The organism is Streptomyces sp. NBC_01233, from assembly GCF_035989305.1.
Lineage (GTDB): Bacteria > Actinomycetota > Actinomycetes > Streptomycetales > Streptomycetaceae > Streptomyces.
This window is the reverse complement of sequence record NZ_CP108514.1, coordinates 7,307,864-7,423,206: the sequence shown is the minus strand read 5'-3', so window position 1 is coordinate 7,423,206 and position 115,343 is coordinate 7,307,864. Positions and strand designations below refer to the sequence as shown.

General features: G+C 70.0%; 102 protein-coding genes and 5 pseudogenes (2 of these 107 running past the window's edge). 67 read left to right on the top strand and 40 right to left on the bottom strand.

Features of this window, described 5'->3' with window-relative positions; genetic code table 11:
- The 6 genes from OG332_RS34805 to OG332_RS34780 form a co-directional block, all read left to right on the top strand.
- Nucleotides 1-6,042, top strand: partial view of a protein kinase domain-containing protein gene (locus OG332_RS34805; RefSeq protein ID WP_327417170.1) — the 3' portion only. The gene continues 300 nt to the left of window position 1, outside the view; the window shows 6,042 of its 6,342 coding nt (coding positions 301-6,342); the start codon falls outside the window, past its left edge; it ends in the stop codon at nt 6,040-6,042.
- A 41-nt stretch (nt 6,043-6,083) separates the two neighbouring features.
- Nucleotides 6,084-9,032: a DEAD/DEAH box helicase gene (locus OG332_RS34800; RefSeq protein WP_327417169.1), complete on the top strand. Its 2,949-nt coding sequence runs from the start codon at nt 6,084-6,086 to the stop codon at nt 9,030-9,032.
- Nucleotides 9,032-13,210: an Eco57I restriction-modification methylase domain-containing protein gene (locus OG332_RS34795; protein ID WP_327417168.1), complete on the top strand. Its 4,179-nt coding sequence runs from the start codon at nt 9,032-9,034 to the stop codon at nt 13,208-13,210. Before OG332_RS34800 ends, OG332_RS34795 begins: the two co-directional genes overlap by 1 nt.
- 119 nt (nt 13,211-13,329) lie before the next feature.
- Nucleotides 13,330-15,189: an ATP-dependent nuclease gene (locus OG332_RS34790; protein WP_327417167.1), complete on the top strand. Its 1,860-nt coding sequence runs from the start codon at nt 13,330-13,332 to the stop codon at nt 15,187-15,189.
- The gene (locus OG332_RS34785; protein ID WP_327417166.1) at nt 15,186-17,033 is read left to right on the top strand and encodes a UvrD-helicase domain-containing protein; all 1,848 of its coding nucleotides are present in this window, start codon (nt 15,186-15,188) and stop codon (nt 17,031-17,033) included. The genes OG332_RS34790 and OG332_RS34785 overlap by 4 nt, the downstream gene beginning before the upstream one ends.
- Before the next feature lie 44 nt (nt 17,034-17,077).
- Nucleotides 17,078-19,297, top strand: a complete 2,220-nt coding sequence (locus tag OG332_RS34780) for a competence protein CoiA family protein (protein WP_327417165.1) — start codon at nt 17,078-17,080, stop codon at nt 19,295-19,297.
- A gap of 63 nt (nt 19,298-19,360) precedes the next feature.
- Here the strand turns inward: OG332_RS34780 and OG332_RS34775 are convergent, their stop codons facing one another.
- The 6 genes from OG332_RS34775 to OG332_RS34750 form a co-directional block, all read right to left on the bottom strand.
- Nucleotides 19,361-19,543: a DUF397 domain-containing protein gene (locus OG332_RS34775; protein ID WP_327419475.1), complete on the bottom strand. Its 183-nt coding sequence runs from the start codon at nt 19,541-19,543 to the stop codon at nt 19,361-19,363.
- Nucleotides 19,527-20,840 carry a hypothetical protein gene (locus OG332_RS34770; protein ID WP_327417164.1) on the bottom strand — a complete coding sequence of 438 codons (1,314 nt, stop codon included), beginning with the start codon at nt 20,838-20,840 and terminating at the stop codon, nt 19,527-19,529. Before OG332_RS34770 ends, OG332_RS34775 begins: the two co-directional genes overlap by 17 nt.
- A 162-nt stretch (nt 20,841-21,002) precedes the next feature.
- A complete protein-coding gene (locus OG332_RS34765; RefSeq protein ID WP_327417163.1) occupies nt 21,003-22,115 on the bottom strand; it encodes a hypothetical protein in 1,113 nt (370 codons plus the stop codon).
- A 5-nt stretch (nt 22,116-22,120) separates the two neighbouring features.
- Nucleotides 22,121-24,004 carry a DUF1998 domain-containing protein gene (locus OG332_RS34760; protein ID WP_327417162.1) on the bottom strand — a complete coding sequence of 628 codons (1,884 nt, stop codon included), beginning with the start codon at nt 24,002-24,004 and terminating at the stop codon, nt 22,121-22,123.
- Nucleotides 24,001-27,156, bottom strand: a complete 3,156-nt coding sequence (locus OG332_RS34755; RefSeq protein WP_327417161.1) for a helicase-related protein — start codon at nt 27,154-27,156, stop codon at nt 24,001-24,003. The genes OG332_RS34760 and OG332_RS34755 overlap by 4 nt, the downstream gene beginning before the upstream one ends.
- A gap of 72 nt (nt 27,157-27,228) precedes the next feature.
- Entirely contained in the window at nt 27,229-28,512 is a 1,284-nt protein-coding gene (locus OG332_RS34750; protein ID WP_327417160.1) for a sigma-70 family RNA polymerase sigma factor, read from the bottom strand.
- Between the two features lie 471 nt (nt 28,513-28,983).
- Between OG332_RS34750 and OG332_RS34745 the strand changes: the two genes are divergently transcribed.
- The 3 genes from OG332_RS34745 to OG332_RS34735 are packed head-to-tail and all read left to right on the top strand — an operon-like array spanning nt 28,984 to nt 34,229.
- Nucleotides 28,984-30,801, top strand: a complete 1,818-nt coding sequence (locus OG332_RS34745) for an AAA family ATPase (RefSeq protein WP_327417159.1) — start codon at nt 28,984-28,986, stop codon at nt 30,799-30,801.
- Complete coding sequence (locus tag OG332_RS34740) at nt 30,798-32,057, top strand: McrC family protein (protein WP_327417158.1); 1,260 nt, start codon at nt 30,798-30,800, stop codon at nt 32,055-32,057. The genes OG332_RS34745 and OG332_RS34740 overlap by 4 nt, the downstream gene beginning before the upstream one ends.
- A gap of 36 nt (nt 32,058-32,093) precedes the next feature.
- On the top strand, nt 32,094-34,229 hold the full coding sequence (locus tag OG332_RS34735; protein WP_327417157.1) for a UvrD-helicase domain-containing protein: 2,136 nt from the start codon (nt 32,094-32,096) through the stop codon (nt 34,227-34,229).
- A 64-nt stretch (nt 34,230-34,293) separates the two neighbouring features.
- Here OG332_RS34735 and OG332_RS34730 read toward each other — a convergent pair whose 3' ends face one another.
- The gene (locus OG332_RS34730; protein WP_327417156.1) at nt 34,294-35,949 is read right to left on the bottom strand and encodes an N-6 DNA methylase; all 1,656 of its coding nucleotides are present in this window, start codon (nt 35,947-35,949) and stop codon (nt 34,294-34,296) included.
- A 367-nt stretch (nt 35,950-36,316) separates the two neighbouring features.
- On the opposite strand from OG332_RS34730, the gene OG332_RS34725 reads away from it, so the two are divergent.
- Nucleotides 36,317-37,252: an endonuclease NucS domain-containing protein gene (locus OG332_RS34725; RefSeq protein ID WP_327417155.1), complete on the top strand. Its 936-nt coding sequence runs from the start codon at nt 36,317-36,319 to the stop codon at nt 37,250-37,252.
- Nucleotides 37,253-37,349: 97 nt separating this feature from the next.
- On the opposite strand, the gene OG332_RS34720 is transcribed toward OG332_RS34725, so the two are convergent.
- Complete coding sequence (locus OG332_RS34720) at nt 37,350-38,096, bottom strand: DNA-methyltransferase (RefSeq protein WP_327417154.1); 747 nt, start codon at nt 38,094-38,096, stop codon at nt 37,350-37,352.
- Nucleotides 38,097-38,675: 579 nt separating this feature from the next.
- On the opposite strand from OG332_RS34720, the gene OG332_RS34715 reads away from it, so the two are divergent.
- The 24 genes and pseudogenes from OG332_RS34715 (at nt 38,676) to OG332_RS34600 (ending at nt 58,701) form a co-directional block, all read left to right on the top strand.
- On the top strand, nt 38,676-39,821 hold the full coding sequence (locus OG332_RS34715) for a C40 family peptidase (RefSeq protein ID WP_327417153.1): 1,146 nt from the start codon (nt 38,676-38,678) through the stop codon (nt 39,819-39,821).
- A 90-nt stretch (nt 39,822-39,911) separates the two neighbouring features.
- Nucleotides 39,912-40,220 (top strand): DUF6112 family protein, encoded by a 309-nt coding sequence (locus OG332_RS34710; RefSeq protein ID WP_030195549.1) that lies wholly within the window; start codon nt 39,912-39,914, stop codon nt 40,218-40,220.
- The gene (locus OG332_RS34705; protein ID WP_327417152.1) at nt 40,220-40,909 is read left to right on the top strand and encodes a hypothetical protein; all 690 of its coding nucleotides are present in this window, start codon (nt 40,220-40,222) and stop codon (nt 40,907-40,909) included. The genes OG332_RS34710 and OG332_RS34705 overlap by 1 nt, the downstream gene beginning before the upstream one ends.
- 27 nt (nt 40,910-40,936) lie before the next feature.
- A complete protein-coding gene (locus OG332_RS34700) occupies nt 40,937-42,334 on the top strand; it encodes an SCO6881 family protein (RefSeq protein WP_327417151.1) in 1,398 nt (465 codons plus the stop codon).
- A 135-nt stretch (nt 42,335-42,469) separates the two neighbouring features.
- Nucleotides 42,470-43,936, top strand: a complete 1,467-nt coding sequence (locus tag OG332_RS34695) for an SCO6880 family protein (RefSeq protein WP_327419474.1) — start codon at nt 42,470-42,472, stop codon at nt 43,934-43,936.
- 35 nt (nt 43,937-43,971) lie between these two features.
- Nucleotides 43,972-44,424 (top strand): DUF6238 family protein, encoded by a 453-nt coding sequence (locus OG332_RS34690; RefSeq protein ID WP_327417150.1) that lies wholly within the window; start codon nt 43,972-43,974, stop codon nt 44,422-44,424.
- 27 nt (nt 44,425-44,451) lie between these two features.
- Entirely contained in the window at nt 44,452-45,957 is a 1,506-nt protein-coding gene (locus OG332_RS34685) for an ATP-binding protein (protein WP_327417149.1), read from the top strand.
- Between the two features lie 21 nt (nt 45,958-45,978).
- Nucleotides 45,979-46,677, top strand: coding sequence for a hypothetical protein (locus OG332_RS34680; RefSeq protein ID WP_327417148.1), 699 nt, complete (start codon nt 45,979-45,981; stop codon nt 46,675-46,677).
- A 133-nt stretch (nt 46,678-46,810) separates the two neighbouring features.
- Complete coding sequence (locus tag OG332_RS34675) at nt 46,811-47,638, top strand: hypothetical protein (protein ID WP_327417147.1); 828 nt, start codon at nt 46,811-46,813, stop codon at nt 47,636-47,638.
- A 96-nt stretch (nt 47,639-47,734) separates the two neighbouring features.
- Nucleotides 47,735-48,499: a hypothetical protein gene (locus tag OG332_RS34670; protein WP_327417146.1), complete on the top strand. Its 765-nt coding sequence runs from the start codon at nt 47,735-47,737 to the stop codon at nt 48,497-48,499.
- Nucleotides 48,500-48,605: 106 nt separating this feature from the next.
- Nucleotides 48,606-50,394 (top strand): annotated as a pseudogene (locus tag OG332_RS34665) (type IV secretory system conjugative DNA transfer family protein).
- Nucleotides 50,391-50,621, top strand: a complete 231-nt coding sequence (locus OG332_RS34660) for a hypothetical protein (protein WP_033223541.1) — start codon at nt 50,391-50,393, stop codon at nt 50,619-50,621. The pseudogene OG332_RS34665 and the gene OG332_RS34660 overlap by 4 nt, the downstream one beginning before the upstream one ends.
- Entirely contained in the window at nt 50,618-51,790 is a 1,173-nt protein-coding gene (locus OG332_RS34655) for a DnaB-like helicase N-terminal domain-containing protein (RefSeq protein WP_327417145.1), read from the top strand. Before OG332_RS34660 ends, OG332_RS34655 begins: the two co-directional genes overlap by 4 nt.
- A 42-nt stretch (nt 51,791-51,832) precedes the next feature.
- Nucleotides 51,833-52,417 (top strand): hypothetical protein, encoded by a 585-nt coding sequence (locus OG332_RS34650; protein WP_327417144.1) that lies wholly within the window; start codon nt 51,833-51,835, stop codon nt 52,415-52,417.
- 1 nt (nt 52,418) lies between these two features.
- Nucleotides 52,419-52,601 (top strand): annotated as a pseudogene (locus OG332_RS34645) (DNA cytosine methyltransferase); the annotation flags it as partial.
- A 115-nt stretch (nt 52,602-52,716) separates the two neighbouring features.
- Nucleotides 52,717-52,953: pseudogene (locus OG332_RS34640) on the top strand (DNA cytosine methyltransferase); the annotation flags it as partial.
- 354 nt (nt 52,954-53,307) lie between these two features.
- Complete coding sequence (locus OG332_RS34635; protein ID WP_327417143.1) at nt 53,308-53,616, top strand: hypothetical protein; 309 nt, start codon at nt 53,308-53,310, stop codon at nt 53,614-53,616.
- Between the two features lie 93 nt (nt 53,617-53,709).
- The gene (locus OG332_RS34630) at nt 53,710-54,315 is read left to right on the top strand and encodes a DUF4913 domain-containing protein (RefSeq protein ID WP_327417142.1); all 606 of its coding nucleotides are present in this window, start codon (nt 53,710-53,712) and stop codon (nt 54,313-54,315) included.
- The gene (locus OG332_RS34625) at nt 54,312-55,103 is read left to right on the top strand and encodes a glycosyl hydrolase (RefSeq protein WP_327417141.1); all 792 of its coding nucleotides are present in this window, start codon (nt 54,312-54,314) and stop codon (nt 55,101-55,103) included. The genes OG332_RS34630 and OG332_RS34625 overlap by 4 nt, the downstream gene beginning before the upstream one ends.
- Nucleotides 55,100-55,579 (top strand): hypothetical protein, encoded by a 480-nt coding sequence (locus tag OG332_RS34620; RefSeq protein ID WP_327417140.1) that lies wholly within the window; start codon nt 55,100-55,102, stop codon nt 55,577-55,579. Before OG332_RS34625 ends, OG332_RS34620 begins: the two co-directional genes overlap by 4 nt.
- Entirely contained in the window at nt 55,576-56,244 is a 669-nt protein-coding gene (locus tag OG332_RS34615; protein WP_327417139.1) for a hypothetical protein, read from the top strand. Before OG332_RS34620 ends, OG332_RS34615 begins: the two co-directional genes overlap by 4 nt.
- A complete protein-coding gene (locus OG332_RS34610; protein ID WP_327417138.1) occupies nt 56,241-57,089 on the top strand; it encodes a winged helix-turn-helix transcriptional regulator in 849 nt (282 codons plus the stop codon). Before OG332_RS34615 ends, OG332_RS34610 begins: the two co-directional genes overlap by 4 nt.
- A gap of 126 nt (nt 57,090-57,215) precedes the next feature.
- Nucleotides 57,216-58,154: a DUF317 domain-containing protein gene (locus tag OG332_RS34605; protein ID WP_327417137.1), complete on the top strand. Its 939-nt coding sequence runs from the start codon at nt 57,216-57,218 to the stop codon at nt 58,152-58,154.
- Nucleotides 58,155-58,212: 58 nt separating this feature from the next.
- Nucleotides 58,213-58,701 carry a hypothetical protein gene (locus OG332_RS34600; protein ID WP_327417136.1) on the top strand — a complete coding sequence of 163 codons (489 nt, stop codon included), beginning with the start codon at nt 58,213-58,215 and terminating at the stop codon, nt 58,699-58,701.
- Nucleotides 58,702-58,705: 4 nt separating this feature from the next.
- Here the strand turns inward: OG332_RS34600 and OG332_RS34595 are convergent, their stop codons facing one another.
- On the bottom strand, nt 58,706-58,972 hold the full coding sequence (locus tag OG332_RS34595; protein ID WP_327417135.1) for a hypothetical protein: 267 nt from the start codon (nt 58,970-58,972) through the stop codon (nt 58,706-58,708).
- A 224-nt stretch (nt 58,973-59,196) separates the two neighbouring features.
- Here OG332_RS34595 and OG332_RS34590 point away from each other — a divergent pair, with 224 nt between their 5' ends.
- The 4 genes from OG332_RS34590 to OG332_RS34575 all read left to right on the top strand — a co-directional run bounded on the left by OG332_RS34590 (nt 59,197) and on the right by OG332_RS34575 (nt 60,813).
- Nucleotides 59,197-59,544 carry a DUF317 domain-containing protein gene (locus tag OG332_RS34590; RefSeq protein ID WP_327417134.1) on the top strand — a complete coding sequence of 116 codons (348 nt, stop codon included), beginning with the start codon at nt 59,197-59,199 and terminating at the stop codon, nt 59,542-59,544.
- 351 nt (nt 59,545-59,895) lie between these two features.
- Entirely contained in the window at nt 59,896-60,156 is a 261-nt protein-coding gene (locus OG332_RS34585; RefSeq protein ID WP_327417133.1) for a hypothetical protein, read from the top strand.
- Between the two features lie 42 nt (nt 60,157-60,198).
- Nucleotides 60,199-60,411, top strand: coding sequence for a hypothetical protein (locus OG332_RS34580; RefSeq protein ID WP_327417132.1), 213 nt, complete (start codon nt 60,199-60,201; stop codon nt 60,409-60,411).
- Nucleotides 60,412-60,483: 72 nt separating this feature from the next.
- Nucleotides 60,484-60,813 (top strand): esterase, encoded by a 330-nt coding sequence (locus OG332_RS34575; RefSeq protein ID WP_327417131.1) that lies wholly within the window; start codon nt 60,484-60,486, stop codon nt 60,811-60,813.
- A gap of 441 nt (nt 60,814-61,254) precedes the next feature.
- Here the strand turns inward: OG332_RS34575 and OG332_RS34570 are convergent, their stop codons facing one another.
- From OG332_RS34570 to OG332_RS34520, 11 genes are all read right to left on the bottom strand, one after another.
- On the bottom strand, nt 61,255-61,776 hold the full coding sequence (locus OG332_RS34570; protein WP_030195625.1) for a hypothetical protein: 522 nt from the start codon (nt 61,774-61,776) through the stop codon (nt 61,255-61,257).
- A 508-nt stretch (nt 61,777-62,284) separates the two neighbouring features.
- Nucleotides 62,285-63,883, bottom strand: coding sequence for a restriction endonuclease (locus OG332_RS34565; RefSeq protein ID WP_327417130.1), 1,599 nt, complete (start codon nt 63,881-63,883; stop codon nt 62,285-62,287).
- 141 nt (nt 63,884-64,024) lie between these two features.
- Nucleotides 64,025-64,429 (bottom strand): hypothetical protein, encoded by a 405-nt coding sequence (locus OG332_RS34560; protein ID WP_327417129.1) that lies wholly within the window; start codon nt 64,427-64,429, stop codon nt 64,025-64,027.
- A 107-nt stretch (nt 64,430-64,536) separates the two neighbouring features.
- On the bottom strand, nt 64,537-66,294 hold the full coding sequence (locus OG332_RS34555) for a relaxase/mobilization nuclease domain-containing protein (protein ID WP_327417128.1): 1,758 nt from the start codon (nt 66,292-66,294) through the stop codon (nt 64,537-64,539).
- Complete coding sequence (locus tag OG332_RS34550) at nt 66,294-66,959, bottom strand: plasmid mobilization protein (RefSeq protein ID WP_327417127.1); 666 nt, start codon at nt 66,957-66,959, stop codon at nt 66,294-66,296. Before OG332_RS34550 ends, OG332_RS34555 begins: the two co-directional genes overlap by 1 nt.
- Nucleotides 66,956-67,180, bottom strand: coding sequence for a hypothetical protein (locus tag OG332_RS34545; RefSeq protein ID WP_327417126.1), 225 nt, complete (start codon nt 67,178-67,180; stop codon nt 66,956-66,958). The genes OG332_RS34550 and OG332_RS34545 overlap by 4 nt, the downstream gene beginning before the upstream one ends.
- 101 nt (nt 67,181-67,281) lie before the next feature.
- Entirely contained in the window at nt 67,282-68,331 is a 1,050-nt protein-coding gene (locus OG332_RS34540; RefSeq protein ID WP_442816392.1) for a DUF2637 domain-containing protein, read from the bottom strand.
- 5 nt (nt 68,332-68,336) lie between these two features.
- Complete coding sequence (locus OG332_RS34535) at nt 68,337-68,903, bottom strand: WhiB family transcriptional regulator (RefSeq protein ID WP_327417124.1); 567 nt, start codon at nt 68,901-68,903, stop codon at nt 68,337-68,339.
- 116 nt (nt 68,904-69,019) lie between these two features.
- Complete coding sequence (locus tag OG332_RS34530; RefSeq protein WP_327417123.1) at nt 69,020-69,718, bottom strand: ATP-binding protein; 699 nt, start codon at nt 69,716-69,718, stop codon at nt 69,020-69,022.
- Complete coding sequence (locus tag OG332_RS34525; protein WP_327417122.1) at nt 69,718-70,737, bottom strand: hypothetical protein; 1,020 nt, start codon at nt 70,735-70,737, stop codon at nt 69,718-69,720. The genes OG332_RS34530 and OG332_RS34525 overlap by 1 nt, the downstream gene beginning before the upstream one ends.
- Nucleotide 70,738: 1 nt before the next feature.
- Complete coding sequence (locus tag OG332_RS34520) at nt 70,739-71,065, bottom strand: transcriptional regulator (RefSeq protein ID WP_327417121.1); 327 nt, start codon at nt 71,063-71,065, stop codon at nt 70,739-70,741.
- Nucleotides 71,066-71,712: 647 nt separating this feature from the next.
- Here OG332_RS34520 and OG332_RS34515 point away from each other — a divergent pair.
- Nucleotides 71,713-72,585, top strand: coding sequence for a helix-turn-helix domain-containing protein (locus OG332_RS34515; protein ID WP_327417120.1), 873 nt, complete (start codon nt 71,713-71,715; stop codon nt 72,583-72,585).
- 205 nt (nt 72,586-72,790) lie between these two features.
- Here OG332_RS34515 and OG332_RS34510 read toward each other — a convergent pair whose 3' ends face one another.
- The 8 genes from OG332_RS34510 to OG332_RS34475 all read right to left on the bottom strand — a co-directional run bounded on the left by OG332_RS34510 (nt 72,791) and on the right by OG332_RS34475 (nt 80,474).
- A complete protein-coding gene (locus OG332_RS34510) occupies nt 72,791-73,120 on the bottom strand; it encodes a hypothetical protein (RefSeq protein ID WP_327417119.1) in 330 nt (109 codons plus the stop codon).
- A gap of 451 nt (nt 73,121-73,571) precedes the next feature.
- Complete coding sequence (locus tag OG332_RS34505; protein ID WP_327417118.1) at nt 73,572-74,201, bottom strand: HAD-IA family hydrolase; 630 nt, start codon at nt 74,199-74,201, stop codon at nt 73,572-73,574.
- 250 nt (nt 74,202-74,451) lie between these two features.
- Nucleotides 74,452-75,687, bottom strand: coding sequence for an MAB_1171c family putative transporter (locus OG332_RS34500; protein WP_327417117.1), 1,236 nt, complete (start codon nt 75,685-75,687; stop codon nt 74,452-74,454).
- 149 nt (nt 75,688-75,836) lie between these two features.
- Nucleotides 75,837-76,283 (bottom strand): hypothetical protein, encoded by a 447-nt coding sequence (locus tag OG332_RS34495; protein WP_327417116.1) that lies wholly within the window; start codon nt 76,281-76,283, stop codon nt 75,837-75,839.
- A gap of 660 nt (nt 76,284-76,943) precedes the next feature.
- Complete coding sequence (locus tag OG332_RS34490; protein ID WP_327417115.1) at nt 76,944-78,164, bottom strand: damage-control phosphatase ARMT1 family protein; 1,221 nt, start codon at nt 78,162-78,164, stop codon at nt 76,944-76,946.
- A gap of 162 nt (nt 78,165-78,326) precedes the next feature.
- Nucleotides 78,327-79,103: a hypothetical protein gene (locus tag OG332_RS34485; RefSeq protein WP_327417114.1), complete on the bottom strand. Its 777-nt coding sequence runs from the start codon at nt 79,101-79,103 to the stop codon at nt 78,327-78,329.
- Nucleotides 79,075-79,557 (bottom strand): hypothetical protein, encoded by a 483-nt coding sequence (locus tag OG332_RS34480; RefSeq protein WP_327417113.1) that lies wholly within the window; start codon nt 79,555-79,557, stop codon nt 79,075-79,077. Before OG332_RS34480 ends, OG332_RS34485 begins: the two co-directional genes overlap by 29 nt.
- A gap of 344 nt (nt 79,558-79,901) precedes the next feature.
- Nucleotides 79,902-80,474, bottom strand: a complete 573-nt coding sequence (locus OG332_RS34475) for an ATP-binding protein (protein ID WP_327417112.1) — start codon at nt 80,472-80,474, stop codon at nt 79,902-79,904.
- Between the two features lie 334 nt (nt 80,475-80,808).
- Between OG332_RS34475 and OG332_RS34470 the strand changes: the two genes are divergently transcribed.
- Nucleotides 80,809-81,432, top strand: a complete 624-nt coding sequence (locus tag OG332_RS34470; RefSeq protein WP_327417111.1) for a nucleotidyltransferase domain-containing protein — start codon at nt 80,809-80,811, stop codon at nt 81,430-81,432.
- On the opposite strand, the gene OG332_RS34465 is transcribed toward OG332_RS34470, so the two are convergent.
- Genes OG332_RS34465 through OG332_RS34455 form a run of 3 tightly spaced genes read right to left on the bottom strand, consistent with a single transcriptional unit; the run spans nt 81,419 to nt 84,378 of the window.
- Nucleotides 81,419-81,877, bottom strand: coding sequence for a PPC domain-containing DNA-binding protein (locus tag OG332_RS34465; protein WP_009311896.1), 459 nt, complete (start codon nt 81,875-81,877; stop codon nt 81,419-81,421). The genes OG332_RS34470 and OG332_RS34465 overlap by 14 nt on opposite strands.
- A 27-nt stretch (nt 81,878-81,904) precedes the next feature.
- Nucleotides 81,905-82,906 carry an asparaginase gene (locus OG332_RS34460; RefSeq protein WP_327417110.1) on the bottom strand — a complete coding sequence of 334 codons (1,002 nt, stop codon included), beginning with the start codon at nt 82,904-82,906 and terminating at the stop codon, nt 81,905-81,907.
- A 59-nt stretch (nt 82,907-82,965) separates the two neighbouring features.
- Complete coding sequence (locus OG332_RS34455; RefSeq protein ID WP_327417109.1) at nt 82,966-84,378, bottom strand: helix-turn-helix domain-containing protein; 1,413 nt, start codon at nt 84,376-84,378, stop codon at nt 82,966-82,968.
- A gap of 306 nt (nt 84,379-84,684) precedes the next feature.
- On the opposite strand from OG332_RS34455, the gene OG332_RS34450 reads away from it, so the two are divergent.
- From OG332_RS34450 to OG332_RS34395, 12 genes are all read left to right on the top strand, one after another.
- On the top strand, nt 84,685-85,446 hold the full coding sequence (locus tag OG332_RS34450) for a hypothetical protein (protein ID WP_327417108.1): 762 nt from the start codon (nt 84,685-84,687) through the stop codon (nt 85,444-85,446).
- Entirely contained in the window at nt 85,443-86,129 is a 687-nt protein-coding gene (locus OG332_RS34445) for a dTMP kinase (protein ID WP_327417107.1), read from the top strand. The genes OG332_RS34450 and OG332_RS34445 overlap by 4 nt, the downstream gene beginning before the upstream one ends.
- On the top strand, nt 86,122-86,991 hold the full coding sequence (locus OG332_RS34440) for an isocitrate lyase/phosphoenolpyruvate mutase family protein (protein ID WP_327417106.1): 870 nt from the start codon (nt 86,122-86,124) through the stop codon (nt 86,989-86,991). Before OG332_RS34445 ends, OG332_RS34440 begins: the two co-directional genes overlap by 8 nt.
- Nucleotides 86,982-87,452: an NUDIX domain-containing protein gene (locus OG332_RS34435; protein ID WP_327417105.1), complete on the top strand. Its 471-nt coding sequence runs from the start codon at nt 86,982-86,984 to the stop codon at nt 87,450-87,452. The genes OG332_RS34440 and OG332_RS34435 overlap by 10 nt, the downstream gene beginning before the upstream one ends.
- Nucleotides 87,453-87,457: 5 nt before the next feature.
- Nucleotides 87,458-88,123, top strand: coding sequence for a TylF/MycF/NovP-related O-methyltransferase (locus OG332_RS34430; RefSeq protein ID WP_327417104.1), 666 nt, complete (start codon nt 87,458-87,460; stop codon nt 88,121-88,123).
- Complete coding sequence (locus OG332_RS34425) at nt 88,120-89,043, top strand: NAD(P)-dependent oxidoreductase (RefSeq protein ID WP_327417103.1); 924 nt, start codon at nt 88,120-88,122, stop codon at nt 89,041-89,043. Before OG332_RS34430 ends, OG332_RS34425 begins: the two co-directional genes overlap by 4 nt.
- On the top strand, nt 89,040-89,906 hold the full coding sequence (locus tag OG332_RS34420) for a hypothetical protein (RefSeq protein WP_327417102.1): 867 nt from the start codon (nt 89,040-89,042) through the stop codon (nt 89,904-89,906). Before OG332_RS34425 ends, OG332_RS34420 begins: the two co-directional genes overlap by 4 nt.
- 30 nt (nt 89,907-89,936) lie before the next feature.
- Nucleotides 89,937-91,820 carry a radical SAM protein gene (locus OG332_RS34415; protein WP_327417101.1) on the top strand — a complete coding sequence of 628 codons (1,884 nt, stop codon included), beginning with the start codon at nt 89,937-89,939 and terminating at the stop codon, nt 91,818-91,820.
- Entirely contained in the window at nt 91,817-92,536 is a 720-nt protein-coding gene (locus OG332_RS34410; protein ID WP_327417100.1) for a 2OG-Fe(II) oxygenase, read from the top strand. The genes OG332_RS34415 and OG332_RS34410 overlap by 4 nt, the downstream gene beginning before the upstream one ends.
- Nucleotides 92,537-92,628: 92 nt before the next feature.
- On the top strand, nt 92,629-92,790 hold the full coding sequence (locus OG332_RS34405) for a hypothetical protein (RefSeq protein ID WP_158718651.1): 162 nt from the start codon (nt 92,629-92,631) through the stop codon (nt 92,788-92,790).
- A gap of 57 nt (nt 92,791-92,847) precedes the next feature.
- Nucleotides 92,848-93,738, top strand: coding sequence for an aKG-HExxH-type peptide beta-hydroxylase (locus OG332_RS34400; protein WP_327417099.1), 891 nt, complete (start codon nt 92,848-92,850; stop codon nt 93,736-93,738).
- Between the two features lie 932 nt (nt 93,739-94,670).
- Entirely contained in the window at nt 94,671-94,913 is a 243-nt protein-coding gene (locus tag OG332_RS34395) for a hypothetical protein (RefSeq protein ID WP_327417098.1), read from the top strand.
- Between the two features lie 165 nt (nt 94,914-95,078).
- Here OG332_RS34395 and OG332_RS34390 read toward each other — a convergent pair whose 3' ends face one another.
- The 7 genes and pseudogenes from OG332_RS34390 to rsgA form a co-directional block, all read right to left on the bottom strand.
- Nucleotides 95,079-96,305: an IS110 family transposase gene (locus OG332_RS34390; protein WP_327419279.1), complete on the bottom strand. Its 1,227-nt coding sequence runs from the start codon at nt 96,303-96,305 to the stop codon at nt 95,079-95,081.
- A 239-nt stretch (nt 96,306-96,544) separates the two neighbouring features.
- Nucleotides 96,545-96,912 (bottom strand): annotated as a pseudogene (locus OG332_RS34385) (hypothetical protein).
- Nucleotides 96,913-97,085: 173 nt separating this feature from the next.
- Nucleotides 97,086-97,271: a hypothetical protein gene (locus OG332_RS34380; RefSeq protein ID WP_030195696.1), complete on the bottom strand. Its 186-nt coding sequence runs from the start codon at nt 97,269-97,271 to the stop codon at nt 97,086-97,088.
- The gene (locus OG332_RS34375; RefSeq protein ID WP_327417097.1) at nt 97,271-97,642 is read right to left on the bottom strand and encodes a hypothetical protein; all 372 of its coding nucleotides are present in this window, start codon (nt 97,640-97,642) and stop codon (nt 97,271-97,273) included. The genes OG332_RS34380 and OG332_RS34375 overlap by 1 nt, the downstream gene beginning before the upstream one ends.
- A complete protein-coding gene (locus OG332_RS34370) occupies nt 97,639-97,962 on the bottom strand; it encodes a hypothetical protein (RefSeq protein WP_327417096.1) in 324 nt (107 codons plus the stop codon). Before OG332_RS34370 ends, OG332_RS34375 begins: the two co-directional genes overlap by 4 nt.
- Before the next feature lie 191 nt (nt 97,963-98,153).
- Nucleotides 98,154-99,749, bottom strand: a complete 1,596-nt coding sequence (locus OG332_RS34365; RefSeq protein WP_327417095.1) for a recombinase family protein — start codon at nt 99,747-99,749, stop codon at nt 98,154-98,156.
- A gap of 76 nt (nt 99,750-99,825) precedes the next feature.
- Nucleotides 99,826-100,305: pseudogene (gene rsgA / locus OG332_RS34360) on the bottom strand (GTPase RsgA); the annotation flags it as partial.
- A 277-nt stretch (nt 100,306-100,582) separates the two neighbouring features.
- Here rsgA and OG332_RS34355 point away from each other — a divergent pair.
- Together OG332_RS34355 and OG332_RS34350 are read left to right on the top strand one after the other, a co-directional pair.
- Nucleotides 100,583-100,780 (top strand): hypothetical protein, encoded by a 198-nt coding sequence (locus OG332_RS34355; RefSeq protein ID WP_327417094.1) that lies wholly within the window; start codon nt 100,583-100,585, stop codon nt 100,778-100,780.
- A 113-nt stretch (nt 100,781-100,893) separates the two neighbouring features.
- Nucleotides 100,894-101,295, top strand: a complete 402-nt coding sequence (locus OG332_RS34350; protein ID WP_327417093.1) for a VOC family protein — start codon at nt 100,894-100,896, stop codon at nt 101,293-101,295.
- Here the strand turns inward: OG332_RS34350 and OG332_RS34345 are convergent.
- Entirely contained in the window at nt 101,226-101,960 is a 735-nt protein-coding gene (locus tag OG332_RS34345) for a helix-turn-helix domain-containing protein (protein WP_327417092.1), read from the bottom strand. The genes OG332_RS34350 and OG332_RS34345 overlap by 70 nt on opposite strands.
- A gap of 90 nt (nt 101,961-102,050) precedes the next feature.
- A complete protein-coding gene (locus OG332_RS34340) occupies nt 102,051-103,175 on the bottom strand; it encodes a YihY/virulence factor BrkB family protein (protein ID WP_327417091.1) in 1,125 nt (374 codons plus the stop codon).
- A gap of 17 nt (nt 103,176-103,192) precedes the next feature.
- On the opposite strand from OG332_RS34340, the gene OG332_RS34335 reads away from it, so the two are divergent.
- The 13 genes from OG332_RS34335 to OG332_RS34275 all read left to right on the top strand — a co-directional run.
- Complete coding sequence (locus OG332_RS34335) at nt 103,193-104,836, top strand: acyl-CoA dehydrogenase family protein (RefSeq protein WP_327417090.1); 1,644 nt, start codon at nt 103,193-103,195, stop codon at nt 104,834-104,836.
- A gap of 399 nt (nt 104,837-105,235) precedes the next feature.
- The gene (locus OG332_RS34330; RefSeq protein ID WP_327419473.1) at nt 105,236-106,498 is read left to right on the top strand and encodes a GAF domain-containing protein; all 1,263 of its coding nucleotides are present in this window, start codon (nt 105,236-105,238) and stop codon (nt 106,496-106,498) included.
- A 5-nt stretch (nt 106,499-106,503) separates the two neighbouring features.
- Nucleotides 106,504-107,067 (top strand): GNAT family N-acetyltransferase, encoded by a 564-nt coding sequence (locus tag OG332_RS34325; RefSeq protein ID WP_327417089.1) that lies wholly within the window; start codon nt 106,504-106,506, stop codon nt 107,065-107,067.
- A 233-nt stretch (nt 107,068-107,300) separates the two neighbouring features.
- The gene (locus OG332_RS34320; RefSeq protein WP_312847410.1) at nt 107,301-107,384 is read left to right on the top strand and encodes a putative leader peptide; all 84 of its coding nucleotides are present in this window, start codon (nt 107,301-107,303) and stop codon (nt 107,382-107,384) included.
- A 223-nt stretch (nt 107,385-107,607) separates the two neighbouring features.
- The gene (locus OG332_RS34315) at nt 107,608-109,314 is read left to right on the top strand and encodes a nitrite/sulfite reductase (protein WP_327417088.1); all 1,707 of its coding nucleotides are present in this window, start codon (nt 107,608-107,610) and stop codon (nt 109,312-109,314) included.
- Nucleotides 109,311-109,490 (top strand): hypothetical protein, encoded by a 180-nt coding sequence (locus OG332_RS34310; protein WP_327417087.1) that lies wholly within the window; start codon nt 109,311-109,313, stop codon nt 109,488-109,490. Before OG332_RS34315 ends, OG332_RS34310 begins: the two co-directional genes overlap by 4 nt.
- Nucleotides 109,487-110,215, top strand: coding sequence for a phosphoadenylyl-sulfate reductase (locus OG332_RS34305; protein WP_327417086.1), 729 nt, complete (start codon nt 109,487-109,489; stop codon nt 110,213-110,215). The genes OG332_RS34310 and OG332_RS34305 overlap by 4 nt, the downstream gene beginning before the upstream one ends.
- Before the next feature lie 71 nt (nt 110,216-110,286).
- Nucleotides 110,287-110,832, top strand: a complete 546-nt coding sequence (cysC, locus tag OG332_RS34300) for an adenylyl-sulfate kinase (protein ID WP_319724587.1) — start codon at nt 110,287-110,289, stop codon at nt 110,830-110,832.
- Nucleotides 110,829-111,767 (top strand): sulfate adenylyltransferase subunit CysD, encoded by a 939-nt coding sequence (gene cysD / locus OG332_RS34295; protein ID WP_327417085.1) that lies wholly within the window; start codon nt 110,829-110,831, stop codon nt 111,765-111,767. Before cysC ends, cysD begins: the two co-directional genes overlap by 4 nt.
- 2 nt (nt 111,768-111,769) lie before the next feature.
- Nucleotides 111,770-113,110, top strand: a complete 1,341-nt coding sequence (locus OG332_RS34290) for a sulfate adenylyltransferase subunit 1 (protein ID WP_327417084.1) — start codon at nt 111,770-111,772, stop codon at nt 113,108-113,110.
- Between the two features lie 215 nt (nt 113,111-113,325).
- The gene (locus tag OG332_RS34285; protein WP_327417083.1) at nt 113,326-114,474 is read left to right on the top strand and encodes an ABC transporter substrate-binding protein; all 1,149 of its coding nucleotides are present in this window, start codon (nt 113,326-113,328) and stop codon (nt 114,472-114,474) included.
- Nucleotides 114,475-114,508: 34 nt separating this feature from the next.
- Nucleotides 114,509-115,303 carry an ABC transporter ATP-binding protein gene (locus OG332_RS34280; RefSeq protein WP_327417082.1) on the top strand — a complete coding sequence of 265 codons (795 nt, stop codon included), beginning with the start codon at nt 114,509-114,511 and terminating at the stop codon, nt 115,301-115,303.
- Nucleotides 115,290-115,343 carry the start of an ABC transporter permease gene (locus OG332_RS34275; RefSeq protein WP_327417081.1) on the top strand. 843 nt of this gene lie beyond the right edge of the window, so 54 of the gene's 897 nt are visible here — the first part of the coding sequence; its start codon is at nt 115,290-115,292; its stop codon lies beyond the right edge, outside the window. The genes OG332_RS34280 and OG332_RS34275 overlap by 14 nt, the downstream gene beginning before the upstream one ends.

The following is a 115,343-nucleotide window of genomic DNA, read 5'->3' as shown; positions in this document are numbered from 1 at the left end:
CTGCCCTTCCTCGCCATGGAGCTGCTCGACGGTCATCCGCTCGCGGACCTCATCGACGAGGAGCCCCAGCTCCCGGTCTCCTGGGTCGCCGCCATCGGGGCGCAGATCGCCGCCGGGCTCGCCGCCGCACACACGGCCGGGGTCGTGCACCGCGACCTGAAGCCCGCCAATGTGATGCTGACCCGCGACGGCACCGTCAAGATCCTCGACTTCGGCATGGGCTCGATCGTCGACGATCCGGACCAGACCCGGCTGACCAGCACCGGCGTCAGCGTCGGCACGGCCCGCTACATGGCACCCGAGCAGTTCCGGGCCGAGCGCGTCACCGCGCTCGCCGACCTCTACGCGCTCGGCTGCATCCTGTACGAGCTGCTGATCGGGCAGCCGCCGTTCTCCGCCCGGACCCCGTACGAGCTCTCCGAGCAGCACCAGCACGCGCGGCCGCCGCTGCTGACCCTGGTGCGCCCGGACCTGCCCGCCGAGCTGGTCCGCCTGGTGGACCGCCTGCTCGAGAAGGACGCCGAACTGCGGCCTGAGAACGCCGCCCTGCTCCGTGACGTGCTGGTCCCGCTCGCGTTCGCGCCGGACGACACGGCCGCTCTCCTTGCCCCGCACTGGCAGGTGATGAACCCGGTGGCCCGGCTGCGGGCCCTGCTCCCCGAGCGCACCCCGGCGGCGCCCGCTCCTGTGCCGCGCAGAGAGCCGCGCCTGCCCGAGACGATGGACGTCTTCGGCATCCACGCCGACCTGATTAGCGAGTACGAGAGCTTCACCAAGAGCGCGACGGTGATCCGGGACGCCCGGATCACCGGCTTCGTCGAGGACGACATGGCGGCGAAGTCGCAGTGGCCTGACCCGTGGTTGTCGCTGAACCCGTTCTTCGCCGACGGAGGCAAGGTCACCGACCTCGTGCGGGACGGCATCCTGCACCCCAAGTGCGCCGAGATCTTCCAGGCGGGCAAGAAGGAGAGCTCACGGCGCCCGGACGGGCGCCCGCTGACCTTCCATCTCCACCAGCGGCAGGCGATCGAGGCCGCGCAGGCGGGCGATTCCTATGTGCTGACGACCGGTACGGGATCCGGCAAGTCTCTGTCGTACATCGTCCCGATCGTGAACCACATCCTGAAGGAGCGTCAGGCAGGCGGCGCGGGGGGCCGGGTGCGCGCAATCGTGGTGTACCCGATGAACGCGCTGGCGAACTCGCAGCTGATGGAGCTGGAGAAGTACCTGCGCCACGGATTCGGGGCGGGGAACGAGCCGGTCACCTTCGCCCGCTACACCGGCCAGGAGTCCGACGAGCAGCGGCGGGAACTGCGCAAGAACCCCCCGGACATCCTGCTGACGAACTACGTGATGCTGGAGCTCATGCTGACCCGGCCGGACGACCGGTCGAGCCTCATCCACATGGCCGACGGGCTGCAGTTCCTCGTCTTCGACGAGTTGCACACCTACCGGGGCCGCCAGGGCGCGGACGTGGCGTTCCTGATCCGCCGGGTCCGCGAGGCCTGCCGGGCCTCGACGACCCTCCAGTGCATCGGCACCTCGGCCACCATGTCCACCGAGGGATCCTGGGAGGACCAGCGGCGCGAGGTAGCCAAGGTGGCCGGCCGATTGTTCGGCACGACGGTGCTGCCGAAGCGTGTCATCGGCGAGACCCTCATCCGGGCCACCGAGGAGGCGCCGGTGACAGTGCCCGCCGAGCGGCTGCGGGTGCCGGCGGCGCCCCGTTCCTACGAGGCGCTCACGAAGGACTCGCTGGCGCGTTGGCTGGAGTCGCGGTTCGGTCTGGAGCGCGAGGAGGGCACAGGGCGGTTCCGGCGCTGCGCCCCGGGGACCGTCGAGGACGCGGCGGCCGAGCTCGCCGCGAAGTCCGGCGTGGCCGAGGAGAGTGTGCGCGAGGCGATCCGGACCACTCTGGAGGCGGGTTCGCAGGCGAAGAACCCGATGACGGAGCGGCCCCTGTTCGCCTTCCGGCTGCACCAGTTCCTCTCCAAGGGCGACACCGTCTACACGACGATGGAGGATCCGCTCAGCAGGCCGCTCACCCGCACGTACCAACTGGAGCAGCCGGGCAGCGGCGGCAAGCCGCTGTTCCCGCTGGCGTTCTGCCGTGAGTGCGGCCAGGAGTACCTGACCGTCTGGCGAACCGAGGAGAGCGGTGCGTTCCGGTACGAGCCGCGCCGGGACACCTCCGCCTCCGGGGGCCGCGACGGTGAGGGTTACCTGTACCTCGGCATGCCTGGGGAGGACTACGAGTGGCCGGCCGATCCGCAGACGGCCGTGGACGACCGGCGGTTGCCGGAGTCGTGGCTCGAGACGGACGCGCAGGGCGTGACCGTCGTCAAGAAGTCCTACGGCCCCCGGGTGCCCAAGCGGGTCGTCGTGGACGGGTTCGGGAACGAGTCGGGCGAGGGTCTGGTGGCCGCGTTCGTCCCGGCGCCGTTCCTCTTCTGCGTGCACTGCCAGGTCTCGTACGAGCAGACCCGCGGCCGGGACTTCGCCAAGCTGGCCACGCTGGACCAGGAGGGCCGTTCCTCGGCCACCTCGCTGATCTCCGCGTCGATCGTGAAGTCCCTGCGGGCGGTGCCGGAGGAGAGCCTCGGCAAGGAGGCGCGCAAACTCCTCACCTTCGTCGACAACCGGCAGGACGCCTCGCTCCAGGCCGGCCACTTCAATGATTTCGCCCAGGTCACCCAGTTGCGCGGTGCTCTCTACCAGGCCGCCGTACGGGCGGGCGAGGAAGGCCTGCAGCACGACGAGCTCGCCGAAGCGGTGACCGAGGTGATGGGGTTGTCGCCGCGCGAGTACGCGGAGGGCAAGGCCCTGGCTCCCTCCATGGAGCGCCGCGCGACGAAGGCCTTCCGCGATGTCGTGGGCTACCGGCTCTACCGGGACCTGGAGCGCGGCTGGCGCATCACGATGCCGAACCTGGAGCAGACGGGTCTGCTGCGGATCGACTACGAGGACCTGGGCTGGATCGCCGCCCAACCCGACCGCTGGCAGGCCGCGCACGCCGTGCTGCGCGAGGCCGACCCCGCGCTGCGCGAGGAGGTCGCCCGTACGCTGCTCGACTACATGCGGCGTGCCCTCGCCATCGACGTGCAGTACTTCCGCGACGACTTCGACACGCTGCTGCGGGCGAGCGAGGAGCGTCTCACAGGGCCATGGGTCCTGAGCGAGGGCGACCGGCCCGCCGTCGGCACCGCCTACCCGTACGGATCGAAGCCGGGTATGGAGCGCTCGGCGCTGTTCCTTTCGGCTCGCGGCAAGTTCGGCAAGTACCTCCGGCGGAACATGCCCGAGCTGCGTGCCCTGCCGCTGGACGATGTCCAGGGCGTCATCGAGGACCTGCTGAAGGTGCTGCTCGACGCGGAGGTGGTGCGCGAGGTGGAGGCGGCCCCCGAACACGCCGGCCCCGCCTACCGCCGTCGGGCGGCCGAGAAGCGCACCGGCTACCGGGTGTCGGCCGCCGCCCTGATCTGGCGTGCCGGCAGCGGTGAGCGGGGCGCGATCGACCCGCTGGCCCGCACGTACAGCAGCGGGGAGGGCCCGCGCGTCAACCCGTTCTTCCGCGACCTGTACCGGACGGCGGCGGCCGAGCTGGCCGGCCTGTTCGCCCGGGAGCACACGGCGCAGGTCACCCCGGAGGACCGGCTGGAGCGGGAGGGCCGGTTCCGCACGGCGGAGCTGCCCCTGCTGTACTGCTCGCCGACGATGGAGCTGGGCGTCGACATCTCCTCGCTCAACGCCGTGCTGATGCGCAATGTGCCGCCGACCCCGGCGAACTACGCGCAGCGCTCGGGCCGGGCGGGCCGCTCCGGTCAGCCCGCCCTGGTGACCACGTACTGCGCGACGGGCAACAGCCACGACCAGTACTACTTCCGCCGCTCCCAGGACATGGTGGCCGGGCAGGTGGCGCCGCCACGCCTGGACCTCGCCAACGAGGACCTGGTCCGGTCCCATATCCAGGGCATCTGGCTCGCGGAGACGGGGATGAAGCTGGGCGTCGCGATCCCGGACGTCGTCGACGTGGCCTACGACCCCGACGGCAGCGACCGCCCCGACCCGCAGATGCCTCTGCCGCTACTCCCCCACATCCGCGACCTGTCCCTGGACGAGGGCGCCCGCCAGCGCGCGGTCGCCGCGGCCCGTACCGTCCTCGCCCCGCTGATCGCGGACTTCGCGGACACCACCTGGTGGTACGACGAGTGGATCGAGGACCGGATCGAGCGTGCCCCGCAGCGGTTCGACGACTCCTTCGACCGCTGGCGCGAGCTGTTCCGAGCGGCCGTCGTCGACCAGTACGAGCAGAACAAGCGGGTCGTCGACCACACCCTCTCGCAGGGCGAGCAGGGCCGGGCGCGCACCCGCCGCCGCGAAGCGGAGACGCAGACGAACCTGCTGCTCAACCGCTCGTCGGACAGCAAGTCGGTGATGAGCGACTTCAACCCGTACCGCTACCTCGCGTCCGAGGGCTTCCTGCCCGGCTACAGCTTCCCGCGGCTTCCCCTGGCCGCATACATCCCGCGCTCCGGCAACCGCCGCAACGCCGACGGCGACTATCTGCAGCGTCCCCGGTTCCTCGCGATCCGGGAGTTCGGCCCCGGCGCACTCATCTACCACGAGGGTGCCCGCTACCAGGTCACCCGCGTGCAGCTGCCGCCGGACGCCTCGGGCGACCTGGCGACGGCGGAGGCGCGGCGCTGCGACGGCTGCGGCTACCACTACGCCGTCAAGCCCGGCGTGGACAGGTGCACGATGTGCCACGAGGAGCTGCGGAGCAAGCGCACCGGCCTGCTCCATCTCCACACCGTGTACACCACCCCGCGCGAGCGGATCTCCTCCGACGAAGAGGAGCGCCGCCGGGCCGGTTTCCGTCTGGAGACCTCGTACGCCTTCCAGGGCCACGGCGCCCGCAAGGGACGGCTCACCTCGCACGTCACGGACGCCGAAGGGGCGCCCGTCCTCGACTTGGACTACGGCGACTCGGCGACCGTCCGTATCACCAACCTCGGCCGCGTACGGGACAAGGAGGGCGAGCCGGACGGCTACTGGCTGGACCTGGGGGACGGCCGCTGGCTCAACGACCGGGCCGCCGCGGACGCCATCGAGGGCACCGGGATGCCGGTGGTCGACGAGGACGGCAACGAGAAGCGCCGCAAGAAGCGGGTCCTGCCCTATGTGGAGGACCGCCGCAACATCCTCGTCCTCACCCTGGACGAGCCGCAGCCGGAGCCGGTGGCCCTGTCGTTCCTGTACGCGCTCGAGCGGGGCATCGAGGCCGCGTTCGAGCTGGAGGACTCCGAGCTGACCGCGGAGCTGTTGCCCCCGGACGACGGCCCGCGCCGCCACATGCTGTTCACGGAGGCCGCCGAGGGCGGCGCCGGTGTGCTGCGCCGGATCCAGCACGACAAGAACGCCCTCGCCAGGGCTGCCCGCACCGCACTGGAGATCTGCCACTTCGACCCGGACACCGGCGAGGACCAGGGCGGGCCGACGGACAACGAGAAGTGTGCCCGCGGCTGCTACGCCTGCCTGCTGACCTACGCCAACCAGGCGCACCATCGCCAGCTGAGCCGGCACGCCGCTCACCCGCTGCTGGTGCGGCTGGCCGACGCCCGCACCGAGCGGGAGGACCGCGGCGAGTCCCGCAGCGAACAGTTCCGTCGGCTTGCTCCCGCAGTCAGCAGCGGGGACGCCGCCTCTGAGAGCGTCTCACTGACCCCGGTGGAGGCGGATCTGACTGCCCTCGTCGCGCGAGGCGATCTGCTCGGCTGGCTGCGGGCGAAGGGCTACCGGCTGCCGGACGAGGTCAACGTCCTCGTGCAGGCGGCGGGGGCGCGCCCCGATCTGGTGTTTCGCCTGGACGGTGCCAACCTCGCCGTGTTCGTCGATCTCCCCGGCCGCGCGGCCGACTCCACCCGCGACGTCGAGGCCGGGTACCGCTTGGAGGACGCAGGCTGGGATGTCCTGCGCTTCCCGACGGACGCGGACTGGGACACCATCACGGACAACAACGCCGCCTACTTCCAGCTCCGTTGATCGCCTCACCGGCTCCCGACCTTTAGGAACTGAGACATCTCATGAGCCTCACGTACACAGCCGGCTCCCTGGTCGCCGCCCGCGGCCGGGAATGGGTGGTCCTGCCCGAGAGCGCCCCCGACATGCTGGTGCTGCGCCCGCTGGGCGGTAGCGAGGACGACGTCGCGGCCGTCTTCCCGGCCTTCGAGGACGTACGCCCCGCCGAGTTCGCGGCGCCGAGCCCGGCCGACCTGGGCGACCAGCGCGCCGCCGGCCTGCTGCGCACGGCACTGCGCATCGGGTTCCGGTCGGGTGCTGGCCCGTTCCGCTCCCTGGCGTCGATCGCTGTGGAACCCCGCGCTTACCAGCTGGTGCCGCTGCTGATGGCGTTGCGGCAGCGCAATGTGCGGCTGCTGATCTCGGACGATGTCGGTATCGGCAAGACGGTCGAGGCGGGTCTGATCGCCAAGGAGCTCCTCGCGCAGGGCGAGGCGACCCGGCTGGCCGTACTGTGCTCCCCGGCGCTGGCCGAGCAGTGGCAGGGGGAGCTGCGGGAGAAGTTCGGCATCGACGCCGAGCTGGTGTTGGCCTCCACGGTGTCGCGCCTGGAGCGCGGTCTGGAGCTGGGCCAGTCCCTGTTCGACAAGCACCCGTTCACGATCATCTCGACGGACTTCATCAAGTCGACCCGTCACCGTGAGGACTTCGTACGGCACTGCCCCGACCTGGTAATCGTCGACGAGGCGCACACGTGTGTGGCCGCAGATGACACCGCTCAGGGTGCCGCGTCCTCCTCCTCTAACCAGCTCCGCTACGAGCTGCTGCGGAGGATCTCCGCCGACGCCGACCGTCACCTGCTGCTGCTGACCGCGACGCCGCACTCCGGCAAGGAGTCGGCGTTCCGTAATCTGCTTGGCCTGGTGCGCCCCGAACTGGCGACAGTGAACCTGGAAGCCCCGGCGGGGCGGGCGAAGCTCGCCGACCACTTCGTGGCCCGCAAGCGCGCCGATGTCCGCGACTACCTCACCAAGGAGGACGGCCTCGCCGACGACTCCCTGGCCGAGCGGACTGCCTTCCCCTCCGACCGCTGGACGAAGGACGAGCCGTACAAGCTGACCCCGGCCTACCGGGCTCTGCTCGACGACGCCATCGCCTACGCCAGGGACCGCGTCGAGGCGGCCGGCGAGCAGGGCAAGCGGGAGGCCCGCATCGCCTGGTGGTCGGTAATCGCGCTACTTCGCTCGATGGTGTCTTCGCCGGCGGCCGCTGCGCAGACCCTGAAGACCCGCTCCGAGTCCGCCGCCGCCCGCACGGCGCACGAAGCGGACGTCCTGGGCGCCCCGGTGGCAGCCGACTCCGCGGACAACGACCGGCTGGAAGGCATGGACGTCGCGCCGGGTGCCGCCGAGACGGAGGATGCCGGTGCCCGACTGCTGGAACTTGCCGAGCGGGCCGCGCAGCTCGTCGGCCCGGCCGAGGACGCGAAACTGAAGGCGCTCACCCGCCATCTGAAGAACCTGATCGCCGAGGGCTACCACCCGATCGTCTTCTGCCGCTACATCCCCACGGCCGAGTACCTGGCCGAGCAGCTCGACGGCAAGCTCGGCAAGAAGACGAAGATCGCCGCTGTGACCGGCACCCTCTCCCCGCAGCAGCGCCTGGAACGCATCGAGCAGCTCGCCGCTGAGGCCGCCGAAGAGGGCGGCGACCCGGCCGTCCGCCGCGTGCTGATCGCCACCGACTGCCTCTCCGAGGGCGTCAATCTCCAGCACCACTTCGACGCAGTCGTCCACTACGACCTGGCCTGGAACCCGACCCGCCACGACCAGCGCGAGGGCCGCGTCGACCGCTACGGCCAGAAGCGCGACCAGGTCCGTGTCATCACCATGTACGGCGAGGACAACGGAATCGACGGGAAGGTCCTGGAGGTGCTGTTCAAGAAGCACCGGCAGATCAAGAAGGACCTGGGTATCTCCGTCTCCGTCCCCGACGAGACCGCCTCCGGCGTCACCGATGCCGTCGTGGAGTGGCTGCTGCTGCACGGCCGGCAGGGCAGCCAGGAGAGCCTGTTCGAAATGGACACCCACCAGGAGTCCTTCGACCGCATCGAACACGAGTGGAACTCGGCCGCCGAGCGGGAGAAGACCTCCCGCTCCAAGTACGCCCAGCGTGCCATCCACCCGGAGGAGGTGGCCCGCGAGGTCGCCGCCGTACGGGCCGCGCTCGGCGGCGCCGAGGAGGTCCGCGACTTCGCCCTCGAGGCGCTGCGCGACCTGGACGCGCTGGTCCGCGACCCGCGCAACGGCAGCGGCGACTTCACCGCCCAGGTCGGTGGCACCCCGGCCGGCCTGCAGGACGCGCTCGCCGCCACGCTCGGCAACCGGCTCGTCGAGCAGGACCGTGAGATCCCGTTCCGCAACACTCCGGCGATCGCCCGCGGCGAGGCCGCGCTGGTCCGCACCGACCCGGCGATCGGGGCCATCGCCTCGTACGTCCTGGACTCGGCGCTGGACGTGGACGCTCTCGGCCCCCGCCCGGCCCGCCGCTGCGGTGTGGTCACAACGGACGCGGTCACCACCCGCACCACGCTCCTCCTGGTCCGCTATCGCTTCCACCTCACCCTGCCGTCCCGCACAGGCGAGCGACAGGTGGTCGCCGAGGACGCCCGTCTGCTCGCCTACGAGGGCATGCCGTCACGGGCCCGTTGGCTGGACGCCGACGCGGCCACCGCCCTCCTCGCGGCCCGCGCCACCACCAACACACACGAGCAGTCGGCCCGCAACCACATCACCCGCACCCTGGACGGCCTGCCGGACCTGTCCGCGCACCTCACCAAGTACGGCAAGAGCCTGGCCTCCGAACTCGATGCCTCGCACCGCCGGGTCCGCAAGGCCAACGAGGAGATCGTCCGCGGCCTGAAGGTCGTCCCGCAGGAACCCGCCGACGTCCTCGGTGTGTACGTCTACCTGCCGCAGCAGCCCGTTTCCATCTCGTCGGGAGCCGAAGCCTGATGTCCGCCGCCACCCGCACCGCCCTGGCCTTCACCGCCGTCACCACAGTCGGCGGCCTGCTCCCCGCCGACATGCTGCTGCGCATCGCCGAGGCGCGGAACCTGCCGGGCACCAAGCCCGCCGACTACGGCCTGCCCGCCTCAGTGCCCGTGCGCGACGAGGCCGAGCGCGCCTGGGAGTATCTCAAGCCCCTCTGGCGCGACCTGCGCACCGCCCTGCCCTCCGACCCCGTCACCGGCGCACCCGCCGCCGACCCCATCGGCCGGGCCGGCTCCGACTGGCTCGCCCAGCTCTTCCGCAAGCTGGACTTCGGTGCGCTGACGGAGGTCGGCGCGGCGGGCATCCCTGCCGACTCGGACGCTGAGAAGCGCTTCCCGGTCTCCCACCGCCACGGCCCTGCCCTGGTCCACCTCATCCCCTGGAACCAGGAGCTGGACAAGCGCCCGGCCGCCGGCCACGTCCCGGCCCAATCCATGCTGCAGGACTGCCTCAACCGCACCGAGGCCCACCTGTGGGGAGTCCTCACCAACGGCCGCCGCCTGCGCCTGCTGCGCGACTCCTCATCTTTCGCGACTGCGGCCTACGTCGAGTTCGACCTCGAAGCCATCTTCGACGGCGAGCTGTTCAGCGAGTTCGTGCTGCTGTACTGCGTGCTCCACGCCTCCCGGTTCACGGTGGCGGAGGGGGCGGCTGCTTCGGGGTGCTGGCTGGAGAAGTGGCGGACGGTCGCCATCGAGTCCGGCAGCCGGGCCCTGGACCACTTCCGCGACGGCGTCCAGGCGGCCCTCACCGTGCTCGGAACCGGGTTCCTGAGCCACCCGCACAACAACAAGCTCCGCGAACACCTGGACGTCCACGCCTTCCAGACGGCGCTGCTGCGGCTCGTCTACCGCATGATCTTCCTCTTCGTCGCCGAGGACCGGGGCGCCCTGCTGGATCCTGCAGCCGACGAACTAACCCGCGACCGCTTCACCCGCTACTTCTCTACCGCTCGCCTCCGCCGCCATGCCCTGCGCCGCCTGGGCACCGCCCACGACGACCAGTACCGTGCCCTGGAGTTGCTGATCGAGGCGCTGGGCTCCGAGGAGGGCCGCCCCGAGCTGGGTCTGAAGGGGCTCGGAGGCCTCTTCAACGACACCCTCGCCGACGAGCCCCTGCGCGGTGCGCGGCTGGCCAACCGCCAACTGTTCGAGGCGGTCAAGCACCTGGCCCGCGTGCGCGACGCGGGCTCCGCCCGCTGGCGTCCCGTCGACTACCTGCACATGGGTGCCGAGGAACTCGGCTCGGTGTACGAGGCGCTGCTGGAGCTGGTCCCGAAGCACAGCGCCGCCGACCGCACCTTCGAACTGGTCGACCGCATCGGCAACGACCGCAAGAAGACTGGCAGTTACTACACCCCGACCGCACTCACCGAGACTCTGCTCGACTCGACGCTCAACCCGGTGATAGACGACGCCGTCAAGCGTGGGGAGCGGAACGCGAGCGCCAACGGCCGTCCCGACCCTGCAGACATGATCGTCGAGGAACTCCTCTCCCTCACGGTCTGCGACCCCGCGTGCGGGTCGGGGCACTTCCTAGTGGCTGCGGCCCGTCGTGTCGCCAAGCGCGTCGCCGCGGTGCGCGAGCGCAACCCCGAGCCCACAGCCGAGGCAGTGCGCCACGCCCTTCACGAGGTCGTCGAGCGCTGCGTGTACGGCGTGGACCTCAATCCCATGGCGGTCGAGCTGGCCAAGGTGTCCCTGTGGCTGGAGGCCATGGAGCCCGGTCGTCCCCTCGGATTCCTCGACGCGCACATCAAGCACGGCAACGGCCTGATCGGGGCGACCCCCGCCCTGATGCGGGACGGCATCCCGGACAAGGCATTCAAGAAGGCTGAGGGCGACGACGAGGCCTGGGCAAGGTCGCTGCTTAACCGGAACGCACTGGAACGCGAGGGCCAAGGCGGCCTGTTCGAGGTCGAGACCGAGACGAAGGTCGCCAACGCCTCCTTTGCCCGCGGGCTGCGCCGTATCACCGCGTCCCCGGCCGACAGCCTTACCGACGTCCGCCGCAAGGAGGCCGCCTACCGCGACTGGGAGACGTCGGCCGAGTACCTGCGCGCCCTGCACCTGGCGGACGCGTGGTGCGCGGCGTTCGTCTGGGTCAAGCGCGAGGACGCCCCGCCAGCCATCACACACAAGGTTTTCCGGGACCTGGAGGCCCCCGAGGGTGACGCTGCGCCGCAGTCGACGCACGACGAGATCATGCGCCTGCGCGACCAGTACGCCTTCTTCCACTGGCACCTGGAGTTCCCCGAGATCTTCGAGGTTCCGGAGGACGGTGACGCGTCGGCGGACACGGGCGCGGTCGACCCGGCCACGGGGTGGAACGGCGGCTTCACGTGCGTGGTGGGCAACCCGCCGTGGGACAAGGTCGACTTCCACGACAAGCAGTACTTCAGCGTGGTTGCCCCTGAGATCGCAGACATCTCCGGCACGGCCCGCCGTACCCGCATCGCCGAGTGGGAGGAAGAGAACCCGGAGGCCGGAGAGCGGTACCGCCAGGCTCGGCGCGCAATCAAGGGGACGTTCCACTTCGCGGGGGACTCGGCGGTCTTCCCGTTGTGCGCGAAGGGGTTGACGGTCAAGGGCGTCAACTCCCTGCAGACGGACCAGCTCTTCGCTGAGCGAATGGCGAACGTGGTTGCGCCCCAGGGACGCTTCGGCCTGATCCTTCCGACGGCGGTTGCCACGGGTGCGAGCTCCCAGTATCTGTTCGGTGACTTCGCTCGGCGGGGGGTTCTGGCGTCGCTGTACGACTTCGAGAACCGCCGCCCGAAATCGCCCGCGCTGCCCCAGGGCGGCAGGTGGTTCGAGAGCGTGCACGCCAGCTACAAGTTCTGCCTGTTCACCCTCACTGGCCACGCCGCGCGCGCGGACGCCAGCCGCGTCGGCTTCTTCCTGTCCGACATCACAGACCTGGAAGACCCGAACCGGGTATTCGCCTTGGACCCCGAGGACCTGGCTCGGATCAACCCGAACACGGGCACTCTGCCGGTGTTGCGCACGCAGCGCGACGCAGACATCACGGCCGGCGTCTACCGGCGCGTGCCGGTGCTGTGGAACGGGGGACGCCAGGACGGCAACGCGTGGGCCATGTCCTTCAAGCGCCTCTTCGACATGACCGACGACTCCGACCTGTTCCGCAGCCGCGAAAGGCTTGAGTCCGAGGGCTGGGAACTGCAGGGCAACGTCTTCGAGCGAGACGGGGAGCAGATGCTGCCCTTGTATGAGGCGAAGATGGTGGACTTCTTCAACCACCGTGCTGCCGATGTCGTGAAGAGCCCGACCGCCGTCAACCGCCAGAATCAGCCCAGGTACCTGCCCGCCGAGGAGCTGCAAGACCCCGCGCGTCTGGCTCTGCCGCTCAACTGGATTCAGCAAGACGGAACGATCCCCACTCGACGTAACAACAAGGACATCCATGTCAAGGGGGTCGAGCTACGCCTCGCTGAGGAGAGGTGGGACCACGACTGGCTCTGCGGGTGGTGCGACGTCACCGCCTCAACCAACGAGCGCACCGCCATCCCCGCCTTCCTCCCCCGTACGGCCGTCGGCAACACCTACACCCTGATGCTCCCCCGCGTCGCACCCCCGCTGGTCGCGGCTATGGTCGCCACCCAGTCTTCGCTTGTCTTCGACTTCGTGAGTCGCCAGAAGATCAGTGACGCTCACATGAAACCGTTCATCTGGAAACAGCTTCCCGTCCCCACCCCCACCAACCTCCAACCACACCTCGTCTTCCTCCTCCCCCGTGTCCTCGAACTCGTTTACACCGCCTACGACATGACCCCCCTTGCCCGCGACTTGGGCGAGGAGGGCGAACCGTTCAGATGGGACGACGACCGTCGTGCCCAGCTGCGTGCCGAGTTGGACGCTTACTTCTTCCACCTGTACGGGATCTCCCGCGAGGACACCGACTACATCCTGGAGTCCTTCCGGACTGAGTCGGGCGGCCTCAAGAACAACGAGATCGCCAAGTTCGGCGAGTACCGCACCAAGCGCCTCGTCCTCGCCGAGTACGACCGCATGGACGCCGCCGGCTTGACCCTGGAGACCCCGCTCGCTGAGGGCGAATCCGGCACCTACCGCTCCACCCTCACCCCGCCCCCCGGGCAGGGCCCCCGCCATTCCGCCTGACCACGTCAGGTCGAAGGCCGGCTCTTCCCAGCGCCCGGCCCCTGCCAACCGGCAGGGGCCAGAAGCGGCGCATCTCTGCTCGTGCGTACTACGCCTCACCCCGCACCGGAGACCCATCCATGTACCTCGATCAGCTCCGTCTGCAAGGATTCCGCTCAGCCGCCGACACCACGGTCTCCTTCCAGCCCGACGTCACGGTCATCGTCGGCGAGAACAACGCTGGCAAGTCCAACGTGATGGATGCCATCCGCTTGCTGACGCCTCCCCTGGACGGCAAGGGCAGCGGCCTCTACCCGGACCGCGACGACCTCCACCGGGACGGTTGCCCCGAAGACGGGCATGCTGAAGGGTGCCGCAACACCATCGAGTTGTCCGCCCGGTACAGATCACGATCACCCGGCGATCTGGACATGTTCAGTCAAGCCTTCGAGCGGGACGGAGAAACGGCGAGCTACCACCTCACGATCACTCCCCCGCCGGAGGGCTTCCGGCGCGCCACCCTGTCGTGGCGGGCAGGTGAGGGTGCGACCGCCGACCTCGACCCCGAGCCCAGAGCCCGGGAGGGGATCCGTCACCTGTACTTGCCCCCGCTGCGGGATGCCCAGCGCGAACTTGCATCCAGCAGCGGTGGCCGCATCCAGCTTGTCGTCGAGAGACTGCTCAAGGACGACGCGGACCGCAAGGAATTCCTCCGCCAGGTCGGCAAGCAGTTCGAGGAGGTCGGCAAGATCTCGCCGCTGCCCGATGCCCTGGACTCCGTCGGCAACCGTCTCGCCCGGCTCACTGAGGGAGCTCTACCTCAGTCGGTCGACCTGGGGTTCGCCGACGCCTCCGTCAGTTCCATCGCACGGGGGTTGCGACTGCGCATGGAGCAGGCCGGACTCGACCCCCGCGACCTGGCCGAATCAGGGCTCGGCTACGCGAACTTGCTGTTCATGGCCACAGTGCTGACGCAGCTCCAAGATGCGGCGGAAGCCGACCTCACCCTTCTCCTGGTCGAAGAACCGGAAGCACACCTGCATCCGCAACTCCAATCCATCCTCCTCAACTACCTCGTGGAGGAGGCCCAGGAGAGCAGGCGCCAAGCGGACTCCAAAAGCCCGTGGCGCGGCCAGATCCAGGTGATCGTCACCACGCATTCACCGCACGTCGCCACCGCGGTCGCGCCCAAGAATCTCGTTGTACTTCAGCGCAGGCCAAAGCGACCCGGTGCTGCTGCCGTCGAAGGGTCTACGCGTAGCACCTCATACGAAACCACCGCCGTCGCGGTCGACAGGTTGTCGCTGGGCAAGGACGACCACATCAAGCTCCGTAGCTATCTCACCGCAACGCGCAACACATTCCTGTTCGGACAACGCGTTCTCCTCGTCGAAGGTCTGGCCGAAGCCCTGCTCCTTCCTGAGTTCGCACGACTCACACTCAGCCGGGAACGGCTTCAACGGTTCCTCGGCACCGCGCTCGTTCCGATCGACGGCGTTGACTTCATGCCGTACATCCGCACCCTCTTGACCGTCGACAGCGCGAGTCAGTTCCGGATAGCCCGACGCGTCGCTGTCATCACTGACGGTGATGCCGGGACAGGAGCCGCGAAGGCCGCAGAAAGGCGCATCTCGGAGCTCGAGCAGATGATTGCAGCGACGGCCTCCGACAACTTGGCCCGTGTCTTCCGTAACGAGTTCACGCTGGAGCCGGAACTCCTGCGTGCGGGCGGCCCCAACCGCGAGATCGTCCTGGATGCCTGGAAGCGGCAGAAGCCGATCGCTTGGGAAGAGCACTGGAAGGCAGTGGGTGCCGGCTCGCCTGCCCAGCAGGCCAAGGCCCTGGCCGAGTTGATCAACGGGCGGAAACTGATCCGCAAGGGCGACCTCGCGCAGGACATTCTGGCAGTGGCTGCTGAGCGGCCGCGCGAGGCCACCCCGATGGCGGTGCCCCAGTACCTGAAGGACGCTCTCATGTGGGTCACTGAGGAGGTGTCATGACCCCTCGTGATCCCAGCGCCGCCACCAACACCATCGCCGTTCTGCGCGCTGAAGCCGCCGCTGCTCAACGCGCACTGGTGAACATGGAAACCAGCCCCGGCCGCATCGTCCGCGCCGAGGCGTGCCCCGGCGCGGGAAAGACCCGTACCATCGTCGAACGTCATCTGGCCAGCCCGACTGGGCCGCGTCAGGGCCGGGCGCTGGTCTCCTTCACCAAGGTCGCGGGCCGCGAGATCAGGAAGCGGTGCGTTGATGAAGGGCGCCCTGAGCTTGCCCAGTTCCCCCACTTCATAGGCACTTTCGACGCGTTCGTTTGGCGGCATCTTCTCCGCCCCTACCTGCTGCCCAAGCCCGGCAAGATATGGCAGCGCTTGGAGGAGTGGAGCGACCACCCGCAGGCTCGCAGGGACGGTGCTTCTCTGGACGACTTCAGCTTCTCGTACGGCGGAGGCGTCGTTCGCATCTCGGACCCGCAACCGATCATCCGCCGGCTCCCACACCGGTTCCGGCGGGACGAGGACGGGCGGCAGAAGCTGACTGTTTGGGCAGCGTCTGCGATGCAGCGCCTGTGGAGTCAGGGCTACCTGTCGGGGGACCAGCTGCGCGACATGGCTCTTCACCTCCTGTCCGATGCCGAGCGCCGCAAGCGCATCGCGCGGGTACTGCTCACCCGCTTCCGTGAAGTCGTCATCGACGAGTCCCAGGACTGCTCCGATGAGGACTTGCGGATCGTCGACATGCTGCGTGAACTCGACATACCCCTGCTACTTGTCGGCGACCCGGACCAAAGCATCTACGGTTTCAGGAACTTGGTCTCGCTCACGACTGCCGTACCCAAGCCGCTCAGCAGTACGGCTCCAGATCACCGGCTGACGCATAACTGGCGTAGCACACAGGTTATTTGCGACCTTGCGCACACGCTGCGCACGTCCAACTCTCCTTGCGACACTGCGGTAGGCCCCTATCACGCCGAGGCAACACCGATCTCGCTCCTTCCTACCACAGGGCGGAAGGACGTCGAGTGGCTGGGAGACTTCGGTGCGGCGGCAGAGCAACTCGCGATCCCTCAGAGTCAATGCCTTGTGGTCGCACACGGTAACTCGACACTGCCCAAAGGCCTCACCGGAACACGAGTTCCCCCCTCGGACCAGCTGGGCCGACTCATTTGGGCTACAGCCGTCCTGCGTTCACCAGGTGCGTCGACCAGGCACCAGGAACGCGCCCACAAGGTGCTACGCGAAGCCGTTCTGCGGCACTGGTACGGCCAGCCCGACACCCCTGAGCCTGTCAACCTTGCTCATCAAGGACTCAGTCCACTGGAACTGCACGTAGCCGAGCAGTCAGTCCTTCGCGCCCTACCTCCGCTGGACATGCCGGCAGCCGAATGGAGTCGGGCGGCACACAGTGTCCTCACGGCAAAGGCCGGCCTGCTCGGTCTCGTGCCCCAGGTGCAGCGCGCCTATCCCTGCAAGAAGCATGGCAAAGCAGCATGGCAGATCGTGGGTTTCGGAGCGCCCTCGTCTCCCGACGTCTCCGTCGGGCGGGCCAGTACCGTTCATGGAGTGAAAGGCGATCAGGCAGACGCGGTGCTGGTCGTCATCCCGGCTGCCACCCCGGAGGACAGCCGTTCGACAGACCTCGTCAAAGCCTGGGCGGAAGGCCCTGCCCGCGTGATGCCCGGAGAGACCGGCGAGGCCCTTCGGGTCCTGTACGTAGCCGCGACACGCGCCCGCCGTCTCCTCGCGTTTGCGCTGGATGACGACCACCTGGCGATGATTGCGACGTTCCTCGCCAGGCGAGGCGTCCCGTTCCGCACCCTCCCCGGCCTCAGCAAGAGCAGCTGAGACTGAGCGGCTAACTAACCCACCACCCCGTCACCAGGAGCCCAGTGCCGTACGCAGAGGAAGAAGACACGCGCAAGGTCCAGACCGCAGTCATCGGCCGGGCCGAGTCGGACTGGCCGGTGTTTCTGCCGTACGACCATGATGACTTCGACCGGTTCATGCGGGGTCGGACGCGCGACGACTTCTATTGCGGCGTCCTGCTCGGCGGCTGCGGCAAGAAACTGTCCCCGAAGCGGTACACGGACAAGAGGTGCCACTTCGCGCACCGGCCGCCCGTGCACTGCCGCCGCACGGAGATCGGCGAGGACAGCGCCGATCACCTCTACATCGGGCGGGCCGTCGCCGACTGGCTGAAGCGGCAGGGGCAGCGGGCGGTGCAGCCCGTCTACAAGCCCAAGGGGCACCAGGTCCGCGATGTCGTCGACGTGTCGTACGAGGCTGGACGCCGGCTCATACGCGTCCAGCTCGCCCGGAGGTCGAAGCGGGAGTGGGAGGAGACCGACGCGGAGCTTCGAATCCGGCACTCGGAACTCGAATGGTTGTTCGGGCCTGACAGTCTCCTGGCCAACTGGCAAGTCGAGCGGCAAGGGTACGCCCTTCGTGTGCAGTGCCGATCACTCGGGGCGATCCGAACCGTGGAAATCGGCACCCAGTTCCCGGACAGACCCGTGGAGTGGACCTCACTCTCGGAGTGCACGCTCGCCCCCGAAGGTATCGTCACCCCGAGTCTCTTGCACACACCGAGTGGCATCGTTCCACGCCATGCGGCCCCCGCGGAACCCGCCCCTCCCCCGTCCAGCCTGCCGCTCACCCCGGCCTCCGTCCTCATCACCGACGCCGCGCTGTCTCACGCCACCGACACCCACCGCTGGTTCGATGTCTCCATACGCGTCAACGCCCGCCTGTCGCTCCCTGCCCGTGCGGATTCGCCCGACGTTCACCACACGTACCTGCCCATGGACACCACTCTCTCCCTCGACAGTGATGGCACATTGCTGATCGAGGCCGGTGCACTGCAGCGCGTCCAGACCGACGTTGCCGACCGGCCCACGGACAGCGCCGGGCCGTCCGCCGACACGCATACTCCGTCGCCCGAGGAGCAGTCACTTCCTCCTGACGCCGACCTCGTCGCCTCCTTCCGCAGGACGCTGGAGAACGCCGCGCGGAGCAAGAACGTCGTCACGATGGCAACCCTGTACAAGGGAGCGTCACTCCACGGCCACACACTCCCCGTGGACCGGTGGCGGGAGCTCCTCCTCCGGGTCGAACAGCCCCGGACACCGGGCAAGCCCGTTCTGTCAGCCCTCATCAAGGGGCGAGACGGCGGCCCAGCCCCGTTCTTCAAAGAGATACTGCACGGACTCGGCTGGAGGAAGAGGTTCTCCAACGCCGAGTTGCTCGACATCTGGAACCGCGAGCGTTGCCGCGTCCACGCGACCTACAGCAGAAGCAGCCAGGCGAACCCGCCGTCCCTTCCCTGGCAGGAAGCCCACCGCAAGCCACCGGGCCGCGTCAGAGGGAAGCGGTCCGATTCCGCCGCCGCCCGACGCCGCGCCGCCTTCGACGCTCTGCTTGACGTGGCTCACGAAGCACGGCATGCCGGTGACCTCGATACCTTCGAACAGAACCTGTTCCTGGCAGAACGGGCAGCGCCGTCGACGGATGCCCACGAGACCCTGCGGGACCATACTGACTGGTTGGTGGACCAGCGCGCCAACGAGTTGTATGAGACCTGGGAGCGCCTGGCAGCGCTCATTGACACAATCAACCGCGACGGAGACGACCTCTATCCGGACCAGTTGCGCCGTGCTCTCCAGAGTGCCGAGGAACTCGCTGAAGAGGTCGGAGACGATCTGGCGGCGGAGGAACGTGGCGACATCGCGCGCTGGCAGCGGCACCTGGAACGGATGACCGAGCGCCTCACGCTGTCGCAGATACGCGGCCATGCCATCACCGTCCGCGTCGCGCTGCGGCAGGCCGCGCGCGAAGGGCGTACAACGACGTGGGGCGAACTGGCCCTGCGGATCGGGGCTCCCCTCGCAGCCCTCGACCCGGACGACAAGATCGCCGTCTTGGTCGAGGTAGACCGTGAGACGCCGGACGACAGGCCCCCGCTGTCCGCCCTGGTCACCGCGCACGGAGGCGACCGGCCGCATCCGCTCTACCAGCAGATCCTTTTCAACCTGGACCGGATCGCGCCCCCAGCCGAGGCTCTGTTCATGCACTGGCGCATGGCACTGCGTCGTCACTCAGAGCTACGGTGAAGCCTGACCGAACCGCCGTCGTGGTTGCGACCGGAAGCGCCGCTATCACGCGCGCCGCTTCGCTCAGGCGTCCGACACGAACCCCATGAACCGCGACCACTCCTCATGCCCGACCACGAAGTCGGGGCGCGTCACGTCCTTGGAGTCCCTCACATGAACGACCTGTTCGGCGATCGCGACCTCCACGCAGTCATCGCCCTGGCTGCCGCTGTAGTGAGCGCGCCTGCGCCTACGCCAGCAGCGCAGGGAACACGACCACCGAGCCGTCCTTGTCGCGGGCGATCTCGATCGCCACGTCCGTCGTACGGCCGTTGACCATGACGTCGTCGCCCAGTCGGTGAATCCGGTGTGCCGCACTCATGAGGCGATCGACCTCACCGGTCGTGAAGACAGGCCGCAAACTGTTCGGGCGTGCCAGCTCCAGTGCCGACAGGCGCACCAGGACGCCGGCGATGCTCGACTCCAGTTCGTCGAGGCGCTGCTGATCACGCTTGAGTGCGCGGGTGAAGTTCTCGAACGGATTGCCGGGGTCACTCTGGGCGTGCTCGACGGCCTGGAGAATGACGACCCGCCGCTTCAGCGCGATGGCCAGGGAAGCGAGTTCGAGGTGGGTGCGGAACGTGCCGCCGTGATCGTCAACGCCGGGGAACGACTTGGTCAACGTGCCGAGTTCGACTGCCTCGCCCTCGGGCAGCCTGTCGAGCGCGCTCTGCCATCGGGCAAGGCGAAGGTCCACTTTGCTCAATGCCGTTTCGAGGGCGTGCACCGCCGAGTCGAGTCCCAGCGAGACACCGAGCTTGCCCTGGTCGAGCAGAATAGCCGTCGCCTTGTCGATGGCGGCACGGCAGCCGTTGAGTGCGCTGTGCTCGTCGTCGAGCTTCTCCTGCTGAAGGTGCTCCAGCAGTTCCGTGATGCGTTCGATGGCCCGCTGGCGCTTGCTGTCGGCGTGCGCGCTCATCCCCACCGCCACGGCCATGAGCACGAGCGGCGCAGCCACGGTGAGCGCCGCGCCGCCCACGGCTGCGGCGCTGGCCGTCGCGCCGGCTCCACCGACCGCACCGGCTGCCGCAGCCTTGCCCACCGGCACGAACGTCGCCGGTTCGACGAAGCGCCCCGCCGAGTTCACGAGTGAACCGTAGATGCCACCTGCCGCGGCCTTCGACGGCAGCGAGCGGACGATGCCCTGCCCGAACTGGGCGGCGACCTTGGCCGGGACCACCATGCGATACAGATTCTCGCCCGATGCGGTCGCTCTGGCCGTCGTAAGGGAACTGCGCGCCGATTGCGTGATGAGCTGCGACAGGCTCTGCGCCAGAGGGCTCGCGGCGTCGAGCGGGAAGCCACGGCCACGGTCGATCTTGTCGGGCAGCGGATGCACCTCAAGGGTGACGATCGGATTATCGGCCAGGGCGGCCAGTACGCCGCGCAGTTCGGCCAGGCGCTCAGCCGTCATCACCTCGCCTGCGGTCATCACCCCCGGCACTTGGACGTCAGCGGTCGCCAGCGTCAGCACCGGCACGGTCTTCTTACGGTCGTCAGTCATCGTCTCCCCCTTGTTCCCGGCAGTGGCTCAGGTCTGACATCGAACGCGAACGGCACGTGGCTGCGCTCCTCGGATCGCAGCGCCCTGGCGTCGCACAGCGCGCACCGGGCCACTCCGGAACCGCGTCGGCTCCCTCGCGTGCCCGCAGCCAAAATGATCCCATCACAACATCCGCACCCATCCATCCAGCCCCTCCAGGTGCCTCGGCAACCTGCTGCCCTGCCAGCCCAGCACCAGCCGCTGACGCGCACGGGTGATCATGACGTAGTAGGCCATGCGGAGGGCCGCCGACGTGGGGTCGATGCCTGAGTCGGACTCCGCGTCGGCGATGACGACGGTGTCGAAGTCGAGCCCCTTGGCACTGGCACGGTGGACGAGGACGACACCGGGGCGGGCGAGGTCGAGGTCACGGTAGCGTCCGGAGGGGGCCGCCGAGCTGTAGAGCTGGGGTTCGTGGGCGAGGCCGGACCGCTCCAGGCGGCGCATCAGGTCTGCCGCCGTGCGCAATGAGTTGACGATGACGCCTATGCGGTCCCGCGGGTGCCGGGCCGCCAGGGTGGTGATGTCGTCGGCAAGGTCCTTGATGCCCGAGTAGTGACGGACCGAGGGCAGGGCTCCGCTGCGGAAGGGGACGTCGGGACGGGTGCCGCCGGTGCGGAAGTGCTCGGCGAGGGAAGCGATCTCGCGGGCGTTGCGGTGGTTGCCGAAGATCTCGACACGTCCGGTGGAGCGGCCAAGGGCCTCGGCGATCTCGGTGAGGGTGGAGTTCGTCTCGGTGAGGCGCTGACACTCGTCGGCGAAGACCGTCACGGAGGCGGCGGCAAGGCGGGCCATTCGGTAGAAGCCCGGCGGCAGGTCCTGGCCCTCGTCGACGACGAGGTGGGGTGTGGCGGCGTCGTGTTCGCCGACAGCGCCGGCGGCCTGGTGTGTGAGAGCCGGCCAGTCGAACCAGCTGTCCTCTGTCCGCGGTGCGTCACGGCCGAAGCGGCTGTAGACCCAGAGGTGGGCGGTGGATGCCTCGACAGGAGCGCCGGGGACCGCGAGACCCGCGAGGGTGTCGCGCAGGAGCTGGCGCAACAAGTTGGAGCGCGAGATCAGGAAGGTGGGGCGGCCGGTGAGGGCGAGGTGGACGGCACGGTGCGCGGCGAGCAGGCTCTTGCCGCTGCCGGGCGGGCCGCTGACGACGTGGTTGCCGGTCAGCGGCAGCGCGTCCAGGCAGTCGCGCTGGGCGGGGGTGAGGTCGGGGTGCAAGACGGGGGTTTTCACGATGGTCATGGGTGTCATCCCAGGGCGGTGGCGGCCGCTTGTTCGCGGCTTGCGGTGAGGACGTCGGTGAAGTAGCCGGGGACGCGGGCGGAGCCGACGACCAGGGCGCGGTCGAGGAGGGTGTTGCCGGTCTGGCAGCTGGTCTCGGGCAGCAGGGTGCAGGCATGGCAGGCAGCACGGTTGAGGTTGCCGAAGCCCTGGCCGGTGTGCTCGGCGCACAGCGGGTCGGCGGAGCACCAGGCAGCCGCCTCCAGCATCCGGATGAGCGTCTCGGCGAAGTGCGGCGCTTCGCCCTGCCGGACCAGACCGCCGAGGGTGCCTTCCGCGTCACCGGCGGCCGTGTAAATCAGCAGTCCGCGCTGGCCGTACTCAGGGCGGCCGTACACGCGCTCGCGCAGGCTGGCGGTGGTGTAGCCGGAGTCGAAGGACAGCTGGCGGATGAGCAGGTGGGCGACGGTGTGCAGGAGCAGGAAGCGGGGCGAGAGTTCGCTGCCGGTCGTCTCGGCGAGTTGTTCCTCGCGGAACGACGCGTCGAGGTCCGTACGGATTTCGTGGACGTGGGCCTGCACGCGGGGGTCGCTCTCCCAGACGGTCAGGCGCTGTTCGTCGAGGGTGAGGACGATGCCCTCGCCGTAGACCTCGGTCGCGGGGAGCCAGCGCAGGCGGCCGCTGGTGTCGGCGGGAACGAGGGTGCCGCCCGGCGAGTGGCGGCGGAATCCGCTCAGGGCACGGACCTCGCGAAGCCGGTCGACGAGGACGACGCCGTCGATGTGTGCGTCGAGAGTGGCCCAGGGCTCCTCCTTCTCGCCGTCGAGGCCGAGTCCGCCGCGACGAATCGCGAACTCCGTGGTGGGCTCCGGGAGCCGGATCGCATCGAAGGCGTACCACTCGTCGCGACTCAGGTCGATCTTTCCGGACTTTCCAGGCTCCGGCTGGTCTGCAGGCAGGGGTGTGGGAGCGCCTGTGGCCTCCGCGACAAGCTGATCGATGAGGCTGTTGGGGGCTTCGGTGTCCTCCTTGATCATGCCACGGAAGGTGTCGGCCCTGGGCGTGCCGAGGGCTTCGAGCAGGATCGACCAATAGCCGTGGCCCAGGACGGCCTCCGCCATGTTCTGCTCCGCACGCGGGGCTTCGGCGGTCTGGGGGATGTCGAGAGCCGAGTAGACGACTGGGTAGTAGACGTTGCCGGCGGTGCGCTGCACGATGTGCACCTGCTGGCCGCAGGAAGCCCTCGCGTCCCAGTGCTGCCAGGGGTTGCGGCCGGAGCAGTGTCCGCCCTGTGGGCCTAGGACGTCGAGCAGGTCGCGTTCGGCGCCGCAGGGCTCGCCGCCCTCCCTGGTCGCTCCGCAGCGTACAGAGAGTGCTTCGAGTCCGGAGGCGCGGTCGGCGACGCGGAAGCTGAGCCGGCGTGCCTTCCAGGAGTGCTTCGACTCGGAGCAGAACTGCCGCAGTTCGGGCGCGAGCTTGGAGTGGGCCCAGTACCACCAGTCGACGTCGTCGAGGTGTCCGTCCGGGCAGATGCGGACGAACCGCATCGGGGTGAGGCGGGGGGCGGCGACACAGGATGTGCAGACGGGCGGCTCGCCCGGCTTCTCGTTCTCGCGCAGAAAGCGGACCATGGCCCTGCAGGAGCCGCAGAACAGCCAGCCGGGGAAGCGCACATAGGGGACGCCGGGGCCATCGGCGTTGTCGTAGCGGTCGTTGAGGGTGTGAGGTGCGGCGAAGAAGCCCTTGACGCCGAGGCGGGTGGCAAGCCGTTCGGAGGGGACGGGGGTCTTGAGGTCCGGCCACCTCTCGATGCCGGCGGCTACGAAGGACTCGCCCTGGACGTCGAGTACCGCGCCCACGCCGAACGGCAGCACGGTCTGCGCCTGGCGGACCCGGAGTTTGCGCTTCACTTTCCTGCTCCCGTCACGGTGATCTGGCAGTCTCGGTCCACGCTGCGCATCGAGTTGAGGGTCTCCCACAGGCCGTAACGCTGCTCGAAGCCCTTGAGCAGGTTGTGCTGGCCCTTGCCCTGACTGCGGTAGTAGAGGTCCTTGCCCTCGGCGGCGGCGGTGTCGGCCTGCCGGTACCAGTCGTCCAGGAGGTAGCCGAGTTCCGCTCGTACGTCGGCGCGCACAGCGTCGGCGTCCGATCCTGCGGCGCCGCGCTCGGCGGTCGCGGCACGCTCGGCGAGGGCGTCGGCGATCCGCCCTGCATCTTCCTTGTGGTCGGTGATCCGTCCGGCCCGGTTCTCGGCGGCCAGGCCGAGTCGGTGGCGGACCAGGATGACGAGCGCGGCGTGCAAAGCGCGGCGGCGCGCGGGCAGGGACCAGGGCGTGATGCTGGCTGGTTCGACGTAGCGGTAGAGCGCCCGGTGGTAGTCCATGAAGGTCTCGTAGTGGGACCGGTCGCGCGGGCGTGTGGCGTTGAAGTAGGTGACGACGAGTCCGGGCACGTGGTGGCGGCCGACGCGGCTGGTGGCCTGGATGTACTCGGCGGTGGTCTTGGGCTGGCCCTGCATGAGCATGTACGCGAGCCGCTTCACGTCGACGCCGACGGAGAGCATGTTGGTGCACGGCAGGAACGACACCGACCGGGGGTCCGTCCAGGGCTTTTCAAGGCGGTCGAGGAGGATGGGCTGATCGGCGCGCTTCACGCTGCTGTCGAGTTGCTGTACCTGTTCGCCGACCAGCTCGCGCGTGCCCGAACCCTCGTCGAGGCCGCGGAGCTGGGCGGGGATGTCGTCGCCGGCCGCGGTGACGGTGCGGCCGAGTTCGCGCAGGCTGTGGTGGTAGGCGACGAGTGTCCAATAGTCGTCGCGGTGTTCCTCAGGGAGCTGGTGGACGCCCTGGAGCATGGCCGCCGTGGTGGCGACGGCTCCGCGGCCCGCGGTGTGGCCCTGAGCCATGACGCCGAGGTAGAGGCGGCCGGGGCGGCCGGTGTCAGGGACGGCGAAGAAGCTGTCGCGGGCGTCGAGCCCGGACGGTGGGAAGAGCTGGACGTCCTGGTGGTGCAGGGCTCGGACCTGTTCGGCGGAGCGCCTGATGGTGGCCGTGGCGGCGACGATCTTGGGCGGGCGGCCGTCCGGGCCGGTGCACAGCTCCAGGATGGCCGCCTCGTAGAGGCCGACCGTGGTGCCGAGCGGTCCGGTGAGCAGGTGCAGCTCGTCCTGGATGATCAGGGACGGGGGCCGGTTGCCGGTGCCGGCGCCGGCGCCGAAGAGGCTGCCGGAGTCGGGCTCCCAGGCGAGCCGGGCGAACTTGTCGACGGTGCCCAGGACGAAGGTGGGCGGATCCTCGTAGAGGTGCTGATCAACGACGGCAACGGGCAGGACGTCGTGGAAGGCACACTCGTCACGCGTGCAGTAGAAGGTAAACTCGTCCGTTTCGGCGCGGACTCCGTAGTCGGAGCGGACGCTGGACCGGGTCGGCGGCAGGATGCGGGTGCCGCACCACGGGCAGCGGTCGAGAATGAAGACGTCCTCGGGGTGGCTGGCCTCGCGCTGCTCGTCGAAGGCGTCCTTGGCCGCCTGAAACTTGTTCGGGGTGGTGGTGTCGCCGACCCACAGGCCGATGGTGATGGGCTCGCCACCGAGGCCGAGCCCGGGTTCGGCGCGGCGAAGGTGCTCCAGAGCACAGATCGTGGTGGCGGCGCGCTGGAACTGCTGGGTGGTGAGCAGACTGAGGGTGTAGCGGCTGAGCACGGTGGTCCCGCCGCCTTCGCCGCGGATCCGGCGCAGGGCGATGGTGAAGGCGGCCAGGAGCAGATACGCCTCGGTCTTGCCGCCGCCGGTGGGGAACCAGATCAGGTCGGTGGTATCCCGGTCGCGGTGTCCGGGGTCGGCGACACCGTCGAGGGCGAGGAGGAAGAAGGCAAGCTGGAAGGGGCGCCAGGTGGCCTTGGGGTCGACGGGCGGGTCGAGGGCCACGGGGTCCGCGCGGTGGCGCCGCTGACCGGCCTGGTCGGGGGCGGAGTGCCGCATCTGCAGCAGCATGGCGCGCTGGGCGATGCGGAAAGCGTCGAGGAGTTCGGGCCGGTCGGGGTCGCACAGGGTGCGCACGCCGGCCTCGATGCGGGTGACCGTCTGGCGGACGCGGTCGAGGATCCGCTCTGCGGCTTCCCGGCCCCAGGGCGGCACGTCGACGGATCGCTGGCCCACGTACCAGGCGTGGTACGCGGCGGCGAACTCGGCGAGCTCCTCACGGAGTTGGTCCCTGTCGACGGCCGGGTCGGCCAGGTGGGAGATGGTGAGCGCGGGGGCGTCGAGCGGGCCGCCGGCCCGGATGGCGGGTACCTCGGCGCGTGGCAGGGCTTCGCAGGCGAGGCGTTCAACACCGCCGTCCTCGCCGTGGTCTTCGCGGACGGCGCAGCCGTGGCCGACGGCGTGGGTGACGACGTGCCGGTATTGCAGGCGCAGTTCGCGTTCCTCGGGATCGCGGCTGGCGAGCCGGACGTTGGGATAGGGCAGCACGGCGCCATCGGCGGGGCGGACGCTGAGCTGGCACTGGAACAGCATGTCGTCCCAGTCCGGCGCCTTGTCGTCGGCAGGGTCGTGGTGTTTTTCGTTGACCAGGGCCACGGTGATGAGGGCGCCCGCGCCGTAGGAGCGGCGGGTCAGCTGGATCTTCGCGCGGTCGTCGAGGACCGGGACCTCCTCCCGGTCGGGGCCGATCGTGTGTGTCTCGGACCTGAGGGGGATGCGCTGCCAGCGCCGCCCGCGCCCGGGTTCGTTCCGCCGTGTCTCGTAGCGGGCGGCGGCGCAGCTCACCTCGACGTCTATGGCATCGGTGTAGAAACTGATGCCGAGGGACGCGGGCAGCCAGCTGTTGGTCTCGGGCACGGGGTCGGGGGCCGGGTCCACGTCGGGGGCGTCCTGCTCGGCACCAGGTGCCTCGGGGTCGTCGGCGGCGAGGTCGAGCCGGCGCTGACGATCCGCCTGTTGCGGATAGAGCGTGCCCATCAGGTACTGCCGGTCCGGCGGTGCGTCGAGTACCTCGTCGTCACCGCCGGCGGGGCCGACGAGCTGGCGGGTGAGGTAGTCGACCAGCTCCTGGCGCGGGTCCATGTGCGGGTTCCTTCGATCGAGTGGAGGCGTTGAGCGGGAACAGCTGTGGGCCCGCCGTGAAATGTGGTCGGTTCAGAGGTGCGACGGAATCATCCCGTGACGGATCAGCTGGCCACGAAACTTCGCCTTGGCCTTCGACTCGACTTGGCGGATGCGCTCACGTGTGACACCGAAGACGACCCCGATGTCCTCAAGCGTGTCCGGCTCGTCCCCGTCAAGACCGGTGCGTCGGACAAGGACATGCCGCTCACGCTCGGAGAGGTGCTCCAGGATGTGCCGCAGGCGCGCCTGAAGCTCCTTGCGAATCAACACGACAGCGGGTCCGGGCAGTCGGCTCGGCCCGATGATGAGGTCGCCGAGGGCGGTGTCGTCGCCGATGATCCGGTCCAGGGAGTCGGTTGGCCGGCTGATCCTGCGTACTTCCTCCACTTCGGCGAAGGTAAGGCCGGTGGCGTAGGCCACGTTGTCGACGGTCCTGGCCCGGCCCTCACTCAGCAGCTTGCGCTCAGCGACGGCCACCTTGCTGACCTTTTCGTGCATGTGCACGGGCACCCGGATCAGGGTGCCCTCGTCGGCGATGGCCCGGGTGATGGCCTGCTTGATCCACCACGTCGCATAAGTCGACAGCTTGTAGCCCTTGGTGGCGTCGAACTTGCGGACCGCACGCATCAGTCCGATGGTTCCGTGCTGGACGAGGTCGTCGATGTCCAGTCCGCGTCCCTGGTAGCCCTGCGCGATCTTCCACACAAGCCGCCGGTTGTGCAGCACGAGGCACTCATAAGCGCACCACTGCTCGCCGTCGCGGGGTAGGTCGCCGATCTCCTCCGCCGGAATATCGCGGCCGAGGCGGTCGGTACCGCCCCGCAGAAGAACGGCGAGCCCGACTTCCTCGTCCGCCTTCAGCAGGACCCTGGACGGCTCCCGCCGCCACCGGTCCTCCTCCAGCACGGCCCGAGCCGCGCGGACGGCGTCGGCCAGTCGTGCATCCACAGCGGTGGACGCAACTTGGGCACGCTTCCCGCCGATCGACGGTCTCTGGGGCGTGGCCTTGGACGCGGGAGCGAGTGCAGACGCAGCGGAGCGGGCCTCACGACGCTCCACCGATTCGGCGGGCACGCGGGGCGTTCCGGGGCGGGTGATCGGGAAGTCGGCGGTCAGCTCACGCGCTTCGGCAGGGCTGAGCCCGTGGAGCCGTACAACTCCGTCGTGGGCGAGCTTGCTGACGGTGCCGTCGGCATCGGCATAGCGGGCGAGCATGCGCCGGGCCTGGGCCAGGCGTCTGGCTGCCTCCGTCGCGGCGAGCCCGGTTTCAGGGGCGGCGGCCGGTGGGGCGGATGCCTTCGGCGACGGGGTCACAGCCCGCGCCTCAAGATCAGCGGCGGGCGTGGGGCGGTGACTCACCCGCCCTCGGCGGGACGGCTTCACGTGAATGCCAGCAGCAGCCAGCCCGCTACGAAACCTTCGCCGCTGTTCGTCGGTCCTCAGCCCGAGTCGCTCCGCCTCCAGCGCGAAGGCCCGCTGGCTGACAATGCCCGAACGAGACGCGCAGCGCGTCAGTCTCTCGATGACCGACGGCAACTCCGCCTCGATCGTGCGCCGTTCGGACTCGCCCACGGACTCCCCACCCATAACGCCCCCACTCCAGCGACCACGCGCCAGTTCCGCCCGAAAGACCCGGTCGGCGGAACCACACACTAGGCCGAGTGCGTTTACACCGTCAACACGTTTAGCCGACTTGTTAACGAAGCTTCCGAGTCGCTTGACAGCGTCAACAGGTAAGGTGTGCGGTGTTCGCGCATGCCTCGCCCCTACCTCGGAAGGTCACCCATGCCGCACTCCGACCGCCTCCCCGGCGCCCCCGAGTTCCGCATCAAGCTTCCCAAGGATGGCGGTGAGGCGCGCGGGTATCTGCTCGCGGAGTTCGGCGGCAACGGCACGCACAAGTTCCTGCTGCTGGAGGGCTCGATGGTGGTGGCCGAGGCATGGCCCGGGCTTGGCGATCACGCACGCCGGATCCGCGCGGAGCTGCGCGCGAGCGGCGGGCTCGTCGACGCGCCTGCCGAATCCGACCGGCCGGAGGCACCGCCGCGTTGGGCGGCGACCCGGGACATCGCGTGCAACTCGTCCTCGGCCGCCGCCGCGCTGGTGTACGGCTACGACGCATCCGGCCCGGAGTCCTGGCGAACCGCCGAGGGCCACGCGCTCGCCGACTATCTGTCCACCGGCTGGCGTGCCCCACGCAAAGCGTGGCTGGTGCGCGGCTCCAATGTCTCCGGGCGCAACCTGGTGCGGCAGCTGTGGCTGAAGGAGGGGTTCGTCTCGCTCGCGGGCGCGCACCTGCCGCCTCTGGAGGAGACCGATCCGACCAAGAGCGTGCTGCGTCGCTACGTGGAGGAGGGGTACGAGGGGGCGGCCTCGTACAACCAGAAGCGGGGCCTCGTCGACGAGCTGCACGCCTTCCTGACGCAGATGCGCGTGGGCGACATGGTGGCCACCATCGGCGACGGCCGGCTGCACGTCGGGCGGATCACCGGGGAGGCCGTGCAGACCTCGTCGCCGGGCGGGCTGTCCAATCTGCGAAGGACCGTCGCCTGGCTGCCGCAGGGCCATGCGTACGAGGAGCTGCCGGAGGAAGTGCAGCAGAAGTTGTCTGTTCAGCATGACGTCGTCGACCTGACCGGTGTCCTGGAGGCGCTGGACGGGCTCACAGGGCATACGGACCCGGCAGCAGCCGACGACACCGGCGAGTTCCCCGCCGTCGAACGGCAGGCGCTGCGGGAGCTGTCGCTGCCGGACATCACCGAGGCATTTGCGTCGGACCTCCTGGTCCACGACCGCGCCTGGCTGGAGGAGATGCGTGAACTGCTGCTCGACGAACGGCAGCTGGTGCTCTACGGCCCGCCGGGCACTGGTAAGACGTATCTGGCGATGAAGCTGGCCGAGTACTTCGGCGGCGGCCCGGAACAGGTCAAGATCGTGCAGTTCCACCCTTCGTACGCCTACGAGGACTTCTTCGAGGGGTTCCGGCCCGTCGAGGATCCCGAGACGAGGGAGGTTGCCTTCCGGCTGACGGCGGGCCCGCTGCGGGAGCTCGCCGATCTCGCCTCCCGCGAGGGCAACCGGCACATCCCGCATTTCCTGATCATCGACGAGATCAACCGCGCCAATCTGGCGAAGGTCTTCGGCGAGCTGTACTTCCTCCTGGAGTACCGCACGAGGTCGGTGCGTCTCACCTACTCCGGCGACGACTTCGCGCTGCCGCCGAATTTGTTTGTGATCAGCACGATGAACACCGCCGACCGGTCGATCGCCCTGGTCGACGCGGCGATGCGGCGCCGTTTCGCGTTCGTGGAGCTGTCTCCGCGCGCCGAGCCGACCGCCGGGCTGCTCGCGCGCTGGCTGAAGCACGAAGGCAGGGACCCGGAGCCCGCCCGTCTCCTCGACGCCCTCAACGCCCTCATCAACGATGCCGACTTCGCCATCGGCCCCTCGTACCTGATGAAGCCGGGCGTGTACCGCAAGGGCGGCCTCGAACGGACCTGGCGCACGAAGATCCTGCCGCTGCTGGAGGAACACCACTACGGCGAGGGCCTCGATGTCGCCGCACGCTACGGTCTCGACTCGTTGCGCGAGCAGCGCCAGTGACCGCGCCCGTGCCCGTGGGTGAGGTGACGCTGCGCGAGTACGGGCCCGCCGTCTCCGTCCCTCTGGGCTCCGAGGCCGGGCGGGCCCTCGCCGTCTCCGGCATCCTGCAGAGCGCGACCCCAGATCCCGGCCGCGACGGGCACTGGCTGCTACGGGCGGGCAGCCGGGTCGGCGCCGTGCGGACGCCCGGCGGGCCGGTCGTACGGATCACGCCCAAGACCCCCGTGAGCCGGCTGTTCTTCCTTCTCGGGTTCAGTCTCGACCCGGCACGTGCCTGGCGTGACAGTCGGGAGGGCACCGTCGACACCGGAGCGTACGACGACGTCGTGCCCGCACTCGCGCACGCCGTGGAGCGGCAGATCGACGCGGCACTGCGGCAGGGGGTCCTCCAGGGCTACCGGGAGGTGGAGGAGTCCGCGCTGGTCGTGCGCGGGCGGCTGCGCGAGGCCGAGCAGATCCGGCGACACTTCGGCCGTACGCCGCCTGTGGAGATCGTCTACGACGCGTACACCGTCGACACCGCCGAGAACCGCATTCTGCGCGCCGCCACCGAGCGGTTGCTGCGGCTGCCGGGCGTTCCCAGTCCCGTCCGACGGCGTCTCGCCCATCAGCGCGTACGTCTCGCCGACGCACTGCCACTGATACGAGGACAGGAACTGCCGCGTTGGCAGCCGTCACGCCTGAACTCCCGCTACCAGCCGGCACTGCGGCTCGCCGAGGCCGTTCTGCGCGGCACCTCACCGGAACACCGGCCGGCCGGGGCCGAACCGCTCACTGTCGACGGCTTCCTGCTCGACATGAACAAGTTGTTCGAGGACTTCGTCACGGTCGCCCTGCGTGAGGCCCTTCAGGAGCACGGCCTGACCGCGCGCCTCCAGGACCCCCACCACCTCGACACCGCGGGTCTGGTACGGATTCGCCCCGATCTCGTCGTCCGCACCGGCGACGGACGCACTCCGCTCGCCGTCGTCGACGCCAAGTACAAGGTCGAGAAAGCCGACGGACTCCTCAACGCCGACCTGTACCAGGCGCTGGCGTACGCCACCGTGCTCTCTCTGCCCGAGGCGCACCTGGTGTACGCGGCCGGACGGCAGCCCGAGCGCTTCCATGAGGTGCGCGGAACGACGGCCGGGCCGGAGGGACGGGGAGTGCGGCTGTACCAGCACAGCCTCGACCTCTCCCGCGAACCCGAACAACTCCTTTCGGCTCTGAAGGAGATCGCCGGACGGCTGGCCGGAGCCACCCCACATCCGTGACCATGAAACACGGTCAGTCAGAAAGGAAGGGACCTCATGCCCCGGCTCGCCTTCGCCCAGAGCTTCTGGGACGGCTACGACACCCTGGAGAAGCCCATCCGAGCCGGCGTGCGCAAGGCCATGGCGAAATTCCAGGCCATGAGCGTCGCCGATCTCAACGCGGACAAGGGACTGCACCTGGAGTCCGTCGAGAACGCCCGTGACCCGCGGATGCGCACCATTCGCATCACCGACTTCTGGCGGGGCGTCGTCCTCGCCCCCGACGACGGCAGCGACATGTTCCTCCTGGTCAATGTGCTACCGCACGACGACGCCTATACCTGGGCGGCGAAGCGTCTGTACAGCGCGAACTCCGCGACCCGGGCCCTGGAGGTACGCAACGCCGTCGCCTTGGACGAGCTGACGCCGCTGTACGAGACAGCCGCACGCACGGCTCCACGGCTGCTATTCGCGGATGTCTCCGACGGCACGCTGCGCGAGCTCGGCATCGACAATCAGGTGCTGCGCGCCGCGCGTTCGCTGGTGGACAAGGCCCAGCTGGAGGCGTTCTCCACGCTCCTGCCGGAGGATCAGCTGGAGGTGCTGCAGTATCTCGCCGAGGGGTTCAGCCCCGAAGAGGTCTACCGGGACGTCGTGGCCGTCCGTCGGCCCGCCGATGCACCCCCTGAGCCGGTGGAAGACCTGGCCACGGTGATCGCCAACACTCCCGCACGCGTCCGCCTGATCACCGGGCCGCAGGAGCTGGAGGAGATTCTGGAGAAGCCGTTCGAGGCCTGGCGGGTCTTCCTCCACCCCTCCCAGCGGCGCGTCGCCTACCGCACCTCGTACGGGGGTCCCGTCCAGGTCGCCGGCGGACCCGGGACGGGCAAGACGGTGGCGGCCCTGCATCGGGTCAAGCACCTGCTCGGCCGTTCCGAGGACGGCCGCATCCTGCTCACCACGTTCACGAACGCGCTGGCCGCCGGACTGCGTGAGATGCTCGCCCTACTCCTCGACGAGGACGAGAAGCTGCTGGCCCGGGTCGACGTGACAACGGTCGACGCCTATGCGAACGGCATCGTGCGCGCGAAATCGGCGGCCGCGCCCAGACCGATCGGGGACCGGGAACAGCGGCAGTTGTGGGAGAAGGCCGTCAAGCAGCTCGATCTGCCGTTCACCGCCCAGTTCCTGGCCCAGGAGTACCGGCACGTCGTACTCGGCCAGAACCTCCGCGATCTCGACGCCTACCTCGGGGCGAGCCGTCGCGGCCGCGGCACCGGCCTCGGCCCCACGCGCCGCCGGGAGGTGTGGAGCGGCGTGGAGCGGTTCGAACAGTTCCTGCGCGACCGCGGCGAGACCACACACCTGGGCGTCTGCGCCCGCGCGGCGGAACTCCTCGCTGGCGAGCCGACTCCGTACGCCCATGTCGTCGTCGACGAGGCACAGGACCTGCACCCCGCACAGTGGCGTGTGCTGCGGACCGCCGTGTCTCCTGGCCCCGACGACCTGTTCGTCACCGGCGACCCGCATCAGCGGATCTACGACTCCCGGGTCTCGCTCGGCTCCCTGGGCATCACCACGGCCGGCCGCAGCTTCCGGTTGCGCGTCAACTACCGCTCGACCGAGGAGATCCTCGCCTGGTCCGCGCGGCTCCTCGCGCCCGTCACCATCGACGCGCTCGAGGGCGAGGGAACGGACTCGCTGGCCGGGTACCGCTCCCTGCTCCACGGGCGCCGCCCCCAGGCGCAGGGGTACGCGACTCGGCAGGAGGAGACCGAGGCCCTGGTGGACCGGGTCCGGGCGTTGCTCGCCGAGGGCCTCGCACCACACGAGATCGGCGTGTGCGCACGCTTCAACCTTTCCCTGGACGCGGCCGAGGAGAAACTGAAGGCTGCGGGCGTCCCGGTGCTGCGTGTCAAGAGACAGGTCGCGCAGGGGACCGAGGGGGTACGGCTGGCAACGATGCACGCGATGAAGGGGCTGGAGTTCCGCGCGGTGTCCGTCCTCGGTGTCACCGAGGGCACCGTCCCGTTCGCTCGTGAGATCACCCCACGCGAGGTGGACCTACTGCAGCACGACGCCGACCTGCTCCGGGAACGCTGCTTGCTCTTCGTCGCCTGCACTCGCGCTCGGGAAGCGCTGAGTGTGACGTGGAGCGGAGCTCCGAGCCCGTTTCTGCCGCGCGCCGCCTGATGGGAGCTCTGCCTGGCACGGGCCGGCGCAGGGCGCACCCACCTTGGAGTACCCCGCACTGTCCTCACTTCTCCGGGGCCAGGGCGCCCGTGGCAAGGCCGTCACGGGCGACTTCGGCGAGCTGCCGACTCAGCTCGTCGACCTTGCGCATTCCTTCCTCGAACTCGGACAGGGCTCGGAAGGCAGTGCCGTACCTACGCTGCTCGTCGATGTTCATGCGGGGGATACGGGAACCCCTGCCGTCAAGGCGGTAGGTCCCGCTGGCACTTGTTGACCGACGGGTGTTGACGGAGCTGCGCAGGAATCCCTGCAGATAGTCCGTGTCGAGCTGTTCGCTGGCCGAGAGCGGTTCCGGACCTTCGTACGTGACGAGCCCGGCGCGGGCGAGATCCGCGACGCTGGTGGTGGCGCTGTCCAGTGAGCCTGGTCCACCGCCCGCCGCTAGCTCGGGCAGAAGTGCGGCGAGTCGGCGGATCTGGTCCTCCAGCTCCTTGCGCAGGGCGGCGTACTCACCGGGATAGTCACGGTGCCGGGACCGGAGATGACTGCCGGGAGTCAGGTCGACGGTGTCGTCGAGGAGTTCGATCAGGGAAACGTCGGCGACCTGGTCGGGGCGTGGTTCCAGGCTGCCGTCGGGGCTGTTGCCAGTCAGGTCGACCATGCGCACGGTGTGGTTCGTGTCCGCACTTGCGGTGCTCTCGGGACGCTGCAGACACCACAGATGGACGGGCAGGGCGTGAGAGGTCGCCGTCCCCGGCGGCAGGGCGACCACTTGGCGCACGATGCCCCGACGTACGAGTTCTGATCGGATGCGCCGACCTGCCTTGCGGTATGCGACCGAGGCCGGCATGACCATGAGGACCTGGCCGCCGGGCTCTGTGTGCGCATAGGCATGCTGGAGCCACGCGAGCTCCCCTTCGGCCTTGGACGGGGTACCGAGTTCCCAGCGGGAGTCGAGCAGTAGTTCCTCTCGCCCCCACTCGGTCACGCCGGTTGGCGGGTCGCAGACGACCAAGTCCGCCTTGAGATTCGGCCATTCGTCCGCGCGCAGGGAATCCCCCGCCACGATGCGCACGCCTGATCGGCCCAGGAGGTCGGCGCGAAGCTGCGCATAGCGGGCGCTGTCAGCGTCCACCTCCTGGCCGTAGCAGCGCATCCCGGCCTCGGGGGCGACGGACAGGAGCAGCACCCCGATGCCGCAGGCGGGATCGAAGACCGTGGCGTCGGCAGACAGTGCGGGAGCGAAGTGGCACATGGCCCGCACTACGCTCTCGGGAGTCACCTGGTCCGATCCCGCGCGCCGGGCGGAGTCCATGAACCGCTCAGTCAGTCCGTTCACGAGGTCGACGGGCGCTTCGGTTTGAGCGAGCTCCCGTACACGGGTGGCGACGTCATCCGGCAGTCTCGGTTGATGTTCTCCGGCCAGCGCCGCGGCTACCTCTGCCAGTCCCGTGATCATCTGTTCCCCGTACGCGGCCCGCATCGCTTGCCAGAGCTCGACCTCGGGTGACACCTCCTGGCCTTTGCGCTGCTTGTCCAGCCATTCCTGGACCTCGCCTAGCGCATAGAGCGGACTGTTCGCGGCGCCTCCCGCCGGCGCGGGGAAGTCGTCGTAACGCCGACGCCAGTTGGAGACAGCGGCCCGAGTGACTCCGGCGAGCCGAGCAATCTCAGCACCGGTGACAAGAGGTCCGGCCGATGAAGCGGCATTGTCGGTCATAACCCCAGCGTACACGGGCCGTCAATCCAATTCGAGCATTAACCCCGTTGACGACGTACACGCACTCCAGAGTCTTGCGGGCACTTGGTTTCGTCTGAACCAGTGCGACATCCGCATGCCCTCACCTCAGCTCCCTTTCCCCGTACCTCCGCCCCAGGGCCCCGTAATGCCGTGCCCCGTCCAGCACCTGTCCGAATCTGACAAGCCCACCGCAGCTGATCATCTTCTCTGGGCGACCCCGAGGCGTCCACGTTGGCTGAGAAACAGCAAGCAGAGCCCGACGAGGCATGAGGCGCACGTACCCACTGGAATAGCCGCAGACCGGTTTCGATTGCTCCTCTTGTAGTGATCACGGAGGGGGACGCTGGTGGCCGAGCTGATGTTGTTCCGGCGGGGCGCGGACGGGCGGGATGTAGAGCTGTCCGGTTCGACGGTGGCGCTGGAGGTGGAGCTGCAGCGGCGGGTCGAGGCCGGGCTGGAGCAGAGGCTCGGTATCCGGCTCGTGGCGTCGGAGTATGCGACTGGTCCGTGGCATCGGGGGCGGATCGACACGTTGGGGCTGGATGAGAACGGCAGCCCGGTGGTGATCGAGTTCAAGCGGGGCTCCGACAGCGGGGTGCTGTCGCAGGCCGTCTCGTACCTGTCCTGGCTGCGTTCGGCGCAGCACGAGTTCGAGGCGCTGGTCCGGAAGGTGCTGGGCGCGGAGGCGGCCGAGTCTATCGACTGGCGTCGTCCGCGGATGGTCTGCATCGCGGCGGGCTTCTCTCACCATGACCGTGTGGCCGTGCAGTGGCTGCCCGAGCGGATCGACCTCGTGCGCTACCGGGTCTTCGAGGGCGGCCTGCTGAGTCTGCTGCTCGTCGATTCCTCGCCCGGCTCACCGAGCGCCGCTTCGTCTCGGCGGAGCCGGGAGCGGGACACGGTGGTCGGCAGCGCGCCGGCGGCACCGGCGCCGCCTTCGCCGACGGGTGCCGGCCTGGTGCCGGAGTCCTTGCGGGACCTGTACGCGGAGCTGGACGAGGCGCTCACGGCCTGGGGCGAGGTCGAGGTGGCACCGCTTCGGCACTACATCGCCTACCGGCGGCTGGTGAACATCGCGTCGGTGATCTTCCGTCCGAAGCACGAGGCGATCCTGGTCTATCTCAGACTCGACCCGGACTCGGTCGTGCTGGAGGAGGGCTTCACCCGGGACATGCGCAGTATCGGGCATCTCGGGACCGGGGACCTGGAGGTGCGTCTCGTTTCAGCGGCGGACCTGGAGAAGGCGGCGCCGTTGATCCGGCGGGCGTTCGAGGCGGCGTGACGAACGAGAAGGGCGGCTGGTGCATCGGTCATTCGATGCACCAGCCGCCCTTCGGCGTCTGCGGCCCGCCGGTCCCGGGCTCTCGCCGCTCTCATGATCACGCCTCCGGTCCTGCCAGGTCGAAGTCGTCCTTGGTCAGCTCGGCGCGGAGCCGCTGCTCGGCCACGTCGGCGTAGTGCGAGGACAGCTCGACGCCCACGAAGCGACGTCCCTCGCGAAGGGCCGCGACGCCCGTGGAGCCGCTGCCGGTGAACAGGTCGAGGACGGTGCCGCCTTCGGGGCAGATCTGTACGAGCTGCTGCATGATCTCGACGGGCTTCTGGGTGATGTGCACCCGGTCCTTGCGGGGTTGGGAGGCGATGTAGTGGCCGGGCAGGTAGAGGTCGCGGGTGTTGTCGAGGGATCCCTTGACGCCCCAGATGATGAACTCGGAGTCCTGCTTCGGCCCGCCCTTGCGGGGCCGGCTGGCGGGCTTGATCCACGGAATGGTGCCGCTCCAGGTCCAGCCAGCCATCTGCAGAGCGTCGGACGTGGTCGGTTCCTGGCGCCAGTCGGAGAAGACCATGGCCACCGCGTGCTCGGTCGAGGCCCGGTACGCCTCGGTGAGCAGTTCGGTCAGCCAGGAGCGGTAGGAGCGCTGGTCGCGGTTCTCGCCGGGGAAGTTGGCCAGGTCGTGGGCGCTGTTGCTGGTGACGTACTTGGCGCGCGCGGTCCGTCCGGTGCGTTCGGAGCTCGTACGGCCGCCGGAGTTGTACGGCGGGTCGGTGATCACGGCGTTGACGCTCTCGTCCGGAAGCGACTTCAGCACGGTCAGGGCGTCGCCTCGGTGCAGCGTGTAGTTCATGGGAAGGGCCTCTCTGAGGGCATGGCGGGGTTGGGCCCGCTCCAGGCAGCGCTCAACGGCGTTCTTCCGGGGCGGGGTTGTGCTGGAGGTTAACGGCCATCTCCGGCCGTACCTAACGAAGCGGGCCGTGCTGCGGGCCCCGGTCCGGGAGTCGTTTGGTGCGGCCGGAATCCCTGTCTACTGTCTCGCCGTGTCACCGGGCAGGAGCCTCGCTCCACCCTCGCTGACCTGTGCTTATCCGTGCTGTCTCGTCCAGTCGAGCGGTATCGAAGGCACCGTTGCCCTCTTCCTTCCCGCACCGTCAGGAGCCCCGGTGTACTGCCTGAGATTACGAGCGCGGCTGGCTGCCGCGCGTGACCTGAGACCGGCGTCCGGGATCTACCAACTCCTCTGACCCGGGGCCCGCCCGAGCGGCGGATGCACATCGGCGCGGTGCCGGCGGCTTTGCACGAGAAGTCGGCACCGGGCCTCCTACGAACACCGAGGAGCCGCTGCGATGCAGCATGCCCTGATACATCCGCGCCCCGACCCAACGCCGTCACCCGGCCGGCACCGCCGCCTCGGTGAACGGCGGCGGCGATGAAGAAGACCACCAAGGGCTTCGTCGGTCTCTGCGCAACCGCTCCGCTGCTGCTGGCCGTTCCGATTCTCGCCATTGGGGCCGGGACCGCCTCGGCCTCCTGCTCGACCGGCGGGGCACAGGATGTGGACACCGCCGCCGTCGCCACCCAGGTGAAGGCCATCCTGGACGGCGGCGACAAGGGCTCGGTCGCCGTGCCGGGCCTCGACGACCCGGCCGAGCAGGTGCCCAACGCCAAGACGATCCAGGCCACCGGCGTCGCGATGAACATCCCCGCCCGCGGACAGGTCGTGGCCCTGGCGACCGCCCTGCAGGAGAGCGGCCTGCGGAACCTGACCTACGGCGACCGCGACTCGCTGGGCCTTTTCCAGCAGCGGCCGTCGCAGGGCTGGGGCACGGCGAACGAGATCCTCGACCCGGTGCACGCCTCGACCAAGTTCTACGAGGGGCTGCAGAAGGTCTCGGGCTGGCAGTCCCTGTCGATCACGCAGGCTGCCCAGGCGGTGCAGCGGTCGGGCTTCCCGGAGGCGTACGCCAAGTGGGAGCCCCTGGCCACCGCTCTGCAGAAGGCCATCGAGCCCCTGCTGCCGAAGGCCGGTGGCGCGTCACCGGACCCTTCGCCGTCCGGCTCGGCCGACACCGGCAGCCCTTCGCCCGGTATCGCGGGGGGTTGCGGTGCCGAGGGGGACGGGACCGACTTCGGCACCATCCCGCCCGGCGCGCTGCCGGCCGACTACAAGATCCCCGCCAACGCTCCGCGAGAGGTCCAGACGGCGATCCGGTGGGCGCTCGGGCAGCTCGGCACGCCGTACCAGTGGGGCGGGACCTGCACCGACTCTCACGGCAAGGACGCCATGGGCCGGTGCGATTGCTCCTCCCTGATGCAGCAGGCGTACAAGGCCGCCAGGGTCACCCTGACGCGCACGACGTACACGCAGGTCAAGGAAGGCAAGGCGGTATTGGTGGATGCCCTTCAGCCGGGTGACCTGATCTTCACCGAGGGGACAGCCGCCGTACCCGAGCACGTCGGGATGGCCATCGGGCAGGGCCTGATCGTGCACGCCCCGCGCACCGGCGACGTGGTCCGCATCACGACCCTCGCCTCCTGGAAACCGCGGATTCTCGCGGCTCGCCGAGTCGTCTGACCGGCGCTTCTTCCCCCTCTCCCCCTTTCCTCGCACCGCCGCTTCGCCCCAGCGGGCCTTGGCGTGCACGTAATCGAACTGGAGTTCTCCATGTATCTCGCCGACCAGGTCATACAGCTCGCCTACGACCCCGGAATCAAGCCGAACGAGGGCGGTCTGCCGGGTCTGTCCGTCCTCAAGCAGGTGATGGGCTCCATCAACCTCTTCGGCCTCATCGCCGTGGTCGGCGCCCTCGCCGTCAGCGCGGGCGTGTGGGCCTGGGGCCACCACTCCGGCGGCCACCAGGCGGAGGCCAACGGTAAGAAGGGCGTGCTGGTGAGCGCCGGCGCGGCCCTTCTGCTCGGCGCGGCGAACGGCGTGGTGGCCTTCTTCAGCACGCTGGGGACGCAGGTCCACTGATGGCTCAGCACTCCACCCACCCCGGCGGCGCATTTCGCGTGCGCCGCCGGGCGCTGCTCGGCACCGTCGTCCTGGTGGTGCTCGTCGCCCTCGCCGGCCTGGCCGCGTACCTCACCCGCGACGGCAGGGGCCCTTCTGAATCCCCTGCCCCACCGCCGAGTTCACCCACGGCCTCCTCCTCACCCGCATCACCGTCCGGGCCGCTCACGCCGCACACCCATCCCCATGCTCTTCCGGTCCCGCCGAAGACCCATGACCCGATCGCGTACGGAAAGGCAGCCGCGGCAGCACTGTGGTCCTACGACACCCGTGCGTACTCGCATCCCGAGCTGCGGAAGGTTCTGCACGGGTGGCTGACCACGGAGGCGAAGTACGCGGATCCGGCCTCGGTCGACAAGGTCGTTCCCTCGGCTGTGCTGTGGAAGGAGATGGCCGCCAACGGCCAGTTCGCCACCGCCAAGGTGTACGAGGGGCACTTCCCGAACGCGTTCACCCGGGCCCTCCAGGAAGACCCCGGGGCGATCACCCAGGCGTACGTCTACGCCGTCACGGTCTCCGGCAAGCAGTCGATCGCATGGAAGGGCTCACCCGCCGGCGGTGCGGAGAGCCGTGCCACCACCCTCGCGGTCCAGTGCCGGCCCGACCGTCCTTGCGCCCTGGTCGGCGTCATGCCGTCCGTCGCGCCCTGATCCCCGTTCAGGAAAGGAAGTATCGCCATGGGAGTCTGCGACTTCCCGCTGATGGACAAGGTGTGCGGCGCCGTCGACTTCGCCACCAACCCCGCCGGAACCGTCACCGACGGCATCGGCGCGTGGATCGCGAAGTCGATGGGCGAGCTGGCGGCCAGCGCCGCCGATCTCGCCGCGAAGGCCGTCAACGAGACGACCGCGATCGACCTCAACGCCGGATGGTTCCGGGACAACTACGAGCTCCTGCTGCCCATCGGGCTCGCCCTGACCGTCGGCATCTTCTGCATCCAGCTCATGACCGCGGCCTGGCGACGAGACGAACGCGCCCTTGCTCAGGCCGCGTTCGGCACCATGACCGGCGTCCTCTTCAGCTTCTCCGCCATCGCCTTCACCACCGTCGCCATCACCGTGGTCGACGCCCTCTCCGACGGACTGTTCCATGCAGCCAACACCTCCGTCGACGACGCGATCCGGCGCGTGGTGAAGGTCAACCAGTTGGGGGCCATGTACGGCCTCGGCTGGGGCGTCCCCGCCCTGGTCGCCCTCGGGTGCGCGATCGGCGCCTTCCTGTACTGGGGCGTCATGGTCGCGCGCAAGGTCGGCGTCCTGATCATGGTCTCGCTCGCCGTGTTCGCCGGAGCCGGCGGCGGCTGGGAGGTCGCCAAGCGGTGGCGGCGCGGCTGGATCGAGGCCACCGCCACCCTGGTCGTCTCCAAGCTCCTGATGACGGTGGTCTTCCTGATCGGCGTCTCCGCCATGGGCAAGAGCGACGCGAGCGACGGGATGGCCGCCCTGTCCGACGCGATGGCGGGCATCGTCGTGATGGTCCTCGTGCTGCTCTGCCCGTACGCGACGTACAAGTTCGTGCACTGGGCCAGCGACGGCGGCGGCCACGACGACCTGCACCGCACCGGCGTCGCCGGCATGGCGGTCGCCGCCGGGGCGGCGAAGACCGCGGCCACCCTGGCGATGCAGGCGGGCACCGGCGCTCCCGCTCCCCAGGGCCCGAACAAGGTCCCCGGTGCGGGCGCCGATGGCGTCGCCTCCGGCATCAATCCCGCCGGCGGCAACCTCAGCAAGGAGGATATCGACGCCGGTCCGCCCAAGCAGCAGACCCGCTTCCGGTACGGCGAGGACCCGAACGCGACCGGCGACAAGGGCCGGGCCCTGATCCAGCGGCCCGGGATCCCACCGCTGATCACACGTCCCGGCGCGGACGAAGCGGAAGGGTCCGGGGTGCTCGTCACCGGCGCCACCGGCAGTTCCGACTATCTCGTCGGCGCGTCGGCACCGGGCGGCAGCATGACCTCCCTGCCGCCTGTCGGCCCCGCGACTGCGCCGCCGCCTCCCGCCGGACCGTCGGCCACCGGTTCTCCGACGCCGACGAACTGGGTGTTCCCCAACCAGCCGCCGTCGGGTTCCTGACCCGATCACCCCGGGGCGGGCCGTACACCACGGCCCGCCCCACCCCGCCCGACCCAGCAGAGGAGTCCCTCCATGACCTCGAGAAGAGCGCCGCGCGCCCCGTCCTCCGCCCGCTCCCACCGTCTGGAAACCACCATGTCCGGCAAGCACCAGGCCCCTACGGCCACCGTGAAGTTCCCCCACCGCAGCAGGCGCGGCATCCTGCTCGGGCTGACCGCCCCGCAGCTGATCGTCGCCAGCCTCACGGGCCTTCTCCTTCTCGCCGTCGTCCTCACCCGCGGCGTGGTCGGCGCCCTCCAGCTCATCCCGCTGTGGGCCGTCATCGCCCTGTTCGTCTTCGTCCGCCACCGTGGCCGTGCCCTGGCGGAGTGGGCTCCGATCGTCACCCGGTACGTCCTGCGCCGGATGCGCGGCCAGCTCGTCTGGCTCACACGGCCCTCCCGTCGGCCGACCCGCGAAGGACTCCTCCACCTTCCCGGCACCGCCGCCAGCCTGCGTGTGGTCACCGCCCCCGACGATAGGTACGGTGCGGTCCACGATCCCCACAGCGGCACGCTGACCGCCGTGGTCAAGGTCTCCTCCCGCGCCTACGCGCTGCTCGACCCGGGCACTCAGCAGGCCAACGTCAACGGCTGGGGACGCGCGCTGGCCGCGCTGGCCCGTACTGGGCAGATCGCCCGCATCCAGGTGATCGAGCGCACCGTCCCGGACTCCGGCGACGCTCTTCGCCGCTACTGGGAAGAGCACGGCCGGCCCCACGCCCCCACGGCTGGCGCGATCTACAGCGAGCTGATCCAGAGCGCGGGCCCGGCGGCGGCACCCCACGAGGCGTACGTCGCGGTAGCGCTGGACATCAGGGCCGCGCGACGGCTGATCAACCAGGCCGGCGGTGGCCTGACCGGCTCCTTCAGCGTCCTGGCGCAGCTGACCTCCACCTTCGACCAGGCCGCGCGGACCGCCGGGCTCAACCCCACCGGCTGGCTCACCGCCCGCGAGATCGCGGCCGTCGTGCGCACCGCCTACGATCCCAAGGCCCTCACGGCGCTGGACCGGTGGTCCACCGCCGGCCGTCCCGAGGCCGAGCCCGCCGCAGCCGGACCTGTCGTGGTCGTCGAGAAGGCGGATCACATCGCGACCGACTCGGCCGTCCACGCCACGTACTGGGTGGAGAACTGGCCGAGGACCGAAACGTCGGCCGGCTTCCTGCACCAGCTCCTGTTCACCGGCGGCGTCCGGCGCACGCTGTCGCTCTCGTACGAGCCGAAGGGACTGGACGCCGCGCTGCGCGACGTCCAGCGCAAGAAGGCCAGCGTGATCGCCGATGCCGCCGAGCGGGCCCGGCGCGGCCAGGTCGACTCCGAGGCGGACTCGATCGAGTACCAGGACATCAAGTCCCGCGAGCGCCAGCTCATCGCGGGCCACGCCGATGTCGCACTCACGGGGCTGCTGACCGTCTCGGCCGACTCCGAGGACGAACTCCGCTCCGCCTGCGCGGTCGTGGAGACCGCCGCCGTCGGCGCCCAGCTCGACGTCCGGCCGCTGACCTGGCAGCAGGCCGAAGCGTTCACCGCCGCAGCCCTGCCGCTCGCGCTCGCCGCCTGACGCCGGCCCTTCCCTCCCTTCGAAAGAGCACCCTCATGTCCCGCACCGCCAGCCCGACCGCGCAGGACTTCGTGCCCTTCGCCACCGCCGCGCTCGACTTCCACCGCGCGCTCAACCTCCCCGGCGGCCCGCTCGTCACCAGCCGGGCAGAGCTGGACGCCCTGCACTCCCACCTTGTCTCGGTGCACGGGCTGCTCGACGCCCATGCCGCGCGTACCGGTCAGCTCGTGCCGATCGAAGGTAACCAGCTTCGCGCCGCCCGCACCCGGATCTGGCAGGCCGCCGACCACGTTCACGCCGCCTATCACGCGGCGCCCCGGCCGGATTCGGGGGAGGTGCCCGAACCCGAGGCGTGCCAGGCCGGCCTGCCCGAAGGGGCACCGGAGCTGACCATCTGCCAGCGCCATCAGCGCGCCGCGCACCTGGTCCGCCGCCGTACCACCCCGGCCGACCTGTACGCGCCGTTCACCGGCCTCGTCCGTCGCTGACCCCATCACCTGTCCGGAGAAACGTTCATGCCCCGTACCCGCGCCAGCGCCTCTCCCCTCTACGTGCCGCACAAGGCTTCGCGGGCCCAGCAGAGGGCCGCCCGAGCCGGATTCGCCGAGGCCCGCCGCCAGGCGCGCCTCGCCGGAACACCGCCCAAGCACCGCGCCGAGGAAGCCCTCGACCCGGAGCTGCGGCCGACCTACCCGCCGACCGGTCGTCCCGGTCCGGCCTCGGCCCGGGGCGGCAAGCTCAGCCTTCCCGCCCACCGGATGACCACCGCCACCGCTTCGGGGGCGTACCCCTTCGTGGCCGAGGGCGGACTGGGGGCGGAAGGCATCTTCATCGGCCGCGACGTCCACGCCGAAGCCGCCTTCTGTTTCGACCCGTTCTCGCTGTACAGCAGCGGCCGGATCGAGGGCTTCACGAACCCCAACGCGGTCCTCGCCGGGATCATCGGCATGGGCAAGTCCGCGCTGGCGAAGTCCATCGCCACCCGGTCGATCGCCCACGGCTACCGGATCTACATCCCCTGCGACCCGAAGGGCGAGTGGACCGGCGTCGCACAGGCCCTCGGCGGCTACAGCATCGCCCTGGGTCCCGGTCTCCCGGGCCGGCTGAATCCACTGGATGCCCCGGCCCGGCCTGCCTCCGTCAGCGAGGACGACTGGGCGACCGAGGTCCGAAAGCGGCGTCTACTGCTCCTGGCCGGCCTGGCGCGCACCGTCCTCAAGCGCGACCTGCTGCCGATGGAGCACACCGCCCTCGACCTCGCCCTCGACCTGGTCGTCGCCGAGGCCGCCGCACGTGGCATGGTGCCGCTGCTCGGCGAGATCGCGTACGCCCTCGGCTCGCCCGAACGCCTCGACCGGGCCCTCGGCCACCAGACCGGACATCTCGGGTCGGCCGCCCAGGACCTCGCGCACGCCCTGCGCCGCCTAGTGCACGGCGACCTCAGCGGCATGTTCGACGCCCCCTCGACGGTGGCCTTCGACCCGACCGCGCCGATGCTGTCCATCGACCTCTCCCGCCTCGGCGGCTCCGGCGACGACACCGCCTTGGTCTTGGCCATGACCTGCGCCTCGGCATGGATGGAGAGCGCTCTGTCCGATCCGGACGGGGGCCGGCGCTGGGTGATCTACGACGAGGCGTGGCGGCTGATGAGGCACGTCGGCCTGCTCGAACGGATGCAGAGCCAGTGGAAGCTCAGCCGGGGTCTCGGCATCGCAAACCTCATGGTCATCCACCGGCTCAGCGATCTGCTCTCGGCGGGCGATGCCGGCTCGCGCGGCCGGGTGCTGGCCGAGGGCCTCCTGGCCGACTGCTCCACCCGCATCATCTACCGCCAGGAGCCCGACCAGCTCGACGCCGCCGCGTCGCTGCTCGGCCTGACCGGCGTCGAGACCCAGGCGGTGTCCGCCCTGACCAAGGGCCGGGGCCTGTGGAAGGTCGCGGGCCGTTCCTTCATTACGCAGCACATCCTGCACCCGGCCGAACGCGAACTGTTCGACACCGACGCCCGCATGTCGGCATAGCGCCTGTCCGGAGGATCGATTATGTCTGCTTCTCCCAGTTCTCCCGGCCTGGCCGAAAATCGGCCGACGGCGGCCACCGACCGCCTGGCGTGGCGGAGGCACATCCCGGCGCTGGCCTCCGCCGCCGCCGGGATCAGGCAGGCGTCCGACGCCTGGGACGCGGTCTCGGACTCCTTCTGCGACGGCGACGGCTGGCCCGTCGACGAGCAGGGATACGAGGACGGCAAGGTGAAACGCGACGCCGAGGCATGGAAACACGTGGAGGTCTTCCTCGCCCACGGTCCCGAGGTCCTGGCCGGCGTCCGCGCTGCCGCCCGTGGTGCCGACTACGTCGAGGGACCGGTCAGCGAAGACCTCCGCCGGCTGCGCGGGATCGACACCACCCTGGAACAGGCGGGACAGCTCCAGCGCGAGTGGGATCAGATCATGGCCCTCATGGACGCCTCGCTCCCCGGCTCGCGGAAGCTCTACGAGAGCCAGGCAGAGGAGGACCGCAACGCCGACGGCTGGCACTACGCCGACGAGCTGTCCATCCGCGGCCCGGCCCTCGTACGGGCCGCCGACCACCTGGCCGGCCGAGCGGACCGCGAACAGTCTTCGCGGACCGAACAGGCACGCGTGGCCCTCGCCCGATCCACCTCCGGCCGGCGCGGGCCCCTGCCCGCTTCTCCCCCGGCGCCACCGGCACCCGGCCCACCGGTGTCGGGGCGCTCCCGCTGACGGCCGTAGCAGCGAGTCCCGGCGGGACCAAACCTTCCGATCGCCAGATCCTCGTGGACCACCGCCCGCCCGGCACCACGTGCCCGCAGCCCGCGCCGCCGACCGCTGGAACACCCCACCACGGAGAAAGCCCATGCACCAGGACAACCCCCTGATCACCTTCGAGCGAGAGGGACCACACATCACCGCGTGGACCAGCACCTCCCCCTCGCCTGCTGTGTCCGAGGATCCGAAAGAGGATCACGGGTACGGCCACCTCACTGCTCCCCTCCGCCAGCGCGGCCAGGAGGTCACCGTCGAGTACGGCTTGAGCGACTACATCGTCCACGCCGCCCTCCCCGACGGCAGTTCGCTGATCATCTCGCCGCCGCAGGAACCACCCAGCGAGGACCCCGAGTTCCCCGAGAGCTGGACGGCGATCCGCCACAGGGACACCGGGCCCTCGGTGTACGAAGAGATCTACGACTCGGAACCCGGCGGCCCCGACGCCCGGTACGGCGGCAGCGTCCCGAGTCTGCTCGCCGCCATCGACACACGCCTGGACCAGCTCGGCGTGCCGCCACGCCCCGAGCGGCAACGCTCCTGGCAGGAGCGCGTCGCCGACGCCGTGCTCCACCGTGCGGGTTTCATCGCCGCCGTCTCATTCGACGGGGAGCGCTACCACCGGCTGCCCTCGGCCATGAGCGATCCGACCGAGCAGCGGCGGGCCGTGACCCGGGCTTTCGCAGAGTTGCAGGCCGAGGGGTTCACCGTCCTGTGCAACTCGGCCCTGCTCACGTCCAAGGGCCGAAGTCCGATAGACGGGACCGCCCGGCCGGCCTCTGCTCAGCCACGGGTGAGCGCTGCTCTCTCGCCCTCGCCGTCGGCCGGATCGCGCACGGTCCGCACGCGCCTGGCGACGGACCCTCCCCCACGTCCCGTGCCACCACCCGTACGTCCCTCCACCACCCCTGGTCGCTGATCTCTTCCCGTCTCGGAGTACGCCGCATGCCCCTCACCAGCAGAACCGTTCTGACCCTCGACCTCCCTCGTCATCGAGCCACCGGATGGATCAGCCGTGTTGCCCACCTTCGCCGAAGAACTGCTGGCCGACGTCACCGTCGGCCGCCACCCCGACTACGGCATCGTCGCCGCGAACCCCAAGAACCTCGCCGCTGGCACCTGGATGCTGGAGCGGCTCGACTTCCGCCCCGTCCTGGGCGAGCCGACCCTGCACGCCCTGACCGACCAGCAGCGTGACGGGCAGGGCCGCGCCACCCGGGCCGTCGCGCTGCTGCGCAACGCCGGGTTCCGGGTCGACACGGACGCCGTCTTCAACCCCTCCCTGGTACCCAGCGCGGGGCCCGGCCCGTCCCGGGCTCCGCACGCCGAGCCCGATGTCGCGTTCGCCGAGCATCCGCGGCTCGGCATCGTCGCGGCCATCGACAGCCGCGCCTCCGGGCTCACCGGACTCGCCGTGGTCGAACACGGCTGGCGGCACGATCCCCGCCTGGACATCTACACACTGCCCGCCGCCACCAGCCGCGACGAAGCCCTGGGGAAGGTCGCCGACGCCACGCTGGCCCTGCACCGTTCCGGTGTTCAGGTTGCGGTGCAGCCCCGCCTCGCCCAGGACGTAGCGGCCCGCCATCGCCCCGCACCCGCCTCGTCCCGCGACCGCATCCAGGGCGCCGGCCGTAGTTCTCCGATCGTGGCCGCCGCGCTCGCCGCCAGCCCAGCCCTCACCAGTCTCCCGGGCCAGGCGTCGGCGTCGGCTCCCGCCCCCTCCGTCTCGGCGGCCCGACCGGTCGACCCGAGCATCACATTCTCCCGCAACCGCTGATGCCGATGAAGCGTTCCGTTCGATCCGCAAGGAGTAGGCCCGTGAGCTGCACGAGAGCCGAGCGCGCCCCGCCCCGCCCACTCGCTCGCACCCCAAGGAACTGCCTGTGCCTTCCCCGCGCACCAGTGCGCCGTCGGCCACCACCGGCTCCGACTCGCTCCTCTATCTCCTGTTCGGCGTCCTCGGCGCCGCCATAGCCTTCGACTCCCTCGCCTGGCTGACCGGCAACCTCACCAACTCCCTCGTCGGAAGCGGCACGTGGGCCCCGTTCCGTGCCACCGACGCCCTGCTGCACCCCGAGGTGCTGTGGCCGGCCCTGAGCACCACCTCGCTGCTGGTCGGCGTCCGCGTCGTCCCCGGCCTGCTCACCCTGGCGCTGATCACCACCGGCCTGGTGCTGTGGCTGCGCCGGCGCTCCGGTGCCAAAACCGGTCTCGCCCGAAAGAGCGACCTGGCGCCGCTGCTGGACAAAGAGATCACCGCCAAGGCGAAGAGCCTGCGGCCGTCCCTGAGCGGCCGGGAGTGTAAAAGAGGTCGCTCCCGCCGACCGCGGCATCCTGCTCGGCACTCTTGACCCTGGTTGGGCCGATGTCCGCGCCTCCTGGGAGGACGTGATCGTAGCGATCATGGCCCCGCGCAGTGGGAAGACCTCCGGGTTGGCGATCCCCGCGATCCTCGCGGCTCCCGGTCCGGTGCTGCTCACCTCCAACAAGGCGGCGAACGACGCGTTCACCGCCACAGTGGACGCCCGTGCCGGGGTCGGCACGGTCTGGACCCTCGACCCTCAGCAGATCGCCCACCATCCGCGCGAGATGTGGTGGGACATCCTGGCCGACGCTCGCGACCTTGCCGGGGCGAAGCGACTGGCCGGCCACTTCGTCGCGGCGAGCGTGGACGAGTCGAGCGGCTCCGACTTCTGGTCCACCGCCGCGTCCAACACGCTCGGCGCCCTGTTCCTCGCCGCCGCGAGCCACCGGCGGCCGATCACCGACGTGCTGGCCTGGCTCGCCTCCCCCGCCGACCGGTCACCGGTCGACCTGCTCACCGACGCCGGCCACGACGCGGTCGCCGCACAGCTCCAGGGCACCGTCTCCGGCGCGACCGAAACCCGCGACGGCATCTACGAGACGGCGAGGCAGTACGCGAGCTGCCTACTCGACCCGGACGTCGCCGCCTGGGTCACCCCGAGCGAGGATCTCCCCGAGTTCAAGCCCCTCGCCTTCGCCACCTCCCGCGACACGCTGTACCTGCTGAGCAAGGACGGCGGTGGCAGCGCGTCGGCGATCATCGCAGGGGCGGCCGACGCCGTGATGCGCGCGGCCGTGATCGTTGCCGAGCGCTCCGGCGGACGGCTCGACCCGCCCGCCCTGTGCGTCCTCGACGAGGCCGCTAACGTCTGCCGGATCTCGGACCTCCCGGACCTGTACTCGCACCTGGGCAGCCGGGGCGTCATCCCAATGACGATCCTGCAGTCCTACCGGCAGGGCCAGCGGTGCTGGGGCGAGGCCGGGATGGACGCCCTCTGGTCCGCCGCCACCGTCAAGATCGTCGGATCGGGCATCGACGACGCCGACTTCGCCGACCGCCTCAGCAGGCAGGTCGGTGACCACGACGTCCAGACCGTCTCGGTCTCGAAGAGCGAGAGCGGCAAGTCCACCTCGGTGAGCATGCGCACCGAGCGGATCCTCCCGCCCGACGCGATCCGCGCCCTGCCCAAGGGCAAGGTGCTGCTGCTGGCCACCGGTCTGCGCATCGCCATGCTCAGTATCCGGCCCTGGTACACGGAGCCCTCCGCCAAGGTGGTCGGGCCGGCCTCCGCCCGCGCCACGAAGGCCATCACCGAGCGGGCCCTGGCGAAGACCGTCAGCCACGACGACTTCGGACTGTCGGCATGAGCGCGCCCACGCCGCGTTCCGCGCGGCTGGCCCAGTCGCCGGTCGTCCTGCACCAGGGCCGGTGGTGGCTGGTCGGCGATGCCGGGGCGGTTCCCGTCGCCGATCCCTCCTTCGCCACCGTGCTGGACGACTTCGCTGAGGCGGTGACCGCTGCCGACCGTGCGGTCGCCGATCTGCGTGCCCGGCCGAGTGCGCCGTCCGCTTCCCACACGCGAGGTCCTCGATGAACCCGCTGCTGAAGGCCGAGCAGGCGGTCGTCGGCGCGGTCCTGCTCGACCCAGGCCAGCTCTCGCAACTGGAGTGGCTCGCGCCGGATCACTTCTACCGACCGGTCCACCAGGCGCTGTTCGCGGCGCTGCGCAAGCTCCGAGGCGATGGCCACCCCGCAGTGGAGGGCGAGGGGCCGGTGCCGCTGTCGTGGGTGACCGACGCGGTCGCCGAGGCTGGCCTCCATGTCCGGGGATTGACCGCGTCGTACGCCCACCTGCTGGTCTCGGCCTGTCCGCGTCCTGCGCACGCTGCGGTGTACGGCCGCATGGTGCTGGAGGGGGCGATCCACCGCACCGTCGCCCAGCACGCGATCCGCCTTCACCAGGAGGCTCGCGCGGGCGCCCTGCAAGGCGAGGTCGAGGGAGCGCTGCGCTACGCGGACGTCCTGACGGGAGTACTCACCGATCTCGCCCGGCGGTGGGGCAGCGAACCACGCCCTGTCGCGCCCGCGACATCGCAGACCCCCGACCCGCCTGCCCTTGCGCGGACTCAGGCCGATCAGGTTGCCGAGGACGAGGAGTTCCTTCTGGCCGTCCTCATCGAGCGGCCGGGTGCTATAGGCGAGGTGGTGGACTGGCTGCGTCCCGGGGATTTCGCCGACCCGGTCCACGGGCACCTCTACCGGTGCCTCGGGGCGCTGCACCACCGGGGCGAGCCCATCGACCGGATCACCCTGCTCTGGGAGGCACAGCGGCGCGGCCTGCTGGCCGACGGCACGCTGTCCGAAGACCGGTTCGCCGCCATCTGCGACGGCGTGGGGGCTGGTGACGCCGAGTGGCTCGGCAAGCAGGTGATGCGTTCCTCCCTCACGCGCACCGCAGCCGCCACCGCCCGCGCCGTCCGCGCCCTTGCCGAGGACGAGGCCTTGGCCCCCGGGCGGCTCATCAACCACGCCCTACACGCGCTCGGCCCGCTCGACGAGGTCCGCGCCCGCTGGCAGACCGCGAACGGCCGGCCGGCTTCACGGGCGCCAACCACCGCTCCTTCCCCGAGCGGGCCGCCGGCGGCGCGGGTACACGCGGCCCTCACCCGCAGCACGCCACGCACTGCTCCGTCTCCACCGGGCCAGCTCGGCCCTGTGCCCACTCCGACCGCCCCACGCTCGCCCTCGCGCAACCACAGTTGACACCCCTTTCCACCGCTCGTCCCCCACGTACAGGAATTCATCGTGACCACGAACCCTCTCGCCGACGCTCTGGCCATACGGGCCACGGCCTCAGCCTTCGACGCCCAGCGCGGCAAGCTCCCGGTCCCCGGCGACCCTCACCGCCTCCCCAGCAGCGTCGCCGTCGCCCAGCAGATCTCCGAACTCGGCAACCTGGTCACCGTGCTGGGCGACGAGGTCCTCTTCCGAACCGCCAACAGGGAACACAGCTCTCGTACTTCCCTAGCCGTGTCCAGCTTCTCCGCCGCCGTACGGCCCGCCGGTGAGGCGGCAGCCGCCCTCGGGGAGGTGGCCCAGCAGCTCGCGTTCCTGGAACGGACCGAGCACCTGCACGACCGGCCCGACAGCCGGGATGCCCGGGAGGCGGCGGGGCGGGTGATCGACGAGGCGCTCGGGACGGCGGACACGGCCCTGCGGGAGGCGGCCGACTCCCTGCACGCCGCCTCGACCGCGGTCTCGCCGCCGTCGAGGCGGCTCCGGGCAGCCCTCGGCCGGACCACCACCCCCTTGTACGAGGCCGTACCGGCTACCCCCGCAGCGCCGGCACCGACGACGGCTCTCGCGCCCCGGACCGTACGGGGCCGGTGACATGTCCGCCATCGTCTCCAGCTCACCGCTGATCGGGTCGCTCTGCTCCGGGTACGGCGGGCTCGACCTGGGGGTGCAGACCGCTCTCGGCGGCACCCTGGCCTGGCACGCGGAGGTCGATCCGAACGCCTCGCGCGTCCTGGCCCGCCACTGGCCCGGCGTCCCCAACCTGGGCGACATCACGACCGTCGACTGGTCCACCGTCCCCCGGGTGTGCGTCCTGACGGCCGGCTTCCCCTGTCAAAGACGTCTCGGTCGCCGGCCGCCGGGCTGGACTCAACTCCCAGACCCGATCGGGGCTGTGGCTGCACGTCGCCCGTGCGGTCGAGGCCCTCCGACCCTGCTTGGTAGTGATCGAGAATGTGCGCGGCCTCCTCACCTCCCCCGCCGGTTCCCCTGGCGACGTGGAACCCTGCCCGTGGTGTCTGGGAGACACCGCAGGTCAGCCTCCTCTGCGGGCACTCGGTGCCGTACTCGGATCCCTGGCCGACCTCCGGTACGACGCGAAATGGCTCGTGCTTCGCGCCTCCGATGTCGGAGCCCCGCACCGGCGCGAGCGGACCTTCCTCACGGCCTGGCCCGCCGGAGACCCTGCTCAAGACGCCGACCAGCAACATCGGAAGGAACGGCGGCTCGCAGCACCCGGCCAAGAGGAAGAGCGGTGGGCACGGTCCGAACCTGGCCGACGAGGTCGAGTGGCTCCTGCCGACGCCGAAGGCGTCGGACGGGATCAAGGGCTCGCCCAACCAGCGGCACGGCAACGGGGACATGACCCTGCCCAGTGCGGCGGCGTCGCTGTTGCCCACACGCCGGGCCAGCTACATCGGCACCCCGGGCCGTCGCCCCGGCAAGGGGTGGCGCCCTCCCCTGTCGGCGGTGGTCCTGCCGCTGTGGGCGGAGTCGTCCCCGGAAGCCGAGGAGTCGAGCGGCGATGGGGACCGTACGCAGCCGCCATCACCCGGTGGGAGACGCTCACCCGTCCGGCGCCGGCGCCCACGGACGCGGCCGGTCGGCTCCGTGCCGACTTCGTCGAGTGGATGCAGGGCCTCGACGCTGGCTGGGTCACCGCCACCCCGGGACTCGGACGCCCGGCGCAGCTCACCGCACTCGGCAACGGCGTCGTCCCCCACCAGGCCACTCGGGCTCTGCAGTTGCTGGCACCGCCGTTCCCGCGCTGTCCGCGCTGCGCGGCCGGGTAGCGGCTCCCTACCGGGTTTTCCCGGCCGGGCCAAACCGCGGATTCTCCGCATCCTCTCGGGCATGTCGCCGTCTCATAGATGGAGCACGCTTTCATGTCCGACACCAGCCCGACCGCCCCCAGCCCTGAGCCGATCCGGGTCTCCGACGAAGACCTCGACGACCTCGCCAGCGCCCTCGCCAAGACCATCGCGGAGGTCAGGCGCCACGGCGGCATCCTCGACCGCCTCGGCTCCGAGCCCGATCCCGTTCCCACTGCCGACCAGCAGACGGACGGCGCTCCGGCAGCCGGGGCGGCCGGCCCCGAGAAGGCCGACGGCCCCACCTCGGTGTTCATCCTCGCTCTGGGCGGCGAGGCGTACGCCGTCGAACTCGCCGCCCTGAGCAACTGGGTGAACTACCTCTTCCTGCCGGTGTACGGCCGGGAGATCAGCACGACGCGTCCGTGGTGCGCGCAGTGGCACGAGCACCCAGAGGCCGTCGCCCGGCTGCACGCCCTCTGGCTCGCGTGGCAGCAACTCACCGACACCGAGGCTGGCCTGTCCGGTCCGTCGACCTGGCACCGCGACCACCTGGACCAGGCGCTGGTGCACCTCCGCGCCCCGGACGGTCCGTTCGCCGCGTGCACGACGAGCCCGGCCCGCCCCAATCACCGGGTTCTGTTCACCCCCGCCCCTCAGCCGTCGGGGGTGGCGGCATGAACGACCGCTTCGACTTCGCCTTCGATTTCGATCTCGACGAACTCGCCCCCGCCGATGCCGCATCCGAGGAGGCGGTGGAGAGGTTCTGGTCTGGTGACCTGACGGCGCTGTCCCAGCACCACACCACGCCCAACGGCTCCCACAGCTTCGTCGTCGCCCATGACCAGTCGGCCACGTGGGGAATACCCGGCGCGCCCCAGGTCATGGCGATCGCCGTCGCCCGGGACCTGACCCGGTTCACGTACACCCTGGAGACGAGCCACCACGCCACGGTGTCCTTCGCCCAGAACTGGCTGGTCGAGCGCGGCTGCCCGCCCGAGAGGATCGCCAAGATCCGCGGCGGCTCCTTGAAGCCCGCCGACGACCTCACGGTGTGGGTCGAACGGCAGATCCGCGAGTCGGGCGCCCGGTACGAGGTCCTCGACAACCACACCTCGGACTTTGACCCGTGCGAGACGTGGACGCTGACGCGCGACTCCCGGGCCGACGACGCACCGATTCGGGTCTTCCACGAAGAGTGGGACCACGGCGCCGGCACGTACACGATGCGCGAGGGCGCCTTCGTCGACGCCGGCGCCGCCCACGCCTGGTTGGACGATCGCAGCGGCCCGTTGCCCGAGCCGCCGGAGTATCGCGATGACAACGGCGCCGTCGTCCGGGCCCGCATCGCCCGCATCGCCCTCGCCCGGTCGGCCGGTGCATCCGCGGCGCCGATGGCGGGTCGCGACGTCCCCCGTACTCCTCCGGCGGGACCGGCCCAGCGACAGGTACAGGGGAGGCTGCTGTGAGCCGCGCCCGCTTCGCCTTTGCCGCACACCCTGACGCCATCACCGACCTTCGGGAACTTCCCGATGAAATGCGTGACTTGGCGCTGCTGGAACTGCAGAACCTGGTCCACGGAAGTGACGACTGCCTGCCGTTGAAGGGCCGCCTCGCCGGCTTCCACAAGGTCTACGTCGACCCCTCCGTCGCCTACCGGCTGGTCATCCAGTTCCGCCCGGCCCCACCGACCTCGAACCACCAGCGCGAGGTCTACCTCGTCGCCGCCGGAAGCAGGAAGGACTACGCGGTCTACCGCACGGCCCACCTACGCACCGCCCCTCAGCAGATCACTGAGACGGCCTCCGCCGACGAGGCCCGCGTCCAGGCCGCCCGGTCCCGTTCCTCCCTCACCGCCGGCCGCCCTACGGCCGCCGTCCCGGCAGCTCCTCCCACAGTGGCCCGCTCCACGGCTGCCCCTCCCCGAAAGGCCCCCCAGCGATGACCGTCGACCGCGCCCCGCTGTCACGTACCGATCTGGCCGGCCTCCTCGCCGAGGCCGCGCAGAGCGTCTCCGGAATCCTCGCCGCCGAATACCCGACGGTTGCCAGCCGCTCTTACCTGCACCCCGTACTGGGCGCGCTGTCCGCCGGTCCGCACGTGGTGGGCGAACTGACCGACCGGCTCGAAGAGTTCATGGCCTCCGAGCCGCGTCCCGCCACGCCGGCGGATCTGTTCGCCCTGGCCTCCTACGCCTCCGCGCTCGGCTGGCTCACCGAGTCCCTCGCTGAGCTGACCACCGCGGTCGACCAGATCTGCACGCGCGTGGGCATCCCCACGGAACCTCGGGACCCGGCCTTCGCCGCGACCGAGGACGCCGAGGAGGAAGACGGGTTCGCCTTCGCTTTCAGCGCGCTGGAGCTGGCTGCGATCCGCACCGCCGCCGAGGCGACCGGCCTCCCGCCGGGCGACTATGTCGACGTGCTCTCCCAGTCGCTGCTCGCGGCCTCCCGGATCACCGATGCCTGCATGGAGATCTCCAGCGGCCTGCTCGAAGACGCCGCGTACGTCCTCGACGAGGCGGCCGACCGCATCTGGACCGGCGGCGAACCGGGGGGGCTGCCCACCCTGGTCCGGTCGCTGCTCGCCCGGATGGAGGCGGCCGAATGAAACAGCCCCACGTCCCCGCCCGGCCCCTCTTCCCCATCAACTCGTTCGATGCCCAGCGCATCGAAGACGCGTTCTCCCTGATGGGGCCGAAGTGGATCACCTGGTCCGTGATGACCCTGGTCCAGGAGGGCCGCCCCATGCGAATACGGGACATCGCCGCCAAGCTCCCCTTCGTCAGCGAGCAGGTGATCGGCCTGTGCCTGGCCGCCATGCAAACCGGCGGGCTGGTCACCCGAACCGACACCCGCCACGGAGCGCCGTACCAGCTCAGCGCCCTCGGCGAGTCCCTGACGCACGTGCACCGCCCCCTGGCCGACTGGTCCCGGATCTACCTGGCGCCCGACGCGACGGCCGAAGCCGAACGCGTCGAGGACGCTGTACGGCATCTGCGTCCGGGGCATTCCACTGCCCTTATCCAAGTCCTTGCTGGCTGCGGCCCTATGCGGTTCGGTCACACCGCCGAGGGCATCGGCCGGGCCGACGCCTTCACCCGGCAGCACCTCCTCCGGCTCCAGGCCGACGGCCTGGTCACCCGCACGGGCCCGCAGCATGGCGCCCCCTACGTGCTGACGGATGCTGGCCAGGCGCTCGGTCCCGTCTACGCGACCGTCGAGCACTGGAGCGCCCCCTTGACCACACGGTGGACCCCTTCGCCCCCTGCCCCTGTCTCGACGGCCCAACGAATCCACTCCGATATCCCGTTGGGGTCGGACGGCGCCCGGACTGCGGCGGCGCTGCGCCGGAGCGCCGCCGTACCGAATGCACTGTTCAGCCATGCTCCCCAGCCGCAACCGCGGGTGCCGGCGTCCGCGACTGCTCCGTCGGCCCCGGGACGGGTCAGGTGATCCGGGTGGCGCCGAGAACCAGAGGCAATCCGCCATCGCCACAACGTCCGCGTGCGCTCCGGCCCTTCACAGCGCTGCGCACGCGGGCGCGTTCCCCTCCTCCCACACGCGCCTGGAGCTTCGACCATGTCCGCCCTTCCCGACCCGTCCCGCCACGAAGAGGTACTGGTCAGCCCCATGTATCTCGCCGGCTCCAACGGGACCGGAGACGCCGGCTTCGCCCCCGTGGCCCACTGGCCGCACCACTACCTCGACGACGGCCCCTGCCAGCTCCTCGTCACCTCTCCCGACCAGCGGATCAGGGTCGGCTGGTTCGGCGACGACTTCGAGCTGTGGAGGATCACCGCGGCCGAGGAGGCCGTCGCCACGCCCCGCTGGACGGCGACCTTCAACCACGTCACCCCGGCCGAGATCGTCGCCGGTCTCACCACCGCTCTGGCCCGCGACTACGCCGAATCCGACCCGTACGAGAACAACGGACGCTTCCTGGCGGACCCGTCGTCGTACTGGGCTAATGCCGTCCAGCCGCTGCTCGATGCCGGCTGGCGTCGAGGGGCAGCCAAGTACGGAACCGTCGATTTCACCGCTCCCGACGGACTGGCGGGTGTCGAGATCGATACCCTTCGCGGCGGACGGGACGCCGAGACCGTCACGCTGTGGGCCGGTCCCCGGGGCTGGAGTACGCGGGCAGAGGCGGTGTTCACGGCCCGCACTCCGTCCCATCTGATCGCTGCGACGGCGGCCGCCATGGCGAGTTCGGCCCCGGTGGTCCGCGAACGGCAAATGATCCACCGCGAGATGGAGCCGCTGGTCACGCTGACGCCGGTCGGCCCGGCTGCCGATCCCCCGGTCTCTCGCTCTCCGACTCCGCTCGACGTACGCCGCACCGCTGTCACCGAGGCCGTACGCCGTGCCGCGCACGCTCCACGGACAGCAGCCGACCTCCGCGTGATGGCGGCCCAGAGCCGCACCACGTCCTCGGCACAGCAGCGGTCGAGCGCCCTCGCGCCCGCAGCCTCAGCCCGGCCGCCAGCCGCTTCGTCGGCTCCCCGGCACAGCCGCTGACCCCCGCCCGGACCTTCCCGGACGCCCCTCCGCCTCCTCGGACAACAGGAGTTCCTTCATGCCCGATACCACCGCGCTCGACCAGGCCACTTCCATGATCGAGAAAGCCTGGGGTCAGCCCATCGAGGTCCTGGAAGTCCTCGCGGTCCGTCGCCCCTGCGACGACCCGCTCCTGCGCTCGGCCATGCGCATCCGTACAGCCCTGGCCATCACCGACAACGCGGTGTCCGTTCACAAGGATCGTCTGCACGCCATGACCCGGCCCAGGTATGTGCCGGCCTTCTACGAGCTGGACCGGCTCTCCAGCTCGGCGGCCGACCTTCGCGTCGCGCTCGCGGAGAGCGGTGCGTACGTGCAGGCGATCCGGCGTGTGGTCGAGGCGCGCGAAGCCGCCTCGGCCGCGGACCGGGGGCCGGCGGCGAACCTGTCCCGGGCCGCTGTCGCCCGCTCGGGGCTCGCTTCACATGCCCCGGGCCAGGTGCCCGACCAGCCTGTTCCCGCTACTGTCGTCGGGCCGTCGGCGCCCTCACCGGGGCCGCGCCGTTGAACGGTCAGGCAAGGTCTTCGTCGTGGTGGGCGTCCTCGGTGGGGGCGCCCACCACGCGGGCCAGCTCCTCCACCGTCAGCTCGACGTGCCGTCCTTCCGCGACCCGGTGCTCCACCACCGCGTCCTCGCCCGCCCACCTGTCGGACTGCGCGCCGACGCCCCACTGGCCGTCGGCAACCATCGCAATGTCACCAACGGTCCACGGCCGCCCGGCGGCGCGGATCTTGCGCTCCAGCCCGGCCCCGTCCCAAGGTCTGCCCGACTCCGTCATCCCTCCTCCCCCTTCGGTCCCGTACGGCCCGCTGCCGCAACTCGAGTACGACAACCCCGGGCGTCGTTCCATTCCCGTGCCGCCGGCGTTCTGGGCGTCTGCCCGTGATCAGTTCGCCCACGGCAGACGGGCATCCCCCGGAAACGACTACGGACTTCGGCACACCCCATGTCAACGTACGGGTGTCGGGAAAAACTGCAGGTCAACGAAGGGATCGTCCAACCGTGAACGCCTCCACCACCCTCCTGCCCGCCGTCGTCCGCCCCTCCGTGGAAGACCGCCACTGGCTCTCCTCGGACCACTCCGCGGGCCCGGTGCTCGAACTCCTTCACGCCCTCGACTGGACGGTCGTCGACACTCCGGAGGCCAACATCCACGCGACGAGCCCGGACGGCCGCGTCTACGTCAGCTGGCTTCCCGAGGACCCCGCCGCCTGGACACGCGAAATCGTCTGGCAGGTCCAGGTTCAGCCCACCGAAGGCGACGCGTGGGTCCAGGAGTTCGGCACCGACACCCCCGCCGAGGCTGTGGCCGGGTTCGTCGCCGCCCTCGCCGCCCACTCCCCACGCTGAATCGGTGAGCGGGCTGCACAACCGGCCCGGCCCGCTCACCGGCACCTGTTCTCGGGGCCTGCCCTCCGGGCCGACCGGCCCTGTCCCCGCTCACTGGCCCAGCAGGAGGTTCCGATCGCACGCATGCTCCTGGCCCCCGTCCCGGCTACCGCCGTAAATGCGCCTTCGCCCGTCGCTGCACCCGCTACTACCTGCCCGGTCAGTACGGCAGCCACGCCAAGCCCCTTCGCCGCCATGCCGCGCGCCGAACGGTACGACGCCAGTGGCAGCGCGGCCTCTCCAAATGACCGAGCGCCCTGACGTCCACCGCCCGGCCGTCCAGGGGCTCCTCCCCAACAGGAGGAACTCACCGTGCCTTTCCACGGCCCGCTCACCAACCACCACGCCGACGGCACCCTCTGCCCGGCGGACCACAAACACACCAGCTCCGGCAAGCCGCTCCACCCCGGCTGCCCGGGGCGCTCGTACACCCAGACCGTCTGCTCGTGCGGCAGCTGGGAGATGACCCAACGCGGAAAGGGCTACGTCAACGAGTGCCGCAAACGGCACCTCGCCGGCCACGCCCAAGGGCCGAAGGCCCTCCGGGACCTGCTCCGTCTCGACACTCCCTGACGCTCCGACCCCCACCCGCTCGTACCGCTATCGGAGGTTTCCTTGCCCGAGTACCTGACCGTCGGCCACCTGCTCCGCCAGCTCCAGGACCTCGACCCCGCCCTGCCGATCCGCCTCGCCGTCAACCCTGACTTCCCCTTCACCCACTACGTGGGGACCGGGGTCGTCGTCCAGGACGGCAAGGCGTTCATCCCCGACGACGGCCAGGAGGACTACCTCCCCACGTCGGTACGCGACGCCCTCACCTGGTCCTGACCCCTTCCCTGCTCTCCGGAGGCCTCCATCTCGTCACACACCCTCCCGCTGCACAGCCTCGCCGTACATCCCATGCCAGACGGCGTACGCGGCGCGCTGGTCCAGCGCGTCTCCACCCGGCACGACGGCCCACTCGACATCACGTGGCTCGCCGCCGGAACCCCGAAGCTCCCACTCGGCCGCATTCGCCTCCACTGGGAGCCCGCCTCTCGCTCCGGTTGGAACATCACCGCCCACCTGGGCCTGGCCACCACCGAGGTACACCTCGCCTCCTGGCCCGCCGCCCCGGACGACTGGCGGCGCCTGGTCCGCCCGACCCTCCACGAGGTGACCGGCCTCTGCGCCGCCCTCGCATTCGCGACCGCCGCCCTAGACCTCTCGAACCACCTCGCCAAGGTCTGACCGAGAACCGCAGAAGGCCGTCCCATGCCGGTCAGGCAGAGGGCGGCCTTGCCGTACGCCGTTGAGTAAGAGGGGCCCAGCGATCCGTTGACGCGGGGATCCGAACGTTTCGCACATAGGCCCGATGATGAGCTACGGCCAGGAAGCCACGAGAAGGACGCTCCCCGATGTCTGACGCCCCGGCGAGACCGGGCTCTTCAGAGAGGGGCGGGTGTCGCGGAGTCTTCCTCGGCCGCCACCCCGCAACGCACTTCACGCCATCACCCCGAACTGCCTGACGAGGTATGGGAGGTCCGGCAGTCGAGCAAGGGCGGACAGCAGCCGGCGATCCATCTGACCGTTCTGCCCGAAGTAGGCAGCACCGAAGCCCCGCCGGCAGTGGCGGGGCTTCCTAGCTGCAAGGGCGGCGCCTGACTTACGGCGCGGTGGCGAGCCTGGCGGTCACTCGTCCTTGGGCTTATCGTCGTAGGTGCTGTCGAACCAGTCGATGAATTCGCGGACGCTGCCGATCTTCGCGATCCGGGCATGCAGGGCCTTCTGGTCGTGCCCGATGACGAACCATCCACCGGTCACCAGCTCGCCGCAGCCGCAGTAGCAGGTGCGGGCGTCGTGCGGGGCATCGAAGTAGGTGATCGGGTTGCGGGTCGTCTCGACGGGCGTTCCCTTGCCAACGTAGGTGTCGTACACCTCGTCGCCCGGAGTGAGGTACCTGCCTTCGATCGCCTTGCGTCCCCCTGCCACGGGGACGAGCTTGTCGATTGCGATGGCCATGCGGACCTCGCCTTCGTGGGAGAGCAGGGCGTAGCGCTCCTTCTCGGCGCGTTCACCCAGAACCCAGCACCCACGGTTGGCGTGGAAGAGGGCCTCGTCGTCCATGACCGGGTCGAAGCCGACGATGTTACGGCCGAGCTGGTCCTCCTGCGGGTTGACGTACCGCCTCGAACCAAGGGTGATGTGGATCATCAAGTACCCCCATAGATGCATACCCAGGGCTCCCCGCCCTGCGGACTATGCAGATCTTTGCACGACGACTCAATACCTTCAACCCCTAGGACCCCAGGCTTGGATTCCATCGAGCGGGAAAGCGCTCGCCATCCCCCGCCCAACTGACGCCCGGATTCGATTCTCTCCAAGTCACCCTTGACGCAGGGGCATTCGGCGGCCAAGTGCCCCAGGGACAGAGGGAGGGGCGCGGTTCGCGAAAGGGACAGATCCAGGGTTCGGACGAGTGACGCAGAGGAGACTTCCGGGCGGGCTCTGCAAGAACGGCAACCCGGCTGACCACCCTGTACACGCCGAGGCCGAGAGTTCCACCGATGTATCGGTGGAACTCTCGGCGTGTAGCACCTCGCTGTTCTCGGCCTCCCGGAGGAGCCCCCGGGTCGGCAAGGCGAGATGCCGCTCGAGCCGCCTTCGGCGTTCGTGTTGTTCGTCCACTACGGGTCAGGGTGAGCGCGCGGTCTGGCCACCTTCACGACCGGCCACGATCCGCGAGTGTCGTCTGTACACGCGCTCGGCCAGGAGCCAACTCCACGCACTGAACTCCGAAGTAGCCCGCAGTCGCGGTGGGCCGTCGCTCGATACTGTCCTTGGTGTCCCACCACTCAGCGACGATGCATAGCGCGGTGGCGTCGGAGGTTCGGGCACGCTCGTAGGACCACAGCTCGTACCGTTCCTTGGTCTGACTGAGAGGGTGATGCGAGCGCAGAGCGCAGGCGACGACGCCCGAGTGCGCTGGGTATCCGGGCAGCTCTTCGGGGGCTGGCGACCCGCCGGGACCGTACGGATTTGCCGCAAGGATGCCGACAACCCAGTCTTCGTTGTCCCATCGCCGGTCGGCGGGCTCCACGATGTAGCCCAGCACCTCGAGCGGGACGCCACCAGCGACGCGCTGTCTCGTGACGGCTCGCTCGACCAAGGGTCGGAAGTACCCCCGGCTGGGAACGTCGAACCTGCGGTAGAGCTGTTGCAGCGAGCCGGGGTCCAGGGGCATCCCTACAAGTTGGAACGACACGTTGCACCGCGATACGCGGCGAGTTCGCTCGGCGGAGACATTGCCTGACATCGTGAAGAACCCGCCGTCGCACGCTTCGAAGTAGACGAACTCCTCACTGTGGTGGGGGTCTTCGAGTTCGTCAGTCCGTTCTTTCCACCCCGTGAGCGCCTCTGCAAAGGAGCGAGCTCCAGTGCCGTGCCAGTTGCGGCGGTGCTGCTGAATGCTCCACTGGCCCTTCCGGCCGATCCACCCGAGCTCGTCGAGCGACTGCAGGAGGCGGAGCAGTTCTCGTTGGTCCCAGGCTCCGACCGGCATGTCCAGGGACACGCCGCTCCCAGCGGCCGGCACCCAGTCAATGTCAGGCAAGTCGAGGCAGAACACGGTGGAGTCGAAACCCCCGTCTCCCTGGAACCATGTCACATCCTCACCACTGGCTGTGAGCAGCCTATAGGCGCTCTCCGGCAGAGGCCGCAGCTGCTTGCGTGACCGCCTTGCAGCCTTCTCGGTTTGGGATGCCTTCTCTCCATAGTGAACGTTGCCGTGGACAACCAGTTGATCGTGCTTGAGCCGGAGCATCCGTTCCAGCTCCTGCGGCTCCCTCAGTGCAAGAAGGATGTCAGTCTCGTCGAAGACGAGGATCAAACCCTCCTGGCGGAAGTCCGCAATCTCCTTCTCTGCCTCTGCGTTGATGCCGAGCATCGTGAACAGGACGCCGACGACCGTGCCGTCGACACGTCGCAATCGGGCTCGGATCGCCTGGATGATGTCGGTGCCGGCCTGGTGGTTCTCCCACTTCGCTTCGACGAGGTAGCGGCTATTGTGCGAGATCACCGCGAAGTCGGTTTGGCGTCGCCCAGCCATCCTCGGGTTGTGCGGTGCCTCGAAGTGGGCCCTCTGGAAGGCGCGCTCGAGCAACGCCTCGAGCTTGTATCCCCGGCTCTGCGGAGCTGGGATCGCCCGCACCGCATGAAGCTCGCTGAGTAGATCCGATTCGTGCCACGGCCGGATCTCGAATCGGTCCTCGCCCTCTGGGACCGGGCTTTCCTCTGCGGGTTCCTCGTCGTGGTGACTCATACTCAGTCATCCTGGCGCACGCCTGTGACAAGCGCCCGTGAGCTGCCCCTTAGCTCCTGACTCCTTCTGGCAAGAGCTCTCCCAACTGGCAGCGTCGGCCATCGACCGCTCCTGCCGGAAGTCCGATCGATATACCGCTCGTTATTCCAGGTAGGCACCGGCAACGATGCCGTCGAAGCCGAGCGCAGCGAGACCCTTCTCGACGGTGGGGTAGGTCGTGCCGTACGGGCTGGCGACCAGGGCGTCGAAGTCGGCGCGGCTGATCTCCGGTTCGAGCCACTGGTTGCTGCACCGGCAGCGGATCCAGATGTTGCGGCCGTGGTTGATGAGCAGCCAGTCGCGTCGGGCCCGGCAGGCCGAGCACATCACGGGGATGCCGCCGAGGGCGAGTTCGTGTGGGTGGCTGACGCAGCGGGTCGCGCCGGGGCCGTCGGCCGGCTGCGTCTCGTACTGGAGTTGCAGCAGGGGGCCGGTGCCGGTGGGAAGGACGGGCAGCGCGGGTGCCGGCTCCGTGGTGCGGTCGGTGGTTCTGGGCACGAGCGTCATCTCCCGGTCGAGGGCTTCCTGTTTTCATCCGTAACAGCAGGTGGAACCGCTGTCCAGGCATTTCGTGGAGTCTGGTAGGTCGGTGGCAGGCCTTCCCTACGCGCTGATCAGCGGCGCGGTGGACGGCTGCGCGGGTCAGAGACGGCAGGGCGGGGCGCTGCTGTGGGTGCGTTCCGTTCGCTGGTGCGGCTGGCCGAGGGCTTGGTCGGGCGGGTGCCGGCCTGCGGGCGACGGGGAGCTTCGCCTGTGTGGGCGGGGAGCTGGGCGAGGCGGCGAAGGCGCCAGACCACGACGTCGTTCACATCCGCGGCGGTGTCGAGTTCGCGCATGTCGATGGCCTGTTGCAGGAGGACCTCGGGGTCGTGGCCGGCCTGCTCGGCCTGGACGAGAGTGGCGACCAGGGCGTCGGTCTTCGTCGGCATGCCATCGGCTCGTACGCCCTGCTTCGGCAGAGCCGCGCGGAGGGTGGCCTCGTGTGACCGGCGCTGGGCCTCGGGGAGGGCACGGCCTTGGTCGTGCAGCACCCGCATCGGCGTGGCTGCGGCCTGGCGGTAGGCGGCGCGCAGATGCTCGGCGGCCTGTCGGGAGGCGTGGGCCTGCTGGGCGTGACCGCGAGCGGAGTGCCAGCGGGCGGCGGCGAGGGTAACCAGGACCAGGGTGGAGACGAGCATGGCGGTGGTGCCGCCGTCCTCGCCCCGGCCGAACGCGCCGCCGGCCTGGACAATGCCTCGGGCGGCCGAGCGGAGCGCCCGGGTGTCGGCGCGCTCTGCTCGGACGTGGCTGCGGGTCGCCCGCTCGAAGGCTCGGGCGGCGGCAGCCAGCTCGGCACGAGTGGCCACCGGGGCGGTCTGGGCGACCGCGTCCAGGAGTTCTCCGACGCCGACGAGCTGGGCGGCGGCTTCATCGTCGTCGCCGTCGAGGAGGACGGCGGCACGCTCGGCTATCCCGGTGGCGCTTCGTCGCTCTCGGGCGGGCGGGGACCAGTCCGCCGGGCCGCAGGCGACCGAAGGCGTTGGCCGCTCGGCGGTACCGTCGGCCAGCCGGAGGCGGATCTTGGGAAGGGACAGGTCGAGGGCAAGCTTGGAGCCGGGGTACCAGACCGGTTCACCGTGGCGGTTGCGGTCGCCGGGCAGGGCCACGTTGTAGCCGAGCGCGTCGCCGGACGGGGCGTGGCGCACCTTCACGCGCAGGCCCGCCTCGCGGAGCCGGGTGAAGAACTCCTTCTCGTCGTCCGCTCCCGCGACGGCCTGGCGGACGGCTTCGCGGAGCGTCTCGCGGGAGGTCTCTGGGCGGCCGGTGCGTTCGGCCTTGAACTTCTCGGCGCTGGTGGGGTTCTTCGCTGCGGTGCCGTCGCCGGCGTTGAGGCGGCGCAGGCCCATCTCCTCCTCGATGCGCCGGCAGACGGCCTGGGCCTTGTTGAAGTCGTAGTTGAGGCGGGGATTGCGCAGGTCGCCGCGGACCAGGGTGGCGACGATGTGGATGTGGTCTTCCGCGTGGCGGACGGCGATCCACCGGCAGCCGTCGGGATCACCGTCCGGAGCGATGCCGGTGGCGTGGACGATGCGCTGGGCGACGGCGTTCCACTCCTCGTCGGAGAGCCGCCGGTCGCCGGGTGCGGTCCGGACCGAGCAGTGCCACACGTGCTTGGCGGGCGCGCGGTCGCCGGCCTGCTTGACCCGGAGGTCGAGGGCGGCGGTGAGGCGGGTGAGGGTGACTTGCGGGTCGGTATCGCGGCCGGGGTCGGGGGCGAAGCCGTCCCAGGAGCCGACGAGATGCGCGTCGGTGTGCTCCTCGCGCCTACCGGGGCCGTAGAGGTAGACGAGGAGTCCGTGGGTGCGCGAGCCGCGTCCGATGTCGGGAACCATCACAGCCGCCTGGTCACCAGGTCGTTCGCCGCGTCGTCGAGGCGGCCGAGGGACCGGGTCAGAACGCTCAGTGCGTGTTCGAGTTCACCGGGGCGTGGCTGCCCGCCGGCGTTGTGGACGTAGGCGATCTGGTTGATGTTGTTGCCGATCCGGGCCAGGGCGGTGCGCAGGGCGGCGAGTTCGTCGATGGCCGCGTCGAGTCGTTCGTTGGTGTGCAGGGCGGTCGAACCGCGGGCGGTTGCGAGGCCGGCGGCGGCGAGGAAACGGGCGACGGTGACGCCGCGCTGCGCGGCGGCGGCGACGATCTCGGCTTTCTCGGTGTCGGAGAGGCGGGTGGTGGTCTTGCGGGTGCGTTCGCTCGGGTTGCGGCTGCGGCGGCGGGGTTTGCGGTCGGGGAAGGCGGCTGGGCGCGGGCTCGACTGCTCGCGGTGTTCGTCGCGATCGGTTTCTCCCCCGGTGACCGGCGCCCCCTGGTGCCGGTTGCCCGGTTGGTTCCCGAGCGCCCTCGCTCGGGAACCAACCGGGCTTCCCCCGCCCTCCGGGGCGGGGGCAAGTGCGTACGACGGGCCGTAGGACCGTCGTACGCGATAGCTTGCTCCGCCAGGAGCCGTCGTGGGGTCACGCTGCTGTCCGGCGGTGGTCACCGCCGGGTCGTCGGTGGTCACCGGCTCGCCTCCGGGTCCTGATGCTGGATTTCGCGGACGAGTTCCTCGATCCAGTCCATGGCCAGGACCGGGTGGTGCAGGGTCCAGGGGCGATCGTGCTGCTCTCGTTGCACGATCCAGGTGGTGTCGGGGCCGGACTGGGCGCGGTGGAGGTGGCCGCGCTGGTGAAGGACGGTCAGCCAGGAGTCGACTTCGGCGGGGGTGGCCGGGTGGGTGCGCATCGGATGTTCTCCGCTTCTGCTCTGGAGGGCTGTGGGGCGGGTGTCCGGAGCGGGTGACCGGCTGGGGTGACCGGCTCGGTCACCCACTCCGTGGTGTCCGGTCAGTTCCGGGCGGAGGTGACCGGCTGTCCGTGCTGGGCGCGGAGCTGGGCCATGAGGGCGGTCAGGGTGTCGCTGGAGAGCGGGATCTGCTGACCGCGGATCGCCTGGGCGACCACCTTGCGGGTCAGCTTGTCCTCGGCCCTGACCGCTGACCGGGCGATCTTCAACAGTTCCTCGGTGTCCGGGTCGGGCCGACGGTCACCGGCTGTCCGGGCCTCTCGGTCAGCGGCCCGCGGCGGAGTGACCGGCGGGGTGGTGCCCGCCGCCAGGCTGTCCTGGTCGCCGGTGACCGGGGCGTCGTCGGGTCGGTCAGTGACCGGCCGAGCGGAGTCCGACTGTCCGGGCAGGTCAGCGGCCTCGTGCGACTGTCCTCGGTCATCGGTGACCGGGTTGCTGCTGCCCACCGGGGCGCTGTCCCCGGTCAGTGACCGGGAGGCACGAGCCTGCTTTTCCGGAGACAGCGGCGGCCGGTCGGTGAGCGTGGCGACCGACTGACCGGGCTTGACCTGACCGACCGCCGACCGGTTCTGACCGACCCGGTCAGTCCGGGTGACCTCGACACCGGCGCGCCGGTCACCCTGACCGGGGTGACCGAGGTGACCGAGGTCCTCACGGTCCTTGACCGGCCCCCGGGCGATGAGGATGTAGAGGTGGACCGCTCCGGCCAGGGCGAGCGGGGCGATGGTGGACAGCACCGCGACCACGGTGTCCCCGAGCCGGAGGCCGTTGCCGGCGACCGCGTCCTCGTTGAGCCGCACCGCGTGGAGCGCGTTGGCCCAGATGCTGGCGGCGGTGGCCGTGCCGAAGAGCGTCCAGACGTAGAGCCGGGCGCGCAGCGGCGCGTCGCGGAGGACCAGGAGCGCCCGGACGCCGTAGGCGATGAACCCGTCGATCACCAGGGGGAAGAGGTAGGTGAGGAAGCCTCGGATGTGGATGGCGACGGCCATCTGCTGCAGCGCGTCGTACGACAGCGCACATCCCGCGCCGCCGAGGGCGATGACGACCGCGCGGTCCCAGCCGGATATGTGCGCCGTCTTCGGCGCGGTCATGGCGGTCACGCCGCCGTCCCGAAGTCGCCGCGACCCAGGCGCTCGCCGCCGGACTCGGACGAGGCGGTGGCCGTCTCGGGCTGGTTCAGGTCTCGGTTGCGTAGGGCGCGGCGGAGTTCGCGGTACCGCTTCTGGGCGTGCTCCTCGGTGATCTTGAGGAGCCAGGCCAGGCGCTGCTCGGTCACCCCGTGGCGGTAGGCGGCGCGGATGACCGCGCGGCGCTCGGCCTTGGTGAGGTGGATGTCGCGACCGGCGATGGTGTCGTTGACGCGACTGTAGTCGAGGCGGTGGGCGATCTTCTCGTGCAGTGGTCCGCGCTCCTCTTCGGTCAGTCCGCCTCGGATGCCGTCGGTGTCACCGGCTTCCAGGGCGGCGTCCAGGCAGGTGCGGCGGACCGGGCACTGGCCGCACAGCGCCTTCGCTGCGGTGATCTTGTCGGTCTCATCGGGGTCCGGGAAGAAGATCTCGGGGTCCACCGGGTTGTACTCGGTGCTCTGGCAGATGGCCTCGTCCCGCCAGGTGTGGTCGCCGAGCGACCGGTGGCGGACAGGGCTGTGCGTCGTGCTGGTCATGTGGGTGCTCCGATCGCTCTCCGCGCGCAGGGGAGTCGGCGGAGAGGTGCGCTGGGTCGGGGAAGGCTCGGGGCGGCGCGCAGCAGGCGCGGCCCGGCGCGGTGGCCTGGGGCGGGTCAGGCCGCGAGACGGTGTCGTCTGCGGTCGACCTGCTCGAACTCGACCCGGGTGGTCATCTGTGCGAGCCGGGAGGCGACCCGGTCGCCGAGGTGGGCCCGGAGGTCCCTGATCGCCAGGTTGGTGGTGATCAGGGTCGGAAGCTCGTAGTTGTACCGGCGGTTGATCAGCCGGTACGTCACTTCCTCGACCCACTCGCTGGCCTTGGCCGCGCCGAGGTCGTCGATGATCAGCAGCGGGCAGCGGCTGACGGCGGCCAGCTCCCGCTCGCTGTCGGCTCCGGGCCGGGGCCGCAGGTCGGCGTACAGGTCGGCGGCGGTGGTCGCGCGCCAGCGCACGCCGACTCCGCTCTGTACCAATCGCCGGACCGCGCCGTACGCCTGGTGCGTCTTGCCCGCGCCGACGACGCCGGCCATCAGCAGGCTGGGGCCGGTGGTGACCTGTCGCCTGGCTCCCTGGTTGGGAGCGACGGCGGCCTCGGCGACGGTCCGGACCCAGGCCAGGACCTGGGGGTGGTCGGCGACGGCGGCCCGGTAGCGCGGGGGCATCCCGGCCGACAGCGCCTCCAGCGGGGAGACGGTCTCGGGGTCCTGGGCCGGTGCAGCGCCGGGAGCGATGTTGCGGGTGGCCAGGATCCGGGCCATCCGGTCCAGGGTGCCCTCGCCGAGGGTCTGCGGTTCGCGGTGACGGGTGCGCATCACAGCTCCTCGGCGTAGGCGGCAGCGGCGTTGGACGGGTTGGTCCACGCCTGATGGGCGGGCACGTTAGGCCGGATTCCCGGCCGCGCCAAACCACCGGGGCGCGCGTTCATGGCCTCGTTGACCATGCTGGTCAGCACGCTCGGGTGCTTGGGGTTGGCCGCGAAATTCGCCAGCCCGGCCCTGATGTGCTCCGGCGCGATGCCCTCACCCAGGAGCTTCTTGCTGATCCGGCCGAGGTGTCCGATCACGTCGCTGGGCGGGCGCTCGTCGCAGACAGCGACGTACTCGCCGACGAGCTGGTTGGCCGAGACGCCGACTGCGGGCGCCATGCGCCCCGTAGGGACAAGAGATCCAGGATCCAAGATCCTAGATCCAGGCGCCGAGTCCTCTCCGACGCTTCGGGGAAGGTTCGGGGAGCCCTCGGAGAATGCCTCCTGACCTGTGCTCTTCGCTCCAGCCTGGCTAAGGGCGCCGCCCGCGTGGTCGGCGGCTTCCTGCCAGTCGGCTGAGGCCCCACCCGTGTGTCCGGGAGGCGTCGACGTGGTCTTCGCGGGCAGGTCGAGGGCTCGGGGAGCGTTCGGCGAGGTCTCGGCGAGTCCTCGCGGAGCAGCAGACGAACCCTCGGTCCGCTTGGTGCAGGAGCCCTTGCAGGGCGCACACCGGTCGGCAGCCTGGTGCTGCGGGCAGGAGGGCAGACGCGACTGGCTCGGCTTGTCGATCTTCTGGTGGTCGGACCAGGTCACGATGTGGAGGTAGCGGCGGCCGTCGCAGCCGGTGTACCGGCAGATCAGGCCGGCGGTCGCGAGCTGGTGGAGATCGTCTTCGACGTGGACCGAAGTGTGCTCGGCGCGGAGGGGCCAGAGGAGCCCGGCGATGATCGCGGCGTTGTCGCGGTGGCGACCGTGGTCGTCGGCCTGGGTGAGCAGTCCGAAGAAAGTCCGCTCCGCCTCGACGCGCACCTCGGCGAGCGACTCGGAAAAGAATGCCTCCGGCTTGATGGTTCGTATCCGCGCCATGTCAGCGGCCCCGACCGGCGGCGACCAGGTCGCTGCGGGTGAGGGTGGCGTCGGCGAGGTGAAAGGTGTGCGGTCGCGTCCAGTCCGCCTCCGGCCAGGCCCGCAGGATCCAGCGGCCCGCGACCCTGGCGGTGGTGCGGCCCAGATCCATGGTCTTCCCGGCCTCGTCCTTGACGACGGCGTGCAGGTGGGGCCACGTCTGCTTCGGGTCGTCGAAGCTGACCCGGATGGTGGCCGCGCCCGCGATCATGTCCGCGAGCTGGGCGGCGAGGCGGCGCTGGCGGCCAGCGTCCGGGCAGGCCGGGGTTCCGATCGGCATGGCGAGCATGCGATACTCCGTCTTTCGTAGGAGCGCGGTGCGGCGGTTCTCGTGCAAAAGCCCCGCCGCCCGCGTGATGTGTATGGGCACCTCTCGGGGTGCCGACCCGGCGCTTGGGAGTTGGTAGCTCCCGGGCGCCGGTTTTCGTTGCCGAGCCACGTCACGGACCATGCGCCCGCATTCGCCCCACCTCCTCCTCGGTCTGTCTCTCCTCAGGCATACGGCGCGACTCCCGCAGGCAGGGTGCGTGTCCCGGCGTCTTACGGCCCAATCGGTTCGTGCCTTTCATCTGCTCTTTTGCGCCCCTCCCCGGGTCGCCACCCGGCGGGGGACGACGAACATATGTAGACACCTGCGGCAAGTCCATCCCTGGCTCGATACAGGTCACACAAGGCTCATGACGGCCGGTGTCGAGGAAGGTGGTCCCACGACCGGCCAGCAACGACTGGACCGAATCCGACGGCGCTTTGCGCGAGTGGTCACGACAACGCAACGTGCACAGAGGTCCCCCAGGGCTGGCACCATAGAGAGCCGGAGCCCAGCCAGCAGGTGCGATACGGAAACGTACGTCAGTTGCGGAAATGTATCAAGCCTGGGCTACAGTTGCCCCTAGAGGCCGCCACCACCGGCCCGATCGCCACCCTGCAGGAGTTCATGTGCCACGTCAGTTCGACGGCAGCCGCGTGCGCGCTGTCCGGCGGGGCAAGGACCTCCACCAGAAGGAATTGGCCGAGATGGTGGGCGTCAGCGCCCCCACGGTCGCGCGATGGGAGAGCGGCCAGGACTTCCCCAAGGGTGAGAAGCTCCCCGCAATCGCAGCGGCGCTCGGTCAGTCGCTTGATGCCCTTTTCCCCCACGACGGTCCGCCGGACCTGCAGCTACTGCGCTGCGACGCCGGCCTCAGCGTGGCGCAGGCCGCTGCGATCATCGGTGCAAGCCGCGTGCCGGTGAGCAACGCCGAATCCGGCCGGCGCCGGCTCAGTGATGCTTACGTGCAGCCGCTCGCAGAGGCGTACGGGGTGACCGAAGAGGAGTTGCTGGCCGCCCAGGACTGCTCGTTCGGGCTTCGCCCCAGGGCCTCGCGTGACGAGCATGCGTCCGCGCCCCGCACGGTGGGAGAGAAGATCAACTACCTCCTGCAGCACGGGTACGTTGGTCAGGAAGCGCCCTCCGATGAGGAGATTGCGCGAATCGTCAACGAGCATGCGGGCGTGGCGGCCGTCACCGCCGACGACATCGCCGCCCTTCGCACGGGCGCCACGACGGAGGCTTCTGACGTGGTGCGTGCCGGCCTAGCTGAGGCGCTTCAGGTCGACGCGGCCCTCTTCCAGGACGATGCCGAGGTCGACCCTGCGGCCCGCGAATTCCTGGAGGCACTCCGCTTCCTCGGCTCGATTCACAGGGGGCAGATCCTCGGCCTGGCTGCCCGCGGCAACGGCGGGGGCCTGTCTGCCGAGATGATGGCCAAGATCAACGAGCTCGTCGGAGAGCTGAAGCACAAGCTGCCAGAGGTGCAGGACGTGCAGTAACGCCGTCGGCGAGTGCCAGAACCGGAGTCAGGCCGAACGACTCGACCCACGCCACCCTCAACGGGCTCGACGTACCCACGATCGCGCTCCGTGCCGACGCGGACCTCGACGCATCACCGACGGCGGTCCCCGCAGCAACGGCGAACAAGCCGACGCCGGCCGTGCACCCCCGCGCGCAGGTCATCGGCTGGCGAAGGTCTGCCGATCAGAATTCGAACACTCGCCTGGCGTCAGACGGAAGATCGTCTGTCGTGCCTTCGTAGAAGCCGAGGCCGTCGCAACCGGGGCACGTCTCCAATGTGCAGACCGATTCGTCCCCACCGACGGGGATCGAAACCTTCTTCGTGCCTTCGCAGTCGCCACACTCGAACCAGACCTCTCCGTCGAGGCCGTAGTCGATCTCGCGGTACACGCACTCCATGCACACGTCACCTTTGTACGACTCGGCGTAACCGGTGCCCTCGTACTCGAAGCTGAGCGACTCTCGCGTGTTCGCAGCGCTGAAATTGTCGCCGCACCTAGCACACTTCTTCACCCGCGCATCGTACTGGCCCCGTGCGCAGGTCACTGGCGATTCAGCCATCTAGATCATGAACCGTGCCCATTCATCGCCGGGGCTGCAGTGCCTGTCGTCGGCGATCCAACTCGGTCCGGTAACTACCGTCCGGACGTCCTCGCTGTAGATCTCGTCCCCCAAAGCCTCCCTGGACCGTCGCCGCCGAGCCGGGCCACCTCTTGAAGAAGGGGCCTGCCGGGGATGCCTCTTGTTGAGACATCCCCGCCAGGCCCTTCGCTGTTCCTGTTCTCGACACTGCAAGGCCGACTGCGGAGGCTCGCTCACCTTCCGCGTCCACTGCGCCGTGGCTGCCTGCCACGACCGTCGATGTCTCGGGCGAGTTTGCCGTGCCCAGGGGTCGGCAAGCAGCAGGGTCGACGGCTCACTTCGATATCGAGCCTGGTCGGACCGCCGTGTGGACGGCGCCCGGCTACGACGCCGTGAGGTCCACGCCGAGCAGCTCGGAGAGAGTGACCACCGTCTGCCGAGGGTCCTGGTTGTGCACCCCCGCGAGGCCGAGCTGTTCTGCTGCCTGGACGTACGCTTCGGTATCGTCGACGAAGACGCACTCATCGGCCGACAGATCCATGAGCTTGAGCGTGATCTCGAAGAGCTCGGGGTCAGGCTTGCGCAGCAGGTGCTGCTCGGAGATCACCACGACGTCGTACAGCCGCTCAAGCTCGTAGCCGTCGTACAGGTCCCAAGGGGCGAGCCCCACGCTGTTGGACAGGATGCCCACCTTGATCCCGGCCCGCCTCTCCGTGGCTGCCGCATTGATCATCAGCGGCTCGGGGCGAAGTGCGCCGAAGATACGGCCCATCAAGTTGTCAGTCGGCACGCCCAGCATCTTGCCCGCGAACTCGTTCCACTCAGTCTGTGAGACCACTCCGCGCTCGAGGTCGCTGGTGATCCGGACGCCCTCCTCGTCCTTGTACAGGGCCCTGAGGCAGGCGCCCTGCGGGAGGCCCTCGCGCTGCTCGAACGCGAGCACTGCGGGCAGCAGCGGAGTGGTGAGAACGCCTCCGAAATCGAGGATGAGGCCCGTGCGGCGGTTGGACATGCGAGAACTCCAGATTGCTGAGATTTCGGACGCCCATCCAGACCGGATAGCGTCACTGCCCGGCTACGTGTGGCGACGGGAGTAGCGGTGCGTCGCAGGCCGGGGTGCACTTACGAGGCGGAACAAGACCTATCGGTCCGCATGACCACGATACCAGCCCAGTTCATGCGGCGGACGGTGCCAAATATCACTCACCAGCCCGCCATTCAAGATCGCTATGCAGAAATCAGGCTGTGACGCTAAAGGCAGACTAGCGGCCCGGTTCGGATTCCACCTCTATGGAATGCAGGAGAAGCCCCCGAGCTTGATCCGTGGTGATGTGCGAGTAGGCCGTGCTGACTCGCGCAAGCCACGCCGCTTCACTATCGGTGTCAACGAACGGCTTCTCTCTCAGAGGGGCATTGGCGTACGGGTTGGCTTGCGAGGTGTCAGCAGCCTGGAGTGCGGCCTTAATCCAGTACGCTTCCGCAGCCGGCTCAGGATCGGGGTGCGATGCGGTGATGTCCTCGGCAGCGAACATCAAGTCTCGTGGAGCGTAATAGCGAAGCTTCTCGCAAGCGTCAGCAATGTCCTGAGTCCATCGGTCCAGGCGGACATCAATGGGGACGCGTATGTGCCTGAGTTCCGCGAGACGCCGCCCTGGTGGATACAGGCTCGTCCCGGGAAACGCATCCACCAGGTCAAACCAGAGCGGGTAAGTCCTGTACAGGGTGAGCCAAGTTCTCCACCGGGCCGCCGCCGCACGGGTGGTGGGAATGCTCGCACCTACGGCAACGAACAGGAAGAGCAGGTTCATCCACATCGCTGTGGCGTCCACAAGGAGCCGGACCGTGGAGGGGCTTAGAGGGAACGCGACCGCGGCCCAAAGGATGGTGATACGCACCAACGTGTGGGCCAGCCCCATCCACATGGAAATACCCATCAAGCCCAGCCCGACACGCATGCTCGTGTTCTCGACCCGTCGCGCCGCCCTCGTCCACTGGTAGCCGCAAACTGCGGTCGTGATGAGCGGAAAGAAGTAGAACACGGTCATGTAGACCGCGACCCCCCATTGCCCAGCGTGGTCGATGAGGAAGTTCTGGCTCGGCTTGTCGCGGTCCACCACGGTGAAAAACAGGACCGTGAGCAGAATGACGCCCATCACTCCCGTCCCGTAGGACACGCGGGCGATCCAGCGGGAGACCGCTACGTGCCGGGGGACGACGGTCTCCGAGCTCCTCCCATAGCTGGTGGCGACGTAGGTGAGGGCCGCGATGATCGCCGCGGTACTGGCGAAGTGTCTGAGTAGGGCGCTCAGGTCCACTACTGGAATGCGATCCACCGCGTCCATTACTGCTGGCGTGTAGAGCCAGAGAGCTACGGCGAATCCCGCGTAACCGCCCCAGAGCGCCCGACGGTGAGCGTCGGCGTACCGAACTGCAGGGAATCGCCATACGGCGATGAGGGTCATCACGGCCGCAGTAAGGTATTTGATGTAGTCGAACACGAAACCAGTGGGTATCTGCGTCGGCTGCACGTTGCGCCGGCCCGAGAGCTCAGTCGGCCGCAGCCTTGATTGCCAATAGGTGTACTGCGCGATGTGGCGAGAGCCGCAAGGCCGAGAGCTGCGCCTCAGCGGTCGCCAGTCGATCGCGGCTAAATTCGTCGCCGCGGTGGAGCAGCGACTGGGTGAGCAAGTGAATGCTCCAGGAGGCTGACCATGTCATCTCCCGTGAAAGACTGACGGCGTGCCAGCCGCTTAATCAGCGAGGCCGAAAGCTCGGCCTGCTTTTCCTCAGTGCTGCCAAAATCTACGCGCCCTTGGATCAGGGCCGACGGGAAACGCCGCAGGACTTCCTGACGAATGCGCTCAGGGACGTATCGCTCGATCTCTGCATCCGTCAGGGAGGTGCCGTGGTTCAGCCACTCGTGCGCGAGCTCATGGAGAATGATGTGCTCGGTTTGATTGCGACTTGAACGGCGGCGATAGAGAATGATCGTGAACTCCGGCGCTTTGACCCGGAGACCGCATGCCGTACCTAGGCCACCGTCGGTGTCATCCAGCGGCACCAGCCGAATCTGGCGCCCCAGCGCGCCCTCCATATTCCGCACCAGTGCCTCGACACTAAAAGGAGCGGGTATAGGGAGATCGGCAAGCAGGCTCTCGCATTCTTTCACGAGGGCGCGCCGTGAAGGGTCCCTACGCCAACGCATCGCTGCTCCATTGAAATGCCACTGAGGTGTTCACTGCCAGCCCGCGAGGCGCTAGTAGCCGGGAGCTTGTCGTTGAGGTGCGCGGTGGTCGGCCGACACACGCTGTCTCCGCCTAATCGTACAAGGAGGAAAGTGCGATCCACGCAGGACGAGCTGTTGTGAAGGTCACCCAAGCACGACGGGCTCGCAATCTGGATCCCAAGATCGAAATTGTGCGACTGCACGGTAATTGAATTTTGAATGCTTCCGAGGTGAGGCCGGTCCGCCGCCCAGCTTTTCGAGTCGCCTCCAGCAAATGGGGCTGGAGACGAGGGAGATGAAGACGTTGTGGAGTTCGGTGCGGCGTCCCCAGCGGACAGCGAGGCGTTTGAACGGGTGGAGCAGCGTTGGCTTGACGCCGCAACGGTCCTCGCCCGGCCCCTCGATGTTCGGGGCGCCCCTGCGGGAGATGTCCGGAAGGATCCGGCGCCTGCGCAGTCCGCGGCGGTTGGGGTTGGAGTCCGTATCCCTTGTCGCCGAGCGATACGGACTCGGCCCGCGCTCTCAGGTCTACGGGCGCACTTGGATCAGCGCGTGAGTACCGCTCGTACGCCAAACAGCCCCGGACCGTTCGAGGGCGTCCAGCGTTCCCTGCTTGAGGCCGACGACAACATCGGACTTCAGGGTCCGGAGCGCCGCGACGGGCCCGGGGAAGTAGGCTGTGCGCTCGGCGAACGGCACGGTCGGGTGCCACAGCCGGTCGCCCACCAGTCGGCGGTAGTTGAGATCACCCTTCAGGATCGTGAGCGTAGTACCCGCGAACTCTTTCCGCAGATTCTCGGGCATCTCCTCGTACGGCAGCGGAGCGCAGAAGAACGGGTGGGTGCGAACCTCCAGGCTTCCCACGGCCATGGCCTTCCAGAGTCGGCCGCCGATCCGGCCTGCTTCGCCGGGTGCCTCGGTGAGGCGGCGCAGGCAGTCGACCACGTCCGCGGTCATCGCGTCGGAGACGTAGTACGGGTAGGGCTTGACGTGAAGTACGACCCGCTCGGCGTGCCCGTGTTCGAGGAGGTGGTCGATGAGGACGAGGTCGGGAATCAACTCTCGTCCCGCGTTGTCGGCCACCACGGCTACGGCGGCCGACGTGCCGGCGGGCAGGAGCTCCCACAGTGTGGCGCTGTCGTCGGCAACCAGGGCCGAGACTGCGGCGTCACCCACTGCCGACTCCCCCGCCGAGACCCGGAAGCCGAGGTCTGCGCGGTTGCCCCAGAGCGAGGCGTGAAGGAGGGCCGTGGCCCGCTCCTCACCCGCGGCGCTCGCGAGCGCGTCGAGGGCTCGCAGCTCCTCGTCCACCGCGTCGCCTCGCAGTTCGGCCTGCTTGAACGGCGCGAAGGGATCGACTCCCTGCCACGGACCAGCACCGAAGTACCCGACCGCGCCCAGGAGCCTGCGATAGAAGTAGCTCTCCGCCCACAGAAACGGGGCGTCGTACCAGGAGCGCCCGAAGTGCTCCTGCCCCCAGGCTGCCCAGCGCTCGTGGTCGTGGTCTGCGGGGGCGAGTGGTTGGACGACACCGTTGGCGATCTCGTCCAGCAGGGCGTCGAGCACCTCGTGCTGCCGGAGGCCGTAGGGGAAGGCGTCTCGTACCTGCTGGATGAGGGCAGGGTGGCGCTTGGCCAGCACACTCCAGGCGAACGAGCCGGGCTCGTTGCCCAGGACGACCGGCGCACCAACTGGGCCGACGTGCGGAACACCTTCGTCGCCCGAGGCGCGGGAAGTCTTCTCTGTCATGGTGCCGAGGCCCTTCGCACGTCGCTCACGTGGCCATGATCCCCGAGGGCATGCCCGCTGTCAGTCCAGCCCGCCGATGGCACCGCCACACCGGGCACGCGGAGCATCTGTGGGCCGAAGTTCTGGTGTGCTGTCAAGCTGTCGGAGCCACTCGTTCGCCCCTCACCACGTTCTGCCGTACTGGCTCCTCCACTCGGAGAGCGAGGTGAGCGCTTTCTGCGCGCGGGAGAGCTGCCCACCGAAGGCGCCGGCGCGCAGGAGCGGCCAGGTGTCGATGAGTTCCGCCTCGATGACGGCGGCGAGGCCGTTCCCCTCGTAGCCCCAGGTGGCGTCGAGGAAGAACTCGCCCGCCCAAGGGTTGGCGAAGGCGGGCTTCGCGGTGTCCATGGCGATCATGGAGGCCAGGAACTCGAACCGGGCGCATGCTTCGCGGTAGGCGACATCGCTGGGCTCGACGAGCCGGAAGGGCTCGCGCAGCGTGTCCTTCACCCAGTTGCTCTGGGGGTAGAGGAACTTGTTTCCGTTCTCGGCATGGTGCATGTCGTGCAGTCCGTCGGTGTTGAGGATCCGGACAGGGTTGAGGCACCAGGCCGGTCCGCGGCGGGGGTGCCCAGAGTGGGGGACGGTCCACTCCGGGCGGTAGAGGGCAGTGGCCAGCAGTCCCTCGCGGCGGCCGAGGACGGAGGCGACGCCGATCGTCCAGGTGGCCAGGAGCGCCGGGAGGTGGCGCAACTCCTCCAGGTACGAGCTGGATGTGCCCGGCGTGGTGTCGCGCAGGCGGACCAGGCGTTCGACGGCGCGCTGCCATACGTGGTCGTGGGTGCCGTCGTCGTGGAAGACCCCGTTGGCCAGCAGGTGCAGCAGGATGTCGCTGTCGGCCCGATAGCCGCGGACGTTGGAGCCGAAGGTGTCAGCCCACGCGGTGGACGGGACGTACACCGGCTTGTGCTCGGGCGTGCTGCGGTCGGCGATCTGTGTGACAGCCTGGTCGACGAGGTCGAACAGCTCGATGCGGCGCAGGGGGGTCGGGCAGGGCTCGCTTTAGCTGCACGACGGCGACGTCCCGGGTGATGGGGGTGGCGGTCAGGCGGTCGAGGGCTTCGACACGGCGCACGAGGTCGGTGAATGGCTCGTCCGCGCTCCTGCCATCGATCACCACCGCGTCGTGCTGGGCGGTGAGGGCCCGGGCGGCGTCGCTGAACCGGCCGTACTGCGACCAGAACAAGGGGTACCGGCGTGACCGGGTTCCCTCGACGGCCCGGACGAGAGCCCTGTCCCAGTCGGCGGACCAGCCGCACACGATCAGCCCGTACTCGTCCAGCACCCGCTCCAGGAGCTCCTGGAGCTCCTCCGGGTAGGTCTCCAACTCGTCGACGGTGTTGCGCTGCTCCAAGGCCGACCGCGGCGCATCGGGCCATCGCCCACGTAACCATGGCCTCGGCCCGGGCGTCGGGGTTGTCGGGGTCGCGGACGGCGGCGACCTTCCCAACGATGTCCTGCACGACCCCCCAGCCGGTCTTCACTCCCGAGGCGATCGAGATGCCGGCCCCCAGCAGCAGCGCGTATACGCCCGGGCTCGAGTGCACGTTCAGCGCCATGGCCATCGGAGGCTCGATGAGACCCCCGGCCGGGATGGCGACCGGGCCGGTCGCGTCGTCGCTTGCCACGTATGCCTCCTTATGCCGATGACTCGCCCGGCGAGCGAAAGCTCATCAGCTCCGGCAGCAGGATACCGGACTAATCGTCACTATGACGAGAAAGGGGATCCTCCTTCGACGACGTGGTGGACCCGCGTTTCGTCGAAGTGCTGGAACGGGATGCCCGAGTGCCGTCAGTGTCAATCCCGTCGGACGGGACCGGCGACGCCGGGGCCAGCACGATCCAGGCGGCCTTCGCGCCACGTTCAGTGACGCGGAACCCCCACTGCCCCTGGGCCAGCTCGTTCACGATGCGCAGGCCCCGTCCACGCTCGACGAGCAACCCGCCCACTTCCTCGGCCAGTTCGGCCCCCGACGACGACGTGGCACCCCGATAGAGGCCCGGGGGGAGCAGAGGGTCCCCGTCGTGGATCTCGCAGACGTATCTCCCGGCGGCCGAGCAGACGTGTACCTCGTACGGGCCACACGCGTGCTCGTGCGCGTTCGCCACGAGCTCCGAGACGGCCAGGACTCCGTCACTGATGACGTCCCCGGACAGGCCCAGGTCCTTGAGAACACGTCGCAGAACCGCGCGGGCTTCGCCGGTCGGGTTGAGGGTGTGGTCGGTCCAGTGGTACACGAGGCCGAGAGCGACGTACGGCGCGCTGATCATCGGGCGACGGACCTCCTGTGGGTGATAGCGATGGCCTTCTCCCGGGGCTGCGACGTGGTCGCGGAAGTACGGCAGCCATGCCGCTGATAGGCGCACAGCCGCAGGAAGCACTGGCTTCGGGCGCGCGGTCCCGGGAGGATCGTGGCTCAAGCACCAGCCACAAGGCCGGTCGCGAGTCACGCGCTCAACGATGGCTGCCGGTGCCCCTGATGCTCATGGGCGTTTATGAGCGCAGGGTGCGAGCGGGCGACAGGGCGCTCCAGCGAGACTGCCGACCCGCCGACCCGCCGCCGGCCTTCACCTCCGCCCGTCTGGTCACTGGGAGTATGAGCGGGTGAACGCTGACGTGTTGGGACGCTGGGTGCCGGATCGTCCCGAGGATGTAGCCACGGTCTTCGCCAAGGCGGACTTCCCGTGGTGGATCGCCGGTGGCTACGCGATCGAACTCGCGGTCGGCCGCGAGCTGCGCGCCCACGGCGATCTCGATGTTCTCGTCCTCCGGCGCGACCAGGCCCTGGTACGTGGCCTGCTGGCCGACTGGGACCTGTACGTGGCGGACCCGCCCGGCCAGGGGGAGCTTCGACCGTGGCGTCCTGGAGAGGTCCTTCAGCCGCCGCTCCACGACGTCTGGTGCCGCCGCACGCCCAAGGCGCCCTGGTCGGTGCAGCTCATGCTGGACGAGGCCGAGGGCACCCAGTGGGTCTCGCGGCGTGACCCGGCGATCCGGCTCCCGATCGACCAGCTCGGGCGCACCAGCGAGACGGGCATCCCGTATCTCGCGCCCGAGGTGCAGCTCTTCTACAAGGCGAAAGCGACCCGGGACAAGGACGAGACCGACTTCGAAGCGGTGCTGCCGCTGCTCGACACTCCGGTACGCGCCTGGCTGGCGGACGCGATCAAGGTGATCGCGCCCACCCACCACTGGCTCCGGCGGCTCCTGCCGGTCAGCCGAACGTGAGCAGTGGCACGTCGTAGAGGTCGGGGTTACGGGGTCGGGTCATCGTGGGCGACGTGACCTCCACGATCAGCAGCTCGCTGAGGAACTGGACCTTGGCGCTAAGAAGGTGGCTCGTCCTGCCGTCGGCCGACTGGGCCTTCAGGCCGGCGGAGACGTGGATGTGCGGAAGTATCCCGCCGGTGGCCGGGTCATGGGCGAGCGTGCCCGCGCCGAACGCCTCAACGTTGGTGACGTACGTCTTCGCCCAGACCGGTGCGTCCGGGTCGGCGAGCTTCTCGCAGGCACCCACGATCTCGGCCTCCGCGAAGGCCCCGATGAACGAGGGGATGTAGCCCTGCCGTACGCCGTTGTCCCGGCAGAAGGTGGACAGCGCCTCGAAGAAGTCCTCCCCGTGGTCGAAGGTGACGCCGAAGGTACGGCCAACGGTCAGCTCGTGAGCACGCATGTGCGGGTGTCTCCTGAAGAGGTGGGGTCAGCGGGCGAAGGCGGCGGTGAAGGTCTCTCGGACCGCGGCCCCGTCGGCGCCCTGGGCGAGCAGGGCCTGCAGCAGGAGCCGGGCCTGATACGGGCCGAGGTCGCCGGCGCCGATGAGTCCTCGTCCGAGGAGGTCCTTCTCGGAGCCGGGGAAGCCGTACGTGTCGGACAGGACGGGGCCGTTACCGATGCGGGAGGCGAGGACCACGGGGATGCGGGACGCGAGCTTGGTGAGCCCTTCCACGAGACGCTCCGGGACGTGGCCCACGCCGAAGGCCGCGACCACGAGCCCGTCGCAGTTGCCGTCCCACAGGTCGAGCAGTGCACCGTCGTCGCCAAGGGTGACGACGTAGAGCCCGACACGCGCCTCCCGGTCGGGGGCGCCGACCAGCGGTCCGCGGGGCGGTAGGCCGCCCGCCATCCGCACCCGGTTCTCCGCGACCCGCGCGATCGGTCCGCACGACGGGGAGGTGAAGGCGGCTGGGCTGGTGGTGTGAGACTTGCGGACGGTCCGAGCCGAGTGGATCTCGTCGCCGAGGACGACGAGGCAGCCGGCACCCTTGAGTCCAGGGTCAGCGGCGGCCAGGACAGCGGCATAGAGGTTGGCCGGGCCATCGGCTCCGGGCAGGGTGGGGTTGCGCATCGCGCCGGTGACGACGACCGGCTGCTCCTGGCCGTGGTAGAGGTCGAGGAGGAAGGCGGTCTCCTCGATGGTGTCGGTGCCCTGGGTGATGACGACGCCGTCAACGTCCCCGGTCTCCAGATCCGCCGCGATCGCGGCCGACAGCGCGGTGAGGTCCTCGAAGGTCAGGGAGGCTCCGGGCAGGCGCCGGAAATCCCGCACCTTGAGGCCGATGCCGCTCGTGGCCAGGGCGGGAACAGCGGCGAGGAGTTCGTGGGCCGAGAGCGCGGGTACGACGCCTCCGGTGGTGGGATCGGTGGTCATGGCGATCGTGCCGCCGAGGGAGAAGACCGCCACGTTCCTGACCGACTCCGTCATTTCCCCTGCTCCCCTGTCCGGACGCCGCCGAGCGCGGCCTCGCGAGTGGTTCAGGCAGGCTATCGGGTCGGCGCCGTCCGGGTACGCGGAATGATCACCAGCTGTTCGGCCACGAACCGGCAGGCGGCTTCCAGCCCTTCGAGGCCGAGCAACCGGCTGCGCGGCCGGGCCAGCCGCTCGGTGCCGACGGCCGACAACTGTGCGCACCTGCGACCGAGCCAGGACGCATCGAGGTTGAGGTACTCCGCCGTTGCCGCGAGGCGTTGTCCGGCCTTCTCGGCCGCCGTGGCCGAGTGGTGGCTGACGTGGCCCGTCACCTCGGCGAACGTCCGCAGGGCTCCCGGCCGCGCGGTGACCGCGAGATGGGACGCCCCCTCGGTCCGTACCCATGAGGCGATGACGGCTCGGCGCCCGTGGGAGAGGGCGAAACCGTCGGTGTGCGCGAAGCCTCCGTCGTCCGTCACCCAGGTTCGGATACCGAAGGACTCCATGAGCGCGATGGCGAGGAACATCAGAACGCGCTCGTACGCCGGCGAGGAGGCGACCGCCGTCTCGGGGATGCAGAACCCCCGGCCGCTGGTACCGCCTGGATTCCGGGGCGCCATTCGTTCGAGGTAGCGGTACTTGTGCCGGAAGAACAGCCAGGTGGCGGCCTCCTCACCGCGCTGTTCCCTGGTCCAGAAGACCGGTGCGTCGCCCAGGTGGTCACGGTGGCCCAGGATGTACCGGGCTGCGGTCTCCGAGCCGATCAGCATCGTGGACACTTCGGTCAGGCCGTGGTCGGAGGCAAGCGGCGAGCCTGGGGAAGTGGTGAGCGAAGCCAACGAGGTGTGCAGGGCCTGGTCGTCGCCGAGCAGCGCCGCCTCGAATCCCGACACTGCCCACAAGATGCCGTAAGTCAGGTCGTCCAGTTCGTACGCGGCCGGGATGTCGACCGGTTCGGAGGCGGTGCCGCGTACGCCGCTCGGCCTGGCGTCGGTGACGAACTGCCGGACCGCCCCGTCCACCGTGCGGTTCGCGACGACGAGCGCGCGCATCGGCATGGTGCGCCAGGCGTCCAGCTCCGGGCGGGAGTCGAGTCTCAAGCTGTCCCCGAGGAAGGAGGCCGCTGAGAGGCTCAGCACGGGCAGCGCCGTCGTCGAGACGGACCGGCCGGCGGGTAACAGCAGCTGGCCTGGGCCTTCGGGCAGCGCCACGTACCCACGCGCTGCGGTGTCCGCCGTTCCTGGTCGGCTCGTGGCGTCCGGGGTGTGCGGATCGGCCGTGGGGAGGAGCCCGAGCAGCTCTTCCGGAACTCCCAATGCATCGGTCCACTGGACGAACTGCCGTCGGTCGCGGATCTGTTTGAGCCCACGCTCGAGTCTGCTGACCTCGGCTTGGTCGATGCTGACCATCCGCGCCACGCCGGCCTGGGAGAGGCCCGTGTGCTTCCTGAACAGCGCGACGACGGTGCCGAGTTCCCATGCGGCCACGGCTCGCCGGACCGTCGGATCACGCCAGAAGGCCGGGTCGGCCCGCCGGGCCGCCGGCCCGTCCTGGCACGAGGCGCATCGTGTACCGGCGTTGAAGCGACTGAGAAGGGCACCGCAGCGCGTGCACCGCCGCTGTCCGCTGTCGACCATGGTCGGCATTCTCCCTCGCTGTGCGACCACCCGGACACGTTCCGCTGGTGGCGCTCATAAACACTCATGAGCGTTGGCCTTCGTGGCGGCCATCGTGGTGGAGCACCACCGACCGGAGCCGCGTGCCGCGACTCCCCGGACGTGAGGATCCGACCTGTGACCTCCTTGACCCTGCCGCCCCGGCCACCCGGTTCGCCACCACTGGCCCATGCCTGGCAGACGCTGGCGGACGGGCTGCTGACCCAGCGGCTCCATCTCCATCTCGACGAATGGCGGGCTGCCGTCGCCGAGAAGAAGGCGCTGCCCGACGTGCCGGGCGCCGATGTCTCCGTGCTGGCCCAGCGCCCGTCCCTGCTGGCGGCAGGCGACGAGTCCGCGATGGCGTTGTTGGAGGACGCCGGGCTCGGCTTCTGGTGGCAGCTGCCCCGGCAGCACGGAGCGGAGTCGCGGAACCAACGCGGGGCACTTCACCACGCCGCCGACACCGCTGCCCAGAGCATCCTCGCAGAGCAGTCCGGGGCGGCATGGTCCAATGCCGTGACCTCCGCCAGCGCCGCCGCCGCGTGGTGGGTGGGCTTCTTCGCGGTGATCCGCCACCGCGGGGTGCACCACATCACGCTGGAGCCGCACCCGGGCCCGCTCCACGAGCAGGCACTGGGCACCGCGGTGAGCGTCGTGGCCCACGGCATGGCCACGCGGGTGCTGGAGGCGGCGCTGCGTGACTCCGACGATGACCCGGCTCTCCGCGCCGCGTACTGCCGGACCATCGAGGCCGGCATCTGCGCCGAGCCCGAGCTGCCCCGCCTGATCGACGAGTTGGCGGAGCTCCGTCTGGTGGACCTGGTGTCCACCACGGCCCGCTGGCGGGGCCGCTTCACCAAGTACGCAGGCGGCACGGGGGCGGGGCAGGTCGAATGAACCACCGCTATCCGTTCATCGTCATCGAGGGACTCGACGGCACCGGCAAGACGACGCTGCGCAAGGGGCTGTTCCGGCTCTGGGAGGGGCTCTACGGAGTCACCCCGCTGTGCGTGCTCACCACCAACTTCCTCGCCGCCGACCAGGCCGCCGCCATCGTCACCGGCAAGTACCAGCCGAACGCAGGGAACCGTAACTCCTACCTGTCCGCGATCGCGGCGGACAAGCGGGCCACGCTGGATCGTCTCGTGCTCCCCCAGCGGCCGGCCCGACCGGTGATCGCGGATCGCTGGCTTCTCAGCGAGCTGGCCTTCTTCGCCGTGAAGCACGGTATGAGGGCGTCGGAGACGTACGAGACGCTGGCCGCGAGGCTCACCGTGGCCCCGGATCTCACGCTCGTCCTGGACCTGGAGACCGACGCCTCGATGAGCCGGGCGCAGGCCCGCCAGGGAGATGCCGTCCGGGCCGACTGGGACGTGCACGACGTCCAGAGCCGGGTTCGCGAGACCTACGAGGCCGTGGTCTCGAAGCCCGACGAGTTCCCGCTCCTCGGCGACGTGGTCCGCCTGGACGCCCGCCGACCCCGGTCCGAGGTGCTGCTCGCCGCCTGGGACGTACTGCGTGAACGGCAGCTGGCGCCGCCGGTCGCCGCCCGCACGAAAGGAGGAGAGACCCATGGCTGACGGCACGAAGGCGATGCATCTGCGCAGGGCCCTCGCCGACAGCGAGCGAAAGCACCCGCTCCTGGCGATCGGTGCGGTGAACGCACTCGCCGCACACGTCGCAGCGGAGGCGGGCTTCGACGCCCTGTGGGTAAGCGGCCTGGAGGTGTCCGCGGCCTCCGGGCTGCCGGACGCCAACGTCCTGGGCCCCCGGGACCTGTCCGACGTGGTCGCCTCGCTCGGCCGTGTCACCGAACTGCCCGTCGTCGTGGACATCGACAACGCGGGCGGCTCGGGGCGCACGGCGGAGCGGTTCGCGTACGACCTGATGCGCGCCGGAGCCGCGGCGGTGTGTGTCGAGGACAGCGCGTACCCGAAGTGCAACAGCTTCGCGGCCCACCGGGCCCAGAACCTCGCCGACCGGGACCTGCTGTGCGAGCAGGTGGGGCGCATACGGAAGGTTGCCGGTGACGGCCTCGTGGTCGTGGCCCGCACCGAGGCCCTGATCGCGGGTGAGGACATGGCCACGGCGATCGCCCGTGCCGAGGCTTACGCCGAGGCCGGAGCGGATGCGGTACTCATCCACTCCAAGGACGCGACCGGTGAGCAGGCGCGGGCCATCGGGCGAGCGTGGAGTCACGGCGTGCCGCTGGTCAGCGTGCCCACGGCGTTCCCCGACCTGAGCGCCGCCGAACTCGGCGAGGCCGGCTTCCACCTGTGCATCTACGCGAACCAGCTCAGCCGTGCCGCCCTCGCGGGTATGCGCGCCGCCGCCCGTCAGTTCCGGCGGGGAGGGAGTTTCCGCTCCACCGTCGCTGGGTCTCTGGCGGAGGTGGGCGACCTGATGCGCGTCGGCGAGCCGGAGGCGCTGTCGTGCCTCTGACGCCCGAGCTGCCTCGGATCAGCGTGTCCGTGAAGGCAGCGATCGTGCGCGACGGCGCCGTCCTGCTGCTGTCGTACGACGACGAGGCCGGGTTCCACTACAACCTTCCCGGCGGCAAGGCCCAGGTCGGCGAGGACCTGCGCCAAGCCGTGAACCGCAAGGTCGCGCAGGAAACCGGCCTGCAGGTCGTGGCCCGGCGTCTGTTGTGCGTCGTCGAGTACGTCCCCGAGTCGTGGCAGGGCGAGTTCGGGGACGTACAGAAGGTCCAGTTCAACTTCCTCGCGGAGCAGGTGGACGACGCGGAGCCGCGCATGCCGGAACCGCCGGACCCCATCCAGGTGGGCTTCGAGTGGGTTCCGCTGAAACGTCTTGGCGACGTGTACCTGTTACCCCGGATCAACCGCCCGCTGTCGGCGGCGTTGAGCGGGGAGCTCGTCGACCCGTTCGTGGACAGGTGGTGACCTTCATGGATCCGACGTTGAAGGATCTGCGGGAGTGGCTGCTGCGGGAGCACGCCGGGACGGTCTGTGCCGACCGGCTCAGCGTGATCGCCGACGAGCTCGCCGACCTGACTGCCCGCGGTCTGCAAGGTGCTGTGGTGGAACTCGGTTGCTACAGAGGCGCGATGGCCCTCTGGATCCGTGGCGTGCTCGAATCGCTGGGCGACCACGACCGCGAGATCCACGTCTACGACTCCTTCCAGGGCATGCCCGCACCCGGCGCCGAGGACTCGGACCATCTGGCGGCGGGCGAGCTCCGGTCGTCCCTGGACGACGTGCGCGCCACGCACACGACCTGGGGCAGGCCGGCACCGGTCATCCATCCGGGGTGGTTCGCCGAGACCCTTCCCAAGGAGCTTCCCGATGACATCGCGTTCGCCTACCTGGACGGCGACTTCTACGACTCGACCCTCACGGGCCTCACGCACTGCGTCACCCGCCTGGTGCCGACCGGCGTGCTGCTCGTCGACGACTACGCGGACACGACGGTCAACCCGCGGGCCTGGGACGGGCTCCCGGGGGTGAAGCGCGCCTGCGACGTGTACTTCGGCGCGCCTTCGCCCGTGACCGTCGTCGTCGGCGAGGGCGATCTCGCCTTCGGCCGGTACGAGAAGCCGGAGTTCCCCGGATGAGCGCTGTCCTGGTGCTACGTGGTGCGGCGGACGCGAGTGCGATCCGCCGCGCCCTGCCCGATGTCCTCGTACACGAGTTGCCGAACCTGGTCTCGCCTATGCCCGCCGACACGGCCGTGCTCGTCCTGCGCTCCGGCGTCCGTCTCGGCGAGCGGGAGCTCGACGCGCTCCCCTGCCTGCGGCACGTCGTACGGACCGGCTCCGGCATCGACCACATCGACGTGAACGCCCTCCGGCACCGTGGCATCACTCTGCACCGCAACGCCGAGGCCGGCGCGGGCGCCGTGGGCGAATGGGTCCTCGCCGCCGCCCTCGCACTGGCCCGGCGGATCCCCTTGGGGCAGCACGCGCTGCTGCTCGGCCAGCACGAGAAGCAGGCGTGCATGGGGGCGTCACTCGGCACCCTGGCCGCAGGCATCTGGGGCGCGGGTCCGGTCGGGCTAGCCGCCGAATGGGCCCTCGCCCCCTACGTGGGCCGCACGGCCTTCGCCGCGTGGCCGTCGAACTCTCCCGGTCTGCGAGAGCTGTCGCCGACAGCCCTCATGGAGCAGTCGCAGGTACACGTGATCGCTCTGCCGCTGCGTCCCACGACCGAACAGCTCATCGGCGAGGACTTCCTCGCACACGTCGCACCGCAGCGGCCTCTGCTGATCTGCGCAGGGCGGCTGGAGACCCTCGACGTCGCCGCCTGCCTGCGGGCGCTGGCGGACGGGAGGCTCTCGGGCCTCGCACTCGACCCGGTCGAGCGGGAGCACCTGCCGCTCCTCACCGGCTCCACGACGCCGCTCAACCTCCTGGCCTCGCCCCACATCGGCGCCCAGCGCTCCGACGTGCGCGGCGCTCTCGACCGATGGGCCGTCGATCTCCTCAAGGAGATCACCGCTGACAACACGATCCTGATCGAAGGAGGCCACCGGTGAACCCATCGGCACGACTGCGCCGGGAGATCGCCGACAGAGTCGCCCAGGCGCTGCTCACGTCCGGCGAGGCCCGCGAGGTCTGGCTGGAGGGAGCCCTCGCCTGCGGCCTCGCCCACGCAGCGAGCGACATCGACCTGCGTGGCATCGTGGACGGCGACCTTCCGGCGTGGAAGTCGCGCATCGTGGACGGCGTCCGTGTCGACCTCCAGGCGACTGCGCCCCAATGGGCCGAGGAACTCCGTCACCTGCTCCGCTCCTTCGACGTGCGCCGCGACGACCTCGGATCGTTCCGTCGGGTACGCGCCTCGATGCACGACCTCATGTGTCTGCGTACCGCCCTCTCATACGGCTCCGGGGGCTGGGATCCGGTGCTCGACCCCGGGGAGCGCCAGGGCTACCGACGCTGGGCGGTCGCCGACCAGGCCGAGGTCGCTGCGAGTCTCGCGGAGGACCTGACCGGCCTCGTCGAGGACGGCCTGGCCGAATCGGCCGGCGTCGTGTGCCGGAAGCTGGAGACCTGCCTCACCGCGCTCGGCTGCGCGGCGGCCGGCCACCCGGTCCTCGGCGACAAGTGGCTGCCGCTGCTAGCCGACGCGCAGCCCCGCCCGTCGATCGACCCGGCTCGCGCAGAGACGTGGGAGTGGTTCCGTCCGGTTCAGCGAGGCGTGACGAGAGCGCTTCTGGACTGCTGGCCCGTCGACGACCCGCTGCAGAAGCCTCCCAATCTGGGTGCCCCTGACACCGGCTGGCTGCCCCAGCGGTACGCCGACGGGTGGTTCCTTCGCCGTGGCGACGTCCACATCCCCATCACCGGCGGACAGCTTCTCGGGTGGCTGTCCACGGTCTCCACCGATGGCGCGTAGACCGCGCCTCTCCTCCTCCGGAGTCCTCTGATGCCCGTCACCCGCACCGCCTCCATCGACCTGGAGAGTCTCTACGCCCCGCTGTCGAGTACCGGGCCGGACACGGCCGTCTCCGTCATCCTCAAGCTCCGCGGGGAGACCTGCGACATCGACTGCCTGTACTGCTTCGAGAAGCGCAAGGAGTCACCGGGCGGCGCCCGGATCAGCGCAGCACAGGTCCACCGCCTCGGTTCGATCTTCTCCGGGCGTCCGCTCAGCGTCGAACTCCACGGCGGGGAGCCCCTGACCGCCGGCCGGGAACGGATCGCGGAGATCCTGGACGCGCTCGCCGCACAGCCGAACGTCATCCGCGTGAGCCTCCAGACCAACGGCCTGCAACTCGACGACGCCTGGCTGGACCTGTTCGAGCGGCACTGCCCCCAGCTGGAGATCGGCCTCTCCCTCGACGGGGACGCGCTCGGGAACTCGTGGCGCGTCGGTTACGACGGCCGCCCCACGTACCCCCGAGTGGTCGAAGCCCTGGAACTTCTCGGCCGTCGGAAACGCGACATCGGCGTCATCAGCGCCGTCACTCCGTACGTCCTCGGCCGGGCCTCGGAAGTGATGAAGCACCTCGCCTCCTTTCCCACCGTGAAGACGGTCAGCCTGGTGCCGTGCTTCGACGCGGCGGTCACCCGGTCGACCACGGTGGCCGGATCCCGTACGCCGACCAGCCGGGCACTCCAGCGACGGGCCATCGGCCCCACCGGCCCGGCCTGGGCCGTCACGCCGGGTCAGTACGCCGACTTCGTGCTGGAGGCCGCCCACCACTGGGTCGCTGACGGCCTGTTCCGCCGCGTCAAGCTGGAGCCCGTCGTCTCCGTCATCCGCCGCCTGAGGGGTCTACAAACCCGTTCCTGTCACTTCTCCGACTTGAAGTGCGACCACGTCCTCACCCTTTATCCCGATGACCGCCTGGGAAGCTGTGACGAGCTGCCCTGGCCGCAGGCCGGCCTGGCCGCGCTCGGTGACGTACACGCTGAGGCGGACGTGGCCGGCGCCCAGGGCAGCTCTCCCCTGCTCCGGCAGGCACGCTCCCTGGTCACGAAGTGCACGACCTGCGACTACCGCGACACCTGCGGCGCGGGCTGCCCGGCGGTCCGCCTCCGCTTCGCCGCCGCGGGCGACGAAGACGCGTACTGCGACCACCGCATGCGCCTGATCGACGGCGTCGCCGCCCTGCTCGCCCAGCCGGATCTCCCGCCCGGTGCCTCCTGTTCCCGGCTGCACTGGCGTCCCGTCCGCCCCAACGACATGCACCACGTCGTGGCGTTCCTGGCCCGCTGGGATGACCCTGCCGCACCGCGCCCGCCAGCACGCCTCCAGGTAAGCGCCCACGGCAACATCAACACGGTCGGCCTCCCCGGCATTCACGAGGCGGACGATCTCGACCCGCGACACCCCCAGTGGTACGAGGGCATCGAGCCCGGCGTCCGCCCGGTCGTCGACGCGCTCACCGCGGGCTGGAACACCGTCACCTATGACAGCTGCCAGGGCCATGCCTACGCCGACCTCCCCGGAGCCGAGCCCCGATTCCTCTCGGTCGGCATCCTGCCGCGCGACCGCGCCGAGTACGCGCGAATAGCCGCGCGCCTGTGCCGTGCCGCCAGCCGAGCCGAGTCCTCCCTGCCCGGAGCGTGTTCGCTGGTCCTCGGCCGCAACGAGCTGACGTGCCGCACCACCGGCCGGGTGTACCCGACGCTCGACCTCCATCTCGTACCCTCTGCCGGCGCAGCGCCTGCCGAGTACTTCGAGGACCTCACCGAGGCCGTGCACGTACTCACGGAGGCCTTGGCCCAAGCCGCCTCTGCCCCGCCGTCCACGCTCTGCGCCTGCGCGACCGAAGCCCACTCCAGCGATGGAGGCGAGCAGTGATCCACATCGCCGAGACGCTGTCCATCCGGACCGTGGAGAGCTTCCTCGAACCGAACGAGATCGAGCGCCTCAACGACGTCATGGACGACGCGCTCGGCCCCTTCGGGCGCGACCGGTACGGCGCGGGTCGCCATACGACCATCCACGAGATCCCCGGTCACTCCCCCGCCGAGGCGCAGGACGTCTACGAGCCAGTCGGTCGGATCGAGATGACCGACATCCCGTACGAGGCGACCGCCCTCCTCGACCAGGCCCTCAAGCTCCACATGGCCGCCATCACGCGCACCCTGCCGTCGGTCACCGGCCACCGGCCGTGGATCTACCTCGAGTACGGCGCCGGCCAGTACATCACCCCGCATGCGGACGGCATCGCCCCCGATCCCCTCGCCCGTCCCCGCCAGATCGCCGCCGCGACGGTCACGCTCACGGACACCCAGGACACAGGCGGGGCGTTCTACGTGGAGACCACGGGCAGCGACGCCGCCTGGACCGCCGACGAGGCGCCGACCGGGTCGGGTTACGCCCCGGGGATGCGCTTCGCGCACGACGGAACGGACATGTCCTCTCCCTGGTTTCGTAGCATGCCGCGCACGCGATGGAGCGTCGCCCCCTCTCCCGGCACTCTCGTGGTCTTCGGCAGCCAGCTCGTCCACGGCACCGAACCGGTCCGCGCCGGCCGCGTTCGTAAGTTCCTGACGCTCTTCGTCTCCGAGTAAGGAGCCATGCATCCGTGACCGGCCCCCGTGGCCCGCCCGCACCAGCCCTTCGCCCCGACCCACCGCCCCGACCCGAGGAGAGAGAGCGAGCAGTGGCAGACGACAAGACGTTCGACGAGTTCCTGGAGGCAGTCGCGTCCCTACGTGACAGCGACCCCGTGCGCACCACCGCGCACACCTCCAACGCGGCCACCGAGACCTGGCTGGCCACCACGGTGCAGCCTGACGCCGCTGAGCCCACCACCGAGTCCTGACCCGCCACGGGGCCGGGCCCGTCCCGGTCCGGCCCCGTCCCACTCCCGGAGCCCCAGATGAGCGCTCTCTCCCCGGAAGCCCTGGTCGCCCTCGGTGGCATCGCCGACCACCAGCGCCAACGGACCAGCCGTATCGCCTCCGTACTCGGCAACCGCCTCGGCTCGTCCGCGCTCGACTACGCCTTCGCCCACCACCTGCTCGAAGGCGCCGAACACGCGGCGCGCGCCCGGGACGCGGACCGCCTCGCCTGGCACCGCCGTACGACGGTGCGAGACCTCACCCACCTGTCGGCCGGCCCGCACATCGTGCTCAGCCCGCGCCCCGCGGACCTGCTCCGCTCGGAGATCTCCGAAACCGCGTACTACCTGGTAGGCCCCGACACCAACCCTGCCCCACCCGAGGCCCATGACCTCGTTCGTGCCGCCCTCGCCTCCGCGACCGAGCACGGCTTCGGCACCCTGCTCACCCGGCACGCCCCCGTCATCTGCCTGCTCACCCGTCGCCGACTCGACGAGACCCTCCACAGCTGGGCCCTCACCCGCCTCCCGGGCACCGTCTTCACCGACTACACCACCCACCCCGAGATCCTGGCCCGCGACCTGATCCACGAGGCCGCCCACAACTGGCTCAACGACGCCCTGACCGCGCACGACGTCAGCCTCCCCGCCGACGTCACCTTCTTCTCTCCCTGGCGAGGAACCCCTCGTCCGGTATACGGCTTCCTGCATGCCTGCTGGGCCTTCTCCCTCTCAGTGCTGTACGCGCGGCGGGCCCGCTGCGGCGCCACGGGTGCTGTGGCTTCCTTCCTTAACGCCCACCTGCGCCAGCAAGAGAGCCAGTTCGCCTCGGCATTCGATTCGCTGGCTGAGGCACTCTCATACGTCCCCGCTGACGCGCTCCGTGATCGCGTCAGCCGCGCCGTCAACGAAGCCGTACTACCGGGGTAGCACCGGCGGGCTGACCACAGCTCGACGGTGTCCCGGCGGGCCACCCGACCCCTACGTGGCCGGTTCACCGAGTCCATCCGCACCGTGGCCATCGCCATCGCGCTTTCACGAGTTCTGCCGACCTCGCCGCCGAGTAGATCGGCCGGCACCACAGATGAGCGACGCTCTCGCGCGGGCGTTGACTGCGTGCTGCCTCCCCCAGTGGCCGCCACGCGCCTGATGGCGGCCAGCGGTAGGGGCAGTGACGACAGCACCAGGGGTCGGGATGAGTGCGGCGCGGATGGTGGCGTCCACAGCCCAAGATCATGTCGCGTGGGCCCAACTTCACAACTGGAACGATCCGTTGATTCGTTGCATCCCGCGTCCTAGGGTGCCTATGGGCCTGCACCCCGGTGGATTAATCCGGGCAGTCGGGCATCTGTGGGATCCGTCGGCGAGTTCGAGGGAGAGTGCATGGGACGCACCCCGGAGGTACTGAGAGGCGTTGCCCCCAGCGCCTTCCCTGAGGAGAAGCAGCGCCGCACCTCGACGGGTGGTCCGGTCTGCCCGGCCTGTCACGGCCCTATCCGTGAGGGTGAGAGCACCGAGCGCGGCGGTAACACCAACGCGCTCTTCCATCTGCGGTGCCGGCTCCTCGCCCGGGGCGGTGGTGCCGTCCCCTCGGCGAGCCGTCGTACGACGAAGCGGCAGGCGGAACGTGCAAAGGAGCGTCGTGCGGCACGCAGAGCTGAGCGGGAAGAGCGCTCCGACGCTGCGGCACAGGAGACCATGCGGTCCCACAAACCGTCCACGTGGAGGCTGGGCAAGTCGCCTGGGGATTTCGCCTAACGCGCCGGTGTTGCATCTGCTCCGCTTCTGGCCCAGTTCCTGCGACGTGGCCATGCCCGGATAGTGGAGGACGGGGCTCAGATCCCACCGATAGGGTCCGGCACATGGCTGAGGATGAGGCGCCCCTGAGGCGCGTTCCGGACGACGAGAAGGCGGAGTTGCGGGCGCGGTTCGAAGCGCTGCGGGAACGCCGGCGGCAAGCTCTGCGGGAAAGCCTGCACCCCAAGGAACGGCCGTCGCCTTCCTCCAGGCCGTACGTCAACGCGGCCGGAGACCTCATCGAGCCAGGCGACTTCGACGCGTTCGAGGGACACGACCCGGACGAGGACCCGGAGCTGTGGGGCTGATCGAAGCCTGAGGGCCCCGCACTAGATGATCAATTCCAGGGGATGCCTGCGGAGGGTGTGGGGTGGGCGGCGGCCGAAGCCACCGCGAGACGGTCAGGCGGCAGGATGTCGGCCCTGGTTGACGAGGTGGCAGCGGGCAGGTCAGACACCCCATGTCGTTTGGTGTCAAGCGGCATGGGGGTGGGTGTGGTGGGACCAAGCGGTCGCTTCGTCGTAGCGGGTGCGGGTTTTGAGGCAGCCGTGGAGGATGCCGACGAGCCGGTTCCCGAGCTGGCGGAGGGCGGGGTTGTAGCCGGCCTCACGGGCGCGTTGCTTGTCGTAGTAGCCGCGGGCGCCGGGTGAGGACCGCAGAGCGGAGAACGCCTGGGTCTGAAGCGCGTCGGCGAGCCGGTTGTTGCGGACGTAGCGGGCCTGGACGGTGTGGCTCTTGCCGGAGGCCCTGGTGATGGGGCTCGTGCCGGCGTAGTTCTTGCGGGCCTTCGCGGACGTGTATCGGGTGGGGTCGTCTCCGAACTCGGCGAGCACCCGGGCGCCGACGATCTCACCGATGCCGGGCATCGAGAGGTAGATCTCAGCGTCCGGGTGCGCCAGAAAATGTGCCCTCACCTGCTCTTCCATCACGGCGATCTGCTCGTTCAACGCGATGATCAGACGGGCGTGAGCGGTGGCGGCGGCCGCGTAGGCGGCGGTGACCGGCTCGGGCAGGCCGAGCTGCCGCTCACGCAGCGCGCTCTGGACGGTGGCCGCTTTCGCGTCCCGGTTGTGGCGGCGGTGGCGGGTCAGGACGGCGGTGATCTGGGTGCGGGTCAGCTTCGCCGCCGTGGCCGGGGTGGGTGCCTTGATCAGCAGTTCCAGCGCGTCGGTGCTGGTCAGGGTCAGGTCCGAGTAGGCGTTCAGGGCGGCGGGGAAGTACTCGCGCAGTGTGGTGCGCAGCCGCTGGAAGGTGCGGGTGCGTTCCCAGATGAGGGTCTGGTGGGCGCGGGCGACGACCTTGACGGCCTGGGCCGCCTCGCTGTCGCCGGCCACCGGCCGCAGCTGGGCCCGGTCGATGCGGACCATGTCGGCGAGCGCGTGCGCGTCGCCCTTGTCGCTCTTGGCTCCGGAGGAGCCATACCGTTCCTTGAAGCGGTTGACCTGCCGGGGGTTGACCGCGAACACCTGGTAGCCGGAGGCGATCAGGGCCTGCACCCAAGAGCCGCGGTCGGTCTCGATTGCGACCACGACGCCGGCCGGGTCCAGGTCCTCACCGCCGTGGCGGGCGACGAGTTCGTGCAGTTTCGCGATGCCCGCCACTCCTTCGGGCAGGTTCGCGGCGGCCAGTTTCCGGCCGGTCTCGTCCTGGACCTCGACATCATGGTGGTCCTCGGCCCAGTCATCACCGATCAGCAGCAACAGACCCTCCCCGGTCACGTACTTCACCCAGCGGTGCAGCCTGCGGAAGGCACGGCACGCGGCCTAATGGATCCAGTGCTCACGCCCCGTGGGGCGGGCACGCCACCCCATCAGCGGTCTGGCCTCCCGGCCGACCAGCAAGGGCACGGTCTGACCTCAGAGCTCGAAGGCTCCGGCGTCGAAAGTGCTCACCAGCTGGCGGCTACGGAACCGAGCATTCCCCGGTTCCGTAGCTCCCATTAGGCGTCAGGGTCGACTTCGGGGTGCGTGAACGGGTGTAGGCGATTTCGGCTCGGGTGCTGTCTCCGATGTAGTCGCCGACTACGAGCGCCTCATCAGCGAGCCGGATCTTCGCCCGGTGCAGATCGTCGAGTCGAACCTTCAGCGCCTCGGCCTCGACGGGATCGGACCAGAGTTCGTGCGGCGACTTCATGTCGAAACCCGGTTTGACGACAATCTTTCCGGCTTTGGTCTCCCGCAGATCGGCCTCGGTCATCTCGGTTATGAAGCGGGTGGAGCCGCAGATCACGACGATACGAGGGAGGCTCAACAGCCTCTTCGCGTCGGCGAGTCTCTCCTCGGGGGTGAGCGGTTGCGGGTACGGCACTGGTTCCTCCTGGTCGTTTGGTCCAAGGGGTGCCTGCGGAGACGAGCCCGTCGCCGGTCGGCAGGGACAGGCCGGCTCCAGGCTCGATGTGGCCAGGTTCAGGCCGCGAGCATGGCGGAGCGGCCGTTGGGCAGCCCGTTGGTCGCGTCCGCTGCAACAGCCAGCTGCGGTGCTCAGATTGGCCGGGCGGTGAACGGCACAAGTTCACCCGAGCGCGTGATGGGTGCGGTGATGTGCTGGCCGCAGGCGACGTAGGGCTCGACGTCGCGCTCGGGGGTGACCTCCCAGCGGAGGGTGGCGCCGCAGGTGCGGTTCGCATCCACGGGGATGGGGCAGGTGTCGGTGTTCGGGTCGGTCATCACACCTCCTCGGTCTTCTGGCCGGGGCTGAACGCGGCTGCGATGAGTTCGAGCGTTACCTGCGCCTTCGTGATGTGCGCGTCTGTCGGTTCTTCGACGTCAGCAGCGCGGAGGTTCTCGATCACCATCTTCACCATCGGGTTGGTGCACAGGACGACGCGCCGGTCCTGGCTGGTGGGGATGGTCGGCGGGAAGTGCAGGATGCCCGCGCGGGCGAGTTCGGTCTCGATGGTGCGGGCGACCGTGCTGCCGGTGCGGCCGGCTCCGAGAATGTCCCGCAGTCGGCGGACGTCGACCTGGAGGACTCCGTTCTTCTCCTCGATCGCGGCGACCAGGGAGGCGTAGACGGACGTGGTGGTTGGGCTAGTCACGGTCGCACGCCCTCCTTTGTGCGGAGCTGGTTTTCGGGGTGGACGAAGGGAAGTCCGTCTGCGGTATAGACAGTCTCGGTGAACGTCTGGAAGCCGAGGTTGTCGAACGCCTTCATGGCGCGCGGGGAGTCGACGTTCCCGAGGTCGTCGTTGCCGATGACGGTCCGCAGCAGGTCCTTCGGCGCCCAGAGCACGGAGCCGATGAGGACGCCGTGGCGTCGGGGACGAACGTTCGGGCGAGCGTCGGCGGCGACCAGAAGGACACTCTCCTGGGTGATGGTCACCTTCTCGCCGTTGATGGTGAGGGTGTGCGTGGTCAATGCGCGTTCCTTCCGAGACGACGAGGGCCCGGCCACCGAAAGGCGGCCGAGGCCGATCGTAGGACAACCTGCTGGAGTGTCAGGCCGTGAGCGCGGCTTGGGGGGCGGCGGTAAAGATCTCGTCCACCCGAACGATGGGGACTGTGTCGAGGACTTTTCCCTGTTCCGGGATCACAGCATCGCGAAATACGTCAGGCGACCCACTCGGGAACGACCCGGCCGAGAATCGGGGTGCGGTCCCCAGGGAACCGTGCGGGAACGATCGTCAACGACTTCAGGACGCAGCCCAGGAGCATCCGCCGGTCCGCGAGCGTCGACTCCGCCCACGCGTCCGCTAGGGCCTCGCCGTCCGCGAAGAAGACAGAGAGGTCGGCTTCCCGTGCGAGCTCGGCCGCTTCGAGGTCGAGCGACTCGATCACCGCCGACTGCTCGGCTGCCAACGTCTTGAACCGGTCTTCGGACAGCGTGCCTTCCACGTAGAAGTCGTGTTCCAGTTTGTCGCGGCGTGTCCTCGCCGCGTCGAGGCCGGCCATGACCTCCTTGCGGCGCTGTTCCTTCTCCACGTCGTGGAAGACCGCCCAACGTCGGACGATAGCGTCGAGGCCCGGGGATCCGTGTTCGAGAGCCGAGACGTGGCTAAGCCACATCGCCTCGACCGCCGCGTCCATACGCGGCGCGCGGACCACCACACCGGGGCAGGCGTCCTTGCCGTACGCCGATCGGGTGCGGCACCGGTACATGAGGCTGCGGGCGCTGCCGCTGCCACTGCCGGTCATGCCCTTCCCGCAGTACGGGCAGGAGAAGATGCCTCCGAGAAAGGTGGTGTGCGGGCGTTTCCCGCGTGATCCCCCACCCATCTTGGTGACGCGCGCTTCGATCAGCACAAGGATCCGGAGCCGCTCCCCCGGGCTGACGACACCGGTCCCGATCACCACCGGGTTGCCTTCGGCGTCCCGCACGGGCTCGGCCGAGGGCACCCAGACGTCGAGGGGCTGGCCGTGCTCGTCGAACCGCCTCTCCTTGGTCGGCAGCAGGCCAGACCATGCCGTCGAGCGCACCATGCGCGTGATCGCGCGGGCGTCCCATCGGGCACCGTCGCGCGTCCGGATGCCGTCCCGTTCCAGGTCGTGGGCCACGCGCATCGCGGACTTCCCGGCCAGCAGCTCGTCCGCGATGCGACGGGCGTGCGGGTACTCGGCGGGGTCCGGTTCGATGTGTCCCGATCCCCTGGGGGAGCGGACGCCGTACGGGGTGCGACCGCCCGGCCACCGGCCGGCGGTGCGTGCCGCGTTCTTTCCGGTCGTCACCCGGAGGGTGAGGTCCTTGATCTCCTCGCGAGCGCGTTCGGCCAGGATCGCGAAGACGATGCGGGTGCCCGGCTGGCTGGAGTCCAGGCGTTCCTGGAGTACGAAGAGCCGAGCCTGCCGGCGGTCGAACTCGTCCAGGGCCGTTCCTATGGCAGCCATGCCCCGTCGGTCGAAGCGGTCCGTCTTCCAGACGGCGAGCGTCTTGATCTCGCCGTCCATGACGGCGGCCATCGCGCCTTCGAGCTTCTCGCGCCGCACGTGCTGCTTGGAAGCGCTTCGCTGTTCCAGCCAGACCTTGCGGACGGTGAGCCCCTGCCTGTGCATCTCATGGCGCAGGTCGCGCGCGTGCTGCTTGAGGGTCTCGACCGTCTCCCTCTTCTTGCTGCGGCGCAGGTAGAGGTCGACCAGTTCCTCCGGGGTCTTCCCCGCCAGTTCCTCGGGAGAACCGTCCCGGAACTCCTCTGCCGTCTTCTTCGCCATAATGCCCTCCTACCTCACAGATCCGGCCGCTCCAAACGGCATCTGTGCAGGTGAGGGCTGGTGTGTACTACTCGGCGCTCTCCCAGGCCAGGGCCAGGAAGCGCTCGATGCGCCCCAGGTCCAGTTCGACGGCGAGGGAGACGGCGATGATCGCGTGGTCGACGTTGGCGGCGAGGATCTGCCCCTCGGACCGCTGCGAGGAGGTGGAGCGTACGAAGGCGGTCCGGCGCGGCAGGTACGCCTTCACGTAGCGCGGGTGGCCCGCCGCCTCGACGGCGGCCCAGTCACCGGTGCAGATGACCCGCATCGGGTCGTGCGGGGTGACGAAGGCGGTGTCGGCGCGGACGATGCCCTCCGCGGTCATGACGTCGCACTGACCGCGGTCGACCCGTACGACCCGTCCGGCCACGAGGCCCTGTTCGGCGTAGGGGGTGAACTCGGCCGCCCACGCGTCGTCCCAGCCGAAGGGGGTGAGGGCGTCCGCGAGCGAGGACTGCGCAGAAGCGGAGGGCGAAGAGGTGGAGAGAGAAGAAGTGGAGAAGGACGAGAGAGACAAGGGGAACCCTTCACAGGGTGGCCCCGGCCGCGTGCGCTCGCTCGATGGCGGCGCGCGAAGAGGTGTGAGGTCAGCCGGAGACCACAGAAGTGACATTGATGGTCTTCTGAGTGCGGGCAGCGCCCTGCGCAACGACAGTCATCAATGAACTCACCTCCGGGTCATGCACGTTGCCGAGGTCCTCCACCGGGCGGCGGGAACGGATCCACCGTAACAAGATCCCGCCCGCCGGGGCCACTTCTTTTTTCGCGGTGTCGCCGGGCGTTCACGGGCCGGGATGCTGCTGCGCAGGGGCGACCCCCGGGTGGCGCCGGTCGCGGCGGCGACGGCCGCACTGCTGGTGACGGACGCCTGGTTCGACGTCACGACCTCGGCCGGGACCGGCGGGCAGGGCATGGCGCTGCTGCTGGCGGCGGGCGCGGAGCTGCCGCTGGCACTGGCGTGCGCGAGGGTGGCGGCCCGCCGCCAGGGCTGAGGCCGGCCCTCCGGACCGACGGACGTGCGGGCGGACCGCCCGACGGGCCTGCGGCCGCAGGGGTGTCCGTTTCGTTCAAGACGGGCGGCGCGGGGGCTGCCTAGCCTGCTGTCATGACTCCACGACTCGACATGATCGGCCTGGTCGTCTCCGACATGGCCGCCTCGCTCGCCTTCTACCGCCGCCTCGGGCTGGACGTCCCGGCCGACGCCGACGGCCTGCCGCACGTGGAGGCCGCGCTTCCCGGCGGGCTGCGGATCGGGTGGGACACCGAGGAGACCGTCCGCTCCTTCGACCCGTCCTGGACCCGCCCCACCGGCGACGGCCGCCGGGACCTGGCCTTCCTGTGCGACTCCCCCGCCGAGGTGGACTCCCTGTACGCGGAACTGACCGAGGCGGGGTACCAGGGCCACCTGTTGCCCTGGGACGCCTTCTGGGGGCAGCGCTACGCCGTCGTGCTCGACCCGGACGGCTGCGGCGTGTCCCTCTTCGCCCCGGCGGAGCCCGCCGCGTAGGCGGTCAGCGTGGTCCCGGCCAGCGCGCGCACCTCGCGGGCGAGGTGCGCCTGATCGGCGTACCCGGCGGTGTGGGCCACCTCGGCGTACGGCATGCCCGCCCCGGCCAGGGCCAGGGCGCGGCGCAGCCGCAGGATCCGGCCGAGCGTGCGGGGCCCGTACCCGAAGGCGTCCAGGGAGCGGCGGCGCAGCCGGCGCTCCCCGAGGCCGACCGCGGCGGCGATCCCGGCCACCGTCTGCCCCGCCCGGAGCCGCGCAGTGACCTCGGCGGCCAGCGGGTCGGGCGGCCCCGCCTCGGCCGCACGGCGTGCGGCCAGCGCCTCCAGTCCGGCGCGCGGGTCCCCGTACGCCGCCACGCGTCCCGCGAGGCGCCGTACCTCCCGCGCGGGCCACAGCTCGGCGAGCTCCACGCGCCGGTCCCGCAGGGCGTGGGCCGGTACGCCGAGCAGCGCGGGTGCGGTGCCGGGCGCCAGCCGGATCCCGGAGAAGGCGCCGCCCGGGACCTCTCCGGCGGGATGCGGCCCGGTGTCGGGCCCGGCCACCAGCAGCCGCCCGTCGGCCCACAGCAGGTCCATGCACCCGTCCGGCAGCACCATCCGGCCGTTGCCCTGCGCCCGCCACAGCACGGCCCCGGGTACGGCCGCCGAAGGCGCTTCCTCGTACATCCCTCCAGCGTAGGGCGAAGATCCACGGCCCTCCCCCGCCACGACGTCGCCGGCCGGTCCCCGGGGCCCGGGACCGGCCGGCGTGTCCGGTCAGTGTTTGCGCAGCCGCGACGAGTAGTCCTCGGGCGGCAGGAACTTCGACCACCGTTCCGGGAACTCCGACGGCATCCCGCCGTCCTCGTCGTCCTCCGACTCGCCCTCGGCCAGGGCCCGCCAGGCTGCGGCCCGCGCGATGAGCTGGGCGGCCTCCAGCTCCCGGGCCCGCTCGTTCGCCTCGCGCGCCGCCGCCGTGGCCACGGACGGCCAGACCCGGTCGATGGCGGCGTTGACGGCCGCGCCGACCAGCACCGCGAAGGCCGAGATGCCGATCCACAGCAGCACCGCCACGGGCGCCGCCAGCGATCCGTAGATCGTCGGCCCCTCCACGGTATTGGTGAGGTAGATGCGCAGCAGGAACGAGCCCAGCACCCACATGGCGAGGGCCACCAGCGCCCCCGGCACGTCCTCGATCCACGGCGAACGCACCGGTACGGACACGTGGTAGAGCGTCGTCAGGAAGACGATGGACAGCAGGGTGACGGTCGGCCAGTACAGCACCGCGATCACGCTGGTGCCCCAGGGGACCAGCTCGATCACGGCGTCCGGCCCCACCACCATCAGCGGCAGCACGACCGCGCCGATCACCAGCGCGATGATGTAGAGCACGAAGGCCAGCAGCCGGGTCTTGACGATGCCGCGCTGCCCGTCGAGCCCGTACATCACGGTGATGGTGTCGATGAAGACGTTGACGGCGCGCGAGCCCGACCACAGGGCGAAGGCGAAGCCGAGCGAGATCAGGTCGGGGCGGCCGCGCCCCGTCACGTCGTCGAGCATCGGTTTGGCGATGTCGTTGACGCCCCGGTCGGACAGCACCGTGCCGACCGCCCCCAGGATGTTCTCCTCGATGCTGGCCACGGTCGTCTTGCCCGTCCAGCCGTCCACGTAGCCGAGCAGGCCCAGCAGGCCGAGGAAGAGCGGGGGCAGGGAGAGCAGCGTGAAGAACGCCGCCTCGGCCGCCAGGCCGAGGATGCGGTACTCGATGCACGAGTTGACGGTGTCCTTCAGTAGCAGCCAGCCCATCTTCCGCTTCGAGACGTTGCGGTAGAGGGCGCGGGCCCGGTGGAGCCGTCCTGGGGGTCCCGGGATCCGCTCGGGTGTTTCTTTTGCTGGCTGCACGTCCTTACGGTATCCGCATGGCAGCCACCACCCACACAGTCAGCAACCAGGCCCCGCCCCTGGTGGGCTACGACGTCTACGGCGGCGATCGGGCCCTCACCGAGGGCGTCGAGCGTCACCTCGCATCCGCGGAACCCGAACTCCTCGGCGAGGTACGGGAGGAGCTCACCGACCTCGGGCGCGCGGCCGGTTCCGCGCAGGCCCGGGAATGGGGCGTGCAGGCGAACGAGAACCCGCCGAAACTGCGGACGCACGACCGGTACGGGAACCGGATCGACGAGGTGGAGTTCCACCCGGCCTGGCACCGGCTGCTCGGGCACGCCGTGACCTCCGGGCTCACCGACGCCTGGGGGCGTCCGGCCGGGCATCTGCGCCGCGCCGCCGGGTTCTTCCTGTGGTCGCAGGCCGAGGCGGGGCACGGCTGCCCGGTCTCGATGACGCACGCCGCCGTACCGGCGCTGCGGGCCGATCCGTCGCTCGCCGCCGAATGGGAGCCGCGGCTGACCTCGCACGTGTACGAGCAGGGGCTGCGGCCGGCCGCGCAGAAGGCCGGCGTGCTCTTCGGCATGGGGATGACGGAGAAGCAGGGCGGCAGCGACGTACGGGCGAACACGACGGCGGCGGTGCCGTTGGACGCGTCCGGCGAGTACCTGCTGACCGGGCACAAGTGGTTCTGCTCGGCGCCGATGTGCGACGGATTCCTGGTGCTGGCGCAGGCGCCGGGCGGACTGACCTGCTTCCTGGTGCCGCGGGTGCTGCCGGACGGCACGCGCAACGTCTTCGCGATCCAGCGGCTGAAGGACAAGCTGGGCAACAAGTCGAACGCGTCGAGCGAGGTGGAGTTCGACGGGACCTGGGCGCGGCGGGTGGGCGAGGAGGGCCGGGGGGTGCGGACCATCATCGAGATGGTCGCGGCGACCCGGCTGGACTGCGTCATCGGCTCGGCCTCGCTGATGCGGCAGGCGCTGACGCAGGCCGTGCACCACGCGGAGCACCGCTCCGCTTTCGGAGCACCGCTCATCGACCAGCCGCTGATGCGCAACGTGCTCGCCGACCTCGCCCTGGAGTCGGAGGCCGCCACCACCTTGACCCTGCGCCTGGCGGCCGCCTACGACTCCGGAACGGAGCAGGAGAAGGCCTTCCTGCGCCTCGCCGTTCCCGCGGCCAAATACTGGGTGACCAAGCGCTGTACGCCGATGGTCGCGGAGGCCCTGGAATGTCTGGGGGGCAACGGCTACGTCGAGGAGTCCGGGCTGCCGAGACTGCTGCGCGAATCCCCGCTGAACTCCATCTGGGAAGGCTCGGGCAACGTACAGGCGCTGGACGTACTCCGTGCCCTGCAGCGCGAGCCCCAGGCGCTCAACGCCTTCCTCCAGGAGGTCGGCCTGGCGCGGGGCGCCGACCACCGGCTGGATTCGGCCATCAAGGACCTGCTGACGGAGCTCGCCGATCTGGAGGGCATCGAGGCGCGGGCCCGCCGCGTGGTGGAGCGCATGGCGCTGGTGCTGCAGGGATCGCTGCTGGTGCGCTGGGCTCCGCCGGAGGTCGCGGACGCGTTCTGCGCCTCCCGGCTGGGCGGCGACTGGGGCGCGGCCTTCGGCACGCTGCCGCACAGCCTCGATCTCGGCGCGGTGGTGGAACGGGCGCGGATCGCGGGCTGACAGGCGCGGATCGCGGGCTGACGGGCGCGGATCGCGGACCGGGGAGGAGCCCCCGTCGGGCTCCCCTGCAGTCCCCAAACCGCTCCGAGCCGTGATCCGGGCCCGTCGACCGGTCCAGAGGTGGCGCCGCGCCGACTCGGCACCACCTCTGATCCGAAGCCCCGAGGAGGAGCTGTCACGCCGCTCGGCGGCGTCCGGACAGTTTCGGTCGGGCGACCGGGACTTGGCGAGAGTTGCATACCGTTGCAACCTTTGAGTCGGCAGCCGCCCGCCGGGGCGCCGGGGGAAGCGGAACCCGCGGACCGCCCGGGCGGCTCGCGTCGTACGTCCTGTTCGCACGGGGAGGTTCCGGTGGCCGACACCACAGGCAGCACGGTCGATGCGGCACGCATCTCGGCCATGGACGCGCGGGCGGCGGCGCGTCTGCTCAAGGGGGTACGGACGGCCGCGCTGGCCGGGGACCGTCCGCCGGCCGCGCCGAGGCCGGAGATCGCCGAGTCCTGGCGGCGGATGCTGGCCGGCGGGGTGCACCCGGACCGGGACGCGCGCTCGCGGATGCTGTCGGCCGCCGAGACGGAGGAGCGGCGGCACGGGTCGCCGCTGCGGGAGATCCTCCCCGTGCTGCGGGAGGGGCTGCTGCCCGCGCTGGACGAGGCCCTGCACATCATGGTCGTCGCGGACGCGGACGGGCGGCTGCTGTGGCGGGAGGGCCACTCCTCGATCCTGCGCAAGGCCGACCGGCTCGGCTTCGCGGTGGGGGCCGACTGGGACGAGGCCGTGGTCGGCACCAACGGGGTGGGCACGGCGCTGGTGGCCCGGCGGCCGGTGCAGGTGTTCTCGGCGGAGCACTTCGTCTCCAGCCACCACGACTGGACCTGCGCCGGGGCGCCCGTACGGGACCCGCGGAACGGGCGAGTGCTGGGCGTGGTCGACGTCAGCGGGCCGCTGGCCACCATGCACCCGGCGACGCTGGCGTGGGTGAGCTCGGTGGCCCGGCTCGCCGAGCGGGAGCTGCGGATCCGGCACCTGGAGTCGCTGGAGCGGCTGCGGACGGTGGCGTCCCCGCTGCTGGCCCGGCTGCCGGGACGGGCGCTGGCCGTGGACCCGGACGGCTGGACGGCGGCGGTGACGGGGCTGGCGCCCACGGACCGGATCCCGCTGCCGAAGGCCTTCGGGCCCGGCCGGGCGTGGGTGCCGCGGCTCGGCGACTGCGTGGTGGAGCCGCTGCCCGGCGGCTGGCTGCTGCGGATCGCGCAGGAGCGCACGAGCACGGCGGCGACCCGGATCGTCCTGGACCTCAGCCGGGCGGGATCCTGGTTTGCGACGGTGTACGGGTCCTGCGGGAGCTGGTCGCAGGAGCTGAGCCCGCGCCACGCGGAGCTGCTGTTCCTGCTGGCGGACAGCCCGCGGGGGCGCTCGGCGGCCGAACTGTCCGCGGAGCTGTTCGGGGACCCGACCCGCACGGTGACGGTCCGCGCGGAGCTGTCCCGCGTACGCCGTCACCTCGCGGGTGTGCTGACCCACCGGCCGTACCGCTTCGCGGAGGACGTGGAGGTGGAGCTCATCCGCCCGGAGGACCCGGCCGCGCTGCTCCCCCACTCCACCGCCCCCGCGGTGATCAGGGCCCGCCTGGGGCGGCGGGGGCCCGGCGTGATTCCCTGAAGGGCATGAGCACCATCACCCTCACCACCTGGTCCCTGGAAATGACCTCCCCGTCGGACCTCGTCCCGGCGGCCGTACCGGGCCCTGAGATCACGATCTCGCGGGCGGAGGTCCCGTCCCCGGAGTTCAGCCGCTTCCTCTACGCCTCGGTGGGCGGCGACATCCACTGGACGGACCGGCTGTCGCTGACCCGGGCGCAGTGGGTGGAGCAGCTGGGCCGGCCGGGGGTGGAGACGTGGGTGGCGTACGACCGCGGCACTCCGGCGGGGTACGTGGAGTTCGACCCGCAGGACGACGGTGTGGTGGAGATCATGTACTTCGGCCTCCTCCCGGACTTCCGCGGCCGCCGCATCGGCGGGCACCTGCTGTCGGTGGGGATCGCCCGGGCGTGGGACCTCGCGGCGCGCTGGCCGGACCGCGAGCCGACCCGCCGCGTCTGGCTCCACACCTGCAGCCAGGACGGCCCGACGGCGATGGACAACTACCTGAAGCGCGGCTTCACGCTCTTCAAGACGGAAACGGAACCGAAGGAAGAGTCCCCGACCCCGGGCCCCTGGCCGGGAGCCTGATCCCCTCCGGGGCCGCATTTCAGCCCCGCCGGCGTTTGAGGCGCGGGGTCTGGGGCCGGAGCCCCAGGTCCGGCGGAGCCGGCTTCGGCTCCGGCCGGCAGGGCGCCGCCACGGGGCGCCCGGAACCGGCGGACAGGGTGACCCCCGTCACGCCATCCCACGATCCGGGACGAGTTCGTCCGAATCATGGACAGTAGTGGACTCCTCCAAGAGGCACATGACACGCTTCCGTCATGAATGGAGCTGGAATTGCCTTGGTGAGTCGGCGGCACGTCGACCTCGGCCGCATGTCCAGCGCCATCTGTCCGGCGCGCTGACGGAACCAGCCACGCCGCACATCGTCGCCGTCCCCGCCGCCGCGGACGCGCCGATCACCCGCTAGTCCCCTGAGGCCGATGTCCCGCCCTGCCCGCCGGCAACCCCGGCAACGGAGCGGGAATCAGCCACACCCGCTCAGAGTCGCAGACCTGACAGGGGCACCCGCCGCCGCTTTGCCTCCCCCTGCCCTTGCCTTGAGCCGCCGAAGAAGGACGTACCGCCATGGCCGCCACCCCCGAAACGCCTGCAGCCGCACCCGCAGCCGCCGCGCGCCGCAAGACCGGCCGTCACCGCGGTGAGGGCCAGTGGGCCGTCGGACACCACACGCCCCTCAACGGCAACGAGCAGTTCAAGAAGGACGACGACGGTCTCAACGTGCGGACACGCATTGAGACGATCTACTCCAAGCGCGGCTTCGACTCGATCGACCCCAACGACCTGCGCGGCCGCATGCGCTGGTGGGGCCTCTACACCCAGCGCAAGCCCGGGATCGACGGCGGCAAGACCGCGATCCTGGAGCCGGAGGAGCTGGACGACGAGTTCTTCATGCTGCGCGTCCGCATCGACGGCGGCCGGCTGACCACCGAGCAGCTTCGCGTCATCGGCGAGATCTCCCAGGAATTCGCGCGCGGCACCGCCGACCTCACCGACCGTCAGAACGTGCAGTACCACTGGATCCGGATCGAGGACGTCCCGGAGATCTGGCGCCGGCTGGAGGCCGTCGGCCTCTCCACCACCGAGGCCTGCGGTGACACGCCCCGCGTCATCCTCGGTTCGCCCGTCGCCGGCATCGCCCGGGACGAGCTCATCGACGGCACCCCCGCCATCGACGAGATCTACCGCCGCATCGTGGGCAACAAGGACTTCTCCAACCTGCCCCGCAAGTTCAAGTCCGCGATCTCCGGCTCGCCGCTGCTCGATGTGGCGCACGAGATCAACGACATCGCCTTCGTCGGCGTGAACCACCCCGAGCACGGTCCGGGCTTCGACGTCTGGGTCGGCGGCGGCCTGTCCACCAACCCCAAGCTGGGCGTGCGCCTGGGCACCTGGGTCTCGCTCGACGAGGTCCCGGACGTCTACGAGGGCGTCATCTCGATCTTCCGCGACTACGGCTACCGCCGGCTGCGCACCCGCGCCCGCCTGAAGTTCCTCGTCGCCGACTGGGGCCCGGCCAAGTTCCGCCAGGTCCTGGAGGACGAGTACCTGCAGCGCAAGCTGACCGACGGACCCGCTCCCGACCAGCCGACCGGCCAGTGGCGCGACCACGTGGGCGTCCACCAGCAGCAGGACGGCAAGTTCTACGTCGGCTTCGCGCCCCGCGTGGGCCGCGTGGACGGCGCCACCCTGACCAAGATCGCGGACATCGCCGAGCAGCACGGTTCCGGCCGCCTGCGCACCACCGCCGAGCAGAAGATGATCGTGCTCGACATCGAGGCCGACCGGGTCGACTCGGTGGTCGGGGCGCTGGAGGCGCTGGACCTGCGGGTCAAGCCGTCCCCGTTCCGCCGCGGCACGATGGCCTGCACCGGCATCGAGTTCTGCAAGCTGGCCATCGTCGAGACGAAGGCGCGCGGCGCCTCCCTGATCGACGAACTGGAGCGCCGCCTGCCGGACTTCGCCGAGCCGCTCACGATCAACATCAACGGCTGCCCGAACGCCTGCGCCCGTATCCAGGTGGCGGACATCGGTCTCAAGGGGCAGCTGGTCCTGGACGACGACGGCAACCAGGTGGAGGGCTACCAGGTCCACCTGGGCGGCGCCCTCGGCCTGGAGGCCGGCTTCGGCCGCAAGGTCCGCGGCCTCAAGGTCACCTCGGCGGGCCTGCCCGACTACGTCGAGCGGGTCGTCAAGAGCTACGAGGAGCAGCGCGAGGACGGCGAGCGCTTCGCGGCGTGGGTCGCCCGCGCGGACGAGAAGAGCCTCTCGTGAGCGAGCGCGCCGCACCGTTCTACTGCCCGTACTGCGGCGACGAGGACCTGTTTCCCCACGAGACGGGCCACGGCGCGTGGGAATGCAGGGCCTGCAACCGAGCCTTCCAGCTGAAGTACCTCGGGCTGCTGGCCCGCGGTGTCCGGTCCGATTCAGCTGGAGGGGACGAGATATGACCACCACTCAAGACGCGAGTCTCACGACCGTGGACCTCAAGGCCACGGATCTCAAGGGACTGGCCGAGCAGGCGGGCCGGGACCTGGAGGACGCCTCCGCGCTGGACATCCTGCGCTGGGCGGCCGAGACCTTCGGCGGGAAGTTCGCCGTGACCTCCTCCATGGAGGACGCGGTCGTCGCCCACCTGGCCTCGCGCGTCTTCCCCGGCGTGGACGTGGTCTTCCTCGACACGGGCTACCACTTCGAGGAGACCATCGGCACCCGTGACGCGGTCGAGGCGGTGATGGACGTCAACGTCATCACGCTCACCCCGCGCCAGACGGTGGCCGAGCAGGACGCGGAGCACGGCCCGAAGCTGCACGACCGCGACCCCGACCTGTGCTGCGCGCTGCGCAAGGTCAAGCCGCTGGAAGAGGGCCTGACCGCGTACGACGCGTGGGCGACGGGCCTGCGCCGCGACGAGTCCCCGACCCGGGCGAACACCCCGGTCGTCGGCTGGGACGAGAAGCGGCAGAAGGTCAAGATCTCGCCGATCGCCCGCTGGACCCAGGACGACGTGGACGCGTACGTCGCCGAACACGGCGTACTCACCAACCCGCTGCTGATGGACGGCTACGCCTCCGTCGGCTGCGCCCCCTGCACCCGCCGCGTGGCGGAGGGCGAGGACGCGCGGGCCGGCCGGTGGGCCGGGCGGGGCAAGACCGAGTGCGGACTGCACGGCTGATGACGAGCAGCACGACGACCGGCGCGACGACCAGAGTGACGACGAGCGAAGAACCTACGGAGACAGAGCAGATGAGCGTGAGCGACCAGGGCGCCACCGTGTGGCTGACCGGGCTGCCGAGCGCGGGCAAGACCACCATCGCCTACGCGCTGGCCGAGCGGCTGCGCGCCGAGGGCCACCGCGTGGAGGTCCTCGACGGTGACGAGATCCGCGAGTTCCTCTCCGCCGGCCTCGGTTTCAGCCGCGAGGACCGGCACACCAACGTGCAGCGGATCGGCTTCGTCGCCGAGCTCCTCGCGAGCAACGGCGTCAAGGCGCTGGTGCCGGTGATCGCACCGTTCGCGGACAGCCGTGAGGCCGTCCGCAAGCGGCACGCGGCCGCCGCGACGGACTACCTCGAAGTACACGTGGCCACTCCGGTCGAGGTGTGCTCCGAGCGTGACGTCAAGGGCCTGTACGCCAAGCAGGCGGCGGGCGAGATCTCCGGTCTGACCGGGGTCGACGACCCGTACGAGGCGCCGGAGTCCCCGGACCTCCGTATCGAGTCGCACACGCAGACCGTTCAGGAGTCGGCTTCGGCCCTGCACGCGCTGCTCACCGAGAGGGGCCTGGCATGACCGCCACCGTCGCACACGTCCACGAAGGGACGGACGCGCCCTACGCGCTGTCGCACCTCGACGCCCTCGAGTCCGAGGCCGTGCACATCTTCCGCGAGGTGGCGGGCGAGTTCGAGAAGCCGGTGATCCTGTTCTCCGGCGGCAAGGACTCCATCGTCATGCTGCACCTGGCGCTGAAGGCGTTCGCGCCGGCGCCGGTGCCCTTCACGCTGCTGCACGTCGACACGGGCCACAACTTCCCCGAGGTGCTGGAGTACCGGGACCGCACGGTCGAGAAGCACGGACTGCGCCTGCACGTGGCGTCCGTCCAGGACTACATCGACGCGGGCAAGCTGCGCGAGCGTCCGGACGGCACCCGCAACCCGCTGCAGACCGTCCCGCTGACCGAGGCGATCCAGAGCCTCAAGTTCGACGCCGTCTTCGGCGGCGGCCGCCGCGACGAGGAGAAGGCCCGCGCCAAGGAGCGGGTGTTCAGCCTCCGCGACGAGTTCTCCCAGTGGGACCCGCGCCGCCAGCGCCCCGAGCTGTGGCAGCTCTACAACGGCCGCCACGCGCCCGGCGAGCACGTGCGCGTCTTCCCGCTCTCCAACTGGACCGAGCTGGACGTCTGGCAGTACATCGCCCGCGAGGGCATCGAGCTGCCGGAGATCTACTTCGCCCACGAGCGCGAGGTGTTCCTGCGCAACGGCATGTGGCTGACGGCCGGCGAGTGGGGCGGGCCGAAGGAGGGCGAGACGCCCGAGACGCGTCTCATCCGCTACCGCACCGTCGGTGACATGTCCTGCACCGGCGCCGTCGACTCCGACGCCGCCACGCTGGACGCCGTGATCGCCGAGATCGCCGTCTCCCGCCTCACCGAGCGGGGTGCCACCCGCGCCGACGACAAGATGTCCGAGGCCGCGATGGAAGACCGCAAGCGCGAAGGGTACTTCTAGAAATGACCTCCACCACCGAGCAGTTCGCCGATCTGTCGGCGACCACGCTGCTGCGCTTCGCGACCGCCGGCTCCGTCGACGACGGCAAGTCCACCCTGGTCGGGCGGCTGCTGCACGACTCCAAGTCGGTCCTGACCGACCAGATGGAGCACGTCGAGGCGGTCTCCCAGGCCCGCGGCCAGGAGGCCCCCGACCTCGCGCTGCTCACCGACGGCCTGCGGGCCGAGCGGGAGCAGGGCATCACCATCGACGTCGCGTACCGCTACTTCGCCACCGCGCGCCGCCGGTTCATCCTCGCGGACACCCCCGGGCACGTGCAATACACCCGGAACATGGTCACCGGCGCCTCCACGGCCGACCTGGCCGTGGTCCTCGTCGACGCCCGCAACGGCGTGATCGAGCAGACCCGCCGGCACGCGGCCGTGGCCGCGCTGCTGCGCGTCCCGCACGTGGTCCTGGCCGTCAACAAGATGGACCTGGTGGGCTACGAGGAGTCGGTCTTCGCGAAGATCGCCGAGGAGTTCACCGCGTACGCCTCGGACCTGGGCGTCCCGGAGATCACCGCGATCCCGATCTCCGCGCTGGCCGGAGACAACGTCGTGGACGCCTCGGCCAACATGGACTGGTACGGCGGCCCGACGGTGCTGGAGCACCTGGAGACCGTCCCGGTCAGCCACGACCTCACCGCCTGCCCGGCGCGTTTCCCGGTGCAGTACGTGATCCGCCCGCAGTCCGCGGAGCACCCCGACTACCGCGGCTACGCGGGCCAGATCGCCTCCGGCGTGCTGCGCGTCGGCGAGGCCGTGACCGTCCTGCCCTCGGGCCGTACGAGCACGATCGCGGGCATCGACGCGCTCGGCGAGAGCGTCGACATCGCCTGGGCCCCGCAGTCGGTGACGCTGCGCCTGGCGGACGACATCGACATCTCGCGCGGCGACCTGATCGCGCCGTCCGCGAACCCCCCGGCCACCACGCAGGACGTCGAGGCGACGGTCTGCCACGTGGCCGACCAGCCCCTCTCCGTCGGCGCCCGGGTGCTGATCAAGCACACGACGCGCACGGTCAAGGCGATCGTCAAGGAGATCCCCTCGCGGCTGACCCTGGACGACCTGTCCCAGCACCCGAACCCCGGGCAGCTCGTGGCCAACGACATCGGCCGCGTCGTCGTCCGTACCGCCGAGCCGCTCGCGCTCGACGCGTACGCCGACTCGCGCCGCACCGGGTCCTTCCTGCTGATCGACCCGGCCGACGGAACCACCCTGGCGGCGGGCATGGCCGGCGAGTCCTTCGCCTCCAAGGCGGAGACCACCGTTCAGGCGGACGAGGAAGGGTGGGACTTCTAGATCATGCCCGCCGACATCTACTCCACCTTCGCCAAGGAGGGCGGCCGCGTAGGCAGCGGCCACCTCGGCAGCGGCCAGGGAGGGGTGGCGCGATGTGCGCGATGACGTACGCGCACCGCATGCGCGCCCACACCCCCCACGAGCTGTACCTGCCCCTGCTCCACAGACGAAGACGTGCGTCATGAGATGACCGCGTCACGAGAGGAAGTCCTCCCGTGCCTGCCACCGCCACCTCCCGTAGCACACGTACCACCCGCACCACCCTGCGCCGCGGCGTCGTCGCCGCTGCCGCCCTGCCGCTGCTGATCGGCGCGCTCGCCTCGTGCGGCTACGGCTCCGAGGCCAAGAAGGACGAGGGCGACAAGGCCGCCGACGTCGCGGCCACCGACGGCAAGAAGCTGTCGGCCTCCGAGGTGCGCATCGGCTACTTCCCGAACCTGACGCACGCCACCGCGCTGGTCGGCCTGCAGGAGGGCCTGATCGAGAAGGAACTGAACGGCACCAAGATCAAGCCGCAGTCCTTCAACGCCGGTCCGTCCGAGATCGAAGCCCTCAACGGCGGCTCTCTCGACATCGGTTTCATCGGCCCCTCCCCGTCGATCAACGGCTACGTCAAGTCCAAGGGCTCCAACCTGCGGATCATCTCCGGCTCCGCCTCGGGCGGCGTGAAGCTGGTCGTGAACCCGGACAAGATCAAGACCCTGGACGACCTCAAGGGCAAGAAGATCGCCACCCCGCAGAAGGGGAACACGCAGGACGTCGCGTTCCTCAACTGGATCTCCGAGAAGGGCTGGAAGGTCGATCCGGAGTCCGGCAAGGGCGACGTCTCCGTCGTCCGCACGGACAACAAGGTCACCCCGGACGCCTTCAAGCAGGGCTCGATCGACGGCGCCTGGGTGCCGGAGCCCACGGCCTCCAAGCTCGTCTCCGACGGCGGCACCGTCCTCCTCGACGAGACCGCCCTGTGGCCCGACAAGAAGTTCGTGATCACGAACATCATCGTGTCGCAGAAGTTCCTCAAGGAGCACCCGGACGTGGTCGAGGCCGTACTGCGCGGCACGGTGAAGACCAACGAGTGGATCCACGCCAACCAGGACAAGGCGAAGGCCTCCGCCAACGCCAAGCTCCAGGCGGAGGGCGGCAAGCCGCTCGACGCGAAGGTCATCGACCCGGCGTGGCCGAGCCTCGCGATCACGGATGACCCGCTGGCCTCGACGCTGAAGACGCAGTCGGAGTGGGCGGTCAAGGCCAAGCTCATCGAGCAGCCCGACCTGGCCGGCATCTACGACCTGACGCTCCTGAACAAGGTCCTGAAGGCCGCCGGCAAGCCCGAGGTCTCCGACGCCGGTCTCGGCGCCAAGTAATCCCGTAGTCCAGCTATCCCAGGAGGTGACGACCATGGCCACCACGCTTGCCAAGGCTGCCGAGGGCTCCGTAGCGGAGCAGACCCACGCTGCCCGCATCGAGCACGTCTCGAAGTCCTTCTCCGGCCCGGCCGGATCGCAGCTCGTCCTGGACGACATCAGCCTCGATGTCGCTCCCGGAGAGTTCGTCACCATCCTGGGGGCCTCGGGGTGTGGAAAGTCCACCCTGCTGAACCTGGTCGCGGGCCTCGACAAGCCGTCCGCGGGGGCCATCGAGACTCCCGGCGGCCGTCCGGCCCTGATGTTCCAGGAGCACGCCCTCTTCCCGTGGCTGACCGCGGGCAAGAACATCGAACTCGCCCTGCGCCTGCGCGGGGTGGCCAAGGCCGACCGCAAGCCGGAGGCCGAGCGCCTGCTGGAGCTGGTCCGCCTCGGCGGCTCGTACGGCAAGCGCGTGCACGAGCTGTCGGGCGGTATGCGCCAGCGCGTGGCCCTGGCCCGGGCACTCGCCCAGGACAGCCAGCTGCTGCTGATGGACGAGCCGTTCGCGGCGCTCGACGCCATCACGCGGGACGTACTGCACGGCGAGCTCACCCGTATCTGGGCCGAGACGAACCTGTCCGTCCTCTTCGTCACCCACAACGTGCGCGAGGCCGTCCGCCTCGCCCAGCGCGTGGTCCTGCTCTCCTCGCGCCCCGGCCGGGTCGCGAAGGAGTGGACCGTGGACATCCCGCAGCCGCGCCGCATCGAGGACGCGGACGTCGCCGAGCTGTCCCTCGAGATCACTGAACACCTGCGTGGGGAGATCCGCCGCCATGGCCAGCACTGACACCACTTTGAAGGCCACGGGCAAGAACGACGACCTCGCC

Bases quoted from the DNA above. Each gene is read 5' to 3' on its own strand.
- OG332_RS34430 (WP_327417104.1), top strand. From the start codon at position 87,458: ATGGATCCGACGTTGAAGGATCTGCGGGAGTGGCTGCTGCGGGAGCAC.
- OG332_RS34755 (WP_327417161.1), bottom strand. From the start codon at position 27,156: ATGGACCCGCGCCAGGAGCTGGTCGACTACCTCACCCGCCAGCTCGTC.
- OG332_RS34380 (WP_030195696.1), bottom strand. From the start codon at position 97,271: ATGACCGACCCGAACACCGACACCTGCCCCATCCCCGTGGATGCGAAC.
- OG332_RS34705 (WP_327417152.1), top strand. From the start codon at position 40,220: ATGGCTCAGCACTCCACCCACCCCGGCGGCGCATTTCGCGTGCGCCGC.
- OG332_RS34695 (WP_327419474.1), top strand. From the start codon at position 42,470: ATGTCCGGCAAGCACCAGGCCCCTACGGCCACCGTGAAGTTCCCCCAC.
- OG332_RS34505 (WP_327417118.1), bottom strand. From the start codon at position 74,201: ATGTCCAACCGCCGCACGGGCCTCATCCTCGATTTCGGAGGCGTTCTC.
- OG332_RS34605 (WP_327417137.1), top strand. From the start codon at position 57,216: ATGTCCGCCCTTCCCGACCCGTCCCGCCACGAAGAGGTACTGGTCAGC.
- OG332_RS34745 (WP_327417159.1), top strand. From the start codon at position 28,984: ATGCCGCACTCCGACCGCCTCCCCGGCGCCCCCGAGTTCCGCATCAAG.
- OG332_RS34660 (WP_033223541.1), top strand. From the start codon at position 50,391: ATGAGCGCGCCCACGCCGCGTTCCGCGCGGCTGGCCCAGTCGCCGGTC.
- OG332_RS34400 (WP_327417099.1), top strand. From the start codon at position 92,848: ATGAGCGCTCTCTCCCCGGAAGCCCTGGTCGCCCTCGGTGGCATCGCC.
- OG332_RS34415 (WP_327417101.1), top strand. From the start codon at position 89,937: ATGCCCGTCACCCGCACCGCCTCCATCGACCTGGAGAGTCTCTACGCC.
- OG332_RS34685 (WP_327417149.1), top strand. From the start codon at position 44,452: ATGCCCCGTACCCGCGCCAGCGCCTCTCCCCTCTACGTGCCGCACAAG.
- OG332_RS34715 (WP_327417153.1), top strand. From the start codon at position 38,676: ATGAAGAAGACCACCAAGGGCTTCGTCGGTCTCTGCGCAACCGCTCCG.
- OG332_RS34675 (WP_327417147.1), top strand. From the start codon at position 46,811: ATGCACCAGGACAACCCCCTGATCACCTTCGAGCGAGAGGGACCACAC.
- OG332_RS34475 (WP_327417112.1), bottom strand. From the start codon at position 80,474: ATGATCAGCGCGCCGTACGTCGCTCTCGGCCTCGTGTACCACTGGACC.
- OG332_RS34530 (WP_327417123.1), bottom strand. From the start codon at position 69,718: ATGCGCACCCGTCACCGCGAACCGCAGACCCTCGGCGAGGGCACCCTG.
- OG332_RS34570 (WP_030195625.1), bottom strand. From the start codon at position 61,776: ATGATCCACATCACCCTTGGTTCGAGGCGGTACGTCAACCCGCAGGAG.
- OG332_RS34575 (WP_327417131.1), top strand. From the start codon at position 60,484: ATGCCAGACGGCGTACGCGGCGCGCTGGTCCAGCGCGTCTCCACCCGG.
- OG332_RS34610 (WP_327417138.1), top strand. From the start codon at position 56,241: ATGAAACAGCCCCACGTCCCCGCCCGGCCCCTCTTCCCCATCAACTCG.
- OG332_RS34730 (WP_327417156.1), bottom strand. From the start codon at position 35,949: ATGACCGACAATGCCGCTTCATCGGCCGGACCTCTTGTCACCGGTGCT.
- OG332_RS34600 (WP_327417136.1), top strand. From the start codon at position 58,213: ATGCCCGATACCACCGCGCTCGACCAGGCCACTTCCATGATCGAGAAA.
- OG332_RS34765 (WP_327417163.1), bottom strand. From the start codon at position 22,115: ATGACCATCGTGAAAACCCCCGTCTTGCACCCCGACCTCACCCCCGCC.
- OG332_RS34495 (WP_327417116.1), bottom strand. From the start codon at position 76,283: ATGGAGGGCGCGCTGGGGCGCCAGATTCGGCTGGTGCCGCTGGATGAC.
- OG332_RS34330 (WP_327419473.1), top strand. From the start codon at position 105,236: ATGGACGCGCGGGCGGCGGCGCGTCTGCTCAAGGGGGTACGGACGGCC.
- OG332_RS34365 (WP_327417095.1), bottom strand. From the start codon at position 99,749: ATGGCGAAGAAGACGGCAGAGGAGTTCCGGGACGGTTCTCCCGAGGAA.
- OG332_RS34700 (WP_327417151.1), top strand. From the start codon at position 40,937: ATGGGAGTCTGCGACTTCCCGCTGATGGACAAGGTGTGCGGCGCCGTC.
- OG332_RS34625 (WP_327417141.1), top strand. From the start codon at position 54,312: ATGAACGACCGCTTCGACTTCGCCTTCGATTTCGATCTCGACGAACTC.
- OG332_RS34710 (WP_030195549.1), top strand. From the start codon at position 39,912: ATGTATCTCGCCGACCAGGTCATACAGCTCGCCTACGACCCCGGAATC.
- OG332_RS34460 (WP_327417110.1), bottom strand. From the start codon at position 82,906: ATGACGGAGTCGGTCAGGAACGTGGCGGTCTTCTCCCTCGGCGGCACG.
- OG332_RS34540 (WP_442816392.1), bottom strand. From the start codon at position 68,331: ATGACCGCGCCGAAGACGGCGCACATATCCGGCTGGGACCGCGCGGTC.
- OG332_RS34595 (WP_327417135.1), bottom strand. From the start codon at position 58,972: ATGACGGAGTCGGGCAGACCTTGGGACGGGGCCGGGCTGGAGCGCAAG.
- OG332_RS34525 (WP_327417122.1), bottom strand. From the start codon at position 70,737: ATGGCGCGGATACGAACCATCAAGCCGGAGGCATTCTTTTCCGAGTCG.
- OG332_RS34335 (WP_327417090.1), top strand. From the start codon at position 103,193: ATGGCAGCCACCACCCACACAGTCAGCAACCAGGCCCCGCCCCTGGTG.
- OG332_RS34615 (WP_327417139.1), top strand. From the start codon at position 55,576: ATGACCGTCGACCGCGCCCCGCTGTCACGTACCGATCTGGCCGGCCTC.
- OG332_RS34280 (WP_327417082.1), top strand. From the start codon at position 114,509: ATGGCCACCACGCTTGCCAAGGCTGCCGAGGGCTCCGTAGCGGAGCAG.
- OG332_RS34565 (WP_327417130.1), bottom strand. From the start codon at position 63,883: ATGAGTCACCACGACGAGGAACCCGCAGAGGAAAGCCCGGTCCCAGAG.
- OG332_RS34555 (WP_327417128.1), bottom strand. From the start codon at position 66,294: ATGGTTCCCGACATCGGACGCGGCTCGCGCACCCACGGACTCCTCGTC.
- OG332_RS34655 (WP_327417145.1), top strand. From the start codon at position 50,618: ATGAACCCGCTGCTGAAGGCCGAGCAGGCGGTCGTCGGCGCGGTCCTG.
- OG332_RS34770 (WP_327417164.1), bottom strand. From the start codon at position 20,840: ATGACTGACGACCGTAAGAAGACCGTGCCGGTGCTGACGCTGGCGACC.
- cysD (WP_327417085.1), top strand. From the start codon at position 110,829: ATGACCGCCACCGTCGCACACGTCCACGAAGGGACGGACGCGCCCTAC.
- OG332_RS34355 (WP_327417094.1), top strand. From the start codon at position 100,583: ATGCTGCTGCGCAGGGGCGACCCCCGGGTGGCGCCGGTCGCGGCGGCG.
- OG332_RS34680 (WP_327417148.1), top strand. From the start codon at position 45,979: ATGTCTGCTTCTCCCAGTTCTCCCGGCCTGGCCGAAAATCGGCCGACG.
- OG332_RS34630 (WP_327417142.1), top strand. From the start codon at position 53,710: ATGTCCGACACCAGCCCGACCGCCCCCAGCCCTGAGCCGATCCGGGTC.
- OG332_RS34305 (WP_327417086.1), top strand. From the start codon at position 109,487: ATGACCACCACTCAAGACGCGAGTCTCACGACCGTGGACCTCAAGGCC.
- OG332_RS34315 (WP_327417088.1), top strand. From the start codon at position 107,608: ATGGCCGCCACCCCCGAAACGCCTGCAGCCGCACCCGCAGCCGCCGCG.
- OG332_RS34800 (WP_327417169.1), top strand. From the start codon at position 6,084: ATGAGCCTCACGTACACAGCCGGCTCCCTGGTCGCCGCCCGCGGCCGG.
- OG332_RS34785 (WP_327417166.1), top strand. From the start codon at position 15,186: ATGACCCCTCGTGATCCCAGCGCCGCCACCAACACCATCGCCGTTCTG.
- OG332_RS34690 (WP_327417150.1), top strand. From the start codon at position 43,972: ATGTCCCGCACCGCCAGCCCGACCGCGCAGGACTTCGTGCCCTTCGCC.
- OG332_RS34735 (WP_327417157.1), top strand. From the start codon at position 32,094: ATGCCCCGGCTCGCCTTCGCCCAGAGCTTCTGGGACGGCTACGACACC.
- cysC (WP_319724587.1), top strand. From the start codon at position 110,287: ATGAGCGTGAGCGACCAGGGCGCCACCGTGTGGCTGACCGGGCTGCCG.
- OG332_RS34325 (WP_327417089.1), top strand. From the start codon at position 106,504: ATGAGCACCATCACCCTCACCACCTGGTCCCTGGAAATGACCTCCCCG.
- OG332_RS34490 (WP_327417115.1), bottom strand. From the start codon at position 78,164: ATGACAGAGAAGACTTCCCGCGCCTCGGGCGACGAAGGTGTTCCGCAC.
- OG332_RS34350 (WP_327417093.1), top strand. From the start codon at position 100,894: ATGACTCCACGACTCGACATGATCGGCCTGGTCGTCTCCGACATGGCC.
- OG332_RS34560 (WP_327417129.1), bottom strand. From the start codon at position 64,429: ATGACGCTCGTGCCCAGAACCACCGACCGCACCACGGAGCCGGCACCC.
- OG332_RS34545 (WP_327417126.1), bottom strand. From the start codon at position 67,180: ATGCGCACCCACCCGGCCACCCCCGCCGAAGTCGACTCCTGGCTGACC.
- OG332_RS34425 (WP_327417103.1), top strand. From the start codon at position 88,120: ATGAGCGCTGTCCTGGTGCTACGTGGTGCGGCGGACGCGAGTGCGATC.
- OG332_RS34440 (WP_327417106.1), top strand. From the start codon at position 86,122: ATGGCTGACGGCACGAAGGCGATGCATCTGCGCAGGGCCCTCGCCGAC.
- OG332_RS34320 (WP_312847410.1), top strand. From the start codon at position 107,301: ATGAATGGAGCTGGAATTGCCTTGGTGAGTCGGCGGCACGTCGACCTC.
- OG332_RS34535 (WP_327417124.1), bottom strand. From the start codon at position 68,903: ATGACCAGCACGACGCACAGCCCTGTCCGCCACCGGTCGCTCGGCGAC.
- OG332_RS34720 (WP_327417154.1), bottom strand. From the start codon at position 38,096: ATGAACTACACGCTGCACCGAGGCGACGCCCTGACCGTGCTGAAGTCG.
- OG332_RS34290 (WP_327417084.1), top strand. From the start codon at position 111,770: ATGACCTCCACCACCGAGCAGTTCGCCGATCTGTCGGCGACCACGCTG.
- OG332_RS34790 (WP_327417167.1), top strand. From the start codon at position 13,330: ATGTACCTCGATCAGCTCCGTCTGCAAGGATTCCGCTCAGCCGCCGAC.
- OG332_RS34395 (WP_327417098.1), top strand. From the start codon at position 94,671: ATGGCTGAGGATGAGGCGCCCCTGAGGCGCGTTCCGGACGACGAGAAG.
- OG332_RS34520 (WP_327417121.1), bottom strand. From the start codon at position 71,065: ATGCTCGCCATGCCGATCGGAACCCCGGCCTGCCCGGACGCTGGCCGC.
- OG332_RS34465 (WP_009311896.1), bottom strand. From the start codon at position 81,877: ATGCGTGCTCACGAGCTGACCGTTGGCCGTACCTTCGGCGTCACCTTC.
- OG332_RS34345 (WP_327417092.1), bottom strand. From the start codon at position 101,960: ATGTACGAGGAAGCGCCTTCGGCGGCCGTACCCGGGGCCGTGCTGTGG.
- OG332_RS34795 (WP_327417168.1), top strand. From the start codon at position 9,032: ATGTCCGCCGCCACCCGCACCGCCCTGGCCTTCACCGCCGTCACCACA.
- OG332_RS34445 (WP_327417107.1), top strand. From the start codon at position 85,443: ATGAACCACCGCTATCCGTTCATCGTCATCGAGGGACTCGACGGCACC.